The following is a 115,343-nucleotide window of genomic DNA, read 5'->3' on the forward strand; positions in this document are numbered from 1 at the left end:
TTTCGGACAGCGATGTCTTTCCGTTTTATGGAGTGGGTGAACGCTAATCGAGATGTATTCTCAGCCTATAAAGCTGCTTTGGGTTTTATTTGGGCTTGAAATCTGTTTAAGTCCCGGTAGGCAACCTGGCGCAGTATCGCCTGCTTATCTTTATAGTCAATCGTTACCGAATCCACCTTCGGGTTTTCTAACAATTTCTGCTCTATATCCCATTGATGCAGTAGTAACCGCGAGGCTTGGTTGTAGAGTTCTGGTCTATCTCTTGGCAATTCTTGATTGCGGTTGAGTATCGCCATCATTGTCAGCAGTAGAGGATTTCCCGCCAGTTCTCCAATCGCTGAAGAAGTCTTAATTGCCCTTTGCAGTCGCTCCCGTTTTCTAACTTTATCAGCCTCATCGGTGAACGTTAATTCATGCCATCGATAGATAAAGTCCTCAATTTGCTCTATCTCTAAATCTTGCAGCATGAAGTGACGAAACTGGGCATCTCGCAACCGTTGCGCTTTGTAGCCAATAATGCGAGAAGTGACAATTATCCGCGCCTTCGGATAATCATTTGTGAAGCGATGAATATCAGTAATTACCTCCTCCCGTTTCGCCGGATCGAATACTTCATCCAACCCATCAAACATTACCAAAACCTTGCCAGCTTTTAGCTGTTCGTGGAGTTCATGCTGATTGAGGCGACAGACAATTCCACAGCCTTTGTGAAAGAATTCCAGAAAATCCTTGCACTCACTAGAGTCGCGATTGCGAATGTAAGTCCGCAATTCAATCAGCAACGGAATCGGCTGTTCAATAACAGTATTGAGAGGCGTTCTTGCCCAATTCAAAGCGATGTATTGCAACAATGTGGACTTCCCCGAACCCGGATCGCCCAAAATTACAACATAGGGATAGGCTTGATAATCATTAACAATATCCAAAACTGAGCGAACAGGCTGTTGATAATAAACTTCTTTGTATCGTTCCCACTCCTCCGGGTTAACGTCTGCTTCGAGTTGGTTACTCTCTCTCAGTCGTTTTTGATGCTCTTTAGGAATCTCGTAAACTTGGGGTAAATATTCCTGGCATTCCCGCACATCCTGTGCTATAAAAACTTGCCATACCTTAAGTTTTTCTCGATAGTCGTAAACAGTCGTATCTAAACTATCTAAATTAAGATTCCCGTATCGCTCTTGCAGCCCTTCCTGATACCGCTTCAAGTCAAATTCTGTAGGAACTCCAGCCAATTCTCTAGTGTTTTGTTGAATAGCTTCTATATTTTTTGAGTCAAAGATAGCGCGTAACTCATCCGACTCCCGGATAATGGCTTTAACCTTTTTGAGATAAAGCTTACCAATCCGTCCCCAATCAAAATCTTCTGGTAAAGACAACAAATAAAGGTGATACCAAATTTTAGATAATTCCTTAGTATCTATCGCTTGACAGTCATATTGAAAACCACTGCCCAGGATTTTTTTCACTGAGGCATCGTTAATAAATTTGTTTAACGATTCAGTGTATTGTTTCAGTTGTTCCTCAGAAAGGTCAGCACTGTCTAATTCCTGCTGCACCAATTGCAAAAATTCCTTCAGAGCTTTACCCGCTGCCTTTTGCAGGGTATCTTTCTGGAATAATCCCGTAAAATCCTTGATGCTGTCTTTGAAAAAATCTTTAGCGTAATCCTCTAAAGCTCCTTTGGCTAAGGGAGTCAACACCTCTGTAAACACAAATCCCGCAACAGTATGAACTCCCCAGACCACTAACCAATCCACCATAATCCTCGCACCTACTGAATTCCGTAGACTACGAGTATAGCGAGTGTGTTGGCGCGATCGCTTTCAGCATACGAGTCTCGAAAGAGCGATCGCGACAACCAATTAGTATGGAGTTGATATCAGATAATTTTGATGCCCAGAGGTTTTTTATGAACGAAAGCACCATTAACACGCAAGCGAATATCTCTGCTGAGTCCCCGTTATGGGAAGAACTTGCCGATGAAGCAGCCGCTACTTGCGTCGGAGGAAGTGTCTTGACGGATCTTTTAGGCGAATTGGATGATGCGATCGCATCATCGCCTTTTTCAGAAGAAGGTAGCCAGTTTGTTGAGGAAAATAGCGGGACTATTCAAGACATCTTTCAAGGTTGGATCAATTATATTGACCTGATTAACAGCCTGGGTTGAAGCCTCTAGCACTCTAGCAATTCTCTATGGGATGGAGTACATAGCCCCACCCCTGCCCCTCCTACAAAGGTCGAGCCATTCAATATTGCCCCTCTCCACGAATGTCGAGCCACTCAATATTGCCCCTCTCCGTTCACGGAGAGGGGTTGGGGGTGAGGTGCCGAATTCCTCTCTCCTACTGCTCTACATAAAATCGCGGGGGTCGGTTACATATCCAGTCAACGCCGAAGCCGCAGCCGTATAAGGCGACGCCAGATAAATCCCCGCCTCTTTATTCCCCATCCGTCCGGGGAAATTGCGGTTAGTCGTAGAAACGCAAATTTCCGGCTCGTTCACGCGACCGAAAGTATCCTTGGGACCACCCAAACAAGCCGCGCAGGAAGGTGCCGCAGGCTCAATGCAACCAGCCGCCAAGAAAATCTCAGACAGAGTTTGCCCTTCGTACTTCTGGGTGAATAAGTCTTCGTAGACTTTCTGCGTTGCCGGTACTAAATAAGTAGGAACTTTCACCTGCTGTCCCTTAAGAATACGGGCAGCGTACATAAAATCTGAAGTTTTGCCGCCAGTGCAGGAACCGATATAAACTCGGTCAATCTTGACATCCCGGCATTCCCGCGCCAAAGCACGATTATCTGGAGAATGGGGCTTCGCGACGACCGGCTCTAACTTAGAGACATCATAATGCCGATCCGAGTAGAAACGAGCATCAGCATCCGTATAAACTGGCTCGAAAGGCTTATCAGTCCGGGCGCGGACGTACTCAAACGTCGTTTCATCCGGGGCGACCGTGCCATTTTTGCCACCCGCCTCAATCGCCATATTACACAGCGTCATCCGGTCTTCCATCGACAGACCGTTAATGGTAGTACCGGCAAATTCCAGCGCCCGATACGTGGCTCCAGCAACCCCAATATCTCCAATGATTTGCAAGATCAGGTCTTTCGCCAACAGGTAATTCGGCATCTCGCCCTCAAAGACAAAGCGCATCGTCGCCGGGACTTTGATCAGCAGCTTGCCGGTGCCCATAATGAAACCAGCGTCTGTGTTGCCGATGCCGGTGGCGAACTGACCAAAAGCGCCCGCGTTACAGGTATGGGAATCGGTACCAAACAGCACTTCACCAGGACGGGTGTGACCTTCTTGTGCTAGGGCAATGTGGCAAACACCTTTGTAATCGGGATTGGCTTTAAAGTCGGCTCGGTCGGTGATGTCGTAGAAATATTTAATGTCTTGCTCTTTGGCAAAGTCGCGCAGAATATCAACGTTGCGGTTAGCGCGTTCGTCGGCAGTAAAAATGTAATGGTCTGGAATCAAAACAATTTTTTCTTTGTCCCAGACTTTGGCATCAGCGCCAAATTCGCGCTTGAACACCCCGATTGTACCGGGACCACAAACGTCATGGGTCATTAACAAATCAACGTTAACCCAAATATTCTCCGCCGGTTCGACAATAGCCCGACCAGAGGCACGAGCCAAGATTTTTTCGGTGAGAGTCATCCCCATAGCTATTTTCCTCTTTCCTTGCAAAGACGCGATCGCTTTTATTTGATAATGCCTATTTTCTCCAGCCCTCTGTCATTCTATAACAATGTATTTCAGACAACTAATACTAAGGGTAGATGTGGGCTGGATACCTGAAATGTTTTATTATCAACCTTTCCACGATTTTAACCACTCAAATTTATCAGGCAAAACTAAAAATAAGGGTTCAACGTTACTGAAGATAAATCTGGAGATAAATCTGAAGATAAATATAAATATTAAAACGCTTGTATTGTAGATTCATCAATCTACATTTATATCCCTAAATATTAATCACTGATTTTTCTGGCGTTGTTAGTAAGGAATAATGGGTAATTGGTATAGGTAAAAACTTTTCAGTTCTAGAGACGCCATTATCGCGTCTAAATTTTGAATTCAAGAGCTTTCTTCAACTCAAAACACTCATTACCCATTACCCATTAACCATTACCACTTCAACAGATTAAACTGCTCCATGTCCACCGTCTCGCGGTTGCGATAGATTGACAGCACAATCGCCAAACCCACCGCGGCTTCAGCAGCTGCAACAGTAATCACAAAGACGGAAAAAACCTGACCTTTAATTTCTTGAGGATCGAGAAAATTAGAAAAGGCCATTAAATTCAAGTTGACAGAATTCAGCAGCAATTCAATCGACATCAGCACGCGAACAGCATTACGGCTGGTAATCAAGCCATAGATACCGATGCAGAAGAGGGCAGCGGCTAGCAGTAGAAAATACTGAAGTTCTAGGTGCATGAGTTTTCTTGGTTTCTATGTGTTGGTATCTGCGGGGAGTTTACCGCTTTCGGAGCCGACCGTCAAAAGTTCGCGAGGACGTTCCGGCAACGTTAAAGAGGTTGGTTGAGTTAGCTGAGGTGAAATTTCTTCTGGAATATACTCACGACGTGCCAGAACAATTGCGCCCACCATTGCCATCAACAACAACACAGATGCCAACTCAAAGGGTAGCAAAAAGTCACTGAAGAAATGCAGACCAATCTGCACAATGCTACTTTCAATGGGAGTGGTCAAGACCGCTAAAGTCCAGGGAGTTCTGATCACCATCGTACCCAGAAGCCCAAACAAGCCGATACAGACCAAAGCCGTTGATGCTTGGCGAATCCAGCGATTGCGAATGGGTGCAAAATCTTCCCGCTTGTTTACCAGCATGATGGCAAACAAAATCAGGACGTTAATCGCTCCAACATAAATGAGAACCTGCGCCGCCGCTACAAAGTCTGCATTGAGAAGAAGATACAGCCCAGCGATGCTGACAAAAACTCCACCCAGTAAGAAGGCTGAGTAGACAATATTAGTAAACAGCACCACTCCTAAAGCTGAGCCAATCATCATTAGCGACAGCAGGCCAAACGAAACAATCTGAACGCCTTCAGCTAGATTCATTTTTGTCCTTTGTCAGTAGTCAATCGTTTATTTGTCATTCGTCATTCATCATTAGTTTTTTACAAGTGACTAATGACGAATGACAAATCACTTTTATTTTTCCGTTTTTTGTTCCAGAATTTCCGCTGGAAGCTGACCGGGGCGACGGGAACCTTCTGGCAGGTCGTGCGGGTCCATGACGCCCTTGGGTAGGTAGACAAGTTCGCGCAGCGGCGTCACCATTGGGTCTTGCGTGACTTTGTACGGTAAACGACCCAGTGCCACGTTGTCAAAATTCAATTCGTGACGGTCGTAGGTGCTAAGCTCGTACTCTTCGGTCATTGACAGGCAATTGGTCGGGCAGTATTCCACGCAGTTGCCGCAAAAGATACAAACTCCGAAGTCGATGCTGTAGTGCTTGAGGAGTTTCTTTTTGCTTGCTTTGTCAAACTCCCAATCTACTACTGGCAGGTTGATGGGACAAACCCGCACGCAGACTTCGCAGGAAATGCACTTATCAAATTCAAAGTGAATTCGACCCCGGAAACGCTCGGAAGGAATGAGTTTTTCGTAGGGGTACTGCACGGTAATCGGACGCCGCCGCATATGGTCGAAGGTTACAGACAACCCTTGACCAATATATCGAGCCGCTTGGACGGTTTCTTTGGCGTAATCGCCAACTTGTTTGAGGAACTTAAGCATTGTTCTGTGTCTCTCTCTGATTAGAGAATCGGTTATTGGTGATTGTAGAAAAAGGTAATTTTTCCCACGACTTATTACCGATTACCGATTACCAATTACCCGCCAAAAGCAACGGGAAATGCTAATTTTAGGGCTGCGGTCAGTAGCAGGTTGACTAAAGACACTGGGAGCAGAAACTTCCACCCTAGATCGAGCAGTTGGTCAATGCGAACCCGTGGTACAGTCCAGCGCAGCAGAATCGCTATGAAAACGAGGAAGTAGGCTTTTAGGAGGGTCATGGTGATCCCCAGTGATGCATCAATCACCTGCAACCAGGGACTGGTTTCATTAACTCCTAGCCAGCCGCCTAACATTGAGAGGGGAATCGGAAATTCCCATCCGCCTAGATACAAGATTGCAACTAGCAGGGCAGAGAGGACGAGGTTGACGTAAGAGCCGATATAAAATAGACCGAATTTCATCCCGGCGTATTCGGTCTGATAACCGGCAACCAGTTCTTCTTCTGCTTCTGGCAGGTCAAAAGGGAGTCTTTCGCACTCTGCCAAAGCGGCAATCCAAAAGATGAGGAAACCCACGGGTTGCCGCCAGACGTTCCAGCTGAGGACGCCGTAGCCAGATTGCTGTTCTACGATGTCGATGGTGCTAAGACTGTTGGACATCATCGCGATCGCAAGTACGGAAAGCGCTAGGGGAATTTCGTAACTAATCGACTGCGCTGCCGCCCTTAAACCCCCTAGTAGGGAATACTTGTTGTTTGAAGAATAGCCGGACATCAGCAAGCCAATCGGCTGAATGCTGGAGAGGGCAATCCACAAAAAGACGCCCATTCCGACGTTAGAGATTACCAGGTTTTGCCCAAACGGCACAATCAGGAAGGACAAAAACACTGGGATGACGACGATGATTGGGCCTAGCGTGAATAGCAAGCGGTCGGTCTTGGCTGGGACAATATCTTCTTTGAAAACCAGCTTTAGACCATCGGCGACCGGCTGCAAAACACCCAGTGGTCCGGCGAATTCTGGCCCAATTCGCTGCTGAGCCGCAGCAGAAATCTTCCGCTCCAGCCAGACGACCACTAGCACCCCTACGGTAGCACCAATAATCATCAGAAACATCGGCAGCGGCATCCAAATGGCTTTGGCGGCACCTGCTGGGATGCCCAGATCCCTGAGGGATTGGATAAAAGTTCCTTGTAGGTCAATACCTGGGTTCATGTTTCCCGAACGAAGTAATTACTAGGACAATTCGAGACAAGATGTATCGAATCAATCTATCTGTTCTTTTGTGAAGATTTTTTTCAGCTACACAGCCTAGTATATCGTTGGAGCGCATCCAGCCCAGCGCAGCAAATAAGAAATTCTACTTATCCTTAAGTTAAAGTTTTCTGTGGTCAGGAAGAAGGGAGGCGCGATCGCTTGTTGTGGCGGGTGAAAGTGCGATCGCCTGTGTAATTATCACTGATACTGCTCGAACCAGACGGCTAAATCCGTCGGTGCCGTAAAATCCAACAGCGCCTCACCCAACTCCTCTAATTGAGCGATGGGTATCTGTTGAATCCGGCTCTTGCATCTGTTGGTCAACTGAGGCAACTAATCCCTACGAAGGTCAACCAATTAACAGTAAGCTTCCCCATCTACCCCGATTTTCGGAACCAGCGATCGCTCCTCCCATCTCCGCCACAAAAAAAGCGCGATCGCTTCCCCATACAATTTTTGTCGGAAGCGATCGCGTTTTTTCGGGTTCTAGATGACTATCGTTGTTCTATAGAAATGTAGCCAGCTTCGCGAGAACCTTTATAAATTTGAGTCGGACGATAGATGCGGTTTTCTCCTAGCTGTTCCTTCCAGTGAGCCAGCCAACCAGCAACACGAGCGATCGCAAACACGGGTGTAAACAAATCTGTAGGAATGCCCATCTTTCGGTAAACCAGACCCGAATAGAAATCCACGTTTGGATAAATTCCTTTTTCGCCTAATTTTTCCTCAAGTACCCTTTCCAACTCCACAGCAATGTCGTAATACTTATCGTGACCAAATTTCTCAAACAGTTGTTCTGCCAAGTTTTGGAGAATTGTCGCTCGCGGGTCTTTCACTTTGTAGACGCGATGACCAAAGCCCATAATTTTCGCTTTGCGCTGTAAGGCATCCTCTAGCCACGCAGTAACATTTGCCACTGAGCCAATTTCTTCTAACATGGTGATGACTTCTTCATTCGCCCCTCCATGCAATGGCCCTGCTAAAGTTCCCACCGCTGAGGCAACGACTGCGTAGGGGTCGGTCAGGGTTGAAGCCGTCACCCGTGCCGAGAAGGTAGAAGCGTTCATCGTATGTTCTGCATGAAGCGTCAAGCAGACATCGAAAATCCGCGCCGCAAGGGGGTCGGGTTCTCGCTCGTTCAGCATATACAAGAAGTTGGCAGAATAGTCCAAATCATCGCGAGGGCGCACGGGGTCGTTGCCTTTCCGCATCAGTTGGAAAGCTGCCACCATTGTGGGAATTTTGGCTAAGAGACGCACCACCGCTTCCCGAATGTAAGCAGGGTTATCTAAAGCGCGACGGGAGTAAAACAAACCCAAAGCAGCGGCAGAAGCTTGCAGCGCATCCATTGGATGCCCGGTTTCCGGAAAACACTTCATCATGTCCCGGATGCGATATTTGATCCGCCGATGATAGCGAATTTCACTTTCAAAGGCCTCAAGTTCTTCCTTCGTGGGGAGCGTACCCCAAATTAATAAATACGACGTTTCTAGGAAGGTACTCTTTTCTGCGAGGTCTTCGATGCGAATGCCGCGATATTCTAGTATTCCCTGTTTTCCATCGACATAGCTGATACTGGATTGGGCAGCGGGAATGCCTTCTAAACCTGGTTTATACTCGCAGACAGTCATGTTGCTACGGATTGGGTGAGGGGAACATACTCAAGTTACCTTACCAGAAACCGTTTTTGTAGTCGCTAGTTTTACCAGAATTTCTAAACGGGGATTACAACAGCCACTTGGGTGAGGAAAGCAAAAACATCTGGCTATGACCCACGGGAGACTGAGTTTCTGGAAGGCTTAATCCAATCATGCCTGCTTTTTTCAAAATTAGCGCTTCTTGGGTATCGCCCCACACCAAAATTTCTGCCCAATTTCCCAAGTTAGGTTGATGACCTACTAAGGCTAATTGAGATCCACCCGCTCGCCGCCATTCCTCTAACCATCTCAGCCAAGCTTGGATGCCACCCCCAGGAGCCAAGTCGATTGATTCTTCTAGATGGGGACACAAACTGGCGGCGACGAAAATTTTGGCGGTTTGGCGTGCCCTCACCAAGGGACTGGTGAGGATCAGGTCGAAGCGCACACCGATTTCATCCAGTCGTTTTGCTACTTTAGCGGTTTTCTTGCGTCCCTCATGGGTCAGCGATCGCGTTTCATCTTTGACGTCCTCAGATGGCTCGGCGGCGATTCCGTGGCGGATCAAATAAAGTTTCATAGGTTAATTGCTGATGGAAGAATGGAAGAGTCGCAATTTCCATTCTTCCACTCGCTTCTACTCCCCATGAAGCAGATGGTCTTTTGGGTTGACCAACCGAAGCAGCTTTTGCTTGATTTGGGTGTCAAAAACTTCCCATTTCATCTTGGCGTACTCAGAATTTTCATTGAAGCCGCCCAAGAACCCCATCGGAATTTCAAAGCCACCCGCGGAAAGTCGTCCGCCGCCAAAAAAGCGTCCTTGATTGTCTTGCCCAAAGGCTTCTTTGATAAACTCGTCAGGGTCGAGAGTCAGCTTGCTGGTTCTCAGGGAGCCAATTACGACTTCCAATTCTTCGTCTTCGTCGTGGACGATTCCGTAGACGACAGCCGTGTGGACGTTTTCTTCTGTCACGAGAAAGTCTGCCGCTTGGGGGATGGCATCTCGGTCTTCATAGCGAAGATAGCCAACACCAGCGATAGAGAAGTTATTTTGGACAGTGCGGTTGGTTAGCGATCGCTCGATTACATCCATCACCCGTTTTGAGCGATACGCCTGCAAGACTGCATTCAGCAGCTGGGCGTCATAAAAACGGCTGAGATACCCGGCAGCTAGAAAATCCTCTTCCTGAGCTTGCATCAGCCGGTTCGTGTCTGACCTCAGACCATGCATCAGTGCTGTCGCACATTTTACGTGTTCGCCAATACCGCTATCCAGCTTGAGCAACCCTCCTTGGAGGTACTGGGTTAAAATCGTCGCCGTTGCTCGTGTAGAAGGGCGAATATCCGTAAATTCAGCATGAAGTTCCGTCTGTATACTGTGATGGTCAATCACAACCGTAATCGGGATTCCTGCCTTTTGTACCCAAGGCAGCAATTGACAGGTCGTGCCCTGGTTATCAATCAGAACACAACCCTGATACACCGACAAGTCCTTCTCCTTTTCCTTCAGGCACTGGACGCCCAAGCGTTTTGCGGGTAAGCCTGTAAGTTTAACCAGAGCAATATTTTCTTGGTGGCTGAGAGTGCCAGCGTACACAATTTCGCATTGGATGTTGTACTGCTTGGCAATCAGTTGATACGCCCAAGCGCCCGAAAGGGCATCCGGGTCGGGAAAATCTTGCAAAATTACCAGATGACGATCGCCCCGGTGACGCTCTAAAGTCTGTCGTAGCGATTCCACGATTCTTTCCAGTGGGGGTTCGCTCGACCCTCTTGCTGAATAATTACCAGATCCATTTACTGTATGTGTGGGAGCCGCCTCTGTTCGTTGAATTTCAACCACAGATTCCGAATCTGGCTTGGTGTCTATAGGCTTTGACTCGGCGGCGATTGGAGAACCATTGAGAGGCTTGAGCAAATTAGATCGCATATTATGGATAATGCAGGTGTGCAAAGCTATAAAATTAGTATTCCAGTTGCTGCAACAGTCTCTCTCCTCACGCTTCCTGCCAAGTATTTGACAGATTCAGTCAATCGCCCAAAGGGCAGAAAAAAGCGCAGTACAGAAACCCTTGTAAATGCCGCGAAAACTCGCCTCTTTACTGCGAAAACAGGTTTCCAGAGACGCCGTGATTACGCTTGTCTTGATATAGAGCTACCTATTCATAGATCTTGACAAAAAAACTGGCAAACGACACTCCCCCTGCGGTCGCGTTTTCCGGTCTTGACCTTTTACAGTTGCGCTCTTGCTCTTTCATGGCTACCGATTGGCAATGAGGGGTTAAGGAAGAGTGCAATGTTCCTCCGCCCCCAGTCCTAGGGGCACCACCCGTACTTGCCAGTCTCTTGACTAGCCAAATTTTAAAACCCCCCGCAGTTGATTTAAATGCAGGGGGCTAAAGGCCGATCACATATTTTTTCCACTCCTGATGCGTACCACTTTTGAGGTGTTTCGCAACTTCAAAGTGCAGACTACTGTAAGGCTTGCGAGGCGGCTGCCGCAAAATCATGTTGGCTTCCTTGGGGGTGCGGCTGCCTTTATTGACATTGCAGCGCACGCAAGCGGTGACAATGTTTTCCCAGGTATCGCCGCCGCCACGAGAGCGGGGAATTACATGATCGAGCGTTAAATCGTCCCCGGTATAACCGCAATATTGACAAGAATGACTATCGCGGTGGAGGATATTTCGACGAGTCAGGGGAATTTCCTTATAAGGAACCCGGACATAGTAGCGCAGCCGAATAACCGTCGGGAGTGGAAACTCTGAGTAGACGTATTTGCCGTTGTGTTCAACCCGCTCTGCTTTCCCTTTGATCAACAAGACAGCAGCCCGCCGCCAGCTGGTGATGTTGAGCGGTTCATAAGAGGCGTTTAACACCAGAACCTTGCCCATAGGGTGATTGAGATATTGAGAAGATTTTTCCAGATGGTAACACAGTTAACCCAAACGCTGTCAGGCTCAAGAGATAGAGAGGGAGTAGGAGAGCATTCCTGTTTTCATTCAAACCTCAGACCTCACTCCTCAGCCTGCCGATTTCAGACCTCAACACTGCTATACGACAGCTTCTAACAGTTCTCTTAAGAGAAAACTATAGTTGAATAACACTTAAATTTTGTCTTTGAGTCCCGAAAATGCTTCTTCAACATTCCGTCTTTACATTAACTTTTTCTAATCGTTGCTATAAACGTGACTTATCCTTTAAATTAATTTTTTTTAAAGATAAAAAATTAATTTAAAAATATAAAAACTAATAACTGTATCAATAGATTTTCAAGCGTTCTCTTATCGCAATCCTAATTTCAGTTGGAAGATGCCAGCCTTTCAGAACTCCGGCTGCTATAGGAAGTCGGGATTTTTTTTGCTTTGACGTTGCATGAAATTAGGCGAGCAATGCCTACCTGCCATACTTTTCGGGCACCCTGTTAAGATAGTACGGTTTCTAGGGGTAAAGAGATTGGTAGTTCTATGGTCATTGCCTTTGACATACTTTGACATAGATGATACCCCGCGCCTTAATCAGATGAAAGAGCATACTACTCAGCATTCACCCGCTTCTTGATGTAGGCTGAGAAGTCCTGTACGGGCGGCAATCATGCTAAAAAGCGCGCTGTGTAAAAACTTGCTACCCGCATGAATGTGACGTCTGCGTGACAGGCGTCACATTCATGCGGTATCCAGCCTCACTAAGTCATGAGGCGACTATCATACGCTATCAAGGTTTTCAATCACCAAATCCTCTAAAGAAAAAGTTTACATTTAGAATAAAGAATTCTCGATAGCGCAATGCAAGTTCAAGCAACCAGTAAGCACTCAAGAGTTCTTAAGACATCCACACTTAAGGATGTCTTATTAGATACTCATCAGACTGAACCACTTATTAATTCAAACAAGCTGGTGCCGAAGATTCCAGATCCTCAGGAAATAATTTGTCAGTTTTTTTTGGACATTGTTAAACAATGGGCACCAGATTTAGTTCTGTATGAGTTTAAAACTTTATTTATTAATCCAGTCAAGGCGATTGGTTCAGCACATCTGCAAGCACTTAAAACAATTGTTGATTCTAAAAACGAAGAAGAATTTAAAAATACATTAAAGCGTTCTTGTTATATTCTTCTCAATAACTGGATATTGGCTCGCCACTACCAAGCCTTAAAAGATTTAATTCAATTAATTTCTAATTCTGCTAACTGTGATAGCATCTCATCTCCAACTGTAAAATGTCTAAAAGCTTGGCTTGCAGATTTCGTTAATAGCCAAGATTACGAGGAACTTAAGCTATTTGTTTCTAGATATGAAAATCGAGAGCAAGACCATTGGAAGAGCCGTTATACATCTTATTTGTTAGCGCCTCAGTATGTTAATAAGAAAAATTCTGAAGAACAGCGCCAAGCTGCTAAAGGCTTATCAAAGCAGTTGAAAGACCAGTTTAAGTTTGATCTGGCAATGTACACAGCTCATTCTGAGTCTAGGGGATTTAACAATAAGAAAAACCAAAATCCTACGGCTTTGGGCGATCAAGCACTCCGTTTAGTTAAAAAAGTTATCGCTAGACGTGGAATGTTTAGCTATGAAAACATTGCAAATATTTTTTTAAAACAAACCAAAGAATTGAAATACAAGCATTTTAAACAAGGCTTGCTAAAATATTTATTTTATTCGACTGAAAGCCAAGGTCAGGTAGAGACTTTAAAAACTAATTTGTGGAAAATATTAGAATTTATCTATAAAGAGGCTGATGAAGAAGAGATCAATAGCCTTCTGCTGATTAAAACCTGTAAACGGGTAATTGAATGTTTAACGATCAAGAATAATGGAGAACCTTCTTCTCTGTTCGTTTCATTAGCTTCTGAAGGAAAATCGGTTACTCTAGCAATCCTACTGCTGAAAATTATTCTAATTTGTCCTCCCACTCGGACTCATTTAGAAGTTTGTTTGGCTAAATTGATTCAATACTATGAAGAATATTCGCAAGAAGAATGTTCTTGGGTGATTAACTTTTTAGAAGTAATCAGAATTACTTTAACAATTTATACAGAAAATGTTCAATTCGATTTAGTCAATATGGAGGAAGATAGTCTCTCTCCGTCGGGTAGTATTGATGGGAAGGGTTATCGAGTTTTCTCTCGGAAGTATCGGAAGTAACCGGAAACTTGGTAGTGGCTCTAGAGGACTACCTGTTTAAAGCGGGATGGTGGAACTTACTTCAATACTAATTTTTCCTTGTGATGCTAGCCATCAGAAATCCCAACCCTCTTCACAAGGGAGCAAAAAGAAAATCGTAAGTGTAGCGCCAGTAAAATGAATGGGTATAAGTTGGTAGACCTGTAGAGCTAGCGTTAGTAGACCTGTAAAGCGATCGCATCTACGTAGAGAGTCTCAAAAAATTACTCCACCAGGCTACAAAAAAGGGGCGATTGATGAATCACCCCTACCTGTGTGTTGATTTATACCATTTTGTTGTAGATCTGCCGCTTGTGCCAATTTTGAAGTTATGTTGCGGCGCTTGTTTGGTCGTCCAAACCCCCAAATCTAAAATCCAAACGAGGATCAATGGCTTGACGAAGCGACTGGTTCCCCACCTGGCGTGCGTAACTCTTCCACCATTTCCTGTATTTCCAGCGGCGGTGGCGGAGTTAGACGCGAAACAACCCAGGTGACAACAAAGTTGATCGCCATGCCCAAGGTGCCAATTCCCTCAGCAGAAACGCCGAAAAACCAGGGTGACATCCCATAAAATTTGACACCCGCAATGTAGGAGATGGTAAAGATAAGACCAGCTAACATCCCGGCGATCGCGCCTTCCCGATTTGTCCGTTTGTCGAAGATACCTAAAATGATGACTGGGAAAAAGCTGGCTGCGGCTAAACCAAAGGCAAAAGCCACCACCTGCGCCACAAAACCGGGGGGATTGATGCCGAAGTATCCGGCAATTGCGATCGCAAACCCGACCATAATTCGACCCACCATCACTCGCAGCGATTCTGACGCACCTGGATTAATGATGCGGTAGTAGATATCGTGAGCAACCGCACTAGAGATTACCAAAAGCAAGCCGGATGCGGTAGACAGCGCCGCCGCTAATCCTCCCGTCGCCACCAAGCCGATCACCCAAGGAGCGAGTTTTGCCACTTCTGGCGTCGAGAGAACGATAATATCCGGATCGATGCCGATCTCGCTAGTAGCTTTATCGGGCGTTAGCTGAATCCGCCCATCCCCGTTCTTATCTTCAAAGGTAAGCAGCTTGGTGTTTTCCCACTTGTTCACCCAGTCGAGTTGATGAATTTCCTGAATCGTCTGGTTGTGCAAACTGTCGATCAGGTTATAACGGGCAAACGTTGCGAGCGCGGGGGCGCTAGTGTAGAGTATCGCGATAAATAGCAGCGCCCAACCCGCTGAGTAACGCGCCGCACGGACATCAGGAACTGTGTAAAAGCGCACGATGACATGGGGAAGTCCCGCAGTTCCCACCATCAAAGCAATGGTGGTAAACAAAACATCCAGCATCGATTTGTTGACAAACGGTTTGGTGTATTCCTGAAAACCGAGGTCAACCTGGATTTGGTTTAATTTCGGGACAATATCGCTAAAAGGGAACGCCAGTTGGGGGATCGGGTTGCCGGTGAGCAGCATGGCGATCGCGATCGCGGGAATCAAGTAGGCAATAATCAACACGCCGTACTGTGCCACCTGAGTCCAGGTAATTCCCTTCATTCCCCCTAAAACGGAGAAAAAGCCGACAATCACCATCCCAATGATCACGCCAGTGCTTACATCCACTTGCAAGAAGCGGCTGAACACAATTCCCACACCCCGCATCTGTCCAGCGACGTAGGTCATGGAAACAAAAACTGCCGCCACAACTGCCACTAAACGGGCGACATTGGAGTAATAGCGATCGCCCACAAAGTCCGGCACCGTATATTTACCGAACTTCCGCAAATAGGGAGCCAGCAACAACGCCAGCAGAACATAGCCACCCGTCCAACCCATCAGATAGATCGAGCCGTCGTAACCCAAGAAGGAAATCAACCCTGCCATTGAGATAAACGACGCCGCCGACATCCAATCTGCTGCTGTTGCTGCACCGTTGGCGATGGGTGGGACTCCACGTCCCGCCACGAAAAAGCCTGCACTTTCTTTAACGCGTGACTGCCAACCGATGTAGAGGTACCCAATGAAAGAAAGACTAACCAATAAAATAGTCCAGATTTCAACTGACATTCTTTCCCTCACTCATCGATATCGTATTTGCGATCGAGCTTGTCCATCTGCACGGCGTAGATGAAAATCAGCCCTACAAAGACAAAAATAGAACCCTGCTGTGCCATCCAAAAGCCGAGAGGAACGTTACCAAAACGCACCGCATTCAATGGCTCAACTAACAGAATGCTAAAAACGAGGGATACTAGCGCCCAAACGATCAAAAGATTCCGAATTAAAGCAGTATTGGCTTGCCAGTAAGCCTGACGTTTATCTTGATGCATAGATTTTTGCGGTTGCCAGAACCTCAAAAGAGAATAATTTGATTAGATTATCAGGAGTGGACGCGATCGCGCTCTTTTGATGCAGCCACCTAGCAGCGAAACATCTCGTAAAACTAAACGTAAAATCCCGGAGGGAGATAACTTCAGTTCCTACAAAATCCGGGTTTTTGAAGATTTACACTTACATGCTCAGCGTATACCGCAATGCTTCAGCTTCTTAAACTTAGGAAGTGGCAGAAAATCCGCGATCGCTTCCGAGTAAATACATAAATTGGGATTCTAAAAACAAAATGCAAAATTTTGTAAGAATTGGGATGAATACTCTGCATTATTTGTCGGAAGCGATGGGAATACTAATAAAAGATAACGGGGAGTAAACATCCAAGAGGGCTACTGTGAACAATCCCAAGCATCCAAGCGAACCGACTGAGCCGCTGGCGAAAGCAGAGTCCGAACTCAATGCATTTTTTAACCTGTCCCTCGATCTCTTAGGCATTTGCGGGCAAGATAGGTACTTCCAGAAACTCAACCCCGCCTGGGAGAGCATTTTGGGCTGGACGCTGGAAGAATTGATGTCGCGCCCTTGGATTGAATTTGTCCATCCAGATGATGTTAATGCAACGCTAACCGCATCCGGAGAATCTGCTGACAATGCGATCGCTCATTTTGAAAATCGCTATCTCTGCCAGGATGGCAGCTATCGATGGCTGTCTTGGAGAACGTTACCGCATCAAAATGGATGCTTCTATGCAGTTGCCAAAGATATCACCGAGCATAAAGCCGTTGAGTTAGAACTACAACAACTCACCGCCCAAGTTAAGCAACAATCCACAAACCTCGACCAAATTCTCTCAGCTTCTCCAGATCAGATTTATCTGATCGATAGAGCGGGAAAATATGCCGATACTAGCGTTGCAGGTGCCAAGGCACTGGGGTTCCAGCGTAGTGACATAGTGGGGAAGACATGGCAAGAACTCGGCTTGCAACCGGAAAATATGGGGTCAATTGAAGCGCACCATCAGACAGTATTTTCTACTGGGCAACCGATGACTGGCGAAGCTTACCTTCCCGCCATCGAGGGTTTCAGGCACTACGAGTACAATATCACCCCCATCCATAATCCAGATGCCAGTGTGGATGCAATCCTCAGCACTGTCAGAGATATTACCAGTCAAAAGTGGGCAGCCGCCGCCCTAAAAGAAGCCAACGAAGAACTAGAAAAGAGAGTAGAAGAGCGTACAGCAGAATTACAACAGGTCAACGAGCAACTCCGGGACGAAATTAGCCAAAGCCTGCGACACGCTGCGCTAAGCCAGCGTGCAGAAGCAGCACGGCGCGAGAGCGAAGAAAGATTTCGTCGAGTTTTTGATGATGCTCCTATCGGTATCACCTTAGTCAGAAAACCTGACTATCGGTTTTTCATGGTAAATCGAGCCTTTTGTGAAATTTTGGGTTACACGGAGTCAGAACTGACAACCCTTGACCTTTTTGATATTAACCATCCTGAAGATTTGGAAATAGAAACGCCTTATCTCAAGCAAATCATTCAGGGAGACATAGACAGCTATCAGCTTGAGAAACGTTATATCAAGAAAAACCAAGAAATTTGCTGGGTGAAGTTAACGGTAACAGTAATCCGGAATGAAATTGGAGAAATCCTCTATGAATTAGGCATGGTTGAAGACATCACCGAGCGGAAACGAGCTGATGCTGAAATACGGAATGCGATGGAAAAAGAACGGGAACTCTGCGAACTGCGTTCTCGCTTTGTTACCACCGTATCCCACGAATTTCGCACCCCGTTGAGCATCATCATTCTATCTGCCAGATTACTAGAACGTTTCCCACATCAAGCAAGTGAAGAAAAAAAACGCGAGTATTTTGCTCGCATTCAAGCAGCTGCCAAGAATATGACCCATCTATTAGATGATGTGTTGTTTATTGGTAAAGCCGAAGCCAAGAAGCTTGCCTTTAATCCAGCACCTTTAGATTTAGAAAAGTTCTGTCACGACCTCGTGGAAGATATCCAAGTGACAATTAGCAAGCAACACGCGATCGCTTTCGCTTGTCAAGGTCAAAGTACCCATTTTTGTATGGATGAAAAGTTGCTTCGGCAAATTTTTACGAATTTGCTTTCAAATGCCATCAAGTATTCCCCGAAAGGCGGCAATATTCAGTTCGACTTAGTTTGCGAACAAGGAACAGCACTTTTTTCCATCCGAGATAAAGGAATCGGCATTCCTCCCGAAGCCAGAACACGGTTATTTGAATCTTTTCATCGAGCTGATAATGTGGGGACGATTCCGGGTACTGGATTAGGACTTTCTATCGTAAAAAATTGTGTAGATTTACACGGTGGAAAAATTTCAGTAAACAGTGAAATTGGAGTGGGAACAACCTTTGCTGTTACGCTTTATTCAAGTAACTGTGGCTCTAAAGTAGAGGCAATTAATTCTCTCGTTCAAGCTTCATAAAATCTATAAATTATTTTTATCAAAATAATTTATAAAATCAAGGCATTCATTTAAATTTGAGCTTAGATATTTCCTCCCTTTTCTAGGAACTGCTTCAAAATCTCGCTGGGTTTGCGATCCCATGTATCTATGTGATTGTAAATTAAACCATCTTTATTAAGTTTATACGTAGAGTAGCCATTAAAAAATAGGCGAGGTTTCCACGGAAGGCGCAAAACACCGCGTACAGTCCAATTCGCCCTAATCGTCTCTTCGTCTATCTGCGCTACATCATGAAGATCGAAAAATATTTCTGTAAAAAATAGCTGCGCGTGAAATCGCAACGTCCAAAAGATAATCCGATAGTTGAATTTCCATTTAAATTTATTCACTGGATCTTCAAAGTAGATATCCTGCGTATAAATGTCGTAGGAAATATCTCTTTCAAAAAGCATGGGTAGATCCTTTTTAAGCGTTTCCACCACTTGTTCTACTTGTAATTGATATTCCACCCGCATTCTCTCCTCAACCAGCGGCACAGTGATGATTTTAGCGGCTTTTTAACTTCTTTTTTTGCAGAAAACCGGATTCTAGACCAGCTGCGATTTTACATCGATTTTCATCGATTGCTTCTTGTCTATGGATGCGATCGCTTACAAAGTAATAAAAGATCCGAAATTCTACAGTAGACGGTATCTCCAGCTAATGCTGTGTCAGGGCGTTAGCGACAAAGATTTCTAGTCAAAAGTTTTCTGCCTAAAAATAAACTGATAGTTGCTGTCTAGATGACCTGCTAGCTATCCGTAATTTCTCTGAAATCTGTCGATTAACACATAAATAGTCAAAGTCGATTGTTTGCACAAATTGTAAGCAAATTGTTACCTTATTCATGAAAATCAACAAATATATGAAATATTCCAAGATAAGATACAAATTGAATATTAAATGTAAAAACTATTACAGCCATAAATCTTGATGCTAAAATTTGTGCAAAATTTTTTGTCAAAAGATTTTATTCCCCACGGGCATTGTTACCTGTGGAAGCCTGGATTAGTGTGGCTGCACATTACATCTGATATTTTGATCGCAGTCGCTTATTATTCGATTCCAATCATGCTGGTATATTTTGTCTCCAAAAGGCGAGATATGCCCTTTTATGGGATATTCCTGTTGTTTGGAACGTTCATTGTTGCGTGCGGTACGACGCATCTAGCAGAGGTGGCGACGCTGTGGCATCCGTATTATTGGTTATCAGGATTCTTGAAAGCCTTTACGGCTGGGGTTTCTGTGTATACGGCGTTGATGCTAATGCCCTTAATTCCTCAAGCACTTACATTTCCTAGTCCAGCGCTATTGGAAACTGCCAACAACACACTAGAAAAGGAAATTGCCGAGCGCCAAGCCACTGAAGAAGAACTACGAAAACTCACATTAGAGTTAGAAAGACGAGTTGAAGAAAGGACTGCGGCGCTACAATCTGCCAACATCTTGTTACAACAGGAAATTGTCGAACGCCAGCAGACAGAAGCGGCGTTAAGGGAAAGCGAAGCGCAATATCGTCGCATTGTCGAAACCACGACTGAGGGAATCGGGGTTCTCGACACCGCAGGCAATACATCTTTTGCGAACAATCAGATGGCCCAAATGCTAGGCTATACCATCCCTGAGATGCTAGGTCAGACTTTATTTGCATTCATGGATGAAGAAGGTCAGGCGATCGCGATCGCTCAGATGGAACGTCGCCGCCAAGGAATTAAAGAACAACATGACTTTAAATTCACCCGTAAAGATGGCTGTAACTTGTGGGCGATTGTTGCTACAAATCCCATCTTCGATCAAACAGGACAATACATCGGTGTCTTAGGAATGATTACCGACATTACCGAACGTAAAGCCGCCGAGGAAGCCTTACGGCAATCGGAAGCGCAATTGAGACAACAAACAAACCAGCTAGAACAAGCTTTTCGAGAACTTCAACAAACCCAAGCGAAGCTCGTTCAAAGCGAAAAAATGTCCAGTTTGGGGCAGTTAGTCGCCGGAGTTGCTCACGAAATTAATAACCCAGTCAACTTCATCTACGGCAATATCACCCACATCAGCGACTATACTCAGGAACTGCTCAACCTGCTGTCCCTCTACGAGAAACACTATCCTCATCCGGTTCCTGAAATTCAAGCCTATGTAGAGATGAGCGACTTCCAATTTATGAAGAACGATCTCCCAAAGCTGCTGGCGTCGATCAAGGTGGGAGCAGAACGCATCCGCCAAATTGTCTTGTCGCTGCGTAACTTCTCCCGACTGGATGAAGCGGAAATGAAAGTCGTTGATATTCATGAGGGAATTGAAAACACTTTGCTGATTTTGCAGCATCGCTTGAAACAAGTCGGAGGCACTTTAGGCATTCAACTGGTCAAAGAATATGGCAAGTTGCCGCTAGTCGAGTGCTACCCAGGTCAGCTCAACCAAGTGTTTATGAATATTCTCAGCAATGCAATTGATGCCCTCGAAGAGGCAATCGGGAATGGGTCACGGGTTGTGAATCATGGGGAAGAAAGTACCCATGAACAATTACCTACGATTCGGATTCATACTCAAATGCTAAACACCAATCAGGTAGCAATCTACATCGCTGATAACGGCCCTGGTATGAGTCAAGAGGTGCAGCAACGAGTGTTCGATCCGTTCTTTACCACAAAAAGCATCGGCAAAGGCACGGGGTTGGGGTTATCCATTAGTTATCAGATTGTGGAAAAACACGGTGGTCAATTAAAATGTATTTCCGCAGCGGGACAAGGGGCAGAATTTACCATCGAAATTCCCATTCACCAGACCAGTCGGCAGCCTGCTTTAGTGAAGCCATCTGCCTTGTTTTTAGAGCCGTATAAATCTTGATAAAATTTATAAAAAATTAGGCAACTCTTTGCTAAAGACAATAAAATCCCCGTATTTTCACGGTTGCTGAATTTTGCAGTTGCTCCAGCTAGAATACAAAAATTTAAATAAGCAGCATTTTTGCTACCGAGCCAAGTTGTAAATAGATTAATTAAATAATCTTTGTGATCCTGTATACAGACTAACTTTCTACATCTAAAAATTAATAAAATTAAAAACTTATTAAGGGAATTTGTGACAGAAAAACGAAATTTTTGTGACTTAGATCCCTCAAGAACCTATGTAAATTAAGGTAAAAGTAAAAGTTACGAATATAAATATAACTAACCTAGCTGAGGAAAAACAGAATATGGGAAATCTGAGCCGGATAGGTATATTTGAAGCTATATCCCAAAAAATAACCAAAGCTAGTGCCAGCAAAAATGTCGCAAGCATCGAATCTGGAGAAATATCCTGCGTGAAAGCGCCTATGCCTAGCCATGAAGCAGGAAGGCTGAAAGCCCTCCAGCAGTATGAGATTCTTGATACGGCTCCCGAACAGGCTTTCGACGATCTAGCTCGTGTGGCTGCACATATTTGCGGAACACCAATTGCGCTAATCAGCCTCGTCGATGCGAATCGGCAGTGGTTCAAGTCAAAAGTCGGTGTGGAAGTATCAGAAACACCGCGAGATATCGCTTTTTGCTCCCATGCTATTCTGCAAACCGATTTGTTTATCGTCTCAGATGCATTAGCCGACCAACGGTTTGCCACGAACCCTTTGGTAACGACTGACCCCAATATTCGCTTTTATGCAGGTGCGCCTTTAATCACACCCGCCGGTTATGCGCTGGGAACGCTGTGCGCGATCGACTTTGTGCCGCGTCAACTCAAGCCTGAGCAGCAAGAAGCCCTCTTAGCACTGAGTCGTCAGGTCGTAGCGCAACTGGAACTAAGACGTAATTTAGTAAATATGCGACAAGCGATCGCTGAGCGCTTGCAAGCAGAAAGTCTCTTAGCTAGTCAGAAGCGTGTACTGGAAATGATTGCTAGAGGAGACTCTCTCAATAGCGTCCTGAACGTCTTATGCCGCAATATTGAGAAACATTCCAGTAAAATGCGATGTTCCGTTCTACTTCTGGATGAAAATGGGCGCAATCTCCGCCATGCCGCAGCACCTAGTCTTCCAGAAAGCTATAATCGTGCCCTTGACGGAATCGCCATTGGGTCGCGTGTTGTTTCTTGCGGGACAGCTGCCTATTGGAAGGAGCCTGTAATTGTCTCAGATATTGCCATCGATCCGTTGTGGCAAGATTACCGCGAGTTAGCGTTGAGCAACGAACTGCGAGCTTGTTGGTCTACACCAATTCTTAATTCGGATGGCAAGGTGTTGGGTACTTTTGCCATGTACGACTCCCAGCCTTGCACCCCTAATTCTTATGATTTACAACTGATTGAAATAGCGACAAACTTAGCAGGAATTGCCATTGAGCGCCAGCGGACAGAAACCGCACTCCAGAAAGCGCACGAAAAGCTAGAAAATCGGGTTTGGGAACGAACCCAAGAGCTAGAAAAAGCGAATCAGACATTACAAGCCGAAATGGAAGAGCGCCAGCGAGCAGAAGCGGCGCGGCGGGCATCAGAAGAGAGATTCTTTAAAGCCTTCCGTTCCACTCCTGACGCAATCACTATCAGTACGGTGGCAGAGGGACGCCTTGTTGAAGTCAACGATAGCTTGCTAAACATTACTGGTTATACCCGCGAAGAAATCATCGGTCGCACCACAGTTGAGCTGAAGATTTGGGCAAATCAGGAGCAGCGCGATCGCATGAAGCAGATATTGCTGGAGGAAGGGTCTGTTCGCAACATAGAATTTACCTTCCTTACAAAATCAGGTGAGGCGCGTGTGGCATTACTATCAGCAGAGATTATTGACTTTGACAATCAGCAATGTCTCCTCGCTGTGAGCCGAGATATTACCAGCCGCAAGCAAGCAGAAGAAGCACTTAGAGTACAACAAGAGTTTCTTCGCAATGTGATTGACTCCACCCCAAATTTAATTTTTGTCAAAGACTGGGACGGAAAATTTACTCTGGTTAACAAAGCATTAGCAAGTATTTATGGAACAACCGTTGAAAATTTGCTTGGCAAAACCGATGCAGATTTCAATCCGAATTTTGAGGAAGTAGAACGGTTTCTCTCTGATGACAGAGAAGTGATAATAGGAGAAACGGAAAAAATCATTTCTGAGGAGACCCTCACCGACTCTACAGGCAACGTGCGTTGGTTTCAAACCACCAAGAAATCTCTAGTCTCGCCAGATGGAAAAGCCCGACAAGTGCTGGGTGTTGCTACAGATATTAGCGATCGCAAACTGGTAGAGGATCTATTAATCCACGATGCCTTTCACGATAAGCTGACAGGTTTAGCCAACCGCGCTCTATTCATGGAGCGGCTCGGACATTTGGTTGAGCTGACAAAACGGCGTCAAGATTACTTGTTTGCTGTACTGTTTCTGGATCTCGATCGCTTTAAGGTGATTAATGACAGCCTTGGACATACAATCGGCGATCAACTACTTGTCGAAATCGCTTACAGGCTCCAGAGGTGTCTGCGTCCTGGAGATATGGTTGCCCGTCTTGGGGGAGATGAGTTCACGATTCTTCTAGAAGATATTCAAGATGTGAGTGACGCCACCCGCATTGCGAACCAAATTCAAAATGAACTCGCTTTACCTTTTAACCTAAACGGGCAGGAAGTCTTTACCAGTGCCAGTATTGGCATTGCCTTTAACACTACAGATTCTCACCAGCCGCAAGACCTCTTACGCGATGCCGACATTGCCATGTATCGTGCTAAGGCATTGGGTAGAGCGCGTCATGAGGTCTTCGACATGACGATGCACACTCGCGCTGTGGAACTTTTGCAGTTAGTAACTGACTTGAGGCAGGCTGTTAATCGCCAAGAGTTTCTACTTCACTACCAGCCCATTGTTTCGCTCTCCACAGGTCAAATTACTGGATTTGAAGCTCTAGCGCGCTGGCAGCATCCAGAACGCGGTTTGATTTCTCCAGCTGAGTTTATTCCAGTAGCAGAAGAAACTGGACTAATCGTTCCTATCGGTTGGTGGGTATTACAGGAAGCGTGCCGTCAGATGTATGTATGGCAAAAACAACTTGTTAATGATTCATCATCCGGTGTTCCTGGCAACAAACCATTAACCATCAACCATCAACCATTAACTGTTAGCGTAAATCTATCGAGCAAACAGTTTACGCAACCTCATCTCGCTCAAGCAATCCATCAGATTTTAGAAGAAACAGGTTTAGATCCTGGCTGTTTGCGGTTAGAAATCACTGAAAGCGCCGTGATGGAAAATGCTGAATCTGCGATCGCGACCCTCTTACAATTGAAAAAACTAGGCGTCCAACTCTATATTGATGACTTCGGCACGGGTTATTCATCTTTAAGTTATCTGCACCGATTTCCGATTGATACGTTGAAAATTGACCGCTCTTTCGTCGGTAGAATGAGCAGTGATAGCGAGAATTGGGAGATTGTCCGTACCATTATCACACTGGCTCACAACTTGGGTTTGGATGTGGTGGCAGAAGGAGTAGAAACAGCAGAGCAACTTGCCCAACTCAGAACCCTGCAATGCGAGTATGGACAAGGTTACTTTTTCTCCCGACCTCTGGATGTTGCATCTGTCGAGACATTCATGGCGGCAGAGCATCAGTGGTGAGAAAAATCGGCTGTTTTGTTCTGAGAATGTGGATTTTCCTAACACCCTATAGAGACAGTAACGAGAGCATCCCCTGAATTGCGTTCCGGGTCTTGGCGTATGCGTTCTCTTTGCTGCTCGTTTTCCTCACAAATTTAATAATTTCTTGGGTTCAAATCAGAAAAAATAAATACAATAAGTATAAATACATATTCAACCGAAAAAGGTTGGAGTTAGCCATGAACAATGTGCAGTACGCTTTTGTACTTCGACGACTGGCTACTATTTTGGCTGTAGCAATTTTGTCTTTGAGCCTGACAGCAGCCATCACCGGAATTCTTCTATCTTTCTACTACGAACCGACCGCAGGTGGAGCCTATAATTCCTTGACGGAAATCAAATCAGAGATTCCCAATGGTTGGCTAATTCAGCGTCTCCATGAGATTGCTGGAAATGGATTGATCGGGGCTTCTCTGATAGCGATTGTTGTGATGTTTCTCGGTGAAAAATTTCGCCGAAGCTGGCTGACCGCTTGGATTAGCGGAATTTTATTAACTTTGGTAGCGATCGCGCTTGGTTGGACTGCCATGCTTCTCGATTGGACACAGTTAGGGTACTGGCGTTTCACCATCGAATTAGGCACAGTAGAAGCCGTCCCTGGAATTGGTTCCCTACTCCGAGAAATCCTCACGGGGGGTGGAGCCATCAATACGGTAACAGTTGCCCATTTGTACACGTTGCATAGTTACATTCTTTCAATTGGGGCACTGATTCTGGCAGTGATTCATCTCGGAGGACTATTGCTACAAGAAAAAGAAGAGAAGCAGACGCTGATAGAATCAGAAGCAAAATTAAGCTGACATACATCTAAATCACCCAAAAAAACTCAAACGTCTATGTCCGTCCCTCACCAACTGGCGGTTGGCAGCAATAGACAAGCCATTGTCATCGGTGGCAGTATGGCTGGGCTACTGGCAGCGCGAGTGCTTGCCGAACGCTTTGATCAAGTGACGATTATTGAACGCGATCGCATCCCAGACAAACCAGAGACGCGCCGAGGGGTACTCCAAGCCCACCAAGCTCACGTTCTGCTGTTGCGGGGGCAGCAGATTTTAGAGCAACTGTTTCCTGGGTTAGGTACTGAATTAGCGGCTGCTGGCGCTACTGCTTTGGACTGGACGTTAGACTGTCCCATGCTAGATTTTGGCGGCTGGGCACCCCGCTTTCCCTCCGGTCTGGTGACTCGTGCCTGTAGTCGGAACCTGCTGGAGTGGATGATTCGCCGCCGACTGGCTGCTTACAGCAATGTACGCATTCTGGAAGAAAGCCAAGCAACCGAGTTGTTGTCCGACACCAGCAAAACTAAGGTAACGGGCGTACAGGTGCAATTTCACCACCACGGGCAAAACACTAGCGCCGCAGATGTAGAGACGCAAAATTCCGCGTCTCTACCAGCCGATCTGGTCGTGGATGCAACTGGACGGAATTCCAAAACCCCTGAGTGGATAAAGGCATTAGGTTACACACCGCCTCAAGAGACAGTCATTAACTCCTTTTTAGGCTACGCCAGCCGTTGGTATCAGCGCCCAGCGGATTTCCAAAGCGATTGGAAATCCATCGTGGTGTGGTCTAAACCAGGGGAAAACTCTCGCGGTGGGCTGCTTTATCCCTGTGAGGGTGACGCTTTTGTTCTCACCTTAGCTGGCGTGGGTCGAGACTATCCACCCAGCGACGAAGCTGGCTTTTTGGAATTTGCCCGCAGCTTGCGATCGCCCATTCTCTACGAAGTGGTCAAACAAGCCCAACCGATTTCACCCATCTACTGTCATCGCGGCACAGAAAACCGCCTGCGTCACTACGAACAATCCAGATTGCCAGAAAACTTTGTCGTCTTAGGTGATGCCGTCTGTTCCTTCAATCCTATCTACGGTCAAGGTATGACCGCCGCGGCGATGGCTGCGTTAACGCTGGAGGAGTGCTTGAAAGAGCAATTTCAGCGTCACTCTCAAGACGATTTAACGGGTTTAACGCGGCGCTTTCAAAAGCAACTGGCAAAAGTGAATCATATCCCTTGGCTGATGGCGACAGGTGAGGATTTCCGCTGGCCTACAACCGAGGGCGGTCAACCCGATCTAAGGACCCGATTGATGCAACGGTATCTGGATCGTGTGAGGTTAATCACGGTTGAGAGTCCCTTAGCATTCAAAGTTTTGATAGAAGTGCTGCACCTGCTGAAACCACCAACGGCCTTTTTTCAGCCTCGTATCTTAGTGCAAGTGCTAAAGCAGTTCATCAATCGGCGTCCGCAAGATCAACCGAATGCTAATGAACTATCTCTTCCGAAGCTGCCGTCTTCTGCTGTTGATTCGTTAACCTGAATAGTGTCCGCATCGGCGATGAATTGCCAATCCCATCACTAAAACAGCAAAGGAGGTATCTATGTCTGTCCTAGAGGGTTCTTGGAAGCACGAATATATAACCAGCAACGGAATTAAGCTGCACTACGTCACCCAGGGAGAAGGCCCTTTGATGCTGATGCTGCATGGGTTCCCGGAATTTTGGTACTCCTGGCGGCATCTAATCCCCGAATTTGCCAAAGATTATAAAGTCGTCGCCCTCGACTTGCGCGGTTATAACGACAGCGATAAGCCAGCAGACCAATCGGCTTATGTGATGGATGAATTTATTAAAGATGTTGAAGGGGTAATTCAGGGACTCGGATACTCTAGCTGCGTGCTGGTGGGTCATGACTGGGGGGGCGCGATCGCTTGGAATTTTGCCTACTCATATCCCACGATGGTAGACAAGTTGATTGTGCTAAATCTGCCTCACCCTGCCAAATTTGCCGAAAATATGCGTAATCCTCAACAACTGTTACGCAGTTCCTATATTTTCTTTTTTCAGCTACCGTGGCTACCAGAATTTCTCTTACAATCCTTCGATTACCAATCCATTGAAACGGCTATCACGGGTATGGCTGTTAATAAGAATGCCTTCACCAAAGCCGATCTGGATGCCTATAAACAAGCTGCTGCAAAACCCGGTGCCCTGACAGCCAGCCTGAACTATTATCGCAATCTTTTTCAGCAGAGAATGCTCAGTCAAGATTGGAGTATTCTCCAAGTTCCTACCCTAATGATTTGGGGAGAGCAAGATACTGCACTTGGTAAAGAACTGACTTACGGAACTGAAGCGTATGTCAAAGATTTTACGATTAAATACATTCCCGACTCTAGCCATTGGGTACAGCAAGAGAAACCGCAACTGGTCACTCAATATATGCGAGAGTTCCTTGCCGCTACCAACATCTGAGCGATAGTTTATTCTGCAACTTTTAAGATTGGCTCACTTTATTGCTGATATTAGCTTTCAAGGTGCCAATCAAGAGGCTGAAGCTGCTTTTTAAATTCTAAGCAGCTCCAGCCTCAAAGCGACAGATTGCCAATCTATTAATAATCTTACCTTAGTCTTCATCTAACAGCGATCGCACTTTCCTGGCGATGTGGGGAAAATGCGATCGCGTTGTTGTAGTGGATGAGGAAGGATGCGATCGCTTTACTATAAAAGTTAGCCTGTAATCTTGGTGTGCCTGGATGCAATTTCTCAACAGCGGATGGGAATACTACAAGAGAGGCACTATCACGTTTAGCACGTAAACATTGACATAGAACAAGCGGCAGCTTTCTCAAATTCGGCAAATTTCCCTTGTTAGACGGTGCATCTGTAACACCTTAGCTAGTAGTCTGGCAAGATAGTAAAATTACCAATTTTTTGTGGAGATAATTAAAATGAGTGGTTCGCAAGCAAAGTGGAGTGCTGATGGGAGCTATATACATCCCCTAGACACTCATACCAAAGCGAAGCATCAAATTCTTGAAGAGTATATTGAAAATCTAATTATTACGCTTTATGGAAAAGGTAGGTATGGCGAAACAACGTTTACTTTTATCGACGGATTCTGTGGTGGTGGTATGTATGACGATAAAGATAACAATACCGAATGGCAAGGTTCTCCCCTAAGAATTATTAAAGCTGTTCGAGAAGGGTATAAGAAGTCAAGGCGTCAGTATCCACTAAATGTAAATTTTATTTTTATAGATAATAAACAAGATCACTTGGATTGCCTAAGAAATTATTCTATGCCAAAAGCGGGGTTTGGTAATTTAGTAGATTCCTTATCACATGAATTTAAGTGTGATGAATTTGAAAGTTTATTAGTCGAAAAATGCGAATTTAGGTGTGGCGAATTTGAGGATTTAGTAAATTGGTGTGTTTTTACTGTAAGTGCTCGTAAGGGTCACTCATTCTTTCTACTCGACCCCTTTGGGTGGACTGATATTTCTATGGCTAGTATTAGACTTATAAATTCTATTACTGGTTCGGAAATACTTTATACCTATATGATAAGGGATCTTAAAAGATTTGTTATTGGTAAGCATGGAAGAGATACAGCCACCTTTAACAGAATTTTGGAAGCAGATGGATATTATGAATCAGTAAATTTAAAAAGTCTAGATGAACCTGCTGAGCAACGTTACCTTAGAAATGAATCTTTAAGATTATTCAGAGAAAAGGGCAAGGCTAAATATGCACACACATTTTCTCTTATACCAAAAGGGTATATCGTAGTTATATATTACCTTATGCATTTCTCTCAAAATTTAACAGCATTACAGGTTATGAAAGACACTTTATGGAAGTATAACAACTTGTGTCATTTATTTGAATTTGAAGTTTATGGTTTTGGATTAAAAACTGTAGATCATTATAAACAATCTCCAAAATTAGATTTTTACATAGAAGGTACCATTGATAGTCATAACGCTTGCATAGAAACACTAGATCGCGAGATAGGTCAACTGATCCGTAGTAATTATGAAGGAACTCAATTTCGCCAGATTTGCAATGATACTATGCAACAAAATCCAGCTAATAAAAAGCATTATGAGTATTATTTTAATAGATTAAGAAGAGATAAAGAAATTGAAGTTGTAAGAAAAGGTAAAATTATAAGGGGCGAAAAAATAGAATTGCAGAACAGTGATATAATTAGAGGAACTGGTAACAAGCAAATATATTTATTTTGAGGATTAATTTAAAGTTTCGAGGGAAATATAAATGTCAGGATAATCTTAAAGTTTACTCTTGGTATGCCATATGTCTATTGTAAAAGGAAGCGAAAAAATAGTTAATCCACTTCAGAAAAGTGCGCTTAACAAGAAAGGACTTTGTGATTATGTAATCAATGTAGCATCAGGTTGTTTACATGGATGCACTTTTTGTTATGTACCTTCGACTCCTGCAATTCGGACAAGGCAAGCAGAGCTTCGGGAAAAAGGAGTAACTGATCCTCAGATGGACTGGGGACAGTATCTTTTTATCCGTGAAGAGATACCTGAGCGGCTAGAAAAAACCCTAAGCCGTAAAAAGTCTTGGCACGAAACACCAGAAGGTAGAGGTGTAGTTCTACTCTGTTCAGGCACAGATCCATATCAAAACAAGCAGACTGCAAGTGTAACTCGTGGTGCTGTTGAAGCTCTATTGAGGCATAACAAACGAGTCAGAATTCTAACTCGTAGTCCTTTATGGGTAAATGACCTCGACATTCTCAAACATCCCAATGTGATTGTTGGTATGAGCCTCCCATACCTAGATGATGAACTCAGTAGCAAGATTGAACCTCACGCACCTCCGCCTTCTGAACGCTATAAAGCTTTTGTGAAAGGTCATCAAGCTGAGTGTCGGTTGTATGTTGCAGCTGCTCCTACTCCTCCAAAAATGGCTTTAGATGACTTTAAAAGGTACTTTGAAAAAATCATGCAATTTGAGCCAGAAGTTATCTTTTGGGAACCCATCAATGCTCGTGGGACTAATGGAAAACGGATGGTAGCAGCAGGATTAGAATTTGCCAGTTCAATTATGACTAGACACTCATGGGCGGAACGCTTCAAAACACAATGGGAAGAAATTGAAGCAGCTGCCAAAGAGATAGGATGTATTGATCGGCTTCATATTTGGCCCGATCCTGAATTGAGAGGGTATGTTGAGGACGCTAAGTTAGAGCATTGGTTGTATAAGCCAACCGTGGAAAAATGGGATGACAGTGTGACAGACTTACCATCCAAAGCGAAATCTACTTCGGCCAGCCGCAAAAAGTCATCAAAAAATATCGTTACCGTTCCCTGAGAATAATCAGCAGATAACTTTCACTTCTGCTCTCAGTTTTTCTTAAGTGACTGCCTTAGAAAAGCCATTTGGCATAAAGTAGCGAGCGATCGCGCCCCTCCATCCTCCACCGCAAAAAGAAGTCACAATAGTTAACAGACTTGCCTAGAGCATCTAAAATCAAAGATTGCCCCTAAAAGTTCCTTACCATGTCCTCAGATGATATCCGCGCCACGCGGTTAGAGAAAGTCGAACAGCTCAAGCAACTGGGAATGAATCCCTATGCTTACCAGTGGGAATCCAGCCACCATGCGGCTCAATTGCAGGAAAAATACGCAGATTTGCCAAGCGGTGAAGAAGTTGAAGTAGAAGTCGCCATTGCTGGACGCATTATGGCGCGTCGCGTCTTCGGCAAACTTGCCTTCTTTACCTTGCAAGACGAAACTGGCTCGATTCAGCTGTATCTGGAGAAGAAAAGAATCGATGAAGGGATGGCGGATGTCCCGGATGCCTTTAAACACCTAAAGGATCTAACAGATGCCGGGGATATTCTGGGAGCCAAGGGGACAGTTAAACGCACGGAAAAGGGTGAGCTATCGGTTTACGTCAAGCAGTACGCGATTCTCACCAAGTCGCTGCTGCCTTTACCGGATAAGTGGCATGGATTGACGGATGTAGCTAAGCGCTACCGTCAGCGTTATGTGGATTTGATTGTCAATCCGGAAGTGCGGGAAACCTTCCGCCGCCGCGCTCTGATTACCGCCGGAATTCGCCGCTATTTGGATAAACTCGGCTTTATTGAAATTGAAACGCCAGTGTTACAAGGAGAAGCTGGTGGTGCGGATGCGCGTCCTTTCATCACCTATCACAACACGCTGGATATGGAGTTGTATCTGCGGATTGCCACAGAACTCCATCTGAAGCGGCTAATTGTGGGTGGATTTGAGAAGGTGTTTGAACTGGGGCGGATTTTCCGGAATGAGGGGATTTCTACTCGCCACAATCCCGAATTCACCACGATTGAAGTTTATCAAGCCTACGCCGACTATCAGGACATGATGGCGCTGACGGAGGGAATTATTACCACTGTGGCGCAAGAGGTGCTGGGGACGCTGGAAATTACTTATCAAGGCGAGCCGATTAATTTAACACCGCCTTGGCGTCGCGTCACCATGCACGACTTAGTGAAGGAGCAAACTGGTGTCGATTTTACGGCTTTCCCAACGCTGGAAGCCGCGAAAGCAGCAGCAAGTGAGGCAGGTATCGGAGGCGCACAAGAATGCGAATCGATTGGCAAAATCCTTAACGAAGCCTTTGAGCAAAAATGCGAACCGAATCTGACTCAGCCGACGTTTGTGCTGGATTATCCGGTGGAAATTTCTCCCCTGGCTAAGCCGCATCGCTCGAAACCAGGATTGGTAGAGCGATTTGAGCTATTTATCGTCGGACGGGAGACGGCAAATAGTTTCTCAGAATTAACCGATCCTATCGATCAGCGGCAACGACTGGAAGCGCAAGCGGCGCGGAAGGCGGCGGGAGACTTGGAAGCGCAAGGCGTTGATGAAGATTTCCTGACAGCGCTGGAGTATGGAATGCCGCCGACAGGTGGTTTAGGGATTGGAATTGACCGCTTAGTGATGCTGCTAACCGATTGTGCCAGCATTCGGGATGCGATCGCTTTCCCTCTCCTCAAACCCGAAAAATCCGACGCTCCCCCAGAATCAACCTAACCCCTGCCCCTTCCCGACTATGGAAGGGGAGAATTAAAAAGAACCAAAAAATCCAAAAATTTCTTCCTGTTCTTTCCCAGTAACAAACATTTTTCCTTTTCCCTTCCCTACAAGCTACCGTGTATACACAAGTGACTTGTTTTTCTCTCCCACGCTCCCAGACCTAACCCCCAACCCCTTCCCTACGAGGGAAGGGGAGCAATATTCAAAGCCCCTCTCCGTGTCGGAGAGGGGTTTGGGGAGAGGTCTGCCGACTTGTGTATACACAGTAGCCCCTACAAGGGGAGGGTTAAGGAGAAATAGGCAGGGTTGGAAAGAGGTCAATATCGCTAATTCGACACTTCTGCCATTTCAATCACGCGACCGTCCAAATCTTTTACCAAAAAATTCAATGGTTTGTCGCGGCGAATTTTGTGCTTGACGCCCCGCATTTGCACCCGCATCAGCACCATTTCTAAACAATCGTGGTCAAAACAAACGTGCCGTTGCTGGTTTTTCTTTCCCAAGCTGGCTCCAGAAATTACGTGCAGTTGGGTGTTCTTCTTGAGCTGATACCATAAACCTTCCGTACCATTCAGCTTTTGGGTAGCGGTGCTTCCTCCCAACGTGGGTGAGAGATAAAGCGGATCGATGGCGGTAGCTCCCAATGTTTGCTCATAGTTGTAGTAGTAGTGCAACGGCACTTCTGCAACTGGCAAATCTAGCAAGCCTTCATAAAACTGTCGCGCTGTGTCTAAATCGGACACCATGACGGTATGGACTTTTGGGGCGCTGGTGAGAAACATCCACATAGCACCGGCGTAGGCTGCCAAGAGCATCACCATGATGCCTTGAGTAGACAAGAGACCATCTAGAGGTAATTCAGGGAAAAAAGCACCTAAATGAACGAGCTGAGGCAGAAGAGAAATCGTATCAATTGCTGCTAGAACCATGAACCTACAAGGCTTGAAGAACTCTATTGAAAACTAAACTTACGGTTGCACATAACACTTTGACTGTAAACCAGTCAAGAGCGCTATTTAATTCTATCAAGCTTAAACGAGTCTCTAAAATACTCTGCAAGTCTGCCGAAGTTAATAAAACTGACGCAGCAAGTCATCTAGCTCGATACTGAGACAAGGCGATCGCTACGATTTCAGATACCCGATTTCTCTATGAAGTCGGGTATCTTGCCTTTACAAAATGAGAAAGATAATCAGAAGGATGCGAGTTTGTTGAGCGCGATCGCTATTCAATCCATCGCAGTGAAGCCCTCAAAGCAGCTAAAAAAATAAAGGGCGATTGGCACTCTTCCCACCGACTAAAAATACAAGTATCATTTCCATTCCTGAAAACACTAGATATATTAGGGATCGTTCCTGGATAGAATGACTCCAGTAAGTGATTCAAAATCGTGCAAATTCCTCATTTCCCTGAAAGCAATCATCCGATTGTCAAATCGCTGTTTCATTACAGCGATCAGGAATTACTGACTTTGTTTCAGCGCCATCCGGAGCAGGGGCGCTTCTTCGTAGCGCTTTTCAGTCGCTATAGTCCGATTGTTTATACCCTGATTCAGCATTTGGCGCGATCGCCTGTACAAGCAGACTACCTCTTCGCCCTCACCTGGCGGCACATCTACTTTGAGCTAGGCGGACTGGATTTGCGCGATGTTAGCGGGACTGGGATGCTAACGTTCCAGAACTGGCTGATCAACATTACTGCTGTATGTATCAACCAGGCAGAATTGCCACCCGTGGAGTCAATTCATTACAACCTACAAGCGGCTTCCCCGCCCCTGTGGTGTTATGTCGAACAAGCGTTGGAGCGATTCCCGCCGATGCTGCGATTGATGGTGCTGATGGCGCAGACCTTTAACTGGAGTCATACACGGATTGCCGCTTATCTCCAGGCAGAGGGAGAAACAATTTCTCCCGCACAGGTTCAAGTCAAGCTCCAAGAAGGGTATCAACTGTTAGAAGCTTCTTTACCAGAGGATATTCGCACAATTTATCTGGTAGGAGCAGCTAAGCAACAAAAAGGTGAGAAGCAAGAGGCAAGTGGAGCGATTAGCTATGAGTTATGAGGAGCGAGGGTGGTTGTTTGCAGCATTCGCCAAACTAGGCAAAAATAGGGCACAAAAAATAAAAGAGAACAATGCTAATAAATTGAGATTCTTTTCTGTTTCTTTTATCTTTTTACTGTTTACTTTTTACTTGCCGAGCAGTGCCAAAGCCGTTAGTATTGACCAACAACTCAGTATCCCCTTGAACAATGGCACCCAAGGATATGCGAGGGAAGATGCTGACCGACTGCTGCGATTGGGCGCACAGGAGGAACAGAGAGGAAACCTAGCAAAAGCAATTCCTTACTGGATACAAGCACTGGATATTTACCAACAAATAGGCGATCGGCGGGCAATCGGTCAGACATACGATTATTTAGGCCTTACTTACGCCCGCTTGGGACGCTACTTTGAGGCGGAAGATGCCCTGCGACGCCGGTTGGCGGTTGCCCGCGACGAACCAGACTTCCAGGGGCAGATTTATGGCTTAAATAACGTCGGCACCGTTTTGCTGCAACGAGGTGCCGTGCAGGCGGCTTCAGCAAGCTTTTCTGAAGCACTGGCAATTGCCCAAAGCATCAACAGCCAAGCCGGGGAAGGACTGTCGCTAAGTAATCTAGGATTGGCGGCGGCAAATAGCGGCGATTATTTGCAAGCGATTAAACGTTACGAAGAAGCCTTGATTTTTCGGCGTCGGGGGAAAGACCCGCTGGGCGAGGCGAATACAGTGAATAATTTGGGAGATGCTTATCTGGCACTCAATCAATATCGGGATGCCCAGATTTCATACCGTGGGGCACTGAGATTGGGTCGGCAAACACGCGATCGCTCAACTCAATATCGAGCGATTGATGGTCTGCTGGTCGTCTACAGCAAGCTTAGGCAGTATCAGGAGGGTTTTGAACTGCTCGATCGCCGCTTAACCTTGGCTCAGGAATCGCAAAATTTGCGGCAAGAACTAGAATCACTCAGGTTATTTGCTCAACTTTATCAGGTCAGCGGCAACCCAGTAACGGCCCGGACCTTCTACCAACGAGCGATCGTTTTGGCGCGTACCCTTGGGGATGAGCAGGAAGAAGCACTTTTGCTCAACAATTTGGCTCAAATTCGGATTAGATAAAGCGTTTGAATCAAAAGAGAAATGTAGGGATGCAAAGCTTTGCATCCCTACATTTCTAATTATGGAAATATTAAAACGGTTAGTTCAGCAAGACATTCCCGTTTTCCTGAATAGTCATAGCATTTTTGTCAACACTGAGATCCGTTGTTTCTTCCAAAACCACCTCTAACATTCCTTGTTCGCCTGATGTTTGGGGAACGACTCTCAACAGTGCCCCATTCGGACGTTGAAAGGTCAGATTTACAGGGGTTTTCAAGCCTTGGAGCGTAATATTATCTCTACCCGGTAGTCTTCGCTGATTTGTATCGCCCAGCACCTGGTAAGTAATGGGATCGCCGGTTTGGTTGATCAGCCTGACATTCACCATCCCGTTCATGGGCATAACGTTAGAAGCGGGAGATTGTAGCTGTTCTGGGGCTGGTGCTTGAATCACAGCACCGGGTTGTGTCGGCGGTGCCATCTCAGCGCCCGGTCTTGGCGGCGCTGGGGATGTTGTCTCAGTCGCAGAACCTGGCTGGAGTGGCGGAGCGGCTGGGCAACCTGCGGGAGGACGAATGCCCGCTTGAATGTATCTAGATTCGTAGAAAATGCTAGGACAAGGATTTAGCGGCGAAGCACCCTGAGCGTTATTCTGCAATTGGTTGACATTGTTAGGAGTGGAGTTATTTTGCATGATGCGATCGCCACTTGCAGGCGGTTGCATCATGCGATCGCCACTTGCGGGTGGTTGCATCATGCCCTCTCCACTAGCGGGGGGTTGCATCATGCCCTCTCCACTAGCGGGGGGTTGCATCAGGCGATCGCGAGTATCGCGCGGTTGGTCGATCTCCCCTGGAGCCGAGTTCATCTGAGCCAGCGCTGGTAAGCCAAAGAGCAAACTCCCACAAATCGCGCCTGCTAACGCTAATGTTTTTTTGATTGGCTGATGTTTGTGAATCATTATTGATTCTCCTTTAATTCAGTTTTTTAAAAGCATTTATACTGCCCGACTTCAGCAATTTGGTACTCGTCGGGCAGCAAAAAAAGATTTAAATTCTAGTCAGTAAAAGGCGAAAGTAAAGAATTTGCTCTTTTTACTTTTGCCTTTTTCAAAAAGTTAGGCTTGCTCCCAGAGTTCTCTAATTTTGTCGGGTAAGAAGCCAGCAATTTCCTGAATCCGTTCTTCGGACAATTCATCTTTTGTCGCCGAGAACACAGCCTTAATTGCCATTTCTGGTTCTACCCCTTGCGGCAAACCTGCTTCTTGGCGAATCCGGAATAGAAAAGTATCAGCCTTAATGATCAGGGGAGGACGAATCCGGCTAAGGAAATGGACAATTGGATTGGTATCCTGCCACAAGTCAGCAATTTCGTTTTGCAGCGCCTTATCTTCTGTCGGTTCTACTGGTTCATGCAGTTCAGAAGTCACCCGATCGGCGGCTTCATTCGTCATCATATCCCGCATGGTACGGAACACAACCTCACTGATATCTCTAGCATCAAAGATATCTTCCAGTTCGCCCCTGAACATCACTTTCTCTAGGAAGGGCATATCTTTTGTGGCAATGGGAACCACAGGACCTTCCTTAAGGGCTGCTGGCGGGTTTTCCTCCATTTTTTCCAACAGGCGTTGCCCTTTTTCGGTCAGTCTGGCACTTTTAAATTTAATTAGATGAGGTGCTAAACCATCAGAGGGATCGTAGGAATTGGCAATGCGGAAGTCGAACTCTTTCGGATTAACGACATCCGTGGTATCTTCCTGATTAGCGTAAGCATTGCCAGTAAATTCAGCATCGATATACTGCTTTTGATTTAAATAATCAAGATGCCCCATCAAGTCGGTTTCTGTGACTTGTCTACCAGCGAAGTCTGCCGCCGTGAAGGCTACTTCATGCTTACCCGGTTCGCTGTCACCTTCGTGAATTTTTTTGAGTAAAATGTAAGCAACATCTTCTCTTAAGGGTATTGTCATCAGAATCTCCTTATATTTTGAATGTCGGATTTAGTAAACGCGGCGCTTTGCCCTAAACTTTCCATAAGAAAGGACTCGTATATAACGAGTAGAGCAATTGAAACTCAAAGAGAGTTTTAAAACCACTTTTGGGTCTAAATTTGGCTAAATTGCCTTAGCCGCTATTCAAGAAATTAGTAGGTCAAGCTTGATCCCTGCATCTGCCAGGGGAAGCATTTCTAAAGTAGAGTCTTCGGAAGGATGAGGAAGGGGATGAAAGATGAATGAATTTGTTTTTGCTAATATTCTTCTGTGGCTGCCGGTAAAGTGACGGTAACGGTTGTACCTTGATGGAGAATACTTTCAATCTGGATATGACCTTGGTGAGTTTCAACAATTGCCTGCGCGATCGCTAACCCTAATCCAGATCCCGTTACCGTTGTATTTCCCGCGATATGAGTTCTGGCTGGATCGACTCGATAGAATCGGTCGAAAATGTGGGGCAGTGCCGACTCTGGAATGCCGATGCCAGTGTCGCTGACTCTGACTTGCAGATGGGGCATCCCGTGGCGTTTCGTGGCGAGGCGATTCATGGTATCGATCCATTGCAATGTCACATCAACTTTACCCCCTGCTGGAGTGTATTGCAGGGCGTTACTAACCAGATTTGTGAAGAGACGCGCCAGCTGATCCCAGTCACCTTCAATAGCAAAGGCATCCTCTTCAAATTTGGGATTTGGGATTTGAGAGGGGAGATTTTCTTCCTCAATCATTCCCATATTTAAAATTGGCAATCCAAAATCGAGAGATAGCTTGACACCTTTCTCCGCAGCGACTAGCTGTTGTTCTTCAATCACCTCCATCAACAAGGCATCAAGGTGAACTTGAACCCAAGTGCGTTGTTTCATGCCACTATCCTGCCGCGCCAGAAATAGCAGATCGTCCACCAAACGCCCTAAACGCCTGGTTAGCCGTTCTACAACCTTCAGCTGTTGTCGGTAATGGATAGGTGCCGCCCCAGATGCCGCTATCAGGTCGGGATCGTCCAGCGCCACCTGCACATTCGTTTGAATCATGGCAATCGGGTTCCGCAGTTCGTGGGAGGCGTCAGCTGTGAATTGTTTAAGCCGTTGGTAGGACTCTCTCACGGGTTCCATCGCCAAACCGGAAAGCCACCAGCCGCTAGTCGCCACAGAAATCAACATTAGTCCGGTGCCAAAAATCAAATCAACCATCAACAAGCGAGTCGGTTTGGCAACCTCAAACCAAGGATGGCTGACCCGCAGATATCCTAGTACCTGACGCCCCATTTGCACTCGTTGCGTCACCTGTCGCAAAAGCAGCTTGGAGTCCTTCGTTGCCTCCCTGGTCGAAGACCAAAATTCCGAGTCTAATATCCCTTGCCAGGAAGCCCGAACAACCGGCACGGTTTCACCAGTGCGGTTGAGATGAATGGGAATATCTAAAGGTTCGGAGAGAGTTGACCAGAGTAATTCACCTGTGGGGCTAAACCACTCTAGGTCGATGTGGTCGTCTTCAGCGGCTTCTGCATCGTTGCGAAAACTGGCTTCGACGTTGACGGATGAACTGCCATTCGGGGCGGTTTCAATCACGAGCGATCGCTGCACCACTTCCACTACATGATTGAGCGTGTCATCCACGCGCTCAATCAGCGTGTTGCGGACATACAAATAAACCCCAGTAGCAAATAGCAGTAGCAGTACCGCTGTAACAGCCGTGTACCAAATAGCTAATCGCCGACGAGTAGCTTGAAACATAAATTAACTCAATCTTTTGCCAATGCTATTCTGGCAACTCACCCAAACGTTGCTAGTCGGTAAGCGTAGCTAGGGGTAAAATTTTACTATAATCGCTATCCTCTTAAGCGCCTGCCTTTCCCAACTTCGATGATATTAAATTAGCGAAAAAATTAAGCATATAACTTCAACGCTAATATCTACTTTTTACACAAAGATACGGAGAGAAATCAATCTAACTTCGCGTACCTTTGCGTTTTCCTTAGCGTACCTTTGCGTTTCAAATATTCAATCTAAGCAACTTTAAGCAGCACTGCGTTGCCCAAATTGAGTCAGGAAGCGGAACGCCTTGACAATAGAACTCGCACAATCTCTGGGAGAAGTGTCGTAAAAAGCACGCCATGCGGCGGCTTTGTACTCGTCATAGCGATCTGCTCGTTCTGGAAATTTGTCCAACCAAGCCAAGCGTACGGCATGACCAATTAGCACATCTAGCACAATATATTCTTCTACTTGTAACTCTGGATTCGCTTGAGCGATCGCTGCCAATTCCATTAATGCCTCAATATTTACCTTTCGGTATTCCGGTGCCTGTATTTTATTGAGTAAATGCTCGATTCGCAGAGCAAAATTCTTTTCCCCTGGCGTCATTTCTGACAAAATCAAATGGCTATCCAAACGATTGCGACGCTCTAGCTTATCCCCAATTACTACACCTTTGCAGTGTTTCAGCAATCTCCAAACGCTGGGATAAAAATCTTTCGGTACTCGATTGAGTGCCCCATCTAGTTGTCGCTGTCGCAACCAACCCCCAGCAGTGGGTGCCTCTTCCTCATCGGGTTCCACCGGCACCACCCACTCAATCTCCTGTTCCTGCTGTTTGACGTGTAAGGATTCTTGCTGACGCAGCACTTGATTCATCCCCTCATACCCAGCCAATACTTGGCGCAGCCGCATTCTCACTTCAAAAGGACTTAACTGCATCAAGTGTTCGTAAGCTTCATCCTGAGTCAGGCGCAACTCGTGCGCTAATTCGCTAGTCAATAGCAGGATCAAATATCCCACCCGCAGCGTCAGCAAACCATCAAATAGCTGAGGTTCCCCCTTGATCAGCAGACCTAGGTAAATTAGGATTTCTTGAGTGAAGACGCGATCGCGAATATCCTCCCCACAGAACTCGCGGATCTTGTCCATAATTTCTGTATAAGACATCGGGCGTGCCATCAGCGACGCCTCAGTATACGCCTTGCCCACCGTAATCTGCTTGCCCCGCACCAGGATATCCGTCACCGCATCCGATAAGCCAATATCAACCTTATTCAGTAACCCAGCGGCATGACGTACCACCGTCCAGTGGGGGGACGCTTCGCTGGTGCCTGCCTTGGTGTAAACTTCATCCAGCAAATCCGCCACTGTCACTCGCTGTCCTGGACCTCCAAAGCCGGTATCAAAATCCAATCCCTGCAACCGCACCAAGGTATGCAACAACTCGATTTGTTCGTAGATGTTTTCCGACTCCCGCAGGCTAGAGAGCAATAACCCCAAATTGGTTTCGCACTCCAGCATAAATTCTTGAGTATTACCCAGCGGCCAATTTTTATCGGGATGGCTGGTCAGGTAGTACCGTCGTGTCGCGGCATCTTGAACCGGCGATTGGGTAAACTCAAAGTCGTGTAGAAAATCAATTCGTTGTGTCCCAGATGTCAGCATCAGCTGATTCAGCCGCCCCAATTTCACTCGAACCCCATTGCATAAACCATCTTTTAGCTCCTGCATCAGTTCTAGAAGCGCCTCTGAGCCGGTTTCCAGCATTGCGTGGGTCAGCAACAACGTCATCGTAGGACGCCCTAGCTCAAACCAATTGCGCTGAATATAAGCAAGTTCGCTCTGAATTTCAGCAACTAAGAAATGGTAGTCAAGGGTCAGGTAAAACTGCTGTTGATCCAAAAATGACGGTAAGAAGACAATCGTCTCGCTCCGGATGCGAAAAATCCTCGATGTTGTTAAAGTCCGCAACCGACGCACGGGTCTGCCCGTGAGTCCCAGCTTGTCGTTCCGCCCAATTTGGGTATAAACCGCTGAGAGTTCTGTTGCTTGACGCACCTGAATCGGCTCCAGTTGTTGCGGCGTCTGGGTTGCAATGCCGTGAACTGCTAATTCAGCCTGCAATTTTTCATCTTCTGCCAGCAGCGCAATTTGTACCATCGGGTTTCCTTCCCGACCGACACTAAGGTGCCGTCCCAGTGGGTCAATATCCCCCACAGCAATTAACTTTTCACTCAGCATTTCTCCTAGCAGGTACAAACTTTGCGCCCACACCAAGGGGATATTTTCATTTGGCAGGCGCGGTTGGGTGTGGGGGTTCTGTCTCTCCGCCTCAATCTTTTCCGCCGGGACATAATAAAGCTCCGGTAGCAGCCGCAAACCGTCCTGCTCAATCAGCAGAAACTCCAGGCACTCTTGATAGTCCTTAACTTGTTCCATGTCTCCTCGAAACAAGCCATCCAGAACCAGGTAGGTGAAAAATAAAGGCCATTCGCACTCAATATGCTCAAATTGCTGCAATTCCCAAGGTTCGTAGTGCAAGCGGCTGGTATCTTCCAAAACAGTTTGGTGTCCATCTCGCAAAAAGCGTTTGCACCCGTAGCGTCCCTCCAATTTGTCGATGATTTTCTGCCGGGTGCGTTCCATCAGCTCCATATTTTCCACCGCAAAGGCTGGGAAACTAATGACGCTCAAGCTAGCCGCATCCACTTCTTTGGAGCTAGATTCCCTTGGTAACAGGGATTTCAGGGTCATACGAGCGCGAGCAATTTCATCCGGCAGCACATGAATTACAGAAGCCTGAGAACCGCGCACTCCGAATAAATCCAGTCCGCTTATTGCTTCTAAAGCGGCTTTTGCCATCCCGACCGAACTGGCATTTAGTTCTGGATTCCCCCGGTTTATCTTATTTCCCCGCTCCCAAATGCCATAATCGGGGGTTCTGTAAGTTCTGCCAATGTAATAGACCAGATTTTGGACAAAGTTGACTTCGTCAATGGCGTAGATGATATGTAACCCCGATGCCGTCATCTGAGCCAGCATCAGCAGAAACAGCGAAGTCGCATCTAACTGCAAGTGTCCCCAAGCGTCATCGCCGACTACGACATCACCCGTGCTGGTGTTGTACTTGGCGTGTAGGCAGTCTAGGAGGGATTGGCTTTGTTTGAATTGCTCAACTTTGTGGCTCTGTCGCATCATACAGAACAACAGCCCCCGCATCAGCTTGACGACGCTTTGTTCTAGCTCGTAGGTGCGCCCCTTATCTTCATCGACTTTGCGGTAAGCTAGCGCCAATCCCCAAACGGCGAGAATGCTGTAAACGTTGTCGCGTACCCAGGCATCGGTGTAGTCGCCGTGGGCGTTAATTGCAGTACTGGCGGGCAACAGACCCGTAATCGGATTTTGACGGTTGAGAATGACAGCCTTGATCTGGTGGTAGTAATCGTCTAGGCGATCGCTTAGCGGTTGTGAGGCGTTTAGCAACATATCATTCTCCTAAAGAGAGGGGTGCTGGGGGTCGTCCCCGGCAAAACGAAGAGAGTGTCAGAAATCCAGCCCAAGTGCTTTTTATTTTCGCACCAAAGCTAAAATTCATCTGCCTCGCGAAGCAGATTGCTGCGCGTTTACAATTCTTTAGTTACATTCTTGTACAGATGGTAACAAAAGTTTATTTTATGGAGTTAAGACTAGGCAAACTCAAGACCGCAACGATGCAACCAAGATTGGCTTTACGCCCCAAGCTGAAAATTGGAATGGGCGTCTAGCAATGATCAGCTTTTTCATTGCCTTGCCATGATGATTGAACTCACCACGGGTCAAGGCGTGCTTCATTTTTGGGGTCTGATGTAATATATTTCAGTTTTATAAATTTGGTCAATTTCAAAAGCTCGCTGGGAGTTTATCTAGGAACTCCCGGTTTTTTTGTTTCCCAAATAATAGTAGGGGCAGGTAAAGAAACCCGCCCCTACTATTATTTATCTCGCTAAAAAGGATTGTCTAGCGAATGTATTCTTTGAGAATACTGTTGCGATTGGGATGCCGCAACTTGCGGAGAGCTTTCGCTTCAATTTGACGAATCCGTTCGCGGGTAACGTTGAAGATTTGACCGATTTCTTCAAGAGTTTTCATGCGTCCATCATCCAAACCGTAGCGCAGACGCAGCACATCCCGTTCGCGGGGGCTGAGGGTGTCGAGGACGCTTTCTAGATCTTCCCGGAGGAGGTTTTTAGAAACTTGATCTTCGGGGGTTTCACCATCTGCTTCGATGAAGTCACCCAGACGGGAGTCTTCTTCTTTACCGATGGGAGTTTCTAGAGAAATGGGTAACTGAGCTGATTTAGCAATGAATCGCAGTTTCTCAATGGTCATTTCCATACGAGTAGCGATTTCTTCTTCAGTGGGTTTGCGACCCATTTCTTGAGATAGAAGCTTCGTTGTTTTCTTGATCCGAGAAATGGTTTCGTACAGGTGAACGGGTAGTCGAATGGTGCGAGATTGATCTGCGATCGCTCTCGTGATTGCCTGACGAATCCACCACGTTGCATAGGTGGAAAATTTGTAACCTTTTTCGTGGTCAAATTTTTCAGCGGCTCGAATTAAGCCTAGACTGCCTTCCTGAATCAAGTCTTGGAAGGATAAGCCTCGATTCATATATTTTTTGGCAATCGAAACCACCAAACGCAGGTTTGACTGCACCATTTTGTCTTTAGCGCGGCGACCTACATAGAGGCGATGTCGGAACGCTGGTAGGCGCTTCTTCACCTCTTTAGACCACTCTTCTTGTTGGGGTTCTCGCCCTAGCTGAGTAGCGAGTTGTTCCCAGACTCGCTCAGATTTCAGCACTCCCTCAGCCCACTCTATATCCTGCGGTTCCCGCTCCAGATTTTCGATCAGTTGCTCGCGCAAACGCTCTAATTCTAGTAAGTCGGCTATCTTGCGTGCGAGTTCAATTTCTTCATCGGCTCTTAAGAGACGAATCCGACCAATTTCTTGTAAATAGAGACGAATCGAATCCTCAGTGTAGTGTTTCTTTTTCGTTTGCACCCGACGACGGGATCTACTGACCTTACCAGGCTTACCTTCGTCTTCATCGGGCGTTACGTCTACAAAGTCGTCTTGATCCGCGTCTTCATCAATTAAGAGATCCAACTCGCTCTCAGGCGGAGTGATGATTTCGAGTACGTCGTTGGCCTGGGTCATGCCGAATTCCTCATGCTCCTTCAGTTAAAGACCAGAAGATGGTGTTAGTTAATCTACAAAACAAGTTAGCCAGTCGTTTACCTTGCCAGCTTTCAACGCTTGCTGACTGGCTCAATGAGAGAAAAGAGAGAATGCGCTTGCGTGCAACGCCAGCGTTAGATAACCGCGTTGAAATAGGTGTTAATGCTGGTAGTGTTCAAAACCTTTCCGATTGTAGCCTTTCTCACAAAACTTGCACGCTTTTGGTTTATTTAAACCTTCAAATATGAAGTTAATGTCAAGGCGGCTTTTCCCAATGGATAATCCGATTGGAATTGATACACCCACTCCGATCTCATCTCCTTCAACTAGCTTGTACAGGATTTACCAGCAACACTCGCTGGTTGATTTGGTGATGCCTCCAGCCAGTTGAGCGCTGTCTTTCTATAAATAGCCTATAGTTAAGCGTCAAAGGTTTGGGGAGAGTAGCACTAAGCAGTAATGAACGTTTAGGCAAAAATAGAGAAAATATTGCTTGATTTCGCATTTTGCTTAAATGCAACTCTATCCTACTGACGCTTGATGGGCGATGGGTTGCGACAAATGGCTGAATTCTATTCCGTCATTCTAATCAACAAGAGCCAAAATGTGACAGAGAAAACATCAATATATTTCGTATTTAGGTTAAAGAGGTCAACTGACTTTGCTGCCACAGCGCATCGATGGTAACAAATTGATATCCTTGCTGCAATAGTTTAGGCACTAACTGGGCGGTCGTTTCAGCCACATCTTGACCTCCATAATAGCCATCATGCAAAACAATGACCGAACCATTTTGGACTTGCCGCAAAACTCGCTGTACGACGACGCTAACCCCAGGCTGTACCCAGTCTTCCGGCACCACGCTCCACATGACAGGTCGATAGTTCCACTGCTGCAATAAATCTAAGGTCTGGGGTGTAAACAAACCATTGGGGGGTCGAACGTCACGAATAAATCGTGGATCGAGTTGACAGGCGTGTTGGATCGCCTGCTGTGTCTGTTCCATACTTTGTTTGAGGTCAGCTGGACTCAGCTTGGGAAAAGCGCGATGATCGTACCCATGTAGCCCAAGCCAGTGACCCCGCCGGTAGACTTCTTTCGCAGTCGCTGGTGCGCGGTTAACGCAAACACCCAGCCAAAAAAAACTGGCGGGTATGCCGTAGTGGTCTAGCACTTTCAAGAGTTCGGGAGTGTATTGGGGATGGGGGCCATCATCAAACGTGAGGGCGATCGCTCGTGAATTTCCAATACCCGACCACAGACAACGGGGAAAGGCAGGCTGAAGAATTCGGTACACAATAGGAAATAGCGGAGCTAGCTGCATTTGCTCTTTGATGTCGTTTTTCTAATGGGTGTCAACAGACGGTGAGTCTCAAAGGTCAATTTAAACAACAAAGCCCATGTTTTGCCATACTGGCGGGAGCTTCTCTTTTATTTGCTCTCTCTGGGTGCAGCACCGTAACCACTAACCAGTATGAAGCAACCGCCCGGACAACTTTAACTTGGAAAGTCGGTTACTCGACTAATCCGGGTCGCAATCAAGAGCGAATCGAAACTTTTGGCTCTACTTCCTTACTCAACCGCAATGGGGAGAAGCCAGAAGGCGCGGTAATTGGCCCCGACGAACGGGAACTTTGGTGGTCTGCACTGCCACCACGACCCACGCTTGATGAAATTGAACAGCGACTGCAACCTGCCGAAAAGGCAAGCCAGCCAGAGATTTTGCGAGATGTGAATTACCAAATTACTTATCGCAGCAACGGGCAGAGTGTTACCTTGCCGACGAATTACGATGTCTATCGAGAGGTTGTCAAGGCATATCCTTCCCAAACGCCTTTAGAGCTGACGCTAGGAGTCAATGATTCCTCTGTGGAGAAAGCGGAACCCAAGTTTGAGAATTAAAAGAGATATTAAAAAGCAAAAATTAAGGCGGGGGCGATCGCTTCCCTGTCTTTCGGCTCCTCTGCCCCCCTGCTTAATTCTTCCTGCGGACTTTAGCCACAGAGCGTTTCAAAACAACAGGCGTCTTTAACGGTTGACTACCCTTAATTAACGGCTGGTTACTCTCCAATGCTTGCAGACCATCGAGAACCGCATCTCGGATCGCCGCTTCCGGTTCTTGATTCAGCATCAGCCGAAAGTATTCGGCAACACTACGTCGATGCTCCCGCTCTAACCGAGCCTCTGTGACTAAGGCACAAAGTCGGCGAACCGCAATCAGACGCTTCAGGGGGTCTACCTGCGTCAGCTCCGTTAACCAATGGTTCAGGTTAGCTTCATCCCGATTTAGTTGACGGCTAATAATTTGCCAGACCAAGAGGATTAGAGTTGCCAGAGTGCCCAGACCTTGAAGAATTGCACCAGCGGCAATCCAGGGACTGTCGGAGTCTACCCAGATGGAAACTGCCATGTAAGTGCTGAGGCTAGCAATGCCGCCACTGCCAACGGCAAGCGTTAATTGCCGGTTGGAGCCACTAAAAAACCGTTGCAGGCTTGACCAGTGTACTTGCCAGTCCCACTCCTGCATCAGGTAAACCAGCAACATTACCAACACACCAGCGCCGGTAGCCAGTAGGAGCTTCCAGTTCCAGAACAGCATCACCACCACAACGGCGCTCACCACCAGCCAGCTGCCCGATCCCTGACTTGGGTGCCGGGGAAACAGCTTGAGGACTGGCATTTTTAATTGTTTCTGCGACAGAGCCAATTGGATCTGGTTTACGAGTTGTTGTCGCCAAGACGACGCCTGTGCCACGAAAGTTTCCTGCTTAAGTCAGATAGATTATACCTAACGAGTTAACTATCGTAATACCTTTTAGTCCTAAGCTCGTAGCCCGTAGTCATTCGTCCTTCGTTTTAGCAAGTTGACCAATGACTACGAACCAATGACCGATGACCGCTCACAAACCAAAGCTCAAGTCATCGACGGTCAGACAGCCATCAAAAGCGTAGAAGGTGATCCGATAGATATTTGGTACTGCGACGCTCAGCTGAGTGTTCGGAGGAATATTGGAATCCGTTCCGGCTAGATTTGGTTCTGTCAACTCCGAGCGCCCCAGGAGTTGGTTTTGCTGGTCGTAGGCAGATAAAATTGTTCGCTGAGAACTGGTGACAAAGCCGCTGACAAAGCGAACCGGAAACTCAAAGGAAATTTCTATCAAGCCGTTTTTAGGGGCACCCATGAGGACGGTGGTGCCAGATCGAGGGGGGAAAGCGGGGTTGGAGGGATGGAGAGCGATCGCGTTTCTAAACGTGAGACCCCATTGCTGAAACTGGCGCTCCACCACGTCAAAGCATTTCAAGTCTTCCATGTTGAGGCGAACGCAGGTTCCCTTATTTAAGGGGAAGCCGGAGTCAGCGCTAGCCGGCTCCGCGCTAGGAGAAGCGACAACGGTGGACGCATCGATCGACTCAATTGTTGGTGCGGATGCGGATGCGTTAAAGTCGCTGATTTCATCCCACGGAAGACTGCATTGCTTTGCCATAACGTTCTGTGAATGTACTTTTTCAAGAACTGGATCGCCGTTTATTACTCCGACACAGATATCTCCAGACTTGACGGAGCTATCACTTGGGAGTGACGACCTGAAGCTACTAACCCCCCCTCTGTTCATTCAGCCTCCTTGACTTGTGGGGCATCTTTTACGATCTGATTCCGAGTAATGCTTCCTCCCTCAGGCAAAAAATTCCGCATTTTTAATTTCTTGTGAGGAAAGTTTTAGAAGAAATGTTCCAGTCATCAAAATTGGCTGATGACGATTGCCATCGCGATCGCACACACCCTGTTACTTAAATACGCAAAAACCCGGTGAGGGGTTTCACCCCCTACCGTTTGGATTATCTCTGATTTTTTCTAATTTGGCGGAAAAAAACCAGCGGCTGGATTGGCATAGCGGAAAGTCTTATCAACCGGCTGATGTATTTTCACCTTAATTTACATCTGCCTTTAGGGATAACTATTTGCAAAATCTTTAATTTCAAGACGGTTGTTTTATCGTTCCTTTAAATTGCGGATAAATTACAGGATCGTTGCTCCAGTTAGGCTGGGCGCATTTGCTGCTAGATCGTTTGGTCTGACGCTACCCGATGAGAAATTCTGAAACCACCTATATGCAAGCGTTTCATCGTTCAAAGTCTAAAGCAAAAATCTAAAATAGTATCAGTCACCAGCTCAACTGAGCACCGCCGATTGAAACTGGGTGTTAGGAATCAACCAGTAGTCAGACGTTCTAACACTCAACAATTCGCGACAATGAGCGCTCGTGGCGATAACAATGAGGTTTATTCATGATTCAGCCACCCGGCTTTGAGATGCAATCGATTGTCACTTCCTTGGGAAGAGTGGTGTACTACACCCCCAAGGGGGCACCTTGGCGCTCGGCGGATGCAGCCATGTCAGAGAATCTGCCCACGTTGGTTTTCCTACATGGCTTTGGTGGTGGGTCATCCGCCTACGAATGGTCGAAAGTCTATCCAGCTTTTGCAACCGATTATCGAGTGATTGCACCCGACCTAATTGGTTGGGGTCGGTCTGACCACCCCGCACGCAATTACCAGATAGATGACTACATCAACACAATTATTGAGTTCATCGAGCAGACTTGTAACGAGCCAGTACCCGTCGTGGCATCTTCTCTCACGGCTGCTTTTACAATTAGAGCTGCGATCGCTCGCCCCGATCTCTTTAAGTCCCTGATTCTCACCACACCGGCGGGTCTGTCTGACTTTGGGGAAAATTACACCCGTAGCTTTTTTGCCCAACTCGTTGCTACGCCCATTCTGGATCGCTTGCTCTATAGCACGGGCGTTGCTACGGAGGGTGGCATCCGTAGTTTCCTAGAACAGCGACAATTTGCTCGTAGCCGTCGCGTATATCAGGAAATCGTAGACGCTTATTTGCAATCTGCCCAACAACCCAATGCGGAATATGCAGCGCTCTCTTTTGTTCGGGGAGATTTATGCTTCGATCTATCCCTTTACATAACTCAGCTAAACGTGCCTACTGCCATAATGTGGGGGGAAAAGTCCGAGTTTACGGGTCCGGAAGTTGGCAGGCGGCTGGCAGCTTTAAATCCGCAAGCTGTCCGGGTTTTTCAGGCGCTTGATGATGTGGGATTGACGCCCCAACTGGAACTGCCTGCGGTGACAATCGGCTTCATCCGGCGATTTTTAGACTTGCTGGACTAGAAATGTCAAAGAAACCCATTATTTTAGAAAATAGTGGGTTTCTCTACCGCAAGATTAGTCTGGGAACCGGATATCAATGACTGTGGAATTGAAGTTATAACCTGAGCCGTCTAGTTCTACTGGAATGCCAATTTTGAGTTTGGTACCGCCGACAACCGGCCCATCTTTTGTGATTTGGGCTTTAGTACCGAAAGTCATCAGCATATCGGTACTGAAAGAATCAGGTCTAGGATCGGGGAGCGCTTTGACAGAACCATCCGGTTGCGGGACGGTCACGCTTCGGGGCAGGATCTTGATGGATTTAATCTCCATCTGTCCGGCGGGTTGATTGCGGATAATAATATTCGTTTTTTTCTCCTTCTGGAACTGGTCGATTAAAGCCTGGGGATCTCGCACATTTAAACCCCGGACAATCAAATCCATTTCTACGGGTTTTGTGGTAACGCCGACTTGGGCAACCGAACCGGAAGTGCCGGGAAAAAAGAAGATTCCTACAATAACTGAGAGAATCACTAAGGCAGCACCCACATCTAAGATGCTCACCTTGCCGAATAAGCGACCTTGAGAATCCAAAATCTTCATGCAGAATTGTCCTGGCTCTAGCTAAAAAACTGGGGAGATTCAGTAACCTCTAACTCTACAAATCACAAGGTAGATGATACTTAATCCGGCAGTCTTTTGTCAGAGTACCATGAGTGTCGCCTTGAGAGTGCTGGCAGATGGCTGGTTGTAAAGCCTTCCTGAAAAGACTGCCTAACTTAGTCTACGACCCGGATGTAGCCTTGCTTCAGGCTGTCAAATACTCGGTTGACTTGGATCTGCTCTTCGGAGCTGAGAGCCGTCTTCGATAACAGCGCCGCCATCAGCCGTTGTTGGTCATGGCGAGTAATTCTGCGCGTAGTTAATAATTGCTCGACTAATTGAGCGATCGTTAGGGAGAGGCTTTGAGCTTGCATCTGGTTATCGGGGCACAGGATTCTATTTAAATTTTCGGTAAACTTGCCCTCCAGTTCATCAGGACATTCACCGAATCTGGTGATGAAAAATGGCTAAATTTTCAGGAGTACCGAATCAGTATTGTACGGGGGATCGATCTTAGTTGGAGGCTTTGCCCAGGCTTGAGCGATCGCAAAATATCTCGATTACGGTTGAAGCTGCAACTTAGAATTCTCAAATCACGTCTGTTTGTTTCAGACTAATGAAAGTTGTTGTCACATTTAGGCGGAGCGATCGCATTCTATAAGATTCTCTTTCTCTGGGCTGAGGCTTGGGAAGCAGAACAAGAACCCGAAATTGTGACTTTTAAAATGTGGTGTTGCCTCGCCTGCTTTCAGGGTAGGGAGTGTTGAAATTGTCAAGACTGGTCGCCGATCGCAACTGTCGATTTGATTATCACTCGTATTCGCTATGAAGTTGAACCCCTTGTCATTTTTTTCTCGTCGTTCCTCCCGCCGCTGGTTCTATCCGTTCCTCTCATCTGTAGTGGCGCTGTTTATTTGTGTCGGTTTGCCTCAGTCTGGGCAAGCGATCTCGCTGTTTGACTTGATTTTGCGCGGCGTTCAGGTAATTCAGCTATCGAATATTTCTGATAAACAGGAAATCCAGATTGGTCGGGCAATTAATAACCAGCTGGTCAGTCGGGAGATTCGGCTGTATCGCAATCCGCAAATCGTTCGCTACGTTGAAGAGATTGGTCAGCGGTTGGTGGCAAAGAGCGATCGCCCTGATATTCCTTATACGTTTCAAGTGGTTAACGATAAGGGTCTCAATGCCTTTGCGACAATGGGAGGCTTTGTCTACGTCAACACTGGCTTGCTCACAGCAGCAGATAATGAAGCTCAGCTGGCGAGTGTAATGAGTCACGAAATCGGTCATATTGCCGGTCGTCATGCAATTGAGCAGATGCGGAAAAGTGCGCTAGCTCGCGGCGTAGCGGCAGCAGCGGGGTTGGATCGCAACCTAGCCGTTCAAATTGGCGTAGATTTGGCTCTACGGCGTCCGAACAGTCGGCAAGATGAATTCGAGGCAGATCAAAAGGGACTGCAAACCATGATTAGGGCAGGTTATGCTCCCTCTGGAATGGTGGCTTTCATGGAAAAGCTGCTCAGGGCAAATTCGGTGCCTACTTTCTTAAGTACCCATCCGGCAACCTCGGATCGGATTAAGGCTTTGGAACGTGCCATTGACCCGGAAGATGCCAATATCGGCGATGGGTTGGATCAGCAGGCTTATAAAGCGAAAATTCGCCCTCTGATTTAAGGTCTGAGCATCTGGCGGCGCATCCGACTCACCTGAGATGGATCGATTTGCGTCACTGCTTCTTTCAAGGGTAGTTTGCGAACGCGACGCCGCGCCACATTGACTTGATAAACCAAGTTGTTCGTGAGATCCAAGCCTGTCAACCAGCCACTTTTCTGGTGATAGGCACCCGTATCGATGTCAAGCCAGCCGTTGCCTTGGGCAAGTTTCCCTGGTGCTACTCCAGGCAGGGTAAAGGTGATGGTGTGACCTGTAACGATCAGTTTATCGGGGAAGTACGGCTGGGGAATGCTGTGAAATTCTTCGCGAATCCAGCAAAATTCCTCAGCGGTTTGCTTCTCGAAGGGAATTTGCGGATGGACGCCTGCATGAACCAACCAGACATCGCCTAAGTCTAAATATGTGGGTAGCGATCGCATCCACTCGATATCCTCTGTTGGAATACCCGCTTCCCCATAACTGTTCACGGTTGCATGACCGCCACTGTAGAGCCATCCTTGCAGCGCTGGGCCGTAAATTTGTCCATCGCCCAACACGTCTAATAACATTTGCTCGTGGTTGCCCAACAAACAATGGTAGGAATTTTGCTTAACAAATTTAACGACCTGAGCGCTGTGAGGCCCTCGATCGATTAAATCCCCCAAAAAATAAACCGAGTCATTTGAGGAAGGAGCGATCGCTTCCAATAAGGTCATCAGGCCTTCGTAGTGGCCATGTACATCACCAATCACAATGCGACGGGGGGTCATTTTGCTCATCCTCAATCCGATTACTCACAACCTTAGATAGCGCCTCAAAGTAAGACACCGAATCACTGTCGATCAAAACTTATACACTCATGGACATCCCTAGTCATGTCGCCCAGGTTATAGCGCGGGTGGGGGAGTGACTTTTAAACGCAGCACAGTATCATCAAATTCCAATGTCTTACCAATAAACCATTGGTAATATGTTTGTTGCGTCTGCTCCGTTACAGCTAGATGCAACTTATAGCCCGTTAAAACTGATAACCACGCTAAAACTGGGTTGATTAGTAAGTCAATCAAGTAGGAGAATGTCAAAAAAGGGAATGTCCTTGTATTAAGAGTTTCACGGAGCGGATGCACAGCCTGAATAGGGAACACCAAAAAAGCACTGGGAAAACCAACTAGAAATGGGAAGTTAAAAGTCAAAGGCATATTTTTAAAGCTGACTTTTAAGTTCTAAATTCTCTTCTAAGTGGCGGGATGTATCAAATTGTAAGTATGGTAGACTACATTATTAATCATATCTCGCCTAGCTTGAGTAGAACCTTCTGGGATCGGGAATCTCTCTGAAGGCGGTCGAGTGTTGGGTGAAACAGAGCGAGACAATCAATAGAAAAATTCTCTCGCTATCGTTAAATGTCAGGATTTTTTCCCTTAAAGTTCCTTGCCTCCTGTGTCTTCTACTGTGTCTTCTGCTACGCTGCCAGTTATTATTGCTCTGAAACAAGCTAGTAGTATCGCTTGGGTAAATCAGGCGATCGCTAACGTGGATACTATTCTGCTCGATCATTCCCACTGCGAACGGAAAGCAGCAGGAGTTGCTTTGAATTTGATGTTTCGCTACCCTTCTTATACTCAGTTAGTGCGGCAGCTTACCAGGATCGCCTGCGAAGAACTGGAACACTTTGAGCTGGTTAATCAGTGGCTGGAACGTCGTGGCATCCCCCTTGCTGCCCTCTCTGCGCCTCCCTACGGTGCCGGGATGAAGACGCAAATCCGCGCTAAGGAGCCGGATCGGTTATTAGATTCATTGCTAGTTTCTGGGTTGATTGAGGCTCGAAGTCACGAACGGCTGGGATTACTCGCCACCCACTTACCCGATCCAGAGTTAGCCCAATTTTATGGCAGCTTGATGGCATCTGAGGCACGTCACTATGGCGTTTATTGGGTGCTTGCCGATACTTACTTTGAGCGTGCTGTTGTCAACCAACGGCTGGAGGAATTAGCCGTCGTTGAGAGTCAGTTGCTGGAAACGCTGCATCCAGAACCGCGAATTCACAGCTAAAGGCAAGAAGCAGATGAAAGCTCAATATCGGGATTTTGTGATTCGTGGCTGGGAAAAGCGCGATCGCACTTTTGCAGCTGATGTGATCCATTCGGTGTTAACCGAGTATGGCTTGCCTTGGCAACCAGAGGAGGCAGATCGGGATGTTCTAGAGGTAGAAAAATTTTATCAGGATACTGAGGGTGAGTTTTGGGTAATTGAAAAACAAGGGCAAGTAGTAGGGACTGGCGCGTATTATCCAGTGAAGCGCGGGGACAGAGCGGTAGAATTACGCAAAATGTATCTATTGCCAGCTGTGAGAGGGCAAGGACTAGGTAAGTATTTGTTACAACAACTCGAAAATGCGATCGCTTCTCGTGGTTTTCAGGAAATTTGGATTGAAACCGCTAGCGTTCTCAAAGAAGCAGTCAAATTGTATGAAAGTAGTGGGTATGAACCAGAAACAGGTGTTGAGACGGCAAGATGCGATCGCGTCTACGTTAAATTCCTGTAACCCTCACGACTGATTTAGACCATTTACATTTCCGTTTGCGACTAAAAAAAACAAAACATTCTCCAGCCCTTTCTCAAATCGCAATGTTTTGGCAAGATTGTCTCGCTTTGAAAGGATTGAATCGATGATAATCATATCGGGCTTGGCTGAGATTGCCTTTTCAAGACATTCCTGACCGTTAGAAGCTTCAACAACGCTGTAGCCTTTTGCCTGTAACACATCAGTAAGTATCTTGATTGTTGATTCATCTTCATCTACTACCAAAACTTTTTTTTTTGAGGTTTCTTGAGCCAGAAGCGATTCAATAGCATTTAGAAGTTCTTCCTGGTTAATTGGCTTTGCCAAATACCTGTCAATTCCTAAACAATAGCCTCTATCTTTGTCTTCTATAATTGATAAAATGATTATCGGTATGGTTGTAGTTCCAGGGTCATTTTTCAGTACTGCTGCCACATCAAATCCATTCATGGCAGGCATCATCACATCCAGAATAATCAAATCAGGATGTTCTTTTTTAACCTGTGTAATGGCATCCATACCGTCTTTAGCTTGCCTAACAATATAACCTTCTGCTTCCAATTGCTGTGTGAGAAGTTCTCTAATAGATGCTTCATCATCTACTACCAGAATTGTTTTCTTTTGTTTATTAGAAGAGGCTTTAGAAGTGATTACATGACCTTTTAGTTGTTTTAAAAGCGTGTCCAAATCAACTTTTTCAAACTCAAAATTTCCGCCTGTACTGATAGGTAAGGTGAATGAAAAGTTGCTTTCTTTACCCAATTTACTTTCTACCCAGATTCTACCCTGATGATGTTCTACGATTTGCTTGCAAATGGGCAGTCCTAAACCAGTTCCTTTAGGTTTGTCTGTTAATGTATCACCTACCTGCTTAAATTTTTCAAATACTTGCTCTTGGTCAGCCTTGGCGATGCCTATACCACTATCAATAACGCTGATAATAACCTCGTTGTTGATTTTTTTTGCTCTGCAAGTTATGCAGCCTTCTGGCGTAAATTTGACAGCATTGGAAATTAAATTAATCACAACCTGAACGAGTCTATCCTTATCACCCACTAGCTCAGGTAGTTCATTTTCGATATCCTTAATTAACTTTAGCGGCTTCGTTTCAAATAAGGCGGATGTAGCCGCTGTTGCCTGTGCAATTATTTCAGATATATAAATTGGTTCTGTCTTCCACTCAATCTTTCCTGCTTCTAACTTTGCCAAATCAAGGACACTATTGATTAAATTTGTTAGTCTTTCCCCTTCAGACACAATGATGTCAAGGTTTTCTTCTACTTGCTTGATGGTTTTCCGAACTTTCTTATCTTCACTTTGAACTTCAGGAAATATAACGGAATCTAGTTTTTTCTTGATAATTTTTGCGAATCCCAAGACAGAGGTAAGAGGTGTTCTTAACTCATGGGAAACAAGAGATAAGAAATCTGACTTGGCACAATTAGCAACTTCAGCGGCTTCTTTAGCTTGTTGTAACTCTTGTTGCGTCCGCTGGCGCTCGGCAATCTCGCTTTGCAAATTCTGAATAGTATGATTCAATTCAAGAGTACGTTCTTCTACTCGAATTTTTAACTCTTCCTCAGACTTTTTCAGAGTTTCTTCTACCAACTTTTTATCAGTGATGTCTTCATAGGTACCTAGAATACCTACAACATTCCCTGCATCATCATGGAGTGGAATCTTATTCGTTTCTGCCCAAGACTGTTTTCCATCGGATTGAAATTGAGTTTCAACGATGTGATATTGGGGCGTATCTGCCTCCATGATGCGGTTGTCACACTCGCGGTACCAGTCCGCCTCCTCCTTATTCCAAGCCAAGTCGTAGTCTGTTTTGCCAACAATGCCTTCTGGCGTATTAACCCCTGCTACTCGCGCAAAGTTGTAATTGCAACCCAGATAAACAGACTTTCTATCTTTCCAAAAAATTAACTGCGGGATGTTGTTCATCACTAGCTGTAGCATTTGCTTACTCTCTCGTAGTGATGCCTCTGCCTCTTTAGTAGGAGTAATGTCTTCTACTGTTCCCACAAAACCGATGAGTTCGCCTTTATTGGAAAGCAAAGGAGATGACCGAATGTAAGCCCAACGTACAATTCCCTCTCGTGTTTGAAAGCGACATTCGTGCGAATATTCCTTCCGCTGACGAGTGTAGGTATACCATTGTGCGATGACGCGATCGCTATCTTCCGGATAAACTGACCGCAACCAACCATCTCCCAAGCTTTCCTCAAGTGTAAAGCCACAAATTGCTTGACAGCGCGGGTTTGTATAAGTGCATTTACCTTCAATATCTGTCATAAAAATGCCGACTGGCAAACAAGCACTGAAAGAACGAAATTGCTGTTCGTTTTTCTTAAGTTCTGCATTGATGGCTTCCAAGTCCAATGCTTGTTGTTTTACCTGTGCTGTATTCTTAAACAGGTCAACAAACATCGATACTTTTGAGAGTAATATTTCCGGTTCAATCGGCTTAACCAGGTAATCTATCGCGCCTAGGGAATAACCTGTGAATATATTAGTGTCGCTTGTGCCGTATGCGGTTTGGAAAATAATTGGAGTCTGGCGCGATCGCTCTCTAGCTCGAATCAGCCTTGCTGTCTCAAATCCATCCAGTTCTGGCATCTGGACATCGAGCAAAATCACAGCAAAATCCTCATTTAGCAAACATCTTAAGGCTTCCATCCCCGAATTTGCTTTGACTAAATTCTGCCCTAAGCTACTCAATACTGCCTCTAACGCCAGCAGATTTTCTGGATGGTCGTCAACCAAAAGGATATTTGCTTTCGGTTCTGACTGCATATTTTACCCTCAACGTTTAGTGACAAAAATTGATTAAAAAATTAATATTGCTAAATATTTTTACGATTGATCTTACAGGCGCTAGAGCTAGCTCTGTAGGCATTCAACGCCGTTTTGATTTTTGCAAAAATCTTTATTACAGTTACTACTGTGCTATGGCAATCCTACATCTTTTTCTTTTCCTAAGCCCAAAGTACGGGCTACATCGAGGCGATACGATAGCGCGATCGCTAACGCCCAGGCTACACCTACCTACACTTACATAGTTCAACTACATCTATTCACAAAATTAAGCTCTCTCAATTTCTAGAATATTCGATGCTTTTGCCACTACCTCATCTGGATCGAAAGGCTTTGTCATATACATATCCGCCCCTACTTCATTTCCCTTCTGCTTATCAAATTCTTGCCCTTTAGCAGTCAACATGATAATGTAAACGTCTTTAATCTCTAGTTCATTTTTAACCGCATTACATACATCAAATCCATTCATTTTAGGCATCATTACGTCGAGAAAAACAAGAGCTGGCTTTTCTGCTTTAATTGTCTCCAATGCCTCTTCACCATTAGTTGCTGTTAGTAACTCCACGCCCTCATCTTCAAGATCCTCAAGGGTTTGTTCTAACAAAAGTCGAATGTGAGGCTCATCATCAACAATTAATATCTTCGGATTCATTCTGTTTCTTACTATTTAATAAAGAACTTCAAAAACTTCTACAGCTTCTTTTTTTCCTTTTACTTGAACGCTCCCAATCTCCTTAAATTCAAATAGATGTTTTGTACTCTCATAGATAGAACTACTAACTAGGATCTGCTCACCTTTTGCCATAGATTGCAGCCTAGACGCTATATTAACTTTATCTCCTATTGCTGTATAGTCCATGTGTTGTGGAGAGCCAACGTTGCCAACAACTACCTCTCCCGAACTTATACCGATTCCGGTAAGAAAATTATCCCTAATCCAAGCAACTGGGATTGTTTTTATGCGTTTTTGCATCTCAATAGCTGTTTCAATAGCTCGTCGTTCGCTATCGACAAGAGTTGAAGGTGCGCCAAACATGGCAACAATCATATCTCCAACAAACTTGTTCACAGTACCGCCGTGGCTAAATATCACCTCTACCATGTGAGTAAAATACTCATTCAAATATTCTACAATTGCTTCTGGTGCTAACTCCTCGCATTTAGTGGTAAAGTTTCTAATATCAGAAAAGAGAATGGAAATGTCTTTTTTAGCAGGAACTAAAGAAATATCTTCTTGAGGATCTAAAATAGCTTCAACGACTTGTGCAGGGACATATCTTTCCAAGTTACTTTTAATCCGCGCTTCTCTAAGTTTATTTTCATGGAGCAGAGCGTTTTCGATAGCTGCTGCGGCTTGGGATGCTAAAGCAGTGAAAAGTTTTAAATCTTGTGCTGTATAATTGACTAATTCATCGCTACTCAAATTAAACACGCCAAGAACTACGTTTTGCGTCTTCAGTGGGGCGCAAATTAGAGATTTTATCTTATTATTACCTGTAATAAATCTAGAATCTGACTCTACATCATTGACTATCTCTGCGTTTCCTAGATGAAACACGCTGCCAGCGATACCTTCACCAGGGAACAGGGTAGTTTTATGCTGATGTTCTTGACCAAAAGCAGCAATGATTTCAAGCTTTCCTGTCTTTTCATTCAGTAACATCGCTGAAGCATTGGTTGTTTTTATAAGTCTCCTAGCTTCATCAATCACTAATTTGGCAATCTCTTTAAGATCCAGGCAAGCTGATAGTTTTCCGGAAATATTATAGAGAAGGTTTATTTCTTTATATCTATCCAGTACTTCGCGGGCAAGCGTCTTTTTTTCAAGCTCTTTTCCAGCTATATAGGTAAGCAACGATGCAAGACTGGATGCTTTGTCTCCGCCAAATACCCATCCAATTACTTCCTCTGAAAGCTGTATAGGGAATTTATTTGATGAAGAAAAAATACTATTCCCGATTAGTAGACTACCGTTGACATCTATAATACTTACAGAGCTATCCAATGTCTCGATTAAGTCAGCGATGAGCGAAGAAATTTCTTTTTTAGAAATCAGCTTTTTTAAACTAATTAGAGTCATAAAATTTTTTGTCTGCCAATGCTAGGAATAATATAGCAACATTAAATGATTTATGAGGGCTAAATTCTCGATTTAGCGAAGAATCGGAGAGCTGAATCCCTGATTTAAGAATAAAATAACATTGCCATTCCCTAGCGAAAAGAATTTAAATCACAATGTTTTAAGAAACATAGCTAGTGTTTCTAATGCCGATTTGTCACCCTAAGCTTAGAATACCCATCAAGACTATGAAAATTCAAAAGAGTATTTTTTTACATTCGTGTTCAGAAAAGTGCCTCCCTTGATACATCCGCCGTTTGCACTAACCGTTGAATCACGATCGCCTATGGGATCGCTTCTTCAAGAACGCCGCTACGAGGAAGCCAGCAGCGCTAGGACAAAAATCTGCATCCAATGGCTAACCCAAGCGATCGCATCCATCAAGCCGCCTCATCTTCAAATTTCTGAAGCTGCTGCTCAGCGAAAGATTAATAACATTTTATGTTTTCCTTAACGATCCTTGGGGCGGATGTGTAAATCTATGGTATGGCATCATTTGCTCAGGGGAGCGCTTGGCTACTGTTCTTGTGGAGAGGGGTATTTTTGCGCCAATGGTATTAGGAGTGTAGGAAATGAACCCTCATCAATTATTACCCTGGGATGACAGTTCTCAGGCAACAACTCCTCGGGGACAGTTAGAGCATTTTGAAGAGCTAGTTGCAGCATTAACAGATCAACCGATCCAGACGAAGAAACAACTCCAAAAAGAGATTCTCTCACGACAAAGGTTTGAAACAGCGTTAAGCGAAAGTGAGAGACGATTCCGCGCTATTTTTAATCAAACATCCCAATTTATCGCGCTACTGCAATCAGACGGGATTGTCCTAGAAGCCAATCAGACGGCGCTAAACTTTGGTGGAATCACTGCGAGTGATGTAATAGGTTGTTTTTTTTGGGAAGCGCCGTGGTGGAGCGTTTCGCCAGAGATCCAGGAACGTTTAAAATGCGCGATCGCTCAAGCAGCAGCCGGAGAAATCGTGAGTTACGAAGTTGAGGTGCGAGGTGTTGGAAATACTGTCGCCACCTTTGACTTTTCGTTGAAGATTTTGAAGGTAGAAACAGAGTTTGTTGAGGCACAGCATACGCTACCTTTATTGATTGCCGAAGCTCAGAATATTACCGATTGCAAGCACTCAGAAAATCAGCTCACCCTGTGTAATCTAGAACGGCTAACGCTATACAAAATTTCAGAAATCGCGCAGGGGACTCAATGTCTTTACACTGCATTTCAAGAGATTGTTGAAGAAATTAGCATTGATACTGGTTTTCCGATTATCACCATCGAACTTTATGACGAAGCAAGGCAAATGATGGTATTTGCAGGGCTAAAAGGAGTTCCCTTGCCTGCGGACACAACTGTTCTTGAGGTGCCGGTAGACCAGACACTTTCGGGGAGTGTGGTTCGCACGGGTCAACCTGTCGTGAAGACGGAGCTTTCGCAGTCAGCCAAGAATAGTAACTTTAATAAAATATTCTCGCAGTCAGAGATTAAAACTTTCATTTGTATGCCGATGATCGTCAACCAACGGTCGATCGGAGTTTTAAGTTTAGCCCATTGGGAAATCGTTCAATGCAATGATTCATTCCTGAAATGGATTGGAAGTTTGGCTAATTCTATTGCTTCCCTAACCGAGCGCAAGCAGGCAGAGCAAGCACTACGGGAAAACGAAGCGAGGTATCGTCGAATTGTCGAAACCACCGTTGAAGGGATCTGGGTTCTCGATCCAGAGGGGAATACAGCTTTTGTGAATAACCAGATGGCACAAATGCTAGGACTAACAGCCGCTCAAATGTTAGGCAAGCCTTTGTTTGCTTTTATGGATGACGAAGGTTGCGCGATCGCAGAAGCTTTAATAGAACGTCGCCGCCAAGGAATTAAAGAACAACATGACTTTAAATTCTGCCGTCAGGATGGCTCCGCGCTGTGGGCAATTGTTTCTACCAATCCCATCTTCGATCAAGCGGGGAAATATGCGGGAGTCCTGGGAATGGTCACGGATATCACCCAGCGAAAAGCTACTGAAGAGGCATTGTTGCAGCAGGCAAAGCGGGAGTCGTTGATTCGGGTAATTACTCACCAAATCCGTCAATCTCTGAAGCTGGAGGAGATTCTCAACACGACAGTGACAGAAGTGCGACAATTTCTTGCCTGCGACCGGGTAGTCATTTTCCGCTTTCATCCAGACTGGAGTGGCGTTATCGCAGTTGAGTCGGTCGATTCTCGGTGGACGCCAATTTTAGGCTCGACGATGACAGATCATTGCTTTGCACAAACTTATGTGGAGCCTTACAAAAACGGTCGGATTCTAGCGATTGAAGATATTTATACGGCAAAGATAAGTCCGTGTCACATTGATTTACTGGCTCAGTTTCAGGTGAGAGCAAACTTGGTGGTTCCCATCCTCCAAGGCGAGGATTTGTGGGGATTATTGATTGCTCATCATTGTTCGCAACCGCGACAGTGGCAGCAGCTAGAGATTAATTTACTCCAAGAATTAGCAACACAGGCGGGAATCGCGATTAAACAAGCCCAACTTTATCAACAGTTGGAGGAAGCGAATCAGGAGTTGCAGCGCCTTGCCGTTTTAGATGGCTTGACTCAGGTAGCGAATCGCCGTTGCTTTGACCAGTATCTGAATAGTGAGTGGCAGCGGCTGGTGCGAGAGCAAGCACCCTTATCCTTAATTTTGGGCGATATCGATTTTTTTAAACTCTACAACGATACTTACGGTCATCAAGCGGGAGATGAATGTTTAAAGGCAGTGGCGAGTGCGATTCGGCGTGCAGTGAAGCGTTCGACGGATTTAGTGGCTCGTTACGGCGGAGAAGAATTTGCGATAATTTTGCCGTATACCGTAGTTGAGGGAGCAATCCGAGTTGCTGAGCAAATCCGCGCTGAAGTGAAGGCGTTAGCGATCGCGCACGTTAATTCTCAAGCTAGTCAGCAGATATCGCTCAGTTTGGGCATTGCTAGTGTAGTTCCGACTTTAGAATCCTCACCAGCAATGCTGATTTCCGCAGCAGATACCGCTCTCTATCAGGCAAAAGCCGCAGGGCGCGATCGCTATTACGCACACAATTAACGGCTCAGGGTACGAATGAACCGTTGTAAATTGGTGAACAATCCAGGTTTTTTCGGCGCTGGGGTTTCGCTGCCGCGGTTGCTGGGATTGGCAGCGTCCTTAGCCTGAGTTGTTCCTGCCAGGATGTTGTCAAGTTCTTCGCCCACTGGTTTTGTAGAAACTTCGGCAATCAGCTGATAGTTGTCGTTTGTTTCCTGCCAAACTTGCCAGGGTGAAGGGTAGCAGCGAAGCACCGCAGCACCGTCGAGGGGTCTGAGATAGTAGCTAGATTCCAGGGTAGTCAGGAAGCGATCGCGCAATTGTCGTCCCGCGTAGCCAATGCCAATAATAGCGGCGTCTTCTAGATTAGGGTTGAGGAGAACCACCGGGCGATCGCCTGCTGCTTCGCACAGTTTTTCGACTTGCAAGACTTCTACCGCGGAAGGTTCAACGAACAAGAAAACGCGATCTTCTGGCTGAATTTTCTCATCTACCGACGCTCGGCTACTGCCAATATCTGTAATTTTAAAGGGTACTTGTCCCCAGTCGCGGCGGGCAAGGGCAGCTGCCCCAGCGTCGGGAAAGAAAACTTTCAACTCCGATGCCATCTCCTCAAAGGCTTCGATAAATTGCAAGGCGACGGGCATCGGTTTGAGTTCTGGGAAGACTAACTCGACCTTGATGCGGGTGTAACCATTGGCGATCGCAGCTTGGGTTGCTTCACGGGATTGCGCGATCGCTTCTTCTAGTGATTTAGGAAGTTCTGCCATCTCGAAAATTGTTGAATTTAAGTGGATTCAGCCAAAATGTCAAATTGATTAAAAACCTCTCCCTAACCCTCTCCTAAGAGGAAAGGGGACAAGAGAAAGAATGTTTTAATTATGTCGGGATTGCTGCTTGCCTCCGTTAGGGAAGTGGCGCGGAACGCGCAGTACGGGAAGAAGGTTGGGGATTCGGTTTAATGTTGTCGTTGATGATTCCCACCTACTGATTACTGTGAGTCGTTAGCATTCAAAATTCTAAACTCAAAACTCGCTCCGGCTGAAAGCTATTCTTGGAAACAGGCATCAATCGTTCTAAAACTTGCTTCAGCACCATTGTCGCCCAGTCTACATCAGCTTCCTCTGTGTCCCGTCCCAGAGTGAAGCGAATGCCTCCCAAGGCAACTGCATCGCTGTATCCCATTGCCAGCAAGATGGGGCTGGGGCTGAGTTTGCCACTGTGACAGGCAGAACCGGCACTGATGGCAATTCCAGCTAGGTTCATCTGCCGCACCAAGGTTTTTCCGGTGACTTTTTCACTCTCACCGATGACGCTGAAACTGACGTGGTGGGGTAGCCGATGCTGCCTGTCGCCAGTAGGGATGAGGTGGGGAACATCCGCTAAATGGGAAAATAAGCGATCGCGCAATTTTATCAATCTCGGTGTCTCTGTTCCCAGTTCTTGCGCCGCCAACTCAGCCGCCATGCCAAAACCAGCAATCACCGGAACAGCCTGAGTCCCGGAACGCAGCTTCAATTCTTGCCCTCCCCCGCACAATAAGGGGGCTAACTCTACACCAGGGCGGACATAAACCGCACCCGCGCCTTGAATGCCATAGATTTTGTGGCTGGAAAGAGATAGCATATCCACCGGCAGCTGCTGCACGTCAATCGGCAAGCGCCCAGCCACTTGGACGGCATCGGTGTGAAACAACACCCCGTGGGAGTGGGCAATCTTGCCCAATTCCTCAATCGGTTGCAGCGTGCCGACTTCGCTTTGCCCGTAAATAATCGAAACTAATACTGTATTCGGTTGCAGTGCCTTTTCTAAATCGGTGGGATTGACTCTACCTTTGGTATCTACCGGCAACCGCGTCACCTGCCAACCCCACAATTCTAATAAACGCGCTGGTTCTGACACGGCTGAATGCTCGACGCTGGAGATAATAATATGCTGGGGCGTCCTGTAGCTGCGGGCAACCCCCATAATCGCCAGATTGTCTGCCTCGGTGCCGCCAGAAGTGAAGATAATCGACTCAGCCGGTGCGTTAATGAGTCCAGCGACTTGAATTCTTGCCTGTTCCAGAATCATTGCAGCCCGTTGCCCCCACTCGTGCAAACTGGAAGGATTTCCCCACTGCTGGGTGAGGACGGTTTGCATGAGGGCGATCGCTTCTGGGCGAGTGGGCGTAGTAGCACTATAATCCAGATAAATTTGCATGGTTGATTAAGCGACAGGCTGTCTCTTCTTTCAGCATATAGCGCCTCTCGCTAGAGCGTCTCTCACCTAACTACCCGGTTTGCAGACGTTATATTCTTCGTGAGACATGACTTCTTCTGGCACCAGCTTCGTCCCGCAGTCGCGGCAAATCATCCGGTAGTCGCGGCTCAAAGGGATACTAATAATCAAGCGGTTGTGGCGCATCCGCTTGCCCCGAAATTCGATATAGTTCCTACTACCCTCCAACCTGGCGATGATGGCACGCGCCTTCACTACCAAATGAGCGGGAAGATGTCTTAAATTAATCGGATCGAGTGAAAAAGAATCTTCCCACTCCTGTTTTTCCTGTTTTCTTTGAATCCAGGTGGCGCGTTCTTGAACGCAGCGATGGCACGTTTGACCATGACCTTTGTGACCGCACGAAAACGTTTTTTTTCTGGTTGGCATAAAAAATAGTGGTGTGGCTTGGTGCCTCCCACCCCCACAAAGCTTTTATCCTGTGGAAACTCTCCGCCGTGGGCGGTTGGACAAGATCAAAATTTTGTCCGCTTGCAGTTTATGTTAATGCAAGAGGGGCAAGTCTTTGAGAATCGTTTTCGCTTGCTGACGAAAAATCGGTGATGACACCACGAATCCGTCAGGTTATCGTGTGGGTGATGAAAGAAATTTATGCTTCGATGACGTAAAAAAGGGATGGCTAGTTCGCCTATCCTCTCTTATCTATCAGCGAATCCAACTTCCCGTGCATCTTCTTTTTTCCCCGCCGACAATCCGTCTGGGCTTCACGTTACTGCTGGCGCTAACTCTCGGCGCGTGTCAGCGGGTGCAGTCGCAGAATTCCCGTCTCACGCCTCTGCCGCAAGATCCTTTTGTCCAGGTATATTTCAACCACGCCCAAACAGCAGAATATACTGAACCTTACCGCCAGCAACGACGACAGGGAAATGATTTAGAGCAACAGATTGTCGATGCGATCGCGTCTGCGAAATCCAGCGTTGATGTCGCGGTGCAAGAGTTGCGCTTACCAAAGATTGCACAGGCGCTAGTGGATCGCAAGAAAGCTGGGGTAAAAGTTCGGGTAATTTTAGAAAATACCTACAGTCGTCCTCTCAGTGCGATCGCTCCAGCAGAGTTGGCGAAACTGCCGCAACGAGAACAGCAACGCTATCAAGAATTTCTCAAATTAGTAGACCGCAACGGCGAGAATCAGCTCAGTCCAGCGGAAATTAACCAAGGAGATGCCTTGGTCATGTTACGCAATGCGGGTATTCCGACAATTGACGATACCGCTGACGGTTCCAAAGGCAGCAGCCTGATGCATCACAAATTTGTTATCGTCGATAACGCAAAACTTATCGTGACTTCCGCTAACTTCACAACATCGGATATTCACGGTGATTTTGCCAAGCCTACCAGTTTGGGCAATGCCAATAACTTGCTGAAAATCGATAGTCCTGAGTTGGCAACCCTTTTCACCCAAGAGTTTAACGTGATGTGGGGCGATGGGCCAGGAGGCAACCCTGATAGTAAATTTGGCATCAAAAAGCCCTATCGACCCCCACAGCAAGTCAAGTTGGTCAATACCACCGTCACCGTCCAGTTTTCTCCAACTTCGACCACTCAACCCTGGAATCAAACCAGTAACGGCTTAATTGGCAAAACCTTAAGTACCGCCGCCCAAACTGTTGATATGGCGTTGTTTGTCTTCTCCGATCAGCATTTAGCGAATATTCTAGAAACCGACCATCAAAATGGGGTGCAGGTACGGGCTTTAATCGATCCCGATTTTGTCTATCGCCCCTACAGTGAAGCTTTGGACATGATGGGGCAAGCCCTAAGCAATCAATGCAAGTATGAGGTTGATAACCGCCCCTGGCAAGAACCGATTACCACAGTTGGCGTGCCATTACTGCCAAAGGGCGATTTGTTGCATCACAAATTTGGGGTGGTGGATAAAAAAAACGTCATCACTGGCTCCCACAACTGGTCAGAAGCTGCCAATAGCGGCAATGATGAGACGGTGTTAGTCATTGAAAGTCCGACGGTTGCTGCCCATTATGAGCGCGAATTCGACCGCCTTTATAAGAATGCTGTGTTAGGTGTTCCTGATGGGATTGGGCAGAAAATACAGGCACAACAGAAACAATGTTCCCAGCAAACAACAGCTTCTCAACCCTCCCAAACCACTCCAACTGCCAATCCAAAAGCCAAACTTCCGATCCAAAAGGCGCAACCACCGAAAAGTCTCTCTAATTCTCCTCAATCCTCTGTCCCTAGTCCTAAGTCCGATCCCTATCTGGTTAACCTCAATACTGCAACTCAAGAAGAAATCGAGGCATTGCCTGGAGTCGGGCCAAAATTAGCGCAACGCATTATTGAGGCGCGTCAGCAGAAATCTTTTACCTCGTTACAAGACCTTGACAAAGTGCCAGGAGTTGGCCCCAGCTTACTTGAGAAATTAAGCGATCGCGTGACTTGGTAGCAACTACTCCTTCTTTCCGGATAAAGACAATTTGCTGACGCTAACGACAAGTGGACTAGCATCTGACAGGATAGTGCTGGTCTTTATCTACTGGGGTGTTGTTCCATGAAGCTAATCCGCCTTCTCCTCAAAAATTCTTGGGTAACAGTCATTTTGGCTGCATTGACGGGTCTTCTCAGTGGTGGGAGTAGTGCGGGTCTAATAGCCCTGATTAACCTCACCTTAAGAGATATTCAACTACCAACAACGACCCTGGCTTGGAGCTTTTTTAGTTTGTGCTTTCTTCTGTTTGTAACCATGACTGCGTCCCAAGTCCTGATTGCCCGATTAGCAGAGGAGGTCATCTTCAATCTGCGAATGCTCTTAAATCAACGCATTCTGGCTTGTCCCTTGCGTCATTTAGAAGAAATTGGTTCCTCCCGGCTTCTAGCGACCCTCACAGAAGATATTGAGGTAATTTCTAGTGCCTCTATTTCCGTTTCTGGACTATTTGTAAATCTCGCCATTTTAGTGGGGTGCCTGCTCTATTTGAGCTGGCTATCTGTGCCTCTATTCTTTTTCATCCTAGGCTTCATGGTATTGGGAATCTTTAGTCATACTTTACTGGTGACGAAGGGTAGGGATTCTTTCAAGCTTTCCCGTGAAGTGCGAGACAGGTTATACGAACATTTCCGGACTACCACGGAGGGGACGAAGGAACTCAAGCTGCACCACTCTAGACGCCAAGCGTTTCTCTCTCAAGACCTCCAGTCTGCCGCTGCATCTTCTCGCCATTACCGAGTTGCGGCGATGAGTATTTTCGCTTTTGCTGGAAGTTGGGGGCTACTGTTGTTCTTCGTTCCCATTGGGTTGCTGATTTTTGGTTTACCTTTGCTAAGAAATATTCCTGTTTCTGTTCTATCCGGCTACGCCTTAACAATCGTATTTATGATTACTCCGTTGCGGGGGATTTTAAACACTCTTCCCGATTTAAGTAGAGCGAATGTTGCTTTAGATAAGATTGAATCGCTTGGCTTATCGTTGGTAGCCCAGAGAACTGAAGAGCATCTGACGACGACCCTAGATTCACAGCTTGAGTGGAGTTCTTTAAAATTAGTGGGAGTGACTCATGCTTACCGTGGGGAACGGGAAGAACATCGCTTCATTTTGGGGCCACTCGACGTAACTTTTCATCGTGGAGAATTAGTGTTTATTGTGGGTGGTAATGGGAGTGGCAAATCTACTCTTGTGAAGCTGCTGGTTGGACTCTATATTCCGGAATCGGGAGAAATTCAGTTTGACGGTAAACCGATTACAGATAAAAATCGCGAGTGGTATCGCCAGCAGTTTTCAGTTGTTTTCTCTGACTTCTATCTTTTTACCCGTCTTCTAGGATTAGACACTCCATCACTAACTAACCAAACCCAAAAGTATTTAAAAAAGCTGGAATTAGATCATAAAGTTCAGGTAAAAGACGGTATCCTTTCCACTACTGCCTTATCCCAAGGACAGCGCAAGCGTCTTGCTTTATTAACAGCGTATTTGGAAGATCGTCCTATTTATATATTTGACGAATGGGCTTCAGACCAAGACCCTGTATTCAAAGAAGTTTTTTATACTCAACTGTTACCAGAATTAAAAAGTAGAGGCAAAACTGTTCTGGTTGTTAGTCACGATGACCGATATTTTGAAGTTGCCGATAGGATTGTGAAGTTAGATTATGGAAAAGTGCAATATGATAAAAGCTTATATGGTTGATAATATTTTTTCTTAAACCCTTACTTGTAATTCGGAACCCCACCCCAGCCCTCCCCGTGAACGGGGAGGGGGAAATATGCTTCTTTCTCGTTCATGAGAGAATTGAAAGACTTTTCGTAAGTAAAGATGAGGGTAAATTTTTTTATTCTTTATGATTACTGATTAACAATTCCTCTTTGTTTAATAGTGTTCTCTGTGTTCTGAGATAAATCAGGCCAAGGTAAAAAATTTAGCCGAAGAATACGTTTATTCGGAACGTTGTCCCAAGCGCTAAAAACGCGCTTCCAATCATCCATAAATTCGGGTTGAACTTGCCCTAATGTTTTTACTAAAGAGTGATAGACGCGATCGCTTACTGCTTCATCGGATGTGACGCCTTGCCGAACTTCCAAATCGAACTCTAGATACTGTTGATCTTCTTCGTAAACAATTCGGGCGCGGTATAGTCCGGTGAGAATATCGTTGAGTTCTTCGCATTTTACCGCTGCATCCAACATATATTCGGTCAGATTAGTCCCTAAAAGAATTAAACAACTATCTGAGCGACCCGTGACTGCTAAAATATTTGGAAGCCAAGGGCTAGATTTTGCAATAATCTTAACTAAAGCTTCATCCTGAGAATCTAGCTTGTCCGAAGTAAGAATTGCTTTTCTTAATTTGCTCCAACTATATAACGCAACACGGTCGTAGAGAATGTAGCGCACTAGCGGAATTCCTTGCCAACGAGTCACGCAAAAGTGACCATCAACAAGTTCCACAAAAGTGTCGGAAGCAATGAAATGAAAGAAGTGAGGAATGGGAGATTCTAGACCTAGCGAATTAGCAAGTTTCTGGTTACGATACAGTATTTTTCGCAAAGCGATCGAAGCGAGAGATTCAGTTCCCAGTCCCCCAGTATCGGCGCTGGCGTACATAGAAAACATAAAGGGGATATCTTCTGCTATCCCCGCCCGATTTTGTAAAGAAGTGCGGATACTTTCTGGAAAAGGTTCACCAATTACGATGTATCTTAATTTTTCCAAGGGAAGCGATTGCTTTTGCTCACTTGCCTTTAGATGAAGATGCGCGATCGCAGATGGTACAATCAATAAAATAATCTGATCTACCAATGGGTTCATCTTGCAGATCATCTCGATAATATCATCTTGCTGGATGCCTGGGCAGAATACCCAAAAACGATAAGGCGTATTCGCTGCCATATTATTTAACGCCCAGGAAAAAGACACTCCTCCGAGAGAACTTCCTAAGCTAAGTCCGACAATTGCCAGCGTTTTTTTCTTGTGTACAGCAAAGGTTCGTTCCAGAAATATCCGGGTTTTAAGACCGACAAAACGGCTATTTGATTTTAGAATAGGCCAATAGAATGGGTTTCGGGATGAGCCGGAAGAACGAGCGATCGCATAAATTTTATCAGCATCATCTGCCAGCAATTCCTCGAATGGGTAAGCTAAAGCATAGGATTTTTTGTCTGACAAAGGTAGCTGGTTAAATGGAACTCGTGCTTTAATTCCTTGAGTTTCTAAAAACTGTTTGTAAGCGGGTACGCCTCGTTGGGCACGTTGATACACTCTTTCGGCTAATCTTTTCGACCCTAAAGAGTTTTTTATAAATGATTGAAATTTCATAGGGTAGTGCTAAAGAAGTTGGAAAATTTTCTTTTTTTACGAACCGCGAAGGCGCGAAGGGCGCGAAGGAAAGAGAGGGAAGAGAAGAAGACTCTATAAATAAGTCTTAAATTTCTAACCCTAAACGCAGGCTACTATAAGACGAACTAAAGGTTGAACAATTTTTAGATGTTACTTAATGAAATATTGAATGACTTAAATTAGATTGAAACAAAAATTTACTAAACTAAGTCATAAATTCCAGAGCTTTGCAAATTCTTAGTGTAATAAAGAAATAGGAACCCCAAACTGATTTTAGGGGTGGATGGAGGGGGGAAACTTCCCTATGTCAAGCTTTCTAGATCGGCACATTCACGCAGGCGTGAAGTTTTGAACGTTATTAGTATATAAATTATGGTGAATTTTAATTTGCAAGCGTCTAATTCTCTTCGCAAAACCCAAACTTTTAACAATCCCGATCGCTTTATTGAGGGATGGTATTGGGCTATTCCCTCTCACAATCTCAAGGTGGGTGAGGTGAAGCCTGTAACCCTTTTGGGAAGGGAACTGGCGATTTATCGGGGCAAGGATGGGAAAGCGATCGCTCTTGATGCATATTGCCCGCACATGGGCGCACACCTTGCCGAAGGAAAAGTCGAAGGCAACGGAATTCGCTGTTTTTTCCACAATTGGAAGTATGACCAAGTGGGGAAGTGTATCGATATTCCGTGTTTGGAAAAGCCGCTTCCAGCGAAGGTACAAAGTTGGCCTACGGCTGAGAAGTACGGGATGGTGTGGGTTTGGACTGGAGAAACACCACGACAGCCTTTGCCGTGCCCTCCCGAACTCAAAGACGAAGAATGCGATGCAGCGATCGCGTCTCGCTTTGTGAAGAACTGTCACCCTAACGTGGTGATGATTAACGCTATCGACGCCCAACACTTCAATACCGTTCACAACCTGCCACTGAAAATAGTGTTCGAGAAGCAGGAAGACGAAAACGCGATCGCCTTCAGTAACACCACGCGGGGAGGGGAAGATTCTCTGTTTGTAAAACTAATCCGCCCCTTATACAAAAATGAAGTTACTTATACTATGTGCTATTGGTACGGCAGCACTGGCACAGTGACACTTGGGCCAGACTTTCTCCATTTCTACATCATGTTTGCCCTTCGCCTCACCGAAGCCGGAAAAACTGAAGGACAGACTTTATTAATTACTAAGAAGCGTCCGGGTGTACTCGGCTGGATGTTTAACCGAATCGTGCTTTGGCTGACGAAAATGGTGGGGCATTACTTTGCCAAAGGAGACACCCAAGTTTTCCAAACGATTAAGTTTGACTTTCAGACTCCGACGAAAGAGGATAAGTCGATTATCCAGTTCATCCAGCACGTCGAGAAACAGAGAGCGATCGCGTGGGGAACTTGGGAGGCGGCTTTGCCGGAGGAGGAGCAGCGGCAATATGATTTGGATAAGGCAGTCCTAACCCCCCAACCCCATTCCCTGCAAGGAAAGGAGGTGCAGGACTCCCCAATTCTCGCAGCAGAAGGTCAGGGAAGCCGAAAGGTAAAGGAGAATTCTTCCTCAGTCCTCAGTCCTCCCTCCTCAACAACCAGTCCTCCCTCCTCAGCACTCAGTCCTCCCTCCTCAGCACTCAGTCCTGTCTCCCTAACCACGGAGGCGAGATGAGTTCTGTATTGATTACAGGCTGTTCGTCCGGCTTTGGTCGGGCTATGGTTGATGAGTTTCTTCGGCGGGGTTGGCACGTCATTGGTACGATGCGGAACGCACCGCAGCGACGGGAAATCCTCACGGAATCCCTAGAAAAATATAGCGATCGCTTGACGATTCTCAGCCTGGAAATCACCGAATCCAGCCAACGAGATGCCGTAGTTGAAGCAGTTCGTCAAAGAGGTCGGCTGGATTGTTTGGTAAATAATGCAGGCTACAGATTCTACGGCGCTTTGGAGGATTTGAGCGAGGAGCAAATCCGCCGTCAATTTGAGGTAAATTTCTTCGGTGGCGTGTTCCTGACTCGCGCTTTGCTTCCGTTGATTCGGGAAGCGCAGGGAACCCTGATTTTTATCTCCTCCACTTTCGGCTTTACGGGCTTTCCCTTAACCTCGGCTCATTGCGCCAGCAAGTATGCTCTGGAAGGCTTAGCAGAGAGTCTTTATTACGAGCTTGAGTCCCACGGGGTTCGTGTCGCTTTGGTAGAACCTGGAGCCAGCAAGACGACGAACAATGGCAAGAATATGAGCTGGGCGGAAGGGAACTCTCAAACTTATCGAATTCAGACGGAAAACTACCGGAGGCTGAATCAGCGAGTTATCTCAACGGCTCAGGATAATACGCATCTGGTCGCCAAACGGGTTGCTGATATTGCCGAAGGAAGCGATCGCCAACTCCGCCGTCGAGTCGGTTGGGATGCCAATTTCACCCATATTTATCAACAAATGTTGCCAGACAGGTTGCGCCTGCCTTTATCAAAAATGATTTATCGACGACTGTTTACGGGGAGCAAAAGCCGATGAATCAATACCAAAAAACAGCAGGCTTCAACTTACCCCACCTCCAATCTGACGACAAGCTGCGTCGCGTACTCTCCTCAGCCTTGAAGAGTCGGCTGGGTGACGATCCGATTTCCCCAGAATTTATGAGCAATTCCTACTGGGACGCCGCTCACTTTGGTCTTGAGAAAGTCAAGATTTTCCAAGATTCTAGCCAACAAGAGCAAGCAGAAATCCTGCGGCGATGCAGTAGCGGGCTTCTAGAAGAAGCCTATTTCATCGAAAAAGCCGGAGTCGGTTACATGGCAAAAATGGTGCTGCTGGCAGAAACCACCGAGGAGCGAATGCTCTACGCACTCTTCAGCTCCGACGAAGTGACTCACCTTGCCCAGATTAGTCATTTTTTGCCTGAAAAACACCTCCTGGGGACAGACGACCCCTTCTTGCGCTTCCTGGCAGATTTGGTGGAAACCCAGGATAAAACAGTCCTGCTATTTGTGCTTCAGGTAGTGCTAGAGGGGTGGGGTTTGAGCCATTACAGAAGTCTCGCCAAAGACTGTGTAAATCCTCAGCTAGCTGGGATATTCGAGGGATTTTTGCAAGACGAGAGCCGTCACCACGGCACCGGAGTCACTCTGTTCAACCAGATATCCGTCTCCCAAGCGAGTCAAGCAACCATCATCGAAACCCTAGCCCTATTTTTGCAGATGGTTCGGGTAGGGCCTCAGAGTGTCGTCGCCGCCATTGAGCAAGTGAAGGGTCATTTGTCCCGCCAGCAGAAGCTGAGGATTTTCCAGGAACTCGACACAGAGACTCATAGCGGAATCCGTCTCAATCTCCTGCGTTCCCTGATGCGGGGAGAAGAGGCGGGAATTATCGTTCAAGAACTAGAGGATCGGGGGGCGTTCCAGCCTTTCCCCGCAGAAAAATGCGTATGAATAAAACACTAAACGAACCCAAAGACAACATGCTTCTAGAAGACCCAAAGGTTGACCAGCAACTTCAGATTAACGAAACCAAAGGGAACACCCTTCTAGAGAACTCAAAAGTCTATCGCAAGCTTCAGATCAACCACACGCGCAATAAACAGCAGGATCATACCCAACTGCTCGACGAAGCCGCAGCATCTTTCCGATATGAAGACTGCAAAAATGAATATTGGAACCCGGAAGAATATTCCTTACTCTACGGAACTCCGTTGTGGGAACAAGCGAGCGTAAGCCAAAGAATAATCTTAAATCAACTTTATTGGGTAGCTTACTATTCGCAGATCGTTTCCGCAGAAATTGCCACGATTTACTTTAATCAGACTAGCGCCGCCGGACTTTACGCCCAAGAAGACTTTCGCCTAGTTTGCGATACCCTCGACTTAGAATCTGCTCAGGAAAGGGCACATATCAGCGCCTTCAGAAAAATCTCTAGCGAGGTAGAAGCACAGCTTTTTGGCAAGCGCGTTTTCAGCTATCCTATGCGCGGGCCATTTGCAGAGACAATGATTTTTGCGGACACCAATGCTCTCAAGACGTGGTGGAAAAAACTTCAGTTGCAAAGCTTTGGAATGCTGTCAGCAGGCAATACTTTTCTGGCTTGCCAATACTTCACCGTTCGGGGTATCCGGACGCTAAACGGTAAATTAGTGCAGCATAAGCTCAGCAACTACTACCAAAAGCATCCCAACCCAGAGAACGCTCCCATTCCCTCGAAAATTTCCTTTTATCACTTCATGGATGAGAGCTTTCACTTTAACAGCTCTACGATTCTTTCCCATGACGTAGTGAAGTGTCTCAAGCCGCCAACTGCTTTTGAGAAGCTAGTGGCAAACTTGGGAATACGCGGCTGTCAGAGAGATCACTATCACTTTTCAGTCGCGATTAACGGGATTTTTTGGTACGACCCCGCCCTCTATTCGGCAATTTACGAGGTATTGCGATCGCCTATTTTTGGAATGAGCGACCCAGAAGCCAAAGAAATGATGCGATTGTGCTTCACAGAGGAATCTGAAGGGCTGCACCTCAGCTACAAAACCCGTACAGAAGCGATGGATTCCTACAAAGTTTACCTCGAAAAAGTTGACTACGCTTGGGCAAGTAACCGGGAGATGTCCATCATGGCTGCTAATTCTATTCCCCAGTACCTCGCTACTCAAAAGAAGGTAATTGGTAATTGGGCTTAGGAAAAATTTTACCCATTACCGACTTGAGAAATAACCGTGCATATTTCCTACTTTTTTACATGAACGAGTCTCAAAATCTAAACACGCAACCCCTTTTGAAAATGAAAATATTTAACAATTGGGATGTTGTTGCCAAAGGCTGGTATATTGCTTGCCCTAGCCGAGAACTTCCTCCAGGTAAGGCAAAATCCTTAGAAATCTGCGGACAAAAAATTGTTGTCTTTCGCGGACAAGATGGGAAAGTTCGCGCTTTAGATGCTTATTGTCCCCACCTAGGAACCGATTTAGGAATTGGGCGGGTTGATGGAAATTCGATTCGTTGTTTTTTCCATCATTGGGCATTTGATGGAGAAGGAAAGTGTCAAGATATCCCCTGCCAATCGGCGATTCCTGAAAAAGCTTTCCTTCAATCTTATGCTACTGATGAAAAATACGGTTTGATTTGGGTGTATCCAGATTCAAAAGCACCAGAAGGTGTGGCAGAATTTGATGAACTTAAAGGCAAATCAATTGTAACAGTACACGACAAAGCATTTGAGCGGAGTTGTCATCATCACATTTGTATGATGAATGGAATTGATGCTCAACATTTACAAACTGTTCACAAAGTAGACATCAATATGAATCTATCCTTGCGTCAGAATCAATCTGGCAATGTGATAGATTTTACTCTTCAAGGGGAGTTTCCTAAAACTACTCGAAGAGAACGCCTGGGGCGAAAAATTCTCGGCGATACTTATGAGTATTCTATGAGATATGCCGATGGCTGCATCGGACTTTTAACGATGATGAAGAATGTTCGGCTTTTTCCTTCGCTGCACATGATTTATGCCTATACTCCAGTTGCACCTGGAAGAACTCGTATTCAACCGATTTATGTGGCAGAGAAAAGAACAGGATTGTTTGGTTGGTTGGTGACGCAACTATTACTCTTATTCACCCGTCTGGGATACTATGCTTTGAAAGGGGAAGATGGACAAATTTATGACAATATTCGTTATAATCCCAATGCAATTCTGAATATTGATACGCCATTAGTTAAGTATATGTATTATGTAAACAAACTTGAAGTTTCTGTATGGTCTAAAAATTTCAATTATATAAAATAAATGATTTGCAATCAGGTCAGTTAATTTGGATTTATGATTTTTTGGACGAACCGCTAAGGACGCAGAGGACGCCAAGGAAGAGAAAGAGAGAAGAGGTTTCGGTTGGGTTGAGGCTCGAAAGCCAACGTTGTTAACGATTTGCAAGCTTGGGTTTCCCTTTGTTTAACACAACCTACAAATGAAGGGGTTTTAACTAATTAACAAAAATTTTTATTGGTGGATACTTAACTAAAAATTTTTAATTAAATATGAATGATGAATGCTGTATTATCCGCTTTCCAGAAACAGATTATTCTCCCTTAATTCTGGCAAAGCACTCTAATCTTTCGGAGCATCTTACAGTACAAAATTCTCCGGTACTTTTTGGGTGTCGTACCGGAATTTGTGGGACTTGCATTGTAGTTGTAAGAGGTAATATTCCTCTTCCTCGCAAAGATGAAAAGGAAGTATTAGAAACTCTAGCACCAGGAAATAACCAAGTGAGGTTAGCTTGTCAATTGGATCTCACCAGTGACATTGAAATTGCTGCTTTTTATGATGAAGAATGAAGCCAAAAAATCTTCTATTTCTTATTTTTAATTTATTGCGGAGGATTAGTGAAATTTGAAGATTTCTGGTATGTTGTGGCACTCAGCGAACATCTGAAGCCGAATACTGTGCTGGAACGCACGGTTTTGGGGGAATGGCTGGCAGTTTTTCGAGGAGATGACGGAAAACCAGTGGCATTGCGCGATCGCTGTATGCACAGAAACAGCCGTCTCTCTAAAGGAAAAGTCTGTCAGGGAATGCTCCAATGTCCCTACCACGGCTGGGTTTACGACAAAACTGGGAAGGTAGTCGCTGTCCCCGCAGAGGGAGAAGATTTTAAGGTGACTCATGCTCGTCGCACTCAGCATTACGACACTAGAGAGCAGGATGGATACGTCTATGTGAGGCTGGCACAAAAGCCGAGTGAGGAGTTTGAGCCTTTTCAAATGCCTTACTACGGAAAGCCTGGATGGGAGACGGTACGGGTTATTAACCGTTTTCGGAACAACGTTACCAACTGTGCGGAAAATTTTATCGATATTCCTCACACCGCCTCGGTTCACCCTGGGGTATTTCGCACCTCTCGCAAGCAAAAGCTGGAAATGATGGTAGAGAGGCGAGACGGCTCAGTTTTCGCAGAATACCGCAACGAAACGACAAATCTCGGCTGGTATACCCGCTTTCTAAATCGGAAAGGTTACGAGATCCGGCACACGGATAGTTTTCATATGCCAAACGTTACCAGCGTGGAATACGATATGGCACCGAAAAGAAGGCTTTTTATTACTAGCCAATCGATTCCGGAAGCGGAGGACTCTACTCTCGTCTATACCGACGTCACTTTTAACTACGGCATCTGGAATAAGATTGCGCGTCCCTTTGTTCGCTGGACTGCCCAATATATTATCCGTCAGGATGTGGAAGCGCTTGGTATTCAGCAAGAGGTAATCGAAAAGTACGGCACCCAGTTTGCCAATACCCCAGCTGACACAATCCACGTCCTAGTTGAATCGATTCGGAGCAAGATTGAAGCAGGAGAAGATCCTAGAACTCTCTTGGATAAGTCTGTTCAAGTAACCTTCTGGGTTTAATCGGTGGGAGTCTATCAATGCTTATCAATCACTGGGAATCCGGAACCCCACCCCAACCCTCCCCGTTAACGGGGAGGGAGAAATCCTACTTCCCCTCGTTAACCAGGGAAATGCGGCGGGTTCTATAACCCCACCCCAACCCTCCCGGTTAACGAGGAGGGAGAAATCCTATTTCCCCTCGTTAGCGAGGGAAATTCAGCGGGTATAGAAAAACCTCTCCCCACACTCCGGCACCCCTCTCCGTTAACGGAGAGGGGTTGGGGGTGAGGTTCCAAATGATGACGATTCAAACGAATTCAATATCAGGCAACATTCCCTAAATTGAGCGATTAGCGATGGGAGTATTCTTTACTTTTGCGATCTTAATGACGCTGACTGTGGCGAATCAGCGCAGTTTTACCGCCTTGCGAATGAGAACCTATGAGGACTGGATTTTAGATGCTGTTGGTCTGTTTTTTCAGGGTGTTCTCATCCCAATTCTTCAGCTGACAGTAGTTTACCATCTGTACCACTATCTTCTACCCAGCGATCGCGCCTTGCTTGCTCTGCCTCCAGTCGCGGCATTCTTGCTGAGCTTCGTGTTTGTGGATTACATCTACTACTGGAACCATCGCTTGCTACATAATCGGTGGCTCTGGTCTCTCCACGCGGTTCATCATACCAGCACCGAAATGAATGTCTTGTCTACTTCTAGAAATACTCTGTGGACGAGCTTTTTGATCGTCTACTTATGGGTTCACGCTCTATTTATTTATCTGCTGCAAGATCCCACATGGTACATCGCCGGTGTCAGTCTTAGCTCAGCTTTAGACTTGTGGCGTCACAGCACCATAACTCCAACACCAAACTCTTCGCTGTATCGCTGGTTATCGACTTTGCTGATACTACCTCAAGATCATGCTTGGCACCATGCGAGTAGCTCAGTTTGTGGCAATTACGGAGCCAACTTTAAGCTTTGGGATTGGATGCACGGAACGTATTACAAAAGCGATCGCGTACCGGATTCTTTGGGGGTCAAAATCAACCTTACCTTAACTCAGAAGCTACTGTGGCCTTGGAAGAATTAGCAATTAAAAATTAAAAAATTGACTTCTTCATTTTTAATGCAAGCATTTTTAATTTCACTATGACTTTCCTCGGCACAATACTCTCCTGTTTTCCCGCCTTAGTTATCCTGATTGCGATCGCGTCTTTTCTGGGGATCTGCTTCTTTCCAGGAATCTTCAGCATCTCGGCTCTTTTCCTTTCTCTGTATGGGTTTCCCCTGTTGGTGTATCGCCTCCACGAGCGTTTTTACCCAGTTAAGGAAGGGATCAGCTATCTAGGCAGCAAAGAGTATTCACCCTGGTGGGGAAGTCACCAAATCCAAGTTATCTACATTGCATTTCCAGCGCTGGAAACCCTGCTACGCCTGATTCCTGGTGCTTTTTCTCTATGGCTGAGACTGTGGGGAGCCAAGATTGGTAAAAGCGTTTACTGGACACCGCAGTTAGAAATAGCCGATCGCGGACTGATTGAGGTAGGCGATCGCGCAGTTTTCGGTCACGGAGTTGGCATCTACTCCCACATCATCAAACCTAGAAAACAGGACTTGATGCTGTATGTCAAAAAAGTGAAAATCGGCAGCAACGTCTTCCTAGGAGCCTGGAATCACATTGGCCCCGGAGTTGTAGTTGAGGAAGGAACCTACGTTCCGGTTGCGACCCACATTTATCCCAACAAGAAATTCAAGTGATATCCAACCGAAGGCAACGAACACACCGCCTCCGACTCCCTTTTTGACTTCCGCCCCCCCTCTTAACTTCCGGCTCCCCTCTCCGCTGGCGGAGAGGGGCTGGGGGTGAGGTTCCAAATTAATCCTCCAAACAAATTTGATATGATGCGCCCTATTGTCAAGCTTTTCGGACAACTTCTTTCCCCCTACGCCAAGGGCTTCTTGCAAGCACTAGAAAATCCCCAAAGAACCCAGCAATCCGTTCAAGAGGAAATTGTAGACAATCTTGCCAAGAGTGAATATGGCAAATTTTTAGGTATCCGATCGGTTGCAGATTGGCATCGCATTCCGATTGTTAACTACGACGATCTCAAAGAGTGGATCGAGCGGCAAAAAACAACCCAGCAGCCAATCTTGACACCAGAATCGATTCTCTTTTACGAAAAGACTTCCGGAAGTAGTGGCTCGGCAAAATCCATTCCTTACACCAAATCTCTTCGAGCTACCTTTAACCAGATGTTCTGTGTTTGGGCACATGACCTAATTCAGCATGGCCCAGGCTTTTCTACGGGTAAGATATACTTCTGCATCTCTCCCCGGCTTGATACTGCAAGCCCAAATAGCATTCCCGTCGGATTGGAGGATGATTCGGAGTATCTGGACGAATGGTTAATGTTATTTCTTCGTCCTTTTCTGGTTTCTCCTCCCGGATTGAATCGCCTTCGCAATGCAGAGGAATTCAAGGAGAAACTTGCCCACGCGCTCCTACTCGAAGAAAATCTGGAAGTTATCTCGATTTGGAGTCCAAGTTTCCTTCGCGTACAACTCGACTACATCCAGACGCATCGAGTACGACTGTGGAAAGAACTCAAAAACAAAATGTCAGCAAAGCGTTCTAAACTCCTGTTGCAGCCAGAGATTCCGTGGACGCTGCTTTGGCAAGAATTAAAGTTAATTTCTTGCTGGGATAGTGCTAATGCGGCAGATGGTGCAGGATTTTTGCGATCGCTGTTTCCGGGTGTCATGGTGCAGGGAAAAGGACTCCTCGCCACCGAAGCACCGATGACGATTCCCCTAATTGAGGCAAAGGGATGCGTCCCGATGCTCGATCAGGTGTTCTTTGAGTTTGAGGATGGAGAGGGGAAAATCCACCGACTCCACGAGATTGTGGCGGGGATTGACTACGAGATAATTATTTCTCAGAAAGGGGGATTATACCGCTACCGAATTGGCGATCGCGTGCGCGTCAGCCACTTTTATCAAGGAACGCCGTGTCTGGAATTTTTGGGGAGAAATCAGGCGACAAGCGATCTCGTGGGTGAGAAGCTGCATTCTGAATTCGTGCGTTCTGTCCTTGAGGATTTGGCGCTAGAAAAAACGTTTTTCAAGAGTTTGGTACCTGTCAGAAAGCCAGTGGATCGTTATATTCTTTTGCTCGACACTGCCAAAGAGTCACCCGATGCGATCGCTCAACGATTAGATGATGCTTTGATGCGATCGCACCACTATCGACAAGCTCGACTTTTAGGACAGCTGGCTCCAGCGCGGGTGCTGGTCTCAAGACAAATCCCGGAAATTCTCACCCTGTATGGGATGCGAGCTGGCAAGAAATGGGGAGACTTGAAACATCCTCTGTTAGCGATCGCACCCCTTGAAGAAGAATTACTCGTCGAACTAGAAAAAGCCTCTCAGAACAATTGTTTTCGCTGACATCTTCTCTAGAGATTTTGAGTCAGGAGTTGCATACAAAGAAAGGAAAAACCGAGTGCTTACACTCGCGCTACGCGATCGCGCCCCTCTTTTTTGGCTGCATAAAGTGCCGCATCAGCCGCATTAATTAGATGTTGCGGCAACAATTCTAAATTGGGTACACTACTCGCCACGCCTAAACTGACGGTTACATAGCCGCACACTTTAGACTGACTGTGGGGAAGCGCCAAGTTACTAACTGCCTGTCGAATCGCCTCTGCTACGAAAACCGCTCCTTCAATATCAGTGTTAGGAAGAATTACGGCAAATTCTTCCCCACCATATCGCGCCACTAAATCCGCGGGACGCCGGACAACACTTTTAATCGCACCAGCTACCTGTCGCAAACAATCATCCCCTGCCAGATGACCGTAAGCATCGTTGTAGCGTTTGAAAAAATCCACATCTAACAAAATCAAAGACAGCGGTGCTTGTTCCCGTCTTAGTCGCTTCCAGTCAGTATTCAGACACTCATCAAATCGGCGACGATTCGCAATCTGAGTTAAGCCGTCTAGGTTAGCGAGTTGCCGGAGTTCCCGGTTGGCAGACTGCACATATTGGTAGAGTTGGGATTGATGAATTGCGATCGCTACCTGATTTGCCAACTGAGACAACAAATCCACTTCAAATGGCTGCCAGTCACGAGGAGCAGCACACTGGTGAGCAATCAGTAACCCCCACAGACGTTCTTCTTTCAAAACCGGCATTGCTACAACAGCTTTGACCTGATAGCGTTGGAAAAACTCAATCCCATCACCTGTAAAATTAAACTTTTCAATATTGTCCAAAACGATTGGGAATCCCTGAAAAAAAGTGCTAAAACCTTCTTGAATCCAGGATGGATTCACAGTCTGTCCTAACATGTGAGGGTAGTTCTTACCAACTGATTCTGCTACAAAGGTGCCGTTATTGTTAGCGGCGAACTGGTAGATAGCTACCCGATCCGAAAGCAAACACTGTCGAATGCTGTTGACTGTCGCATCCAGAATCTCGTCTAAATTCAGCGATTGGCGAATTTGTTGAGTAACTTCAGCAATTAGCCGTTCCCGTGCTGCTTGTTGTCGCAACACTTCCTCCGCTTTCTTGCGCTGAATCATTGAGCCTAATTGGGTCGCGACTGCATTGACGAGTTGGAGCGATCGCTCATCCGGCGTGATTTCCTGCTCATGAAAAAATATCAAAACTGCCAGCACTTGATGGTCGAAGGCGATTGGAATTCCTAAGACTCCTTTAAGTCCCGCTTGCTTGGCAATTTGACTCCGCAGAAAAAGGGTCGAGTTCTCCTGCGTTATGTCTGCGATCCATTCCACTTGTTGGGACAGCCACACTCGTCCTGGCAATCCCTCCCCAAGAGAAAAACGAAACGCCTCACTCTGGCGTCGAAATTCATCAAAACGGATATCCTGGTACCAACATCGACAATATTCAAGTACAGTCCCCTTCGAGGAAGGCATCCATACTTCCCCAATATCCCAACCGAGATTTTGACAAAGATTGATTAAAATGACTTCTAATGCTTCTTCTACATCAGCAGCAGAACTAATTGCTTGAGTTGTAGTCAGTAAAAGTTGTAATTGTGTATTCTGAGTTTGCATCTGTAACTGAAACCGACGCAGCCGTAATTGATGTTCAATTCGTACTAAAACCTCAATCGGCTCAATCGGTTTGGTGACGTAATCTACTGCCCCTAATGTAAAAGCATTCACCTTATCAAAGGTTGCATCTAAAGCACTGATGAAAATAACTGGGATACTACAGGTTTGCTCTGAGGCTTTCAACTGTCGGCAAACTTCATACCCATCCATATCCGGCATTTTGATATCGAGCAAAATCAAATCGGCAGGGCTTGCCTGAACTGATTGCAGCGCTAGCTTACCACTCAGAGCAACACGCACTTTATATCCATGATTTGACAAAATTTTAGTTAACAAACTAACATTTGCTGGAGTATCGTCTACTACCAGTATTTTCTCTTTTAATTTTAAATCTTGACCCTGATCCATAAAGTGTTTTTATCGTTATTTTTGACCAATCAACAGATAAGTCATCATCTCCCCCTTCCCTTTTATTGAAATAGTCCCTCGTTCTTGGAAAAGGAACTGTTCTTTTAAGCGTTCGTAAACGGCAGCCGTGACCTGAGTTTGACCAGGAATCCCACTTGATTCCATCCGGGAAGCCACATTCACCGTATCTCCCCATAAGTCATAGCTGAATTTTGTTAAACCAATTACTCCAGCAACTACAGGTCCAATATTAATTCCTATACGAAGACTGAACTTTTCATTAATTTGGGTATTGAATCTAGCAATAAAACTTTGCATATCCAACGCTATCTTGGCAATTGATGAGGCATGATCCGCTCTTAGTATTGGTAGTCCTCCTACTACCATATATGCATCTCCAATCGTTTTTATTTTTTCTAATCCATGTCGATTAGACAATAAGTCAAATTCAATAAAAATTTGATTGAGAATTTCTACGAGTTCAGTTGGAGTCTTTGTGGATGCAAAGTTAGTAAACCCTACTAAATCAGCAAATAAAACACTAACATCAGAAAAACTATCGGCAATAACTTGCTGCTTTTGTTGTAACCGCTCAGCAATTGGTTTAGGTAATATATTTAATAAAAGTTTTTCTGTTTGCTTTTGAGCCAATTTTCGCTCTGTGATATCAGAAACCGTTCCCTCATAATAGAGAAGTTTTTCTTTTGAATCGCAGACTGAACGCGCGTTTTCAGAAATCCAAATAATTGTCCCATCTCGGCGGTAAACTTGAGACTCAAATCCCCTGACAGCTTGATTAGAATTCATTTCTTCTATAAATTCACGCCGTCGATTCGAGTTAACATAAAGTTGTTCTTCAACATTTTGACTACTGTTTATTAATTCTTCTGGAGATTCATACCCATAAATTTTCGCCAGTGCTAAGTTAGCGCTCAAATAACGCCCGCAAGGTGTTGTTTGATAAATTCCTTCTACTGCATTTTCAACAATACTGTGATAGCGTTCTTGAGTAATTCTGAGAATTTCTTCAGTTTGCTTGTGATAGATTAAAGGACTTAATTGTGTAGCTACTGCGGTTACTAAATTAATGGTATGTAAATTAATCGGAACCGAACCTTTTTTATAGAAAACCAAAATAGCTAATACTCGTTCGTTTAGTATAATAGGAACTCCAAAAGCAGATGCTAAACTAGCATTTCCTATTTCCTCGCCCAAAATCGGCAAATCTCCGGAATTTAGAATCTTTTCTACCCATTCTGGTTTTTTAGAAACAAATATTTTACCTGGTAACCCTAGATTAGGAGCCAAGGTAACTGTTCTATTTTGTTTTTTAAAATCCCAGAAACTAGCGTGGCTAGAATACCAATTTTGACTGCATTCTAAAATATTATTATCTTCGGTGGGCAACCAAGCTTCGCCATAATCCCATTGAATTGTTATCCCAACTAAGCGCAGTACAGCTTGTAACACGGAAGGAACATTATTTTTGCGACTAATCGCTTGAGTTGTTGCGAGTAAAAGACGAAGTTCAACTTCTGCTTTTCGCCGTGAATCCAGGTGTTCTTGCAATAACTTATTCTGCTCTATTAGTTGCATTTTTAGCTCTCGAATGCGTAGCTGATTCTCGATTCTGGCTAATACTTCTAAACGTTTAAAAGGTTTTGTGATATAGTCAATCCCACCAACTGTAAAGGCGTTCACCTTGTTATTCGTATCATCTAAAGCACTAATGAAAATAACTGGAATGTCGCGAGTTTTCTCAGAAGCTTTTAGACGTTGACAAACTTCATATCCATTCATTTCTGGCATATTGATATCAAGCAAAATCAAATCAGGAGGATTTGAATTGCAAGCGTTGAGTGCGAGTTGACCGCTAGGTGCAACTCGCACTTTGTAAGACTTTTCAGATAAGATGTCGAAGAGAAGTTTTAAATTTGCAGGATTATCATCAACTACTAGGATATTAGGTCTGGCGATAGGTGCTTCCATCGGATTATAAGTCTTTCACAGATTGAATCAATATCAACAATTGCTCAAACTGGTATTGATTAACTAATGTCATTAAAGTTTTTGACAACACATCATTTTTGGGGTGCAATTCCTCAATCAGTGTAGCGATAATTTCTAAATCTCCCTCAACAAGAGCCTGATATAAATCTTCTAACCAACTTTTAGGTAAATCAGCCAACTCGGCAGTATTTAAGGCTGGCAGTTCTAGTATTTCTTTCTCAGATGTAGCGGCCATTTCCTCATAAGTAAAAGAGACATCTAAATGCTTGTGGATAGCATTAAAAATATCTTCTTCTCGGAAAGGTTTGCGTATAAAATCATCACAGCCAGCTTCAATAACAGATGCTTGATCTTCATTTAAGGCGCTGGCAGTCAGGGCAATAATCGCGGTACGAAAATTGGTTAATGTCTTTTGAACTGAAGGTTTCTGATTCTCTCGCTTTCTAATCTGTTTAGTGGCTTCATAGCCATCCATTATCGGCATTCGTATATCCATCCAAATTAGATGAGGTGAACTACGTTCCCAGATTTCTAATGCTTCTTTGCCATTAGAGGCTTCTAGTAATTCAAAGCCAAGAGGCTGGAGGAGTTTAAGCAGCAGTTGGCGATTAAAATCGCTATCATCTGCGATTAGTATTTGATAGCGAGGTTGCTGGGGTGCGAGTGCAATAACGCGGCGGTTTTGGAGGGGGATTGCAATCTCGCTGGCAGCGATAATATTTGCTTGAATGTTAAATTTAAACGTTGTTCCCTTTGCAAATAAAGCACTTGCATCGTCACTAAATTCCCTGATAGGGGTTCCAGGAGTGAAAACTTTGCCACCACTAATGAGGGTGATTTCACCTCCCATTAAATGGATAAATTGACGGCTAATTGTCAATCCTAAACCAGTTCCTTCTTGTACTTGTTGACCAGCGGCTGTTTGCTCGAAAGGTTTGAATACTTTGTCAAGTTCTTCGGAAGAAATACCGGCTCCCGTATCGGAAACTTCAAAAATAATTGAGGAAAGGGGAGAGAAAGAAGGAAATTCGGAATTTGTTGTCCCTAATTTCACTTTAACTAAGACTGTTCCGGAATCGGTAAATTTAACGGCGTTACTTAGTAAGTTAATCAACACTTGACGCAACTTAACTTCATCTGTGCGGAGGTATCGGGGAACATCAACATCACAATCAAATTTTAGGTTTAAGCTCTTTTCTGTAGCTTTCAAAGAAAACATCGCTTCGACATCATTTAGCAAGCTGTAAAGATCGAAGTTATTTTCACTCAGCGTCATGCGTCCAGCTTCAATTTTGGACAGGTCAAGGACTTGGTTAATCAGTGTCAGCAGGTGTTCTCCACTGCGACGAATGATCGTGAGATTTTCTTGCTGTTCTGTTGAAAGATTGGGGGCACGACTCATGAGGTGGGAAAAGCCTAAAATGGCATTGAGGGGGGTTCGGAGTTCGTGACTCATGTTGGCGAGAAAGATGCTTTTGGCGCGGTTAGCAGCCTCAGCAGCTTCTTTGGCTCGTTCAAGTTCAGCTTCTACTATTTTACGAGTGGTAATATCGACTCCGATTCCTAAAACGCAGATTTTATCACTTGCAGGTGGATGCAGAGGAATCTTTTGCCACTGAAACCACTTATCTTGGTTATTTGCGCCTGTCACTTTTTCTTCGGGAATAAATAAGGCTTGACCCGTTTCAATGATAGAGCGGGTTTCTTGGAGGAAATGCTCAACATCCTCTAAGAATGGATGGAAGTCTACATCCCGTTTACCCACCAGTTCTTCGACAGTCGTGTTGTAGAGCTTGGCAGCAGCTTTGTTAAGCAGCACAAAGCGTCCTTCCCAGTCTTTTACAAAAATGGTGTTGGGGTCATTATCAATTACCTTTCGCAGGAACTCTTGTTGCTGCCGAAGAGCTTCTTCAGCAATTTTGCGATCGCTAATATCTAGAAGTACCCCCCGCCAAATTATGCTGCCATCAGCTTGGGATTCCGGACGAGAGCTAGCTGCCAGCCAACGAGCGCTCCCATCTGGGTGGAGATACCGCCACTCATAATAGAAAGGCATTAAATTGTCGAGGCTGATTTTTAAAGCGGCGTTATAACCAGGGAGGTCTTCTGAGTGATATCGAGCTAATATGGCAGAGAAATTTTCCATCGCCTCGTGAGCGGAAATCCCTAAAAGTTCGCCACACCCTTCACTGATGTAGTCTAGAAAATGTCTGCCGTCAGCACAGTAAGTGTAGGTGAAAACCGCACCGGGAAGGTTATCGGCAAGGCTTCGCAAGCGAGCTTCGTTCTCCCGTAAAGCTTCTTCTATTCGTTTGCGATCGCTAATATCGATAGCATGACCGACAACTCGAAGTGCCTGTCCGTCTGCGCCTCGCACAACCACCCCATAATCCACCATATGAGTGTAGCGATCTTCTCGGTGACGGAACCGATATTCAAGCATATACTCATTTTGATGAGCGATCGCCTGGGAAAACGTTCGCGAAACCTGCGGCAAATCCTCCGGATGGACGCGATCAACCCACCACTGACCTGTGAGTCCGGCTTCTTCGGGACGGTATCCACTCGTTTCATAGAGTCCCTGCGTCCGCAGAACAATATTCTGCTTCAGATCCCAGTCGTAAACATATCCTTTAATTGCCGATGCCGCTAGCTCAAAACGTTCGTTGCTCTCTTTGAGCGCTTGCTCTGCCCGTTTGCGCTCGGTGATGTCAATCGCCACACCTCCAACAAGGCGTTCTCCAGAGAGGTTCGCCAGCGGAAACTTGTATACCAGAAAATCCCCGATTGTGCCGTCCGTTCTGGGAGCTTGTTCGATCGCCTCTACTGACTGATTCGTTTGGATGACTTTCCGAATGTTTTCCAGATACTGTTGCGCGAATTCATCACTATAAAGCTCTGTAACAGTTTTTCCAACTACATAGCCGTCTGGGATTTGGAGTATCTGGCGGTAGGTTTTGCTAGAGAAAACAATTCGCCCATTTTCATCCGTGATCCAAGAAGCCGCCGGACTGTTATCCATGAACCCATGAAAACGGGCTTCGCTTTCTTTTAATGCCAGTTCTGCCTGTTTGCGAGCCGTAATATTCGCGAATGAAGATACCACTGCATACGGCAGAGATTCGCCAGCCCGAAATAGAGGTTGGGCGTTAATAGAAATCCAGGTTAAGCTACCATCTGGCTTGTAAACTCCCATCACTACATCAGAGCAAGGTTCGCCAGTTCGTAGCGTCACCATTGCTGGGTGTGCCTCTCCTGGGAAGGGCGAACCATCTTCACGAATGGCTCGCCAGCTGGGATCGAGGGAAGTTCGCCCCATCATTTGCTCGCGAGACAAGCCGAGAATTCTGTTAGCACTGGCATTACAGGTATGGATAACACCGTTGGCATCCTGCAAAACAATGCCTTCTGCCATTGTTGTCACGACTGAACGATAGCGTTCTTCGCTTTCCTCTAAAGCAGCCGTGAAACGCTGGCGTTCTGTGATATCCCGCACGATACAAACCACTTCATCAGCACCACTTTTGACGATGCGTGTCTCGTAGTTGTGAATGCCATCGGGTTTTTCCACCTCGTGTTCGTAGGTTTGTCGCTCTCCGGTTTCAACTGCTACCCGAAAATACTCTAGCAGGTCATTTTTAACCTGTTCGGGCAACGGTAAATCCCATAAGTTTCTGCCAATTAAAGCTTCAGGCAGCATCTGAAAGGCTTCTTCGCCTGCTTTTACGTCTAAATAAGTGCCGTCTATCCGGTGCCGGAACATTGCATCGGGAATCGCGCTCAAAAGCGCCTGCATTCGTTCTTCATTCTGATGCAAGGCTGCTTCTACCTGCTTTCGTTCGGCAATCTCCTGCTCTAGCTGGGCATTGGTTTGGGCTAGTTTAGCAGTGCGCTCTTGTACTTGGCTTTCTAAAGTACGGTTGTAGTCGGCAAGCAGATGTTCTGCTTGCTTGCGCCAGGTGATGTCAACGAGCAAGCCATCCCAAATAATGTCACCATTGGCTTGCTGTTCCGGGCGGGAAGTGGCTTGCACCCATTTCAAGTCACCAGAAAGCGAGGTAATGCGACCTTCCCAGTACCAAGGCTGCAAGTCTCTAGCAGAAACTAGGATGGTTTCATTTAGCAAAAGCAGGTCATCGGGATGCACCGCATTCCAGGCAATCTGAGGATTTTGGACGATCGCTTCTGGTTCATATCCATAGATATCACGAGCGCCAGAACTCATGTAAGTAAACTCATGGCTGCCGTTTGGATGGAGGATGTACCGGAAAATTACGCCCGGTACATTTTCCGCGAGATGGCGAAACTTCGCTTCGCTTTCCCGCAGCGCGGCTTCTGCTTGTTTGCGCTCCAGGTTTGCTATGTGCTGGTCTTCCAGACTCCGATAAGCGATCAGCGCAACCGCAGAGCCAGTCATGCCGATTAGCGGGGCAACGACAGGGAGCCACCAGCTGGCTAAAAAAGCTAGGTAACTGCCACTTGTCAGAATTCCCCCGATTAAGCAAATGCTAACCCCAGAGACGATCCATCTGGCAGCAACATTCTGTTTCAAGGGGTTGAAGCGAAGTAACGTCCAACTCACTCCACCACCAATCAAACACCAGACCAAAATCCATAAGGCTTCTTTTGGTTGAGACCAAACCTGGATCAAAGGACGACCCTCTAAAGCACCACTCAAAATTTGACTGATTAAATTGGCATGAATGACGACGCCCGGTAATCGTTTGGGAGTCGCAAAGAGACTACTACTATAAGGGGTGAAGGAAAGGTCATTGAAGCTAGAGCCGATTGCGCCGATTAAGACAATGCGATCGCGTAAAAGATTGGGCGGGATGCGGTTCTCTAGAACATCCGTCATCGATACCGTGGAGAAATTTTCTAACATCCCCCGGTAGTTCAACAAAATCTGGTAGCCACCGGAATTAGCACGAACGTAACCGCCTTCATTTCCCGTAAATGGGGTAAATACAGCGTTCCCTAATCGCAATTTATTAGCACCAATGCTCTGGAGGCTAATCTTTTCTTTTTCCAGATACATTAAAGCCAGCTTTGCGCCTAAGCTCAGATGGGTTTTACCATCAGATGTTCTAATAGACAACAACCCTCGACGGACTTTGCCATCTGCATCTAACACCAAATCCGCGAGTCCCACTTGGTTGAGACGATTCAACGCTGGGGGTGGAGCAACCGGATTTCCTACCGCTTTTTCGACACCCACTAGATTAGGCGTAGATTCAAATACTTTCACCAGTGCTTGATGACCAGGAGGGACTGGCAAATCTCGATAAATATCCAAGCCAATGGCTCTGGGTCGCTGAACTTTCAGTTTTGCGATCGCTTCAGCTAACAGAGCATCAGAAATAGGCCATCGTCCCACCTTTTCAATATCTGATTCATTGATAGTAATAATTACAATACGGGGATCGATTGGTTCGCGAGGTCGCCAGCGAAAAAATTGATCCAATATCGCCAAGTCAAATATTTGCAGTACGCCTAAAGAACTTGTAGCGATGACTGTGCAAGCCACAATCGGAGCTGTAATCAGTAGCCCGCGCCATTGCCGAACTTGGTTTTTAAGTTTTTGTACCATTAATTTATGAGCATCAAAAATAAGAGGAAGGGGAAAAGGAAAATGCTTCTTCTTTCCCTATTCCCCTTATCGATTTTGGCAATTGATTGATGCTTGAATTTAATTAGGCAGCATCCGACTCAACTCGCCTGCTTTCCGTCCTACGTATATTTGCTGAACTAATTCAATTCTTTTCTGCCCTACTCTTAAATCCTCAAAACCTTAGATTTTCCCATAGCCTAGTTTAAAAGTGGCTTGGTAGCGATCGCTTGTAGTCCAATTGAGTTTAACAATTCCTGCCATGTTGAAGCCAAAGTTGCTTCACTCGGCTCTAAGCGTCTAGCTTCAGCTAAACTTGCTACGGTATCGAACCAAATCCCGTGTTTTCCATACAGAGCAGCACGCTCTAGTAGAGGTTGATTCTGAAGCTGGCTCATTACCTCGGAAGTGAGTTTAACTCGTCGAATTTCTCCTTGTACCCCAGGACTACCGGGTCTGAGTCCTTGTTCGCCAATGATGATAAAAGTCCACCGATACTTCTTGTCAATTTCTAGAGGTGGCGCATTATCTGGAAGTTTGAAACTAAGAATGCCTTCTTGACTCGAAATCGGAATTTTTGCTTGGTAATGAAAATTGTTATTTTCGTCTACTAATCCAAAAAATATTTCCTTAGCAGAAGTTGGAGGTACATAAACTAAGAATGTTGGATGCTCTGCTACTGTCAACTTGCTTGTAGCTATTGGCACCAGCGGAGTCACGCACTCGCCTGTAGCGATTACTGCTTGAGGACATTCATCACCACGAGATGCACCTCCTGCGGTGTCATCTGGTTGTCCACTTCCTGGAGGTTCAAAGGTTACGCGACCTATCGAAGTACCCGCTAGAGTTTGAGATTGGTTAACCGACTCGGATTGGGCGATCGCTTTAGTCAAAAAGCTAGGAGCAATAATCAGTCCTAGTGATAAAAAAAATGCAACTAGCGTTTGAGTGGTAAAAGATTTGTGCTGTACCATTTTCTTACCTCAAAAAAAATATTGTACTGAATTTACACCTAATTATTACTGTAATAACACGTAGATTTCTTCAGTAGAAATACTTGGTTGTTGTAAGAAGTTCCCCAGCGAACAGTAATCATGTTTATGGACTTTTAGAGTTTCTATCGAAAGTTAAGGCTAAAAATAGGCAGATAAAGGGTTCGTGAATGCGAGATTCCCGACTTGGTTAAGAAGTTCGGAATCTGAACCGCTAGCTCATAACTCCAATAGGATTGCCATCAATACGGTTCGATTAGTAGAAATATGCAATAATTTTCGCTGCCTAGGAACAAGGGTTATCGAGGCTTTTTAATCTATTGCTGTTTAAGGAATCATCTTATCCGAACCGTTTTGCGATTGCTATGTTACCTGGGGTAACTCTCTGTTAGCCTTCTAAAATAGAACCTCCAAAAATTGCAAAGTAAGTGGACTGAAAACTCCTACTTATTCAAAGCCAACTTCCTACTAAAATAAAAGACGACCAGTAAAAAGGATGAGCATATTTTGGCTGTTTTAGCAGAGCTATCTGTGCCTGACGAAGGGCTTTAACTTTGCTTTCTCCTTGTAAGAGTTGCTGATAAAATTCGCCCATAAGCTTAGCAGTGGATTCATCTTGCACTGACCAGAGAGTTGCTAAAGTACTGCGTGCGCCAGACCGCACGGCTACTCCTGCTAATCCTAATACCGCTCGCTTATCACCAGTTGCAGTTTGGCAAGCACTCAGAACTAATAGTTCAATCGGATTAAAAGTACCCGGATCTCTAGAACGTAATAAATTCTCGAATCCTTTGACATTTATCCTACCATTCCACGTCAGAATAAATGTAGAATCTGAGCTAGAGCTAAACTGCCCGTGAGTAGCTAAATGAACAACCGTAAAAGAATTTTTATTCAGATAGTTTTGTAAGTTTACTTCGGTAAAATCCTCATTTATAAATACTTTGGAAGGAACTTCAGACGCGATTTGGCTGACTTCAGCTCCTACTCCTGGCAATGCTGGAAAACCTTGTCGAGCTTCGGTAATTCCGCCTGCTAAAATTTTGTTTCGCTTTTGGGCAAGTAACTGGCTTAACGACGCACTTCCCACTCGTGGTGCAACCAACTGTAAACCCGGAGCTACTACTATATTGTATTTTTCAATGAGATATTGTTTACCGTCGTACAGCGCTGCCATTGGTAAGCTTCGCAACGAACCGTCTAGCACAAATACTAAAGTGGCGATATTACTTTTGGTTAATTCTGTTTCAACAGGTTGGATTAACCAGCGATAAACTTGCTGAGACAGACGCAAACGAGCTTCACTTGAAAAAAATGGATTAAGAGATTCTAATAACTGCTCCAGCGTTTCTTCAATATCATTTTTCACTAGCCTAGTCGAGTAATGGCTGAGAGGTTTTCCGGGTAAAGATAAGATTACCTCTAAACGATTTGACAAAATAATGGGGTAGATGACTGCTGCTTGAGGATCGAGTTGATCGATTTGCTGGGGTTGAACATCTAAACAAGCTTCTCGAAAAAAGTTATCTAATTCTGCTAGATGTAGCGCTTCAATGACTTCGCGAGCTTGTTTAATATTGGTTTGGCTGGGATTAGATTCTAACAGTAACTCTACTAACTCACGATAAATGGGTTCGACGTTTTCGCGGAAGGAAAGTTGAACGTCGGGATTCAGCGCGAGCAAGTCGCTGCGGAGGGATTGTAAGGTATTAACAGCTTTGGTGTAAGCCGCGATCGCATTCGGAATATCGCCTTGCTGTTTGAGAAGTTTGCCGAGTTGTCCTTCCCAACGAGCCACAATACTAAAAGCATTAATTTCTTGCGCGATCGCGAGTGCTTGTCTCGTCAGCTCCTCCGCGGGTTTCCATTGCTGCGTTTGTTCGTACAGGTATCCGAGTTGACCCAGCGCGTAAGATTCAGCACGCGAGTCTTTAAGCATTCGCGCTTGTTCGACAGCTTTTGCTAATATCTGGGCAATCTCTTGAGAATTGACAATCTGCGATCGCTCTCCCCGATTTCCCAATTTTATGAGAGTTCTAGCCAAGTTCACTCGACTGTAAACAGCAGCGCGACTAGGTAAGATACTCTCTAATTGAGACTGGATTTGGGGTAATAATGCTTGGGCTGCGGCTGGTTGTCCAGTTTCTACTAAAAGGCTTAATCGGTTCAGTTGGACTTCTAAAACTAAAGAATTGGGAGAACTCTCTACTATCTTTCGGTAGATTTCCAGCGCTTCCCTCGGTTTTTGTAAAGCTCTAAGAGTATTTCCCAAACTAAATAAACTGGCATTAATTTCTAAGGGAAAGTTTAGCCTTTGGGCGAGTGACAAACTTTGTTCTAAAACCTGCTGGGACTGAGTTAAATCTCCGACTACTTGTAAGGTAACTCCCAGACTTCGCAATCCTGATACTTTCAGCGAGGAATCTGGCAAGTTTTGCAACTGAGTATTTAATTGTTCTAAGTTTGTTTTAGCTTGTCGGTAGAGTCCTAATGCTTGCAAAGCTTGAGCTTGGTTTATCAAACTGCCTAATTTCCCAACGTCGTCGCCTGCTGAACCGTAAGCTTTTTCAGCTTGTTTCCATGTATCTAAAGCCGCTTCCGTTTGTCCCAATGCTAGCTGGAGGCTGCCTTGAGTATTCAAAACTTGGGCAAGAGTGGCTGCATCGGGTTGGGTTTGCAATAAGTTGAGACTTTGAGCGATCGCGTTTTTCGCTTGCTCCCATTGACCCAATTCTTGATAAGCGTTCGACAGATAGCTTAAAACGAGGGCAGCGTGGAGGCGATTGCCCTGCGCCTCCAGGTTTTCGAGCGCTTGTTGCCAGAATGCGATCGCTTCATCAAATCGTCCTGCTTCATACAGGGTTCTGCCTTGTTCTAGTACAAAGGCATCATTCTGTTTAGATTCTGAAGGAGCATCAGAATCCGGAATATTTTTAACAATTGATACCAATTGTGAATCAAAATAAGAAAATTTAAGATTAGTCTGCGCTAGTGCCGGTAAAAATGCTGTCACCAAAAAAAGTGTCAACAAGCTTAGCAAAATCCGATAATGAATACTTTTTATAAGCCACCTTATTTTTAGCATAAAAGTTTTTGCAAAATTAAAGGGTTATTCATATTTCTCTGTTTTTATCTGCGGTTCAAAAGATAAAACTTCTTTTGCAATAAGTCTCTAGCAATCTAAAGTTAGTTTTAAAATTTAATAAACCGCAAAGGACACTAAAGAAAAGAGACGGAAGATTCCATGAATAATTGAAGATTGTTATATTACTTAGAAACACTGCAACTAGCAATTTCATCCCAGGAACTTTGAGCCACACCATTGATAGATTTGGAAACCAACTCTACCTCACCATTAGAATTTTTTACCCATCCAGTTGCCTCCACCATTGGAGTACGTGCAGAGGCAGTCTTGGAAACGGGGACAGGTAAGGAGGTATTACCCCTAGGGAGGCGCAAATCCCGCCATACTGTACTTCCTAACAAAGTTTCATTGGGATCTGCTGGCAAACCGCCGCGTCCAGTGACAACAAAACTATTCCCCCTAGAAGCCAAACAACCTTGGGAAATTTGTTTGCTAATGTCAGTAAAATTTTCTGGTAGTGCAACTAAGCCAGAAGAAGGGTTCACATCAGCAGTATTAATTTGGACAATCCCACTGAACTGAGTTCCTCGACTAGAAGTGGCGGTGATATCGCTATTTGAAGTTTTAAAGATGCCGCTAGCATTGATTCTTACTTGACCCCCAAAGCTTTGTTGAGCATTGGCAGTAATATCGCTATTTTCTAACGCGACTAACGTTTTTGTATTAATAATGATGTTGCCACCATTGGTACTGATATCATTATTTGCAATTGTCTGACCCGTATCAAACAGGATGATGTTACTGGCATCAGTCGTAATTAGGCTGTTGCGCCACAATCGCAAATCTTGAGATTCAATCGTAATATTTCCCTGTTCCGCCTGTCGCTGAGTCGCTCTAATAATCGAGTTATTATCTAGCTCAACTATGGCAGCGCGAATATTAATATTACCAGCATTGCCTTTCCCAAAATTAGCAACATTAATTGTTGCCCGCTCCCGAAAGCTCAATCTGTTAGCAATTACTGTTACGTTGCCAGAATTTCCCGTCAACGGCGGTGGAGAACTCGCAATATTGCTTAAGCTAGTCCTAGCATAAAAACCGCTACCAATTCCCCCAGTTGCAGAAGTTCCTCGTATTTGTACGTCATTGGCTCGAACTGTTATGTTGCCACTTTGACCTGCGCCAAAGGTAGACACAGAGATCACCGCTCCATTTTCAAGAGATAGTTGTTTAGCATCAATAATCACATCACCGCCAACTCCAGTTGAGGCAAAAGTAGGATTAGAAAAAATACCCGTCAGACGCGATCCATTTGCTGAAAGACCGCCCAAGAGAACATTCCTCGCTTGCACTCGTAAGGTACCAGAATTCCCTGAAGCGTTAGTCCCCATACCAATGGATGCTCCATCTCTTAGTAGCAACCGATCTGTTGTAATTGTTAAATTGCCGCCTTTTCCCTCACCATTCGTCTGAACAAAAAAGCCGCTACCGATTCTGCCATCGGCTGTTCTACCAATCAGTTCTACAGTATCCAAAACATTGATGGTGGCGCTTCTCCCCGGTTGAGATCCTTCTGTGAGGGATACGATGAGCGAACCTTGTTCTAGTTTCAGATTTCGGCTTTGTATCTGAAACGAACCTCCCTGTGCGCCGCTGCTATCCACTGAAGCAGCACCCGATAAATTAATACTTCCTAATTCTGCAAGTTGTTGTTCATTGTTGAAGTTGATTTGTTCGCTGCTGACTTGCATTGGCAATGAGCCACGAGTAACTGACCAAAGCTCAATTGCTCCCGACTCAGCCTTTAAATTACCGCCCTCTAAGGCGATTTCTCCCCCGACTAAAGCTAAAGTTTTCCCAGGTTGCACCGCTAGACCCTCGGTTTTCGTATTCGGCTCTAGTCCGCCTGTTTGTCCGAACCTGAAATTGTGTCCCGATCCTTGAACGCGAATAACTCCTGCGTTTGAATCGTTAAATTGTAAGCCTATCGGAACATTTATCATTAGCAATGGGGGGGCGCTAGGCTTGGTAGCGCTAAACTCAGTTCCATTGCTAAATTGAATGCTGTTAGCAGTCGAGGCGAGAAAGGAACCACCTATATTGAGTTTGGCATTTGAGCCAAAAGTAATGCCGTTGGGATTGATAAAAAACAAATTAGCTGTGCCGTTCGCTCGAATCAATCCATCAATATGAGAAAGATTGCTACCTGTAATGCGACTGAAGATGTTTTGAGTGTCTAGGGCATTGTTGAAGAAAGCTTCAGTATTTATAGGAATAGAAAATTCTGTAAAGCTATGAAATAGATTGCCGCCTACTTGCGTGCCACCCTCAATTCGGATGGCGTTCCCTTCTGGGATAGTAATAGTATTATTTGGCAGCGTAGCATCCGGAATAATTTGTGCTAAGGTGCAGCTAGAATTATTTAACCATAAAAGGAAAATCGTACCAGTCACCCAGAGAAAATGACCAGGCTGGCTCACAGTTTTTAAACTCAAAGGTAGCGCTTGCCTACAGTATACGCGATCTACAACTTGCCCTAGGGAAAATACACCCTAAACTTCTAGGGAAAGGTAGATTGTAATACAAAATGTGGGATGGATAGCTCCTATAAAATAGTTTATCATTACCGTGTTTTCCTGAATAGATGACCTATTAAAAAAAGGGATTTGCGCTCAAAGAGTACAACAACGGGAATTTAGATGGAGAGGTTTAAGTTGTGTTAGTCAAAAGATAAATAGACGGATTAGAGAGAATGTTGGCAATTTGGTTCTGGCTAAAACCGAATTGGCTGAAGCTATGGAAGAGATTCGTCTTTTCGCCTGAAAGAGTTCCGCTAGTGATGTCGAAGTGAACCGGAAATCGTCTTTTAAGACATCGCCCTTCTGTATAATATGGATGCCAGTGCCATCGGTCGCAGAGACAATCGACTGTGCCTGTGCCGCTGCGCTGAATGCAAAAGCATTCCCATGCAAAAGCTAGAACAAGGGTAGAAGGAAAACCGAAAACAATTGTGCTGGGTTTTAGTTGCTTGGTGACTTTGTTCGGAGTTTCAATAAATAGCTAATTTGATGCGTGGATGATTTTGTATGCTTTAAAATGAGGGAAATTGATTATCTAACATGAGGTTTTTGCCAAAAACCTCAGGATTACTTAGAGAATCAGTTATCCTAATGTCACATTAATGTCAACAAAGCTTTACTTTTTCCAACATTCAAATTCACCATGAAAGCTAATCTGAAAGAATTTTTAGAATCCTGCGAAAATTTAGGAACACTGCGTCTGATTGTGACCAGCAGTGCTGCTGTTTTGGAAGTACGCAGTCCGCTGAAAAAGGTGTTTTATGCAGAATTACCTAAAGGTAAGTACGCTAATATGCACGCCGACATATTCGAGTTTCATCTGAATATGGATGCTATCAAGCAGGTAAAATTTGAGACAGGCGAATCAAAACGCGGTAACTTTACTACCTATGCTATTCGCTTTTTGGATGAAAAAAATGAACCCGCCTTGAGCGCATTTCTCCAGTGGGGAAAACCAGGAGAATACGAACCAGGACAAGTAGAAGCATGGCAGTCTCTTCAGGAGAAATATGGAGAAGTTTGGGAACCAGTACCCGTTGATTCGGTGTAGTCGAAATGTTTGAAAACTCGGTAAATTGAGGATCTTTCTGTGTTTAAGAGCTATCTAAACCTACAAACAAACCCTCGCTTACCTTGATGCGACGAGTCTTTTGGGGTTGTTTCCTAATTTTGGGGTTGCTGCTGTGGGGAGGGGAAGCGCAGGCGGGGGGTTTGGCTGACCGTTTGGCGCAGTTTCCTCACTGGGACAGCAAACCACCCGTCAGCGCCGCGAAGGGCGACTTAGTTTATCCTGACTGGATGGAAGGTACTTGGAACGTTACCAGTACGTTAGTGGATTTAGTGGCACCCTTAGCGCCAGAAATTGTGACGCCTGGGTTTGAAAGCAATCGTCGCCAGCTGAATCAGCCCGTTAGTTTCCCAGTGCGATTCAAAAATCAAGACGCGATAACTGTCTCAACAAAAGGCAAAAATCAGCCGGTAGTGGCAGATCGGGCGTTTAACGGGTTGAGTATCGGGAAGGCATATTTAGGCGATCGCGCGATCTTATCGGTCAAAGTCGATCCCAATTCTCCCAATCGTCAGGTGACTTTACTGCGAGGCGATCGCCAGCTAGTCTCAATTGTCACGAGTCGAGGCACCGAAACACTCGCCCCAGATCGATTTATTGCCACAGAAGTGTCTCAGCAAGTCTTTCGCGGCACCCCTCAGCCGTATTTCAATATTGTAGAAACCACAACTGCTTATCAATGGATTCACTCATCCATTGAAGCCGATCAAGTAACAGCAATTTACCTCTCGCCTCAAGATCCAGACTATTTCAAAGCTGTCGATCAACCCGTCGCACTTTATCGCTATCAACTACAACTTTTGCCAGTTGAATAGCTAAACGCGATAAATGGCGTCTCTACGTGACTTCAGATCGGGGTGCATGGGTAGACGGCTCCACAAGCAAGCTAGACAATTGCTTGCCTAATCTAGCCCTACTTCTTTGCTTTCGAGAAGTCCGCACCTTATATAAAGTAAAAAACCGTGGGAGTTGGAGTTCCACGGCTTCTGAAGGAGTCTTATCTTAAAACAATCTTATTCGGCAGCAACTTATAGAAAAGGGCTGGTAACAGTTTTTGTAACCGAATTTCCTTAGCGGGTAGCAGTCGCGGCTATATAGACAAAACCCAGATGGTGCGCGGGTTTTAATTTCATCAGTCCGCAACGGGAGACTGAGTTTATATAGCCGCGATTTTTAATTGCCAAGGCAAGGTGTTCCCAGAATTTACATCCGTTCCACATAACGCTTCAACTCCCGCGCCATCCGCTTGATGCCTTGCTGCTCATCATCCCGAATGAAGGGCATAAATACACGAGTCAGCACCCCTGAGAACGTGTTGCGGTGGAAGTATTTAGTCCGTCCAATACCAATCTCTTGCAACTCAAAGACATACTCATTCTTAAAGCCAGGAATCGAGGAAACCCAAGCGAGGCATAGTCCAGACTGCACTCTAGTAATCAACGGCTGAAACTCTGTTTCCTCCTCACCCGGTACGCGCCGCACAGAGAGTAAAACTTCTTCCCCCTGCTTAAATGGCACCGTTGGGTCGAGGTCAAATAAAAAAGTGTTCCACTTGTACCACTTTTCTTTTTTCAACAGAACCTGCCAAACTTCCTGCTTAGGAGCATTAATTTCAATTTCGGTATAGAGACTCGCCATTATCGCGGCAGCTAATCCGGTAGTGTAACTGGGTACAATTGGAAACTTGCAGCTCCTTTAGGCTAGGAGCGAACAATTTTGGATTTTGGAGGAAAGGATTTTAGATTCCCAATCCAAAATCTATCATCTTAAATCTAAAATCCTTAGTCAGCATGGTCAACCTAACACCCAACTCTAGCTTCAGTTTAACGATTCGCCTCCAGATTCCCAATCGCACTGGGATGTTAGCAAGCATCACCACCGCGATCGCTAGTGTCGGAGGTAACATCGGTCAAATTAGTTTAATCGAGCGGACTCGCAATATTGTGGTGCGAGAAATCACCGTCGATGCCGCCAGCACGGAACACACCGAACAAATTGTGCAAGCCGTGAAAGGATTGCCAGATGTCAAGGTAATCGATGTCTACGATTGCACCTTTAACTTACACCGCGGCGGCAAAATCGCGATGCAGAGTAAAATTCCGCTGAAAAGTCAAGCCGATTTAGCAATGGCTTACACTCCCGGCGTCGGTCGCATCTGTATGGCGATCGCATCTGACCCGGAACAGGTTCACACTCTCACGATTAAACAAAACACGGTTGCGATTGTTACCGATGGTAGCGCCGTACTGGGATTGGGCAACTTGGGCGCAGCCGCATCGTTGCCGGTAATGGAAGGCAAAGCGATGTTGTTTAAAGAATTTGCCGGGATTGATGCCTTTCCGATTTGCCTGGATACCCAAGACACGGATGAAATTATCCGCACGGTAAAAAATCTTGCCCCAGTCTTCGGCGGCGTTAACCTGGAAGATATTGCTGCCCCTCGTTGTTTCGAGATTGAAGCGCGACTGCGGCAGGAACTCGATATTCCGGTGTTTCACGACGATCAACATGGCACCGCAATTGTTAGCCTTGCCGCATTGATTAACGCCCTCAAGTTAGTGAAAAAATCCTTAGCGGATGTCCGAATTGTGATTAATGGGGCGGGTGCTGCTGGGGTAGCGATCGCTCGTTTGCTCAAGAAAGCGGGCGCACAATCCATCTGGATGTGCGATTCTAAAGGCATTCTCTCCAGCCAACGCACCGACCTCACCCCGGAAAAGCAAGAATTTGCTGTCGAAGCCAGCGGTAACTTGGCAGATGCCATGCAACAATCTGATGTCTTCTTAGGCGTCAGTGCGCCTGGAGTTGTAACGCCGGAAATGGTGCGTTCGATGGCAAAAGATCCGATTGTCTTTGCAATGGCGAATCCTATTCCTGAAATTCAGCCGGAATTAGTCACAGAAGATGTCGCGGTCATGGCAACCGGACGCAGCGACTACCCGAATCAAATTAACAATGTCCTCGCCTTCCCTGGCGTTTTTCGCGGGGCGCTCGATTGTCGTGCAGAGACCATTACCACCACGATGTATCTAGAAGCCGCTTACGCGATCGCTTCTTTAGTCAAACCCTCCGACCTCGACCGGGAAAACATCATTCCCTCTGTGTTCGACCCGCGCGTTGTCAATGCCGTCGCTGGTGCCGTGCAAGCCGCCGCCCGTCAAGAGGGCATCGCCCGCCATTAAGCGAGAAAAGCAGCTGGTTCCAGGCGCAATCTATCGCGTCTGGAACTGGAAAGCGGGGAAGCGACCAACAATCGACTCCCCATTTTCATCTTTGAAATAGTTTGCTCTACAGATAGAGTTTCAATTTTCTAGATATTGGAAGAATAAGGGGGAATACTGCGTTCTTGCTAGGGAATAATGAGCTTTAGTTTCTTTGACCTCTTCTGGGTATTTCTGGCTGTCAGCTCGATCTTGCCCGCCTTCCAACAACGCCGCTTGGCTTTTCAGCGAGTGCAAGCCTTGCGGAATTTCGAGCGATCGCGCAATAGTCGAGTGATTTTGCTAATTCACCGGCAAGAATCGATTAGTTTCTTAGGAATTCCCATCTCGCGCTACATTAGCATTGAAGATTCAGAACAGGTGCTACGGGCAATTCGCCTCACACCTCCCGAAGTTCCCATCGATCTAATCTTGCATACCCCAGGTGGTTTAGTGCTAGCAACCGAGCAGATTGCTCGAGCGTTAATTCGCCACCCTTCCAAAGTCACCGTGTTTGTACCCCACTACGCCATGAGCGGCGGCACCATGTTAGCTTTAGCATCTGATGAAATCGTCATGGATGCCAACGCTGTCTTAGGCCCAGTCGATCCCCAGTTGGGAAATATGGCAGCGGCGAGTGTCCTCAAAGTCATCGAACAGAAGCCAATTAGCGAAATCGACGACAACACGATCATCATGGCAGACCTCTCGCGCAAAGCGATGGATCAGGTGCAGCGCTTTGTCCGAACCCTCTTGAAAGACAATATTCCCCAACCGAAAATTGCTCCCGAAAACATCGAACGGATTGTGGACGCGATCACTACAGGGCGCGTCACCCATGACTATCCGATTACAGTCGAAGAAGCCACAGAGCTTGGTATGCCGATAACGGTAGGGCTGCCAATGTCAATCTATAACCTGATGGATTTCTATCCGCAGCCCCAAGGAGGACGTCCAAGCGTGCAGTACATTCCCATGCCCTACGAACGTCCCCCAGTTTTACCCCCAGCGCCTAAGGGCAGACCCATCCCAGAGAATGCTAAGTTTTAAGCTGCCCTGAGATTGAATTTTTCCAGGAGTTGAGGCTGTGATAATCGTCAGTAGTCATACGTCCTTTAAGTAATGACTCCTAACTACTGACCGATTATCCATTGCCAACTCAGCGCGATCGCTATGCGATTTAGACCCACAGCACCTTAAAGATTTATCAGCTTGAAGGCGATGGTTTTGGGCTGGGAGCCGGGGATGGACTTGGACTCGGCGTTGGTCTTGGCGATGGGCTAGGACTAGGACTTGGTCTTGGGGATGGCGATGGACTCGGACTCGGCGTTGGGGTGGCGCGGGGCGTTGGCGCGGGACTCGGTGTTGGCGATGGCGCTAGTGTTGGTTCTGGCGCTGATTGGGGTGTTGGTGTTGTCGCTGGCGCTGGCGATTGCTGTTCAAATCCGAGGATTCTTCTTGCTTCTTGGTCGAGTCTCTGACGAACTGGTAACGTAGCAATGCCAGTTACCGGCAAATTAAATTGTCTCTGAAACTGCCTGATAGCATCTTCAGTGCGCGGACCATAAAACTGGTTACGGGGAAGGGGCGGATTTGGCTTAACGACAAGATTCAAGTTTGCCTGAAGAATTCTAACGATATTTGCGGCATAATCCTGTGTCTTCGGCCCCGCTGTAGCATCAACAGGTGTTAGCTTATATCCCTGCTGAAACTCGCGGATAGCCCTTATCGTGGCTTCATCCGTCAGAGTATCTCCAATCGTGACGTTATACCCAAAGCCGCGCAACAGGGAGCGAAATTCCCTTGGCGTGTAATCGCGGCTGCGTTCGGCTATAGCTACTTGATAACTAACTAAGCTGGCGGTTATGGTTATCACCGCAGCTAAAGGCATTCCAAACCTATTCCACATAGCTCAATCTCCTCACTCACTCACTGATTAAGCGCGATAGCGATTTGAACAGTTACAGTTTAAGCTGAATTGGGCATTCTACCGTTTATTTTTCCCAAGCGATCGCTACAACCGCCAATTGTGATCGCGTCGCGTGCGCTACCGGGTTCGACCTTTCAGCGTGCTGATATCCAATAGAATCCTTCTATTTTGAAGGCAACATCAGCAATTGGTGAACAATTAGTGGTATCAAATATGACTGAAGCTTCAGAGGGTCTGTCAAGCTGATAATTGGTAATTGAAAATTGTGATGGATGCTAGCTAGGTAGTAGGTAGCAGCTTTTTCGTCATTCCCTTTTTTTCCATTACCGATTCCCGATTACCAATTACCTCATCTTCCTTTCCATGTCACCTCAAAAATTGGCAAAGACTCCCCAATCCCGCCGGAACTTGTGGTTTGAACGTGTGATGGCACTTTTGGCAGTGGCTAACTTGGGCTTAGCGCTGTTCGACTTAACTTACATTCCGCTGCGCGATTTCTACCTGCGGGAATTTCGCAGCATTACCCGAATCTATGACCCCATCAAAGGTATTGAACCCCATCGAGAAACCCAGCAGTACCTAGAGACAGTAGAAAAACTCAAAGCACAGCTGCAACAGACAGAAGGATTGCAGTCGCCAGAGGTGGCAACTTTACTGGAGGAACTGCGCCAACAAAGTGTGGAAATGATTGAGACAAACCCGTTTGCAGAGGCGAATAAGACAGGGACTCTGGAAAAAATCAAAAATCGGATGCGTCAGCGCGTTGGCAATGTCTCTGCCAAACAATCTTTTAGCACCTTTTGGAGTCTGCCTTATTTATCCCAAGCTGGCGTGGAAAAAGAAATTACCTTTTATAACCAAGAAATTCAGCCTTTGATGGCAAGAAATTATTTTCGCCCAGTTGGGGAAACAGGTAATTTCGTTGACTACTTCTGGAAAATCGATCTCTGGTTTATCATTCCCTTTGGCATTGAGTTTCTACTTCGTACCTACTATATCCACCGACGTCACCATAGCCTCACTTGGCTCGAAGCAATGATGTGGCGCTGGTATGATATTTTCTTGCTGCTACCTTTTTGGCGGTGGCTGCGCGTCATTTCAGTTTTCATGCGCCTACACCAAGCACAATTATTAAATTTAGAATCAATCCGGGTGCAAATTAACCGAGGATTTGCGGCAAACTTTGCAGAAGAATTGGCAGAAGTTATTGTGATCCGGGTAATCAACCAGCTACAAGGGTCGATTCGTGGCGGAGAACTGACTCGGTGGTTATCAGGACGGGAGGCTCGTCCTTATGTTGACATTAACAATGTTAATGAAGTAGAAGCGATCGCTACTTTACTGATGAAAGTAACTGTCAATCAAGTGTTACCAAAAATTCAGCCAGATCTAGAGGCAATTCTACAGCACAACATTGAAAAAATTCTCAGCCAATCTCCCCTCTATCGGGGACTCCAGCAAGTACCTGGAGTGGGTACTATCCCCACACAGATAACTGAAAAACTGGTCAAAGAAATCTCACTTGCAGCCTACAACACCCTCACCGCCTCTCTGGAAGACGATCCGGTTGGCGCAGAACTTTCCAAACACCTGATAGAACACTTCACTGAAGCCTTAGGATCGGAGGTGCAAAGACAGCAGACTGCTCAGAAAATTCAATCTTTACTTTTCGATATGTTGGAGGAAATGAAACTCAACTACGTCCAACGCTTGTCCGAGCAAGATTTGGAGCAAGTGTTAGAAGAAACACGGGCGATCCGTCAGATTGTCAAGCAATAATTTGAATTTGTATGTCAATTGCTGATGTCAATCTCTAACTTGAACTCCTTATTTAGGATTCAAATTTAGTCTTGGCTTGTGCTAGGACAAGACCGAGACTGTTGAGCTTGGATACGAAGGTGTTTGAACAGTAGTATTGGCATCTGGGAAGGATTATTTATTTAGTAAACTACCTGCCACAAATTTTGATAGATTGTCGCAAAAACGCCAAATTCCCGATAGATAAGGAGTGTCATAACCAATTTTTCAGACATTCTCTACCAATCTCAATTTCTAGCATTTCTTTCATAGATGTTTCTAGAGAGTTTCCGATCGCGATCGCGCCGCCACCCAGAAGAAAAATTGTTCTTCTACAGAGTCTTCATCCCGCGCTTGCACGCGCCTACGTTAATAATCCTCAGTCCAATTTTCCTAGCCCTTCAGGCACCGAGCATCGGTGCCTATCTCTTTTTTCTTATCTTCCCTCAGCGCTCGGTTGACGACTCGCCACTGGCATACCGCTTGAGTTAAACTCAAAGTTAGGAAGGCGAATCCATCAGGATTCGTCCAGAGACTTCTTGGAATATAGTGTTCGCAGGAAGTGGGGCAGCACCCACTTTTTTTATTGGAGTTTTCCAATGACTCATCCCCTGATTCCACAAATTATTGATTTAGCAGCGCCAGTGGCAGAAGCCTTGGACTTGGAAGTAGTCGGGGCGGTTTTTCACACCAACCAACGCCCACCCGTGCTACGCGTGGACATCCGGAATTGCAACGCTGACACAGGGCTGGATGACTGCGAACGAATGAGTCGGGCATTGGAGGCTGCTTTGGATGCAGCGGATTTCATTCCTGATGCCTATGTCCTGGAAATTTCTAGTCCCGGTATTTCGCGTCAGTTGACGACAGATCGGGAATTCATCTCCTTCAAGGGATTTCCCGTAATTGTCACCACATCCGAACCCTACGAAGGTCAGCAAGAGTGGACAGGGCAACTGATTCGTCGGGATGAAGAGGGTGTTTACCTCAACCAGAAAGGTCGAGCGATCGCCATTCCCCGCCAAATGGTCAGCCGAGTGCAGCTGGATGAAAAACGGTAATTGAGCTGTCAGCTTAGTAGTTAGTCGTCAGTGGTTCGCAAGGAAGTTGCCTCTTGACCACTGACCGATTACCAATTACCAGTTACCAATTACCAATAGCAATTAGCGAGGTTTTTTTATGTCAATGGTTAGTCTACGCGGACTTAAAGAGCTAATCGATAAAATTAGTGTAGAGCGCAATTTACCCAAAAGTGCCGTACAAGCAGCCCTACGAGAAGCTTTATTGAAAGGATACGAGCGATATCGTCGTACCCAGAACCTCGACAAGCATCATTTTGATGAAGAGTACTTTCAAAACTTTGAAGTCGAACTCGACCTAGAACAAGAAGGAGAAGAAGGCTTCCGCGTTTTGGCGACCAAGACCATCGTTGAAAAGGTGAGTAGTGGCGATCATGAAATTGGTCTAGAAGAAGTGCAGAAAGTCGCGCCTGAAGCAGCGATTGGCGACACGGTGGTTTTAGATGTAACCCCCGATCAAACTGAGTTCGGTCGCATGGCAGCAATTCAGACCAAGCAAGTGCTATCGCAAAAACTGCGAGATCAGCAGCGCAAACTCGTCGCAGAAGAGTTCCAAGAACTGGAAGGAACCGTTTTGCAGGCGCGGGTACTGAGATTTGAGCGGCAATCCGTGATTTTAGCTGTCAGTAGTGGGTTTAGTCAGCCAGAAGTAGAAGCCGACTTACCGAAACGGGAACAGCTACCCAACGATAATTACCGTGCCAATGCAACCTTCAAGGTATTTCTCAAAAAAGTACGCGAAGGCCCAGCGCGGGGGCCACAATTGCTAGTGTCTAGAGCTGCCGCAGGTTTAGTCGTTTATCTCTTTGCCAACGAAGTCCCAGAGATTGAGGATGAGGTGGTGCGGATTGTAGCAGTGGCGCGGGAAGCAAATCCTCCGTCTCGTCACGTTGGCCCGCGAACTAAAATCGCGGTCGATACCCTGGAGCGCGATGTGGACCCCGTCGGAGCTTGTATTGGTGCCAGAGGATCGCGGATTCAAGTGGTAGTGAATGAATTACGTGGCGAAAAAATTGATGTAATTCGTTGGTCGCCCGACCCATCTACTTATATTTCCAATGCTCTCTCGCCCGCACGAGTGGATGAGGTGCGTCTGATTAACCCAGATGCTCGTCAGGCTCATGTTTTGGTGGCGGAGGATCAACTAAGTTTGGCGATTGGTAAAGAAGGTCAGAATGTCCGTCTAGCAGCCCGTCTGACTGGTTGGAAAATTGATATTAAAGATATTGCCAAGTACGATTACGAAGCGGAATCTCGGAACATGGCAGCGATCGCAGCCGCTCGGCAAGCCCAGGAGGAAGCTGAGTATGACGATGCAGACGATGAACTCGAAGAACTGGAAAGATCCGCAGCCGTTCCTAGCTGGCAGCAGGACAGTGATGATTTTGATGATGTAGAGGTAGATGAGGTAGAAACCACGGAAGTTTAGATTTGAGATTAAATCTTCAATCCAAAATCTACACTCCCCATTGCTTGAGATGGAACCAAACTACCGCCGTTGTGTGAGTTGCCGCCAAGTCGCGCCAAAATCGGCGTTTTGGCGAATTGTCAGAGTCTATCCGTCCCAGCAGTTACAATTAGATCGGGGGATGGGGCGATCTGCCTATCTTTGTCCCCAAGAAAGTTGTCTGGTAGCAGCTCAAAAAAAAAATAGGCTGGGCAGAGTGCTCAAAGTACCTGTTCCAGAAGCACTGTACCAAACCCTGTGGCAGCGCCTAGCTACTAAACTTGAAGGCTGCGATCGCTCCTTGTCAAGAAGCGAATCCAGCCCTCAAGAACGTTGCCTCCCATCCGCATCAGACCTAAAACAGCCGTCCGAATGAGATATTGTAGGAAAGAAGCCCAAAAAAAGCGACGTGCCCCAAATTGTAAAGATTTGTGCAAAATTAGAAATAGAAGTGTTTCACTATCCTTAGGGATAGGGAATTTACTTGGTGATAAACAGACTTCCCATAAGTAGCTTGGATATCATTAGTAGAAGTATAGGCAGCAAGTTAAAGCTTCACACCCATTAGGCAGTAAGCAAATGATCAACAAGTTGTCGTTCAAGCAGATGGTTATGGTGTAAAAACTGGTAGGATTCGAGGGGAAAGACTGGATGAACAACGGCAAAGTAAGAATTTACGAGTTATCGCGGGAATTGGATTTGGAGAATAAGGATATTCTAGGAATTTGTGAGCGGCTCAATATTGCAGTCAAGAGCCACAGCAGCACAATAACTGAATCGGAGGCGGAGAGTATTCGCTCGGCGGCAGAAAAACAGGCAGCAGCCCGACCAGCTTCACGTGCGCGGGCTCCAATGGATCAACGTAAAACAGCACCGCCAGCCGCTCAATCGGTGCGACCCCGGCTAGAAAACAAGCCGCAAATTCTGGAGATTCGTCAGCATAAATCTGGGTCTGGTTCTAACGCACCACAACAGCCGGGAGAACAGGTCGCGATTCCTCCCCAACCACCAGTAAGACAGCAGACGCCATCACCCATGAAGCCGACAAGTCTGAATAAACCAGTGCGTCCTAGCCAGCGGGATAATCCTCCTGTAGTAGAAGTAGTAGAAGCAGAAAAACTACAGGTAGACCCAGTAGAGGCTCCTCCTATTCCAGCTCCGAAAGCTGTTGAACCAGCTCCCCATCTGGTTGAACCTCCCATGCGACAAGCAGGGGAGCGTCCTGCGCCAAGTAATGTGGAGCGGCCTGTATTAAAACGTGCCAAGGTAGAAACAGCTACTAGCTCGCCTGTCAGCGCACCCCAAAGAGTAGGACCAGCGAGCGGGGCACCCGAAAGAACTAACGCCTCGGCTCCTCCTGCCCCCGTCAGAACGGAGCGACCTGCCCCCCCGGCTCCACCCCGAGTTCCAGAACTGCACTCGCCTCCCCAAAGGCCGGTGCGACCTTCCATGCCTGTTGGTAGACGCCCAGGCGGTGCTGGTGACACGCAACTAGAACCTGGTTCCAGTCGCTCGAAGCTACTACGGGACGAAAATGATGAAGGTTTGGGAACGCCCGATACTCTGGGAGAAGAGGCAAGAAAACCGAATCCCCCCCGTCTCGTTGGTCCCAATAAGCGAAAACCTGAGTGGGAAGATGAGGAAGAAGAAAACCCAGATAAAGCAGGCAAGGCAGGTGCTAAAGCCAAGCGTCGGGTTCAACCCCTCATTGATGACGACGAAGACTTTGACACGGATTTAGAGGAATTGCCAGCAGCATTACAGGTGAGTCTATCTGTAGCTCGTCCTCCCAAGCAGCAGAAAGCTCGTCCAGCCAGCCCAGTCGTGGTGGCAGCGGAAAGAGAGAAGCGGAAGCCTCAAATGCAGCGCGGCGAAGGGCAAAGCAACGATCGCGATCGCCGTCGCGAACCTGCTGCTAAAGCAGAACGTCCGGAAAATCTGGTGTTAACGGGCAGTATGACCGTTCAAGAACTGGCTACGGCCTTAGCAGTTCAGGAAACAGAGATTATCAAAACTCTGTTCTTTAAAGGCTTTGCGATCAATATCACCCAAACCCTAGATATCCCAACCATCACAATGGTGGCGAAAGAACTGGGCGTAGAAGTGGAGACGCAAGAAGAACAAGCTGCGGCGACAAAAGTAACGGAGATGGTGACAGAGGAAGACCTCGATCACCTGCAACGCCGTCCGCCAGTGGTGACGATTATGGGTCACGTAGACCACGGGAAAACAACTCTGCTCGATTCCATCCGCAAAACCAAGGTAGCGCAGGGAGAAGCTGGGGGAATTACTCAGCACATTGGTGCCTACCATGTGGATGTGGAATATGAAGGAAAAACTCAGCAAGTTGTGTTCCTGGACACTCCCGGTCACGAAGCCTTTACAGCAATGCGGGCGAGGGGAACGCGAGTCACCGACATCGCTATTCTGGTAGTTGCCGCCGATGATGGCGTCCAACCTCAGACAATTGAAGCAATTAGCCACGCGAAAGCCGCTGAGGTGCCAATTGTTGTGGCGATCAACAAAGTTGATAAACCGGATGCCCAGCAAGACCGCGTGAAGCAAGAGTTGACCCAGTACGGTCTGCAACCCGAAGAATGGGGCGGCGATACCATCATGGTTCCCGTGAGCGCCATCAAAGGGGAAAACTTGGATACCCTGCTGGAAATGATTTTGATCCAGGCCGAAGTTTTAGAACTCTCTGCAAACCCAGACCGCGCAGCTAAGGGTACGGTAATTGAAGCCAATCTAGATAAGTCGAGAGGCCCAGTTGCTACCTTGCTGGTGCAAAATGGTACGTTGCGAGTTGGTGATGTCCTGGTAGTTGGCTCAGTATTGGGCAAAGTCCGGGCGATGATCGACGACCGGGGAGATCGGGTAACGGCAGCGGCACCATCGTTCGCGGTGGAAGTGTTGGGCTTGAGCGATGTCCCAGCGGCTGGCGATGAGTTTGAAGTCTATCCAAACGAAAAAGAAGGTCGCGCGATCGCAAGTGTCAGAGCCGACGAGCAACGCCAGTCACGCCTGCAACAGGTCATGGCATCCCGCCGAGTCACTTTGAATACCCTCTCAGCTCAAGCGCAGGAAGGCGATCTCAAAGAACTCAACTTGATTCTGAAGGCAGACGTTCAAGGTTCCGTAGAAGCTCTTCTGGGCGCGCTCGGACAGCTGCCACAAAATGAGGTACAAGTTCGGGTGCTGTTAGCGGCTCCTGGAGAAGTCACCGAGACAGACGTTGACTTAGCGGCTGCCAGTGGCGCTGTAATTGTTGGATTTAATACCACCCTTGCCAGTGGTGCGCGGCAAGCAGCGGATCAAGCAGGAGTCGATGTGCGCGAATACAACATCATCTACAAACTGTTAGATGATATTCAAGGCGCAATGGAAGGTCTGCTAGAACCGGAGCAGGTGGAAGAGCCTCTGGGTCAAGTCGAAGTCCGGGCTGTCTTCCCAGTCGGTCGTGGCTCCGTCGCTGGTTGCTATGTGCTGTCGGGTAAAGTGGTTCGTAACTGCCGAGTGCGGGTACGCCGCAACAGTCAGATAGTTCATGATGGCGTCTTAGATTCCCTCAAGCGGATGAAGGAAGATGCCAAGGAAGTCAATGCTGGATACGAATGCGGCATCGGAGTCGATCGTTTCAATGCCTGGGTAGAAGGCGACATTATCGAAGCTTACCAAATGGTAAGCAAGCGCCGTACTCTCTCGCCAAATTAAGGCAAAACTCAAAAGGCAAAAGTCAAAAGAAAGAAAAAAAAGAAAAAAGGAAATAATCTCCTTTGCCTTTCTTCTGACTTTTGCCTTTTATTTTGCTTTTTGCCTTTTTACTACTTGTAATATGCGCTCTTTTTGGTTGGAACCGTTCTTGTGGATTCATCTTGCTGGTCTGGCGACAGTTCCCATTTGGTTGGAACTATGCTGGCTGGGTTTGGCAGTTGGCGATCCCGTGTTGCCGGTGTGGTTGGAACTTTTTTTGGTTGCCACTATAGGTATTGCACCCATACTGTGGATGCAGTTGAGCCGTCCTTTTAACATTTTTAGCATCCTGGCAGTGGCCTTGAAGCCAAGTCAACTGACGCTTAACCAGCGACGCCTGTTGTCACAGTTCAAGTCACCTACAAACCAATTAGTAGCCGTTCTAGCAGCTGGTTTCATGCTGTGGGTATTGTGGCTAATCTATCAGGCAGCGCCGCTAGCGGCAACTGTTACACCGCTTCCCCCGGAGTGGCGGTTTGCTGGACTGCTAGTAGCGGCACTGGCATTTCTGGCAAGCAATTTGTTCTTGCAGATACCACTGAGCGTGGCGCGAGTCCTTTTGACTAATGAAGCAGCATTTTCTGCTACGCAACCCTGTTCAGCAGAAGAAATTCCGCAACAATTTACAATTCCGGGACTACAGGTCAATCAAATCTTACCTTCGGAAATTTCCGAGACATCTGCGATATCACCCAACTCTGTAAAACCAATAAATGCAGGAATAGAAGCCCCAACGTCCTCCGACTAATCTAAAAAAGAGATTTTTCTTCAAGGTTCTTGGTTTTTCAGCACATGGGTGTCTATGTAGAAAAGCTTTCAGCAACTGGCGTAACCCAAAAAGTTTTGGCTGGTTGACTAGCGAGATGTTACTGACAGCACAAATCCCCCCAACCTAACTGCGTTATCCTAAGAATAGACATAGAAATTTGTTAAATAGTCATCAGCGGGCAGTCAATTTTAAAGATTAGATTTAGAGATTAGATTTTAGAGTGGGTTGTAAATTCACAATCTAAAATCAAAATCTAAAATAGAATTGCTGAAGGCTGATAGCTGAAAACTCCTTGTTCCCTTAATTTAAGGTGCATATGATCAGGTTTCCTGCTTCATCAACCAGCCAATTCTCCGGCAATACCAAAATCTGGGAAAGCCTCAAACAAGCGATCGCATCCAGTTCTGGGTTTCAGCGCTGGGAGATAGAACACCCGTTGGATAACGACCGCCTTCAGGAGTTCAACCTTGATTATCGGGTTCGCCGGTATCTGCGCGAAACCCTAGAAACTCTTGCTTATTAGTCATTAGTCATTCGTTCGGTAGCCAAGAACGAATGACTAATGACCCATCACTACTGACCAATTCTGATTAAATCACCTAGATTGGGCAATCCCTGTCCCAATCGCTTGAGTTTGCCAAAAACCTCAGCAAGGCGATCGCCCTCCACATGAACTTCTGAGGTTGGGTAATTTTCTAAAATTTCAATCAAGGTAATCTGATTGTCTGGAAGCGCTGAACTCATCACAGCTCCTCGCAAAGACTGAATGTTTGCGCCATTTCCGGGAGTATGAACCACGTCACTGACTTGACCCAAGACTAATTCCCCAATCTGGTTATTGAGTACCCGATCTAAAATGAGGGCATTCACCTTAACTTCTTGCGTTAGGGTTTTTCGCAAATCCTCAGGTTTTCTTCCTGCCATAGCCAAATAAGCACGTAGCGCTGGCGAAAGTTCACCCGTTTCAGCAAAAGTTGTGAGTTCGGGAACAGATACCGATTCCCTTAGAAAGCGGTACTTCAATACGACTGTATTGGCAGCATCCGCACGAGAGGGGCTAAACAAAATACCCGTAGCGGCGGCTAAAGAGAACACGAAAGGTAGCGATCGCAGCAGTAGAGAGCGCATAAGGAACCTGAAAACAGCTTAGAGATAGCGCAACTGTGCTTTCTCTACTTTGACGATACTGGATGCCGATGGGTTGCATCCTCCTGCTCAAGTAACAACTGCTTTTGAATCATCCCTCTCGCCTGGATTAGCCTAAGCCAAAACGCTCTTAAATTTATAAAACCTCAGCCCTATGAGCATTTCAGGGTTTACATCGCCTGAATTTTCTTTGCAGGGGCAAGTTGCCATGTTGGGAACTGATAATATTCGCAACTTGTCATCAAACGTAATTGTGAATATTAATATTAGCGACGCAAGTGCATACACCAAGTATGTATAGCTTCCAGCGTAAAAAAATATCCCAATTGGTGAGTCTCTAAGTTACTAAATCGTACAGTTAATAATGCACATCAAAAGCATCAAACGTATGACACCCCAGGGTTTTCCCGATCGTTTCTCCCATTCTTCTAGCATCCGTTTCGCCAAACGTTTCGCTGGTGTCGTACCCGTCCGGGCGTCCCTGCTAAGCGCTTTGTTACTTTGGTCTGGCGGGGTCATGGCACTTCCTGCGGCTGCCCTTACCCCGCCATCAACGCAGATAGCTCAACTTCCTGCAAGCGCGAACGTTGTCTACGTCAACCAATCCACGGGCAACGATACTGCCAGTGCTGGCACCAGTGAAAACACACCCTATCGCACTATCACCTACGCCCTCCAGCAAGCCCGCTCTGGCACAGTCGTACAATTAGCTCCAGGTTCCTACACGGCTGACACGGGTGAAGTTTTCCCCCTCCTTGTCAAACAAGGCGT

89 protein-coding genes and 2 pseudogenes (1 of these 91 running past the window's edge) are annotated in these 115,343 nt (G+C 46.0%); 48 read left to right on the forward strand and 43 right to left on the reverse strand.

The features are described 5' to 3' along the window. Positions 1-65: 65 nt before the first annotated feature. Positions 66-1,760, reverse strand: a complete 1,695-nt coding sequence (locus NDA03_RS00005; protein WP_348236940.1) for an NACHT domain-containing protein — start codon at positions 1,758-1,760, stop codon at positions 66-68. Positions 1,761-1,909: 149 nt separating this feature from the next. Between NDA03_RS00005 and NDA03_RS00010 the strand changes: the two genes are divergently transcribed. After that, positions 1,910-2,167 (forward strand): hypothetical protein, encoded by a 258-nt coding sequence (locus NDA03_RS00010; protein ID WP_190435729.1) that lies wholly within the window; start codon positions 1,910-1,912, stop codon positions 2,165-2,167. 183 nt (positions 2,168-2,350) lie between these two features. Here the strand turns inward: NDA03_RS00010 and NDA03_RS00015 are convergent, their stop codons facing one another. From NDA03_RS00015 to NDA03_RS00055, 9 genes are all read right to left on the reverse strand, one after another. Further along, positions 2,351-3,670 carry a 3-isopropylmalate dehydratase large subunit gene (locus NDA03_RS00015; protein WP_190413508.1) on the reverse strand — a complete coding sequence of 440 codons (1,320 nt, stop codon included), beginning with the start codon at positions 3,668-3,670 and terminating at the stop codon, positions 2,351-2,353. Positions 3,671-4,135: 465 nt separating this feature from the next. After that, the gene (gene nuoK / locus NDA03_RS00020; protein WP_190413505.1) at positions 4,136-4,447 is read right to left on the reverse strand and encodes an NADH-quinone oxidoreductase subunit NuoK; all 312 of its coding nucleotides are present in this window, start codon (positions 4,445-4,447) and stop codon (positions 4,136-4,138) included. A gap of 15 nt (positions 4,448-4,462) precedes the next feature. Continuing rightward, entirely contained in the window at positions 4,463-5,095 is a 633-nt protein-coding gene (locus NDA03_RS00025; RefSeq protein WP_190413503.1) for an NADH-quinone oxidoreductase subunit J, read from the reverse strand. Between the two features lie 93 nt (positions 5,096-5,188). Then, positions 5,189-5,776, reverse strand: a complete 588-nt coding sequence (gene ndhI, locus NDA03_RS00030) for an NAD(P)H-quinone oxidoreductase subunit I (RefSeq protein WP_190413501.1) — start codon at positions 5,774-5,776, stop codon at positions 5,189-5,191. A gap of 95 nt (positions 5,777-5,871) precedes the next feature. Further along, positions 5,872-6,990: an NADH-quinone oxidoreductase subunit NuoH gene (gene nuoH, locus NDA03_RS00035; RefSeq protein WP_190430307.1), complete on the reverse strand. Its 1,119-nt coding sequence runs from the start codon at positions 6,988-6,990 to the stop codon at positions 5,872-5,874. Positions 6,991-7,230: 240 nt separating this feature from the next. Next, positions 7,231-7,356: a DUF4351 domain-containing protein gene (locus NDA03_RS00040; protein WP_199292304.1), complete on the reverse strand. Its 126-nt coding sequence runs from the start codon at positions 7,354-7,356 to the stop codon at positions 7,231-7,233. 170 nt (positions 7,357-7,526) lie between these two features. Beyond that, the gene (locus tag NDA03_RS00045; protein WP_190413495.1) at positions 7,527-8,663 is read right to left on the reverse strand and encodes a citrate synthase; all 1,137 of its coding nucleotides are present in this window, start codon (positions 8,661-8,663) and stop codon (positions 7,527-7,529) included. 94 nt (positions 8,664-8,757) lie between these two features. Continuing rightward, positions 8,758-9,249 carry a phosphohistidine phosphatase SixA gene (gene sixA / locus NDA03_RS00050; protein WP_348236941.1) on the reverse strand — a complete coding sequence of 164 codons (492 nt, stop codon included), beginning with the start codon at positions 9,247-9,249 and terminating at the stop codon, positions 8,758-8,760. Between the two features lie 57 nt (positions 9,250-9,306). Further along, a complete protein-coding gene (locus NDA03_RS00055) occupies positions 9,307-10,599 on the reverse strand; it encodes a bifunctional oligoribonuclease/PAP phosphatase NrnA (RefSeq protein ID WP_348236942.1) in 1,293 nt (430 codons plus the stop codon). Between the two features lie 3 nt (positions 10,600-10,602). Here NDA03_RS00055 and NDA03_RS00060 point away from each other — a divergent pair, with 3 nt between their 5' ends. Further along, positions 10,603-10,845 carry a hypothetical protein gene (locus NDA03_RS00060; RefSeq protein ID WP_348236943.1) on the forward strand — a complete coding sequence of 81 codons (243 nt, stop codon included), beginning with the start codon at positions 10,603-10,605 and terminating at the stop codon, positions 10,843-10,845. A gap of 220 nt (positions 10,846-11,065) precedes the next feature. Here NDA03_RS00060 and NDA03_RS00065 read toward each other — a convergent pair whose 3' ends face one another. After that, positions 11,066-11,563 carry an HNH endonuclease gene (locus NDA03_RS00065; protein ID WP_190413489.1) on the reverse strand — a complete coding sequence of 166 codons (498 nt, stop codon included), beginning with the start codon at positions 11,561-11,563 and terminating at the stop codon, positions 11,066-11,068. An 891-nt stretch (positions 11,564-12,454) separates the two neighbouring features. On the opposite strand from NDA03_RS00065, the gene NDA03_RS00070 reads away from it, so the two are divergent. Beyond that, positions 12,455-13,813: a hypothetical protein gene (locus NDA03_RS00070; protein WP_348236944.1), complete on the forward strand. Its 1,359-nt coding sequence runs from the start codon at positions 12,455-12,457 to the stop codon at positions 13,811-13,813. A gap of 405 nt (positions 13,814-14,218) precedes the next feature. On the opposite strand, the gene NDA03_RS00075 is transcribed toward NDA03_RS00070, so the two are convergent. Continuing rightward, on the reverse strand, positions 14,219-15,892 hold the full coding sequence (locus NDA03_RS00075) for a sodium:solute symporter family protein (protein ID WP_190413485.1): 1,674 nt from the start codon (positions 15,890-15,892) through the stop codon (positions 14,219-14,221). A gap of 8 nt (positions 15,893-15,900) precedes the next feature. Next, positions 15,901-16,155 carry a DUF4212 domain-containing protein gene (locus tag NDA03_RS00080; protein ID WP_190984559.1) on the reverse strand — a complete coding sequence of 85 codons (255 nt, stop codon included), beginning with the start codon at positions 16,153-16,155 and terminating at the stop codon, positions 15,901-15,903. Between the two features lie 395 nt (positions 16,156-16,550). Between NDA03_RS00080 and NDA03_RS00085 the strand changes: the two genes are divergently transcribed. Next, positions 16,551-18,629 carry a PAS domain S-box protein gene (locus tag NDA03_RS00085; protein WP_348236946.1) on the forward strand — a complete coding sequence of 693 codons (2,079 nt, stop codon included), beginning with the start codon at positions 16,551-16,553 and terminating at the stop codon, positions 18,627-18,629. Positions 18,630-18,691: 62 nt separating this feature from the next. Here NDA03_RS00085 and NDA03_RS00090 read toward each other — a convergent pair whose 3' ends face one another. Then, on the reverse strand, positions 18,692-19,126 hold the full coding sequence (locus NDA03_RS00090) for a DUF2358 domain-containing protein (protein WP_348236947.1): 435 nt from the start codon (positions 19,124-19,126) through the stop codon (positions 18,692-18,694). Between the two features lie 481 nt (positions 19,127-19,607). Between NDA03_RS00090 and NDA03_RS00095 the strand changes: the two genes are divergently transcribed. The 5 genes from NDA03_RS00095 (at position 19,608) to NDA03_RS00115 (ending at position 28,515) form a co-directional block, all read left to right on the forward strand. Then, positions 19,608-21,500 (forward strand): PAS domain S-box protein, encoded by a 1,893-nt coding sequence (locus NDA03_RS00095; protein WP_348236948.1) that lies wholly within the window; start codon positions 19,608-19,610, stop codon positions 21,498-21,500. Positions 21,501-21,957: 457 nt separating this feature from the next. Further along, complete coding sequence (locus NDA03_RS00100) at positions 21,958-25,224, forward strand: EAL domain-containing protein (protein ID WP_348236949.1); 3,267 nt, start codon at positions 21,958-21,960, stop codon at positions 25,222-25,224. Positions 25,225-25,442: 218 nt separating this feature from the next. After that, positions 25,443-26,063 carry a cytochrome b N-terminal domain-containing protein gene (locus NDA03_RS00105; RefSeq protein WP_348236950.1) on the forward strand — a complete coding sequence of 207 codons (621 nt, stop codon included), beginning with the start codon at positions 25,443-25,445 and terminating at the stop codon, positions 26,061-26,063. Positions 26,064-26,099: 36 nt separating this feature from the next. Further along, a complete protein-coding gene (locus NDA03_RS00110; RefSeq protein WP_348236951.1) occupies positions 26,100-27,581 on the forward strand; it encodes an FAD-dependent monooxygenase in 1,482 nt (493 codons plus the stop codon). Positions 27,582-27,642: 61 nt separating this feature from the next. Next, a complete protein-coding gene (locus tag NDA03_RS00115) occupies positions 27,643-28,515 on the forward strand; it encodes an alpha/beta hydrolase (protein ID WP_348236952.1) in 873 nt (290 codons plus the stop codon). A 158-nt stretch (positions 28,516-28,673) separates the two neighbouring features. Here the strand turns inward: NDA03_RS00115 and NDA03_RS00120 are convergent, their stop codons facing one another. After that, positions 28,674-28,802, reverse strand: a complete 129-nt coding sequence (locus NDA03_RS00120) for a hypothetical protein (protein ID WP_277881905.1) — start codon at positions 28,800-28,802, stop codon at positions 28,674-28,676. A gap of 189 nt (positions 28,803-28,991) precedes the next feature. On the opposite strand from NDA03_RS00120, the gene tcmP reads away from it, so the two are divergent. The 3 genes from tcmP (at position 28,992) to lysS (ending at position 33,098) form a co-directional block, all read left to right on the forward strand. Further along, on the forward strand, positions 28,992-30,290 hold the full coding sequence (tcmP, locus tag NDA03_RS00125; protein ID WP_348236953.1) for a three-Cys-motif partner protein TcmP: 1,299 nt from the start codon (positions 28,992-28,994) through the stop codon (positions 30,288-30,290). Positions 30,291-30,360: 70 nt separating this feature from the next. Continuing rightward, positions 30,361-31,389, forward strand: coding sequence for a radical SAM protein (locus NDA03_RS00130; protein ID WP_190533027.1), 1,029 nt, complete (start codon positions 30,361-30,363; stop codon positions 31,387-31,389). A gap of 188 nt (positions 31,390-31,577) precedes the next feature. Beyond that, positions 31,578-33,098 carry a lysine--tRNA ligase gene (gene lysS, locus NDA03_RS00135; protein WP_348236954.1) on the forward strand — a complete coding sequence of 507 codons (1,521 nt, stop codon included), beginning with the start codon at positions 31,578-31,580 and terminating at the stop codon, positions 33,096-33,098. Positions 33,099-33,427: 329 nt separating this feature from the next. Here lysS and NDA03_RS00140 read toward each other — a convergent pair whose 3' ends face one another. Further along, on the reverse strand, positions 33,428-34,030 hold the full coding sequence (locus tag NDA03_RS00140; RefSeq protein WP_190413462.1) for a glyoxalase-like domain protein: 603 nt from the start codon (positions 34,028-34,030) through the stop codon (positions 33,428-33,430). Between the two features lie 461 nt (positions 34,031-34,491). Between NDA03_RS00140 and NDA03_RS00145 the strand changes: the two genes are divergently transcribed. Together NDA03_RS00145 and NDA03_RS00150 are read left to right on the forward strand one after the other, a co-directional pair. Beyond that, entirely contained in the window at positions 34,492-35,163 is a 672-nt protein-coding gene (locus NDA03_RS00145; protein WP_190413460.1) for a sigma-70 family RNA polymerase sigma factor, read from the forward strand. Next, a complete protein-coding gene (locus NDA03_RS00150; RefSeq protein ID WP_348236955.1) occupies positions 35,153-36,262 on the forward strand; it encodes a tetratricopeptide repeat protein in 1,110 nt (369 codons plus the stop codon). The genes NDA03_RS00145 and NDA03_RS00150 overlap by 11 nt, the downstream gene beginning before the upstream one ends. Positions 36,263-36,341: 79 nt before the next feature. Here NDA03_RS00150 and NDA03_RS00155 read toward each other — a convergent pair whose 3' ends face one another. From NDA03_RS00155 to NDA03_RS00170, 4 genes are all read right to left on the reverse strand, one after another. Further along, complete coding sequence (locus NDA03_RS00155; RefSeq protein WP_348236956.1) at positions 36,342-37,202, reverse strand: hypothetical protein; 861 nt, start codon at positions 37,200-37,202, stop codon at positions 36,342-36,344. Positions 37,203-37,358: 156 nt separating this feature from the next. Next, a complete protein-coding gene (locus NDA03_RS00160; protein ID WP_190413454.1) occupies positions 37,359-38,213 on the reverse strand; it encodes a DUF2267 domain-containing protein in 855 nt (284 codons plus the stop codon). Positions 38,214-38,491: 278 nt separating this feature from the next. Beyond that, entirely contained in the window at positions 38,492-39,970 is a 1,479-nt protein-coding gene (locus tag NDA03_RS00165; protein ID WP_190526540.1) for an ATP-binding protein, read from the reverse strand. A gap of 282 nt (positions 39,971-40,252) precedes the next feature. Continuing rightward, on the reverse strand, positions 40,253-43,480 hold the full coding sequence (locus NDA03_RS00170; RefSeq protein ID WP_348236957.1) for a glycoside hydrolase family 15 protein: 3,228 nt from the start codon (positions 43,478-43,480) through the stop codon (positions 40,253-40,255). A 235-nt stretch (positions 43,481-43,715) separates the two neighbouring features. Here NDA03_RS00170 and NDA03_RS00175 point away from each other — a divergent pair. Further along, positions 43,716-43,843 (forward strand): annotated as a pseudogene (locus NDA03_RS00175) (chlorophyll A-B binding protein). 147 nt (positions 43,844-43,990) lie between these two features. On the opposite strand, the gene rpoD reads toward NDA03_RS00175, so the two are convergent. After that, a complete protein-coding gene (rpoD, locus tag NDA03_RS00180) occupies positions 43,991-45,193 on the reverse strand; it encodes an RNA polymerase sigma factor RpoD (protein ID WP_190413446.1) in 1,203 nt (400 codons plus the stop codon). A gap of 38 nt (positions 45,194-45,231) precedes the next feature. On the opposite strand from rpoD, the gene NDA03_RS00185 reads away from it, so the two are divergent. Further along, complete coding sequence (locus tag NDA03_RS00185) at positions 45,232-45,462, forward strand: hypothetical protein (RefSeq protein WP_348236958.1); 231 nt, start codon at positions 45,232-45,234, stop codon at positions 45,460-45,462. A gap of 389 nt (positions 45,463-45,851) precedes the next feature. Here NDA03_RS00185 and NDA03_RS00190 read toward each other — a convergent pair whose 3' ends face one another. After that, positions 45,852-46,538 carry a polysaccharide deacetylase family protein gene (locus NDA03_RS00190; protein WP_348236959.1) on the reverse strand — a complete coding sequence of 229 codons (687 nt, stop codon included), beginning with the start codon at positions 46,536-46,538 and terminating at the stop codon, positions 45,852-45,854. An 89-nt stretch (positions 46,539-46,627) separates the two neighbouring features. Between NDA03_RS00190 and NDA03_RS00195 the strand changes: the two genes are divergently transcribed. Then, positions 46,628-47,116, forward strand: coding sequence for a hypothetical protein (locus tag NDA03_RS00195; RefSeq protein WP_190413766.1), 489 nt, complete (start codon positions 46,628-46,630; stop codon positions 47,114-47,116). 73 nt (positions 47,117-47,189) lie between these two features. Here the strand turns inward: NDA03_RS00195 and NDA03_RS00200 are convergent, their stop codons facing one another. Together NDA03_RS00200 and NDA03_RS00205 are read right to left on the reverse strand one after the other, a co-directional pair. Beyond that, a complete protein-coding gene (locus NDA03_RS00200) occupies positions 47,190-47,969 on the reverse strand; it encodes a hypothetical protein (protein WP_348236960.1) in 780 nt (259 codons plus the stop codon). A 145-nt stretch (positions 47,970-48,114) separates the two neighbouring features. Beyond that, positions 48,115-48,699 (reverse strand): hypothetical protein, encoded by a 585-nt coding sequence (locus NDA03_RS00205; RefSeq protein WP_348236961.1) that lies wholly within the window; start codon positions 48,697-48,699, stop codon positions 48,115-48,117. 802 nt (positions 48,700-49,501) lie between these two features. On the opposite strand from NDA03_RS00205, the gene NDA03_RS00210 reads away from it, so the two are divergent. After that, complete coding sequence (locus tag NDA03_RS00210; RefSeq protein ID WP_190681478.1) at positions 49,502-50,401, forward strand: alpha/beta hydrolase; 900 nt, start codon at positions 49,502-49,504, stop codon at positions 50,399-50,401. A 54-nt stretch (positions 50,402-50,455) separates the two neighbouring features. Here NDA03_RS00210 and NDA03_RS00215 read toward each other — a convergent pair whose 3' ends face one another. Together NDA03_RS00215 and NDA03_RS00220 are read right to left on the reverse strand one after the other, a co-directional pair. Beyond that, on the reverse strand, positions 50,456-50,983 hold the full coding sequence (locus NDA03_RS00215) for a DUF4330 domain-containing protein (protein ID WP_348236962.1): 528 nt from the start codon (positions 50,981-50,983) through the stop codon (positions 50,456-50,458). Between the two features lie 176 nt (positions 50,984-51,159). Continuing rightward, positions 51,160-51,357 (reverse strand): hypothetical protein, encoded by a 198-nt coding sequence (locus NDA03_RS00220; protein ID WP_190413431.1) that lies wholly within the window; start codon positions 51,355-51,357, stop codon positions 51,160-51,162. A gap of 451 nt (positions 51,358-51,808) precedes the next feature. Here NDA03_RS00220 and NDA03_RS00225 point away from each other — a divergent pair, with 451 nt between their 5' ends. After that, complete coding sequence (locus NDA03_RS00225) at positions 51,809-52,660, forward strand: M48 family metallopeptidase (RefSeq protein ID WP_348236963.1); 852 nt, start codon at positions 51,809-51,811, stop codon at positions 52,658-52,660. Here NDA03_RS00225 and NDA03_RS00230 read toward each other — a convergent pair. Then, positions 52,657-53,418, reverse strand: coding sequence for a metallophosphoesterase (locus NDA03_RS00230; RefSeq protein WP_190413427.1), 762 nt, complete (start codon positions 53,416-53,418; stop codon positions 52,657-52,659). The two genes, NDA03_RS00225 and NDA03_RS00230, sit on opposite strands and share 4 nt — an antisense overlap. Before the next feature lie 673 nt (positions 53,419-54,091). On the opposite strand from NDA03_RS00230, the gene miaE reads away from it, so the two are divergent. Both miaE and NDA03_RS00240 read left to right on the forward strand, forming a co-directional pair. Then, positions 54,092-54,691, forward strand: a complete 600-nt coding sequence (gene miaE, locus NDA03_RS00235) for a tRNA isopentenyl-2-thiomethyl-A-37 hydroxylase MiaE (protein WP_348237078.1) — start codon at positions 54,092-54,094, stop codon at positions 54,689-54,691. A gap of 13 nt (positions 54,692-54,704) precedes the next feature. After that, positions 54,705-55,184, forward strand: coding sequence for a GNAT family N-acetyltransferase (locus NDA03_RS00240; RefSeq protein WP_348236964.1), 480 nt, complete (start codon positions 54,705-54,707; stop codon positions 55,182-55,184). Between the two features lie 3 nt (positions 55,185-55,187). Here NDA03_RS00240 and NDA03_RS00245 read toward each other — a convergent pair whose 3' ends face one another. From NDA03_RS00245 to NDA03_RS00255, 3 genes are all read right to left on the reverse strand, one after another. Beyond that, positions 55,188-58,001 carry a response regulator gene (locus tag NDA03_RS00245; RefSeq protein WP_190529993.1) on the reverse strand — a complete coding sequence of 938 codons (2,814 nt, stop codon included), beginning with the start codon at positions 57,999-58,001 and terminating at the stop codon, positions 55,188-55,190. Positions 58,002-58,290: 289 nt separating this feature from the next. Further along, positions 58,291-58,677, reverse strand: a complete 387-nt coding sequence (locus tag NDA03_RS00250) for a response regulator (protein ID WP_348236965.1) — start codon at positions 58,675-58,677, stop codon at positions 58,291-58,293. A 15-nt stretch (positions 58,678-58,692) separates the two neighbouring features. Beyond that, positions 58,693-60,105, reverse strand: coding sequence for an adenylate/guanylate cyclase domain-containing protein (locus NDA03_RS00255; protein WP_348236966.1), 1,413 nt, complete (start codon positions 60,103-60,105; stop codon positions 58,693-58,695). A 325-nt stretch (positions 60,106-60,430) separates the two neighbouring features. Between NDA03_RS00255 and NDA03_RS00260 the strand changes: the two genes are divergently transcribed. Both NDA03_RS00260 and NDA03_RS00265 read left to right on the forward strand, forming a co-directional pair. After that, positions 60,431-60,598: a hypothetical protein gene (locus NDA03_RS00260; protein WP_348236967.1), complete on the forward strand. Its 168-nt coding sequence runs from the start codon at positions 60,431-60,433 to the stop codon at positions 60,596-60,598. Between the two features lie 118 nt (positions 60,599-60,716). Next, positions 60,717-63,227, forward strand: a complete 2,511-nt coding sequence (locus tag NDA03_RS00265; protein WP_348236968.1) for a diguanylate cyclase — start codon at positions 60,717-60,719, stop codon at positions 63,225-63,227. Here NDA03_RS00265 and NDA03_RS00270 read toward each other — a convergent pair. The 3 genes from NDA03_RS00270 to NDA03_RS00280 form a co-directional block, all read right to left on the reverse strand. After that, positions 63,224-63,976, reverse strand: a complete 753-nt coding sequence (locus tag NDA03_RS00270; protein ID WP_348236969.1) for a DUF1995 family protein — start codon at positions 63,974-63,976, stop codon at positions 63,224-63,226. The genes NDA03_RS00265 and NDA03_RS00270 overlap by 4 nt on opposite strands. 241 nt (positions 63,977-64,217) lie before the next feature. Beyond that, positions 64,218-65,408: a cysteine desulfurase family protein gene (locus NDA03_RS00275; protein ID WP_348236970.1), complete on the reverse strand. Its 1,191-nt coding sequence runs from the start codon at positions 65,406-65,408 to the stop codon at positions 64,218-64,220. Positions 65,409-65,474: 66 nt separating this feature from the next. Continuing rightward, a complete protein-coding gene (locus NDA03_RS00280) occupies positions 65,475-65,855 on the reverse strand; it encodes a hypothetical protein (protein ID WP_348236971.1) in 381 nt (126 codons plus the stop codon). Positions 65,856-66,150: 295 nt separating this feature from the next. Here NDA03_RS00280 and NDA03_RS00285 point away from each other — a divergent pair, with 295 nt between their 5' ends. Together NDA03_RS00285 and NDA03_RS00290 are read left to right on the forward strand one after the other, a co-directional pair. Then, positions 66,151-67,890, forward strand: coding sequence for a phospholipase D-like domain-containing protein (locus tag NDA03_RS00285; RefSeq protein WP_348236972.1), 1,740 nt, complete (start codon positions 66,151-66,153; stop codon positions 67,888-67,890). A 105-nt stretch (positions 67,891-67,995) separates the two neighbouring features. Continuing rightward, entirely contained in the window at positions 67,996-69,627 is a 1,632-nt protein-coding gene (locus NDA03_RS00290) for a cyclic peptide export ABC transporter (protein ID WP_348236973.1), read from the forward strand. 155 nt (positions 69,628-69,782) lie between these two features. On the opposite strand, the gene NDA03_RS00295 is transcribed toward NDA03_RS00290, so the two are convergent. Continuing rightward, the gene (locus tag NDA03_RS00295; RefSeq protein WP_348236974.1) at positions 69,783-71,252 is read right to left on the reverse strand and encodes a hypothetical protein; all 1,470 of its coding nucleotides are present in this window, start codon (positions 71,250-71,252) and stop codon (positions 69,783-69,785) included. Positions 71,253-71,645: 393 nt separating this feature from the next. Here NDA03_RS00295 and NDA03_RS00300 point away from each other — a divergent pair. The 10 genes and pseudogenes from NDA03_RS00300 to NDA03_RS00345 form a co-directional block, all read left to right on the forward strand. Continuing rightward, positions 71,646-72,662, forward strand: a pseudogene (locus tag NDA03_RS00300) (aromatic ring-hydroxylating dioxygenase subunit alpha); the annotation flags it as partial. A 254-nt stretch (positions 72,663-72,916) separates the two neighbouring features. After that, positions 72,917-73,765 carry an SDR family oxidoreductase gene (locus tag NDA03_RS00305; RefSeq protein ID WP_348236975.1) on the forward strand — a complete coding sequence of 283 codons (849 nt, stop codon included), beginning with the start codon at positions 72,917-72,919 and terminating at the stop codon, positions 73,763-73,765. Then, complete coding sequence (locus NDA03_RS00310) at positions 73,762-74,679, forward strand: ferritin-like domain-containing protein (RefSeq protein ID WP_348236976.1); 918 nt, start codon at positions 73,762-73,764, stop codon at positions 74,677-74,679. Before NDA03_RS00305 ends, NDA03_RS00310 begins: the two co-directional genes overlap by 4 nt. 29 nt (positions 74,680-74,708) lie before the next feature. Beyond that, positions 74,709-75,914 (forward strand): P-aminobenzoate N-oxygenase AurF, encoded by a 1,206-nt coding sequence (locus NDA03_RS00315; protein WP_348237079.1) that lies wholly within the window; start codon positions 74,709-74,711, stop codon positions 75,912-75,914. A 59-nt stretch (positions 75,915-75,973) separates the two neighbouring features. After that, on the forward strand, positions 75,974-77,023 hold the full coding sequence (locus tag NDA03_RS00320) for an aromatic ring-hydroxylating dioxygenase subunit alpha (protein ID WP_348237080.1): 1,050 nt from the start codon (positions 75,974-75,976) through the stop codon (positions 77,021-77,023). A 248-nt stretch (positions 77,024-77,271) separates the two neighbouring features. After that, complete coding sequence (locus tag NDA03_RS00325) at positions 77,272-77,571, forward strand: 2Fe-2S iron-sulfur cluster-binding protein (RefSeq protein WP_190413393.1); 300 nt, start codon at positions 77,272-77,274, stop codon at positions 77,569-77,571. A gap of 48 nt (positions 77,572-77,619) precedes the next feature. Beyond that, on the forward strand, positions 77,620-78,642 hold the full coding sequence (locus NDA03_RS00330) for a Rieske 2Fe-2S domain-containing protein (RefSeq protein ID WP_190413391.1): 1,023 nt from the start codon (positions 77,620-77,622) through the stop codon (positions 78,640-78,642). A gap of 335 nt (positions 78,643-78,977) precedes the next feature. Then, positions 78,978-79,709 (forward strand): sterol desaturase family protein, encoded by a 732-nt coding sequence (locus tag NDA03_RS00335; protein WP_348236977.1) that lies wholly within the window; start codon positions 78,978-78,980, stop codon positions 79,707-79,709. Positions 79,710-79,768: 59 nt separating this feature from the next. Beyond that, complete coding sequence (locus tag NDA03_RS00340) at positions 79,769-80,377, forward strand: acyl transferase (RefSeq protein ID WP_348231881.1); 609 nt, start codon at positions 79,769-79,771, stop codon at positions 80,375-80,377. Between the two features lie 144 nt (positions 80,378-80,521). Further along, positions 80,522-82,066, forward strand: coding sequence for a GH3 auxin-responsive promoter family protein (locus tag NDA03_RS00345; RefSeq protein WP_348237081.1), 1,545 nt, complete (start codon positions 80,522-80,524; stop codon positions 82,064-82,066). 59 nt (positions 82,067-82,125) lie between these two features. Here NDA03_RS00345 and NDA03_RS00350 read toward each other — a convergent pair whose 3' ends face one another. The 6 genes from NDA03_RS00350 to NDA03_RS00375 form a co-directional block, all read right to left on the reverse strand. Further along, the gene (locus NDA03_RS00350) at positions 82,126-84,108 is read right to left on the reverse strand and encodes a diguanylate cyclase (RefSeq protein ID WP_348236978.1); all 1,983 of its coding nucleotides are present in this window, start codon (positions 84,106-84,108) and stop codon (positions 82,126-82,128) included. Positions 84,109-84,123: 15 nt separating this feature from the next. Continuing rightward, entirely contained in the window at positions 84,124-86,097 is a 1,974-nt protein-coding gene (locus NDA03_RS00355; RefSeq protein ID WP_348236979.1) for an adenylate/guanylate cyclase domain-containing protein, read from the reverse strand. Between the two features lie 4 nt (positions 86,098-86,101). Next, positions 86,102-91,708 (reverse strand): PAS domain S-box protein, encoded by a 5,607-nt coding sequence (locus NDA03_RS00360; protein WP_348236980.1) that lies wholly within the window; start codon positions 91,706-91,708, stop codon positions 86,102-86,104. Between the two features lie 218 nt (positions 91,709-91,926). Beyond that, positions 91,927-92,700, reverse strand: a complete 774-nt coding sequence (locus NDA03_RS00365) for a DUF928 domain-containing protein (RefSeq protein WP_190413370.1) — start codon at positions 92,698-92,700, stop codon at positions 91,927-91,929. Positions 92,701-93,169: 469 nt separating this feature from the next. Beyond that, the gene (locus tag NDA03_RS00370) at positions 93,170-95,668 is read right to left on the reverse strand and encodes a CHAT domain-containing protein (protein ID WP_348236982.1); all 2,499 of its coding nucleotides are present in this window, start codon (positions 95,666-95,668) and stop codon (positions 93,170-93,172) included. A gap of 317 nt (positions 95,669-95,985) precedes the next feature. Beyond that, complete coding sequence (locus NDA03_RS00375) at positions 95,986-98,283, reverse strand: filamentous hemagglutinin N-terminal domain-containing protein (protein ID WP_348236983.1); 2,298 nt, start codon at positions 98,281-98,283, stop codon at positions 95,986-95,988. 742 nt (positions 98,284-99,025) lie between these two features. On the opposite strand from NDA03_RS00375, the gene NDA03_RS00380 reads away from it, so the two are divergent. Both NDA03_RS00380 and NDA03_RS00385 read left to right on the forward strand, forming a co-directional pair. Then, on the forward strand, positions 99,026-99,433 hold the full coding sequence (locus NDA03_RS00380) for a ChuX/HutX family heme-like substrate-binding protein (protein ID WP_190984526.1): 408 nt from the start codon (positions 99,026-99,028) through the stop codon (positions 99,431-99,433). An 86-nt stretch (positions 99,434-99,519) separates the two neighbouring features. Then, positions 99,520-100,266 carry a DUF6816 family protein gene (locus NDA03_RS00385; RefSeq protein WP_348236984.1) on the forward strand — a complete coding sequence of 249 codons (747 nt, stop codon included), beginning with the start codon at positions 99,520-99,522 and terminating at the stop codon, positions 100,264-100,266. A gap of 388 nt (positions 100,267-100,654) precedes the next feature. On the opposite strand, the gene NDA03_RS00390 is transcribed toward NDA03_RS00385, so the two are convergent. Continuing rightward, complete coding sequence (locus NDA03_RS00390) at positions 100,655-101,089, reverse strand: SRPBCC domain-containing protein (RefSeq protein WP_190413358.1); 435 nt, start codon at positions 101,087-101,089, stop codon at positions 100,655-100,657. Between the two features lie 152 nt (positions 101,090-101,241). On the opposite strand from NDA03_RS00390, the gene NDA03_RS00395 reads away from it, so the two are divergent. Beyond that, positions 101,242-102,633, forward strand: coding sequence for a malic enzyme-like NAD(P)-binding protein (locus NDA03_RS00395; RefSeq protein WP_190529953.1), 1,392 nt, complete (start codon positions 101,242-101,244; stop codon positions 102,631-102,633). A gap of 177 nt (positions 102,634-102,810) precedes the next feature. Beyond that, positions 102,811-103,701: a hypothetical protein gene (locus tag NDA03_RS00400; RefSeq protein WP_190413354.1), complete on the forward strand. Its 891-nt coding sequence runs from the start codon at positions 102,811-102,813 to the stop codon at positions 103,699-103,701. A 157-nt stretch (positions 103,702-103,858) separates the two neighbouring features. Here NDA03_RS00400 and NDA03_RS00405 read toward each other — a convergent pair whose 3' ends face one another. Beyond that, entirely contained in the window at positions 103,859-104,560 is a 702-nt protein-coding gene (locus tag NDA03_RS00405) for a peptidoglycan-binding protein (protein WP_190435587.1), read from the reverse strand. 384 nt (positions 104,561-104,944) lie between these two features. On the opposite strand from NDA03_RS00405, the gene NDA03_RS00410 reads away from it, so the two are divergent. The 8 genes from NDA03_RS00410 (at position 104,945) to NDA03_RS00445 (ending at position 113,949) form a co-directional block, all read left to right on the forward strand. Further along, positions 104,945-106,360, forward strand: coding sequence for a hypothetical protein (locus NDA03_RS00410; protein WP_190413350.1), 1,416 nt, complete (start codon positions 104,945-104,947; stop codon positions 106,358-106,360). Between the two features lie 291 nt (positions 106,361-106,651). Then, the gene (locus NDA03_RS00415; RefSeq protein WP_190413348.1) at positions 106,652-106,870 is read left to right on the forward strand and encodes a hypothetical protein; all 219 of its coding nucleotides are present in this window, start codon (positions 106,652-106,654) and stop codon (positions 106,868-106,870) included. Between the two features lie 107 nt (positions 106,871-106,977). Then, positions 106,978-107,439: a ribosome maturation factor RimP gene (rimP, locus tag NDA03_RS00420; protein ID WP_190413346.1), complete on the forward strand. Its 462-nt coding sequence runs from the start codon at positions 106,978-106,980 to the stop codon at positions 107,437-107,439. 118 nt (positions 107,440-107,557) lie between these two features. Then, positions 107,558-108,886, forward strand: a complete 1,329-nt coding sequence (gene nusA, locus NDA03_RS00425) for a transcription termination factor NusA (RefSeq protein ID WP_190984523.1) — start codon at positions 107,558-107,560, stop codon at positions 108,884-108,886. A 49-nt stretch (positions 108,887-108,935) separates the two neighbouring features. Next, positions 108,936-109,280 (forward strand): YlxR family protein, encoded by a 345-nt coding sequence (locus NDA03_RS00430; RefSeq protein ID WP_190427456.1) that lies wholly within the window; start codon positions 108,936-108,938, stop codon positions 109,278-109,280. A 275-nt stretch (positions 109,281-109,555) separates the two neighbouring features. Then, positions 109,556-112,618, forward strand: a complete 3,063-nt coding sequence (gene infB, locus NDA03_RS00435) for a translation initiation factor IF-2 (protein WP_190413340.1) — start codon at positions 109,556-109,558, stop codon at positions 112,616-112,618. Between the two features lie 121 nt (positions 112,619-112,739). Next, entirely contained in the window at positions 112,740-113,405 is a 666-nt protein-coding gene (locus NDA03_RS00440; RefSeq protein WP_348236986.1) for a low-complexity tail membrane protein, read from the forward strand. Between the two features lie 337 nt (positions 113,406-113,742). Next, on the forward strand, positions 113,743-113,949 hold the full coding sequence (locus NDA03_RS00445) for a hypothetical protein (protein WP_190413336.1): 207 nt from the start codon (positions 113,743-113,745) through the stop codon (positions 113,947-113,949). Between the two features lie 50 nt (positions 113,950-113,999). Here NDA03_RS00445 and NDA03_RS00450 read toward each other — a convergent pair whose 3' ends face one another. After that, complete coding sequence (locus NDA03_RS00450; RefSeq protein WP_190413334.1) at positions 114,000-114,554, reverse strand: alpha/beta hydrolase; 555 nt, start codon at positions 114,552-114,554, stop codon at positions 114,000-114,002. Between the two features lie 406 nt (positions 114,555-114,960). Here NDA03_RS00450 and NDA03_RS00455 point away from each other — a divergent pair, with 406 nt between their 5' ends. After that, positions 114,961-115,343, forward strand: the 5' portion of a protein-coding gene (locus NDA03_RS00455) for a DUF1565 domain-containing protein (protein ID WP_348236987.1). It continues 1,276 nt past the right edge of the window; 383 of the gene's 1,659 nt are visible here — the first part of the coding sequence; its start codon is at positions 114,961-114,963; its stop codon lies off the right edge, out of view.

Source organism: Trichocoleus sp. Lan (genome assembly GCF_039961855.1).
Classification (GTDB): domain Bacteria; phylum Cyanobacteriota; class Cyanobacteriia; order Cyanobacteriales; family FACHB-T130; genus FACHB-T130.

Bases quoted from the DNA above. Each gene is read 5' to 3' on its own strand.
- NDA03_RS00005 (WP_348236940.1), bottom strand. From the start codon at position 1,760: ATGGTGGATTGGTTAGTGGTCTGGGGAGTTCATACTGTTGCGGGATTT.
- NDA03_RS00010 (WP_190435729.1), top strand. From the start codon at position 1,910: ATGAACGAAAGCACCATTAACACGCAAGCGAATATCTCTGCTGAGTCC.
- NDA03_RS00015 (WP_190413508.1), bottom strand. From the start codon at position 3,670: ATGGGGATGACTCTCACCGAAAAAATCTTGGCTCGTGCCTCTGGTCGG.
- nuoK (WP_190413505.1), bottom strand. From the start codon at position 4,447: ATGCACCTAGAACTTCAGTATTTTCTACTGCTAGCCGCTGCCCTCTTC.
- NDA03_RS00025 (WP_190413503.1), bottom strand. From the start codon at position 5,095: ATGAATCTAGCTGAAGGCGTTCAGATTGTTTCGTTTGGCCTGCTGTCG.
- ndhI (WP_190413501.1), bottom strand. From the start codon at position 5,776: ATGCTTAAGTTCCTCAAACAAGTTGGCGATTACGCCAAAGAAACCGTC.
- nuoH (WP_190430307.1), bottom strand. From the start codon at position 6,990: ATGAACCCAGGTATTGACCTACAAGGAACTTTTATCCAATCCCTCAGG.
- NDA03_RS00045 (WP_190413495.1), bottom strand. From the start codon at position 8,663: ATGACTGTCTGCGAGTATAAACCAGGTTTAGAAGGCATTCCCGCTGCC.
- sixA (WP_348236941.1), bottom strand. From the start codon at position 9,249: ATGAAACTTTATTTGATCCGCCACGGAATCGCCGCCGAGCCATCTGAG.
- NDA03_RS00055 (WP_348236942.1), bottom strand. From the start codon at position 10,599: ATGCGATCTAATTTGCTCAAGCCTCTCAATGGTTCTCCAATCGCCGCC.
- NDA03_RS00060 (WP_348236943.1), top strand. From the start codon at position 10,603: ATGGATAATGCAGGTGTGCAAAGCTATAAAATTAGTATTCCAGTTGCT.
- NDA03_RS00065 (WP_190413489.1), bottom strand. From the start codon at position 11,563: ATGGGCAAGGTTCTGGTGTTAAACGCCTCTTATGAACCGCTCAACATC.
- NDA03_RS00070 (WP_348236944.1), top strand. From the start codon at position 12,455: ATGCAAGTTCAAGCAACCAGTAAGCACTCAAGAGTTCTTAAGACATCC.
- NDA03_RS00075 (WP_190413485.1), bottom strand. From the start codon at position 15,892: ATGTCAGTTGAAATCTGGACTATTTTATTGGTTAGTCTTTCTTTCATT.
- NDA03_RS00080 (WP_190984559.1), bottom strand. From the start codon at position 16,155: ATGCATCAAGATAAACGTCAGGCTTACTGGCAAGCCAATACTGCTTTA.
- NDA03_RS00090 (WP_348236947.1), bottom strand. From the start codon at position 19,126: ATGCGGGTGGAATATCAATTACAAGTAGAACAAGTGGTGGAAACGCTT.
- NDA03_RS00105 (WP_348236950.1), top strand. From the start codon at position 25,443: ATGAACAATGTGCAGTACGCTTTTGTACTTCGACGACTGGCTACTATT.
- NDA03_RS00110 (WP_348236951.1), top strand. From the start codon at position 26,100: ATGTCCGTCCCTCACCAACTGGCGGTTGGCAGCAATAGACAAGCCATT.
- NDA03_RS00115 (WP_348236952.1), top strand. From the start codon at position 27,643: ATGTCTGTCCTAGAGGGTTCTTGGAAGCACGAATATATAACCAGCAAC.
- tcmP (WP_348236953.1), top strand. From the start codon at position 28,992: ATGAGTGGTTCGCAAGCAAAGTGGAGTGCTGATGGGAGCTATATACAT.
- NDA03_RS00130 (WP_190533027.1), top strand. From the start codon at position 30,361: ATGTCTATTGTAAAAGGAAGCGAAAAAATAGTTAATCCACTTCAGAAA.
- lysS (WP_348236954.1), top strand. From the start codon at position 31,578: ATGTCCTCAGATGATATCCGCGCCACGCGGTTAGAGAAAGTCGAACAG.
- NDA03_RS00140 (WP_190413462.1), bottom strand. From the start codon at position 34,030: ATGGTTCTAGCAGCAATTGATACGATTTCTCTTCTGCCTCAGCTCGTT.
- NDA03_RS00150 (WP_348236955.1), top strand. From the start codon at position 35,153: ATGAGTTATGAGGAGCGAGGGTGGTTGTTTGCAGCATTCGCCAAACTA.
- NDA03_RS00155 (WP_348236956.1), bottom strand. From the start codon at position 37,202: ATGATTCACAAACATCAGCCAATCAAAAAAACATTAGCGTTAGCAGGC.
- NDA03_RS00160 (WP_190413454.1), bottom strand. From the start codon at position 38,213: ATGACAATACCCTTAAGAGAAGATGTTGCTTACATTTTACTCAAAAAA.
- NDA03_RS00165 (WP_190526540.1), bottom strand. From the start codon at position 39,970: ATGTTTCAAGCTACTCGTCGGCGATTAGCTATTTGGTACACGGCTGTT.
- NDA03_RS00170 (WP_348236957.1), bottom strand. From the start codon at position 43,480: ATGTTGCTAAACGCCTCACAACCGCTAAGCGATCGCCTAGACGATTAC.
- rpoD (WP_190413446.1), bottom strand. From the start codon at position 45,193: ATGACCCAGGCCAACGACGTACTCGAAATCATCACTCCGCCTGAGAGC.
- NDA03_RS00185 (WP_348236958.1), top strand. From the start codon at position 45,232: ATGGTGTTAGTTAATCTACAAAACAAGTTAGCCAGTCGTTTACCTTGC.
- NDA03_RS00190 (WP_348236959.1), bottom strand. From the start codon at position 46,538: ATGCAGCTAGCTCCGCTATTTCCTATTGTGTACCGAATTCTTCAGCCT.
- NDA03_RS00205 (WP_348236961.1), bottom strand. From the start codon at position 48,699: ATGGCAAAGCAATGCAGTCTTCCGTGGGATGAAATCAGCGACTTTAAC.
- NDA03_RS00210 (WP_190681478.1), top strand. From the start codon at position 49,502: ATGATTCAGCCACCCGGCTTTGAGATGCAATCGATTGTCACTTCCTTG.
- NDA03_RS00215 (WP_348236962.1), bottom strand. From the start codon at position 50,983: ATGAAGATTTTGGATTCTCAAGGTCGCTTATTCGGCAAGGTGAGCATC.
- NDA03_RS00220 (WP_190413431.1), bottom strand. From the start codon at position 51,357: ATGCAAGCTCAAAGCCTCTCCCTAACGATCGCTCAATTAGTCGAGCAA.
- NDA03_RS00225 (WP_348236963.1), top strand. From the start codon at position 51,809: ATGAAGTTGAACCCCTTGTCATTTTTTTCTCGTCGTTCCTCCCGCCGC.
- NDA03_RS00230 (WP_190413427.1), bottom strand. From the start codon at position 53,418: ATGAGCAAAATGACCCCCCGTCGCATTGTGATTGGTGATGTACATGGC.
- NDA03_RS00240 (WP_348236964.1), top strand. From the start codon at position 54,705: ATGAAAGCTCAATATCGGGATTTTGTGATTCGTGGCTGGGAAAAGCGC.
- NDA03_RS00245 (WP_190529993.1), bottom strand. From the start codon at position 58,001: ATGCAGTCAGAACCGAAAGCAAATATCCTTTTGGTTGACGACCATCCA.
- NDA03_RS00250 (WP_348236965.1), bottom strand. From the start codon at position 58,677: ATGAATCCGAAGATATTAATTGTTGATGATGAGCCTCACATTCGACTT.
- NDA03_RS00255 (WP_348236966.1), bottom strand. From the start codon at position 60,105: ATGACTCTAATTAGTTTAAAAAAGCTGATTTCTAAAAAAGAAATTTCT.
- NDA03_RS00260 (WP_348236967.1), top strand. From the start codon at position 60,431: ATGGGATCGCTTCTTCAAGAACGCCGCTACGAGGAAGCCAGCAGCGCT.
- NDA03_RS00265 (WP_348236968.1), top strand. From the start codon at position 60,717: ATGAACCCTCATCAATTATTACCCTGGGATGACAGTTCTCAGGCAACA.
- NDA03_RS00270 (WP_348236969.1), bottom strand. From the start codon at position 63,976: ATGGCAGAACTTCCTAAATCACTAGAAGAAGCGATCGCGCAATCCCGT.
- NDA03_RS00275 (WP_348236970.1), bottom strand. From the start codon at position 65,408: ATGCAAATTTATCTGGATTATAGTGCTACTACGCCCACTCGCCCAGAA.
- NDA03_RS00280 (WP_348236971.1), bottom strand. From the start codon at position 65,855: ATGCCAACCAGAAAAAAAACGTTTTCGTGCGGTCACAAAGGTCATGGT.
- NDA03_RS00290 (WP_348236973.1), top strand. From the start codon at position 67,996: ATGAAGCTAATCCGCCTTCTCCTCAAAAATTCTTGGGTAACAGTCATT.
- NDA03_RS00295 (WP_348236974.1), bottom strand. From the start codon at position 71,252: ATGAAATTTCAATCATTTATAAAAAACTCTTTAGGGTCGAAAAGATTA.
- NDA03_RS00305 (WP_348236975.1), top strand. From the start codon at position 72,917: ATGAGTTCTGTATTGATTACAGGCTGTTCGTCCGGCTTTGGTCGGGCT.
- NDA03_RS00310 (WP_348236976.1), top strand. From the start codon at position 73,762: ATGAATCAATACCAAAAAACAGCAGGCTTCAACTTACCCCACCTCCAA.
- NDA03_RS00315 (WP_348237079.1), top strand. From the start codon at position 74,709: ATGCTTCTAGAAGACCCAAAGGTTGACCAGCAACTTCAGATTAACGAA.
- NDA03_RS00320 (WP_348237080.1), top strand. From the start codon at position 75,974: ATGAACGAGTCTCAAAATCTAAACACGCAACCCCTTTTGAAAATGAAA.
- NDA03_RS00325 (WP_190413393.1), top strand. From the start codon at position 77,272: ATGAATGATGAATGCTGTATTATCCGCTTTCCAGAAACAGATTATTCT.
- NDA03_RS00335 (WP_348236977.1), top strand. From the start codon at position 78,978: ATGGGAGTATTCTTTACTTTTGCGATCTTAATGACGCTGACTGTGGCG.
- NDA03_RS00340 (WP_348231881.1), top strand. From the start codon at position 79,769: ATGACTTTCCTCGGCACAATACTCTCCTGTTTTCCCGCCTTAGTTATC.
- NDA03_RS00345 (WP_348237081.1), top strand. From the start codon at position 80,522: ATGCGCCCTATTGTCAAGCTTTTCGGACAACTTCTTTCCCCCTACGCC.
- NDA03_RS00350 (WP_348236978.1), bottom strand. From the start codon at position 84,108: ATGGATCAGGGTCAAGATTTAAAATTAAAAGAGAAAATACTGGTAGTA.
- NDA03_RS00355 (WP_348236979.1), bottom strand. From the start codon at position 86,097: ATGGAAGCACCTATCGCCAGACCTAATATCCTAGTAGTTGATGATAAT.
- NDA03_RS00360 (WP_348236980.1), bottom strand. From the start codon at position 91,708: ATGGTACAAAAACTTAAAAACCAAGTTCGGCAATGGCGCGGGCTACTG.
- NDA03_RS00365 (WP_190413370.1), bottom strand. From the start codon at position 92,700: ATGGTACAGCACAAATCTTTTACCACTCAAACGCTAGTTGCATTTTTT.
- NDA03_RS00380 (WP_190984526.1), top strand. From the start codon at position 99,026: ATGAAAGCTAATCTGAAAGAATTTTTAGAATCCTGCGAAAATTTAGGA.
- NDA03_RS00385 (WP_348236984.1), top strand. From the start codon at position 99,520: ATGCGACGAGTCTTTTGGGGTTGTTTCCTAATTTTGGGGTTGCTGCTG.
- NDA03_RS00390 (WP_190413358.1), bottom strand. From the start codon at position 101,089: ATGGCGAGTCTCTATACCGAAATTGAAATTAATGCTCCTAAGCAGGAA.
- NDA03_RS00395 (WP_190529953.1), top strand. From the start codon at position 101,242: ATGGTCAACCTAACACCCAACTCTAGCTTCAGTTTAACGATTCGCCTC.
- NDA03_RS00400 (WP_190413354.1), top strand. From the start codon at position 102,811: ATGAGCTTTAGTTTCTTTGACCTCTTCTGGGTATTTCTGGCTGTCAGC.
- NDA03_RS00405 (WP_190435587.1), bottom strand. From the start codon at position 104,560: ATGTGGAATAGGTTTGGAATGCCTTTAGCTGCGGTGATAACCATAACC.
- NDA03_RS00410 (WP_190413350.1), top strand. From the start codon at position 104,945: ATGTCACCTCAAAAATTGGCAAAGACTCCCCAATCCCGCCGGAACTTG.
- NDA03_RS00415 (WP_190413348.1), top strand. From the start codon at position 106,652: ATGTTTCTAGAGAGTTTCCGATCGCGATCGCGCCGCCACCCAGAAGAA.
- rimP (WP_190413346.1), top strand. From the start codon at position 106,978: ATGACTCATCCCCTGATTCCACAAATTATTGATTTAGCAGCGCCAGTG.
- nusA (WP_190984523.1), top strand. From the start codon at position 107,558: ATGTCAATGGTTAGTCTACGCGGACTTAAAGAGCTAATCGATAAAATT.
- NDA03_RS00430 (WP_190427456.1), top strand. From the start codon at position 108,936: ATGGAACCAAACTACCGCCGTTGTGTGAGTTGCCGCCAAGTCGCGCCA.
- infB (WP_190413340.1), top strand. From the start codon at position 109,556: ATGAACAACGGCAAAGTAAGAATTTACGAGTTATCGCGGGAATTGGAT.
- NDA03_RS00440 (WP_348236986.1), top strand. From the start codon at position 112,740: ATGCGCTCTTTTTGGTTGGAACCGTTCTTGTGGATTCATCTTGCTGGT.
- NDA03_RS00445 (WP_190413336.1), top strand. From the start codon at position 113,743: ATGATCAGGTTTCCTGCTTCATCAACCAGCCAATTCTCCGGCAATACC.
- NDA03_RS00450 (WP_190413334.1), bottom strand. From the start codon at position 114,554: ATGCGCTCTCTACTGCTGCGATCGCTACCTTTCGTGTTCTCTTTAGCC.